Below are 87007 nucleotides of genomic sequence, written 5' to 3'. Positions count from 1 at the left end.
GCCATGTGTGGATCAGTACTGCTGCTTGTTGCGGTTGAACCAGGCCGAGCCGTCCGACTTCGCCACGAAGACGATGACCAGGACGGCCAGGGCGAGGCCCACGATGCCGAGAGGCAGCGAGAAGAGGCTGAACAGCACGCTGATCGAGGAGTAGACGATGGTGCCGACCCGGATGCCGTTGCCGCCGGAGCGGAACTTGGCGGCGAGGAACATGCCGACGGCGGCGAAGATCAGCGAGAAGACGCCGAGGCCGATCAGGATGCCCTGGCCCAGGTCGGCGAAGGCGTCGACATCGGCGGACGAGGCGCCGGACTTCTCCAGCTCGCTGTCGATCGCGAAGGACATGCCGATCACGGCGAGGCCGCCGATGACGTTGAACGCGGCGCTGATCCACAGCATCACGCGCGCGGCCTTCACCCCACCGGGCATCTCCATGGCCACGCCCGGGTAGCCGCCCCCGCCGTACGGGGAGACCGGCGGAGCGGCCGGGTAGCCGTAGCCCTGCTGCGGCGGCACGCCCTGGGGGGCCTGCGGGTATCCGTAGCCGGGCTGCTGGCCCTGGCCCTGACCCTGCGGCTGGCCGTACGGGTTGTTCGGGTCACCGAAGCTCATCGCGGGTTTCCTCCGTGAATTTCTCTGTGCGGGGACGACGCGGCCCGCGCGGAGGACTCTTCACGGCATGTGAGCGGATTCCCCCCGGCACTTTCCGCGGTACTTCGCCGATCATCGTGGTCGCTTGGTCGACTTTTTGTCCAGTCGATACGCATCGGAGTTGTGCAAGTGCAACCCGTCGCTCCGCGTGATCGGCCGCCCGGCACGAGCGAATTGGAACAAGGCGGGGGTCATCCGGGAGGATGTCTCCATGAGCGCCCAGATTCTCGATGGCAAGGCCACCGCAGCCGCGATCAAGTCCGATCTGACCGTCCGTGTGGCGGCCCTCAAGGAGCGGGGCATCACACCCGGACTCGGCACCGTCCTGGTCGGGGACGACCCGGCGAGCCACAAGTACGTCGCCGGCAAGCACCGCGACTGCGCACAGGTCGGCCTCGCCTCGATCCAGCGCACGCTGCCCGCCACCGCCACCCAGGAGGAGATCGAGGCGGTCGTACGGGAGCTCAACGAGGACCCGGCCTGCACGGGCTACATCGTGCAGCTCCCGCTCCCCAAGGGCATCGACGAGAACCGCATCCTGGAGCTGATGGACCCGGCCAAGGACGCCGACGGTCTGCACCCGACCAACCTCGGCCGGCTCGTCCTCAACGAGCCCGCCCCGCTGCCCTGCACGCCGAACGGCGTCATCACGCTGCTCCGCGCGCACGGCGTGGAGATCAACGGCGCGGAGGTCGTGGTCGTCGGCCGCGGCGTCACCATCGGCCGCCCGATGCCGCTCATCCTCACCCGCCGCTCCGAGAACGCGACCGTGACCCAGTGCCACACCGGTACCCGGGACCTGTCGGCGCACCTGCGGAACGCCGACATCATCGTCGCGGCGGCCGGTGTGCCGCACCTGATCAAGCCCGAGGACGTGAAGCCGGGCGCGGCCGTCCTCGACGTCGGCGTCTCCCGCGACGGCGAGGGCAAGATCGTCGGCGATGTGGACCCGGGCGTCTCCGAGGTCGCCGGCTGGATCTCCCCGAACCCCGGCGGTGTCGGCCCGATGACCCGTGCCCAGCTCCTCGTCAACGTCGTCGAGGCCGCCGAGCGCGCGGCCGCGGCGCTCTGACGTGACCCCCGGGACCCCGGGCACAGCCGGGAACCCGGACGGGGCGGCCGACGGCCCGTCGAAGAACGGGAGCGCCGACGCCTCGGGCTCGCGCGCCTCGGGCTCAGCTGCTTCGGGTGCTTCGGGTGCTTCGGTCGGAGGCGCCTCGAACGGGGGCGCCTCGAACGGGGGCGCCTCGGCCGGAGGCGCCTCGAACGGGGCCGCCCCGACGGAGATCACGGCCTGGAAGCGGCCCGCGCCCAGCCTCACCACCGACACCGCGCGGCCCGAGGGCGGCGGCCGGGCGGCTCCCAGCGACGCTCCGGCGCCCGCTCGTCAGTGGCCCCTGCTCACCGTGCTCGGTCTCGCCGGCCTCGGTCTGCTCGTGGTCGGGACGGACGCCCTCCCGCAGTCCTTCCGCATCGGCACGATGCTGGTCGGCGCGGCGCTCCTCGTGGGGGCCGTGCTGCGCCGGGTGCTGCCCTCGGTGGGCATGCTCGCCGTACGGTCCCGTTTCACGGACATGATCACGTACGGGGTCATGGGTGGCCTGATCGTGCTGCTCGCCCTCATGGTGCAGCCGAGGCCCTGGCTCAGGATCCCGTTCCTGGAGGACGTCCTCCATCTGACGGTCACCTGACGGTCGCCCGACGTCCGGACGCCCCGGACGGCAGCTGGCGCGGCGCCCGCCCTCTCCCCCGTGGGAGGGCGGGCGCCGCTGCGATCAAGGGTCATGTACGTGCCAAGGTCGGTTCAAGGGTCGACGGGTCGCTGTGGCACGGAAGTGACCATTCCGGTACCTCGGCTGCGCATCCGGGGCGCGCATCGCCCCCGGACCTGCCATCCTTCGGTGGAGCAGGGGAGACGCGGGAGGCACGGGACAAGGGGGACCGCCATGCCTGGCTGGAAGGCGCTGCCGGAGGAACTCGATCCGGATGTCCGCGCGTTCACGGAACGGCTCCGCCGTCTCATCGACCGCAGCGGCCTCGGCGTCACGGCCGTCGCCGAGCGCACCGGGCACGAACGGTCCGCGTGGGCCACGTATCTGAATGCCCGTCAGTCCGTGCCCCGCAGTGCCGTCGTGGCCCTCGCCGAGGTGACCGGAAGCGACCCGGCGGCCCTCGCGGCCGACTGGGAGCGCGCGGAGCGGGCCTGGGCCCGCACCGCCGCGCCGGCCGTGGGCGGCGGGAGCGAGCCCGAGCCCCGGCCCGTGGGCGGCGACGGCGGCTTCCGCGGCAGTCCCGGCGGTCCCGGCGGTCCCGGCGGTGACGACCGCACCATGGAGATCCGCCGCCTGGACCGGCCCGGCCCGGCAGCCCCACTCCCGGCAGCCCCGCTCCCTGCCTCCGACGGGCCAGCCTCCGGCGGACCGGGCCCGGGTGCCACTGCATCCGGTGCCCCCGTACCCGGTGCCCGCGTACCCGGTGCCGCCGCGCCCCCGCCCCGTGACCCCGTCCCCACCCCCGACGTGCCTCGCGCGCGCACCCCCGACTCCCGCCGTCGCAAGGTCCTGCTCTCCGTCACCGGCATCGTCGGCGCGCTGCTCGTCGTCACCGCCGCCCTGCTCCTCGTCGACCTCGGCGGCTCCGAGGGCCCGGGCGAGGGCGACAAGGCGGCCGCCCCGCCCGCCACCACCGCGCCTCCCACCACCAGGCCCGCCGATCCGCCCCCGGGCGTGCAGTGCGCGGGACCCGACTGCACGGGCCGGGACCCGGAGGCCATGGGGTGCGGCGGCCCCCTCGCCACCACCGTCGCCCGCGCCGCCGTCGGCACCGCGCAGGTCGAGGTCCGCTACAGCGAGACCTGCGGGGCCGCCTGGGCCCGGCTCACCGGCGGCGCGCCCCGGGACACGGTGACGATCCGCGCCGGAGACGCCGAGCGGCGCGCGACCGTCGCCGCTGGTACCGACACCGCGGCGAAGGAGACCGACGCGTACACGCCGATGGTCGCCGTCGCCTCCGCCGCGGCCGCACGGGCCTGCGGGCAGCTCGCCGACGGCAGCGAGGGCTGCACCGCCGGCCCGTGAACGCGCGCGCGGACGGGTGACCGCGGCCGCGCGGACGGTCGGCAGTGAGCCGGACCACAAGGGGGTGGGGATTCACCGGGGCCCGGGTCGGATAGCCTGACCGCTGGATATCTCTTCATGTCGAGACACCGATCGATCAAGAGAGCTATCCCGCACCAGGGGCAGGGACCCCCACCGCCAGCTGTCTTACGGAGATCGCCATGACCCGCACTCCCGTGAATGTCACCGTGACCGGCGCGGCCGGCCAGATCGGCTACGCGCTGCTCTTCCGCATCGCCTCCGGCCACCTGCTCGGCGCGGACGTGCCGGTCAAGCTGCGCCTCCTCGAGATCCCGCAGGGCGTGAAGGCCGCCGAGGGCACCGCCATGGAGCTCGACGACTGCGCCTTCCCGCTGCTCAAGGGCATCGACATCTTCGACGACCCGAACAAGGGCTTCGAGGGCGCCAACATCGGCCTGCTCGTGGGCGCCCGCCCGCGTGGCCCGGGCATGGAGCGCGGCGACCTGCTCGCCGCCAACGGCGGCATCTTCAAGCCGCAGGGCCAGGCCATCAACGCCCACGCCGCGGACGACATCAAGATCCTCGTCGTCGGCAACCCGGCCAACACCAACGCCCTCATCGCGCAGCAGTCCGCCCCGGACGTGCCGGCCGAGCGCTTCACCGCGATGACCCGCCTGGACCACAACCGCGCGCTGACGCAGCTGGCGAAGAAGACCGGCTCCTCGGTCACGGACATCAAGCGCCTCACCATCTGGGGCAACCACTCCGCGACCCAGTACCCGGACATCTTCCACGCTGAGATCGCCGGCAAGAACGCCGCCGAGATCGTCAACGACGAGGCGTGGCTGGCCGAGGACTTCATCCCGACCGTCGCCAAGCGCGGCGCCGCGATCATCGACGCCCGTGGCGCGTCCTCCGCCGCCTCGGCCGCGAACGCCGCGATCGACCACGTCCACACCTGGGTCAACGGCACCGCCGCCGGCGACTGGACCTCCATGGGCATCCCGTCGGACGGCTCGTACGGCGTCCCGGAGGGTCTCATCTCCTCCTTCCCCGTCACCTGCACCGACGGCAGGTTCGAGATCGTCCAGGGCCTGGAGATCAACGACTTCTCGCGCGGCCGGATCGACGCCTCGGTGAAGGAGCTCTCCGAGGAGCGCGACGCGGTCCGCGAGCTCGGCCTCATCTGAGTCCAGGCTCCACGCGCCCGGCGCCCCCGAACCGTACGACCGACCGTACGGCTCGGGGGCGCCGTTTCTCATGCGCCGGAACAGGGGCCCGAGTCGACCGTAGGCTGAACCGGTTGAGCGCCGGAGGCCGGCAGGGCACCGAGGCGCCAGAGGCAACGGCTGCATCGGAGGAATCGTGACCGGGACCGGGAACACGGCGGGCGGCATCCACGTCACCAACACCGGGGGCAACGTCACCATCGGCGACCACAACACCGTCACCAGTACGGGTCACGGGGCCCCGGTGGCCCGTGACCCGCAGCAGGAGGAGCTCCTCCAGGCCATCCGCCGGCTCCGTGCCGACCTCGGCGGGGTCGTCCCCACGGAGCGGACGGCCGCCCTGGACGGCGAACTCTCCGAGGCCGAGGACGAGATCGAGCGCACGGGCCGCGCGGACGCGGGCCGGCTCACCCGGGTGCGCCGCGCCCTCACGGACGCGGGCGCGGTGACCGGGATCCTCGCCTCGGGCGTGGCCGTCGGGCAGGCGGCCGGCGCGCTGCTGGGCGGCTGAGACGAGCGGTGCCGGGGCGAGCGGTGCCGGTGCGAGTGCTGCCGGGGTGAGTGGGGCCGGTGCGAGCGGGGCCAGGGTGAGCTCTGCTGGTGCGAGCGGTGCCGGTGCGAGCGGTGCCGCGCGGGGCCGGGACCGGTGGTGTCGCCCGGTGCCGAGGCCGCGCGGTGCGCCGCCCGGGGCGTCGGCGGCGCGCCTCAACCCGCCGTGTTCTCGCGGAGCTTCGCCGCCAGCGCGGCCAGGTCGTCCCGCGCGCGCAGGAGCAGGCCGCCGCCGAAGGTGATCCGGGTCGCGCCGAGCCGGCCCAGCTCGGCGAAGGACGGGCCGCCGTCCGGGGCGGCCAGCACGTTGAGCGGGAGGTCGCCGAGGGCGGCGCGCAGGGCCGGGAGGTCCGCGGGCGGGGCGGCGATCGGGTAGACGCAGTCCGCCCCGGCCTCCGCGTAGAGCCGGGCGCGGTCGATCGCCGCCTCCAGCGGCGCGGAGGTCCCGCGGATGTACGCGTCCACGCGCGCGTTGACGAAGAGTCCTGGTCCCGCCGCGGCCCGTACCTCCGCCAGCCACTCGGCGTGCGCCGACGGGTCCTTGAGCCCGCCGCTCGGCCCGGTGTCCTCCAGGTTGACGCCGACGGCCCCCGACTCCCGTACGCGCTCCACCAGTTCGGGAGCCGGCAGCCCGTAGCCGCCCTCCAGGTCCGCCGTCACGGGTACGGAGACGGCCCGGACGATCCGGGTCACGGCGGCGAACATCTCCGCCACCGGGGTCGCCCCGTCCTCGTACCCGAGGGAGGCGGCGATCCCGGCGCTCGGTGTCGCGAGCGCCGGGAACCCGGCCGCCTCGAAGGCGCGGGCGCTCACCGCGTCCCACGGGCCGGGCAGCACCAGCGGATCGCCGGCCGCCCGGTCCCGGTGGAGGCCGCGCAGGACCCGGGCCGCCGAGTCCCCGGGCCGGCCCCCGCTCCCGGACCCGCTCATGCGCTGCGCGGGGTGTAGTGGCCGGGCGTCATCCGGGTGGTGACGGCGATCCGGTTCCAGGCGTTGATGACGACGATCGCGCTGATGACGCGGGCGAGCTCGGTCTCGTCGAAGTGCTTCGCGGCGCGTGCGTACACCTCGTCGGGGACGAAGCCGTCGGTGAGCACGGTGACGGACTCGGTCAGCGCGAGGGCGGCGAGCTCGCGCTCGGTGTAGAAGTGCCGGGACTCCTCCCAGGCGGAGAGCTGCACGATCCGCTCGACGGTCTCGCCCTCGGCCAGCGCGTCCTTGGAGTGCATGTCGATGCAGAAGGCGCAGTGGTTGATCTGCGAGGCCCGGATCTTGATCAGGTGGTACAGGGTCGGGTCGATGTCCTTCGCCGCCGCCGTCTCCAGGCGCAGCATCGCCCGGTAGAACTCGGGGACGCGCTCGGCGAGCGGGAGGCGCGGAGCGTGCTCGTGGGCGTACTCGGTCGGCGCGGTGGTGCCGAGGGTGTCCGTGGTGTCGAGGGTGTTCGTGTGCGTGGTCATGTCTTCACCGTACGAGCCAGGTGGCTCAGGAGTATGGTCCATTCGTATGGCGAACGAGTGGGCCACTTTCGGGGCCGATCTCCATCTGGAACTGCGCGGTCCGCGGCTGCGGGCCGGACTCATGGACGCGCTCCGCGAGGCGGTGCGCAGCGGACGCCTCGAGGCGGGCACCCGGCTGCCGTCCTCCCGGTCGCTCGCCGCGGACCTGGGCATGGCCCGTAACACCGTCGCCGACGCCTACGCCGAACTCGTCGCCGAGGGCTGGCTCACGGCCCGGCAGGGCTCCGGCACCCGGGTCGCCCGCCGCGCCGAGCCCCGCCGTCCCGAGCCCCGTCGCGCCGAGCCCGGCCGTCCCGAGCCCCGTCGCGGCGAGCCCGGCCGGGCGGAGCCCCTCCGTTCCGGGCCGGGCCGTGCGGGGGCCCGTCCCTCCGGGCCCGGACCGGGGGCCGCGCCCGCCGCCGCCCCTTCCGCGCGCTCCCTGCCCCGGCCCTCCGCGCCCGCGCACAACCTGAAGGCCGGCACCCCCGACCTGGCGTCCTTCCCGCGCGCAGAGTGGCTCAAGGCGTACCGTCGGGCGCTCACCGCCGCCCCCAACGAGGCCTTCGGGTACGGCGATCCGCGCGGCCGGATCGAACTGCGCACCGTCCTCGCCGAGTACCTGGCCCGCGCGCGGGGCGTCTACGCGCGCCCCGAACGGATCGTCGTCTGCGCGGGCTTCGTGCACGGGCTGATGCTGATCGGTCAGGTGCTGCGGAGCCGGGGCGTCCGCGACGTCGCGATCGAGTCGTACGGGCTCGGCCTCCACGCGGGCCTCCTCACCGGCGCGGGTCTCGGCACCCCCGTCCTGCCCTTCGACGAGCGCGGCACCCGGGTCGAGGCGTCGGGGCCCCTCGGCTCGGCCGGAGCCGTCCTGATGACGGCCGCCCACCAGTTCCCGCTGGGCGGGGCCCTGCCCCCGGACCGGCGCGCGGAGGTCGTCGACTGGGCGCGGGCCTCGGGCGGTTTCGTCCTGGAGGACGACTACGACGGGGAGTTCCGGTACGACCGGCAGCCGGTGGGGGCCCTCCAGGGCCTCGATCCCGAGCGGGTCGTCTACCTCGGCACCGCGAGCAAGTCCCTCGCCCCGGGGCTGCGGCTCGCGTGGATGGTGCTTCCGGAGAGCCTGGTCGGCGAGGTGGTGGCGGCGAAGGGGGTCGTGGACTGGGTGTCCAGCGCGCCGGACCAGCTGGCGTTCGCGGAGTTCCTCGGCTCGGGGGCGTACGACCGGCACGTACGGGCGATGCGGCTGCGCTACCGGCGGCGCCGCGACCAGCTGGTGGCGGCGGTGGCCGCGCACTCGCCGGAGACGAGGGTCAGCGGGATCGCGGCCGGCCTCCACGCCGTCCTGGCCCTGCCGCCCGGCACGGAGCAGGACGTGCTGCGGGCGGCGGCCTGGAACGGCCTCGCGGTCCAGGGCGTCGACCAGTTCCGCCGCCCGACGGTGCCCGCGACCCTGGACGGTCTCGTCGTCGGCTACGCGACACCCCCGGACAGCGCCTGGCAGAGCGCCCTCCAGGCCCTGTGCCGGGTACTGCCCCAGGCGCCCGGCGGCACAGAGCCAGGCACCTAGAGGGCACCCGCCCCCAACCGGGCCAGTGGCTGCTGCGCAGGCCGGAGCCGACCCTGAGAAAGCCTCCGAGCCGACACCCGCCCCAGATCTGCACCCCGAGCCCCCGCCGGATCCAGGGCCAGCGCCAGGGCCAGGGCCAGCGCCAGCGCCGCGCCCGCGCTCGGGCCGGGGCCCGAGGAGGCACCTTGGCCAGGACCAGGGCCAGCGCCGCGCCCGCGCCAGGACCTGCGCCCGGGCCGGAGCCGGGCCCGAGGAGGCGCTTTGGCCAGCGCCAGCGCCAGGGCCCGAGCCCAAGCCCGAGCCCAAGCCCGCGCCAGGGCCTGCGCTCGGGCCGCAGCCCGGTCCCCAGGAGGGGCCTCACCCGCGCCCGCGCCCTCGCCAGGGCCCGCACCAGCGCCCGCGCCCGCGCTCGGGCCGGGGCCCGAGGAGGCGCCTTGGCCAGGGCCAGCGCCGAGCCCGAGCCCGCGCCCGAACCCACGGCCGAGCGCGAGCCCGCGCCCGCGCCTGAGCCCAAGCCCTTGCCTGAGCCCAAGCCCGTGCCAGGGCCTGCGCTCGGGCCGGAGCCCGGTCCCGAGGAGGAGCCTTGGCCAGCGCCAGCGCCAGCGCCAGCGCCAGCGCCAGCGCCAGCGCCAGGGCCCAAGCCCGCGCCCGAGCCCGAGCCGTGCCAGGGCCTGCGCTCGAGCCCTGGCCAAGGCCCGAGCCCAAGCCCGTGCCAGGGCCCGCGTTCGGGCCGGAGCCCGGTCCCCAGGAGGGCCCTCACCCTCACCCGCGCCCTCGCCAGCGCCCGCGCCCTCGCCAGGGCCCGCGTCCCACTGACCGCCCCGTGCCGGTGTCGGGTGTCTACGAGGCGTTCTGGTCGCGGTCGGGTTCGGTGGCGTGGCCCGGGATCGGGGTTTCGGCCGCCCCCGATGCCGTCGGGTCCGCCTCCACCGTTCGTCCGTTCGCGTCCACCTCCGGCGGTTCGCCGAAGCGGGCCAGGGTCAGGGAGCCCGCCACCGCGATCGCGAAGCCGGTGACCGCGAGCCAGCCGAGGCCCTCCCGGGTGGTGTCGCCGAGCCAGGCCACCCCGATGATCGCGGGGCCGACCGTCTCGCCGAGCACCGCGCCCGCCGTCGCCGTGGTCACCGAGCCGCGCTGGAGCGCCGAGGTCAGCAGGACGAACGCGGCCCCGCCGCCCACCAGGAGCGCGTACCAGACCGGATCGGCGAAATCGATGCCGTCGATCAGCCGGACCGCCACCTCCACCACCCCGAAGCCGAAGCCCGCCCCCAGGCCGAGGACGAGGGCGCGGGGTTTCGCCGGCAGCCGCCCGCCCACGACGCCGAGCAGCAGCACCCCGAAGGCGCTCGCGAGCAGCGCCCAGGGCAGCCACTCGGGGCCGTCCTGGTGGCCCTCCTTGCCGGAGGCGAGGGCCAGCAGCGCGAGCCCCGCGCAGACCACGCCCACCGCCGTCCACTCCACCCGGCTGAGCCGCACCCGCAGCACCCGGGAGGCGATGACCGCCGTGACCGCCAGACTCGCGGCGAGGGCCGCGCCGACCACGTAGATGGGCAGGGTCCGCAGGGCCACGATCTGCAGGACGAATCCGAGGCCGTCCATGCCGAGGCCGGCGATGTACCGCCACTGCCGCAACACCCGCCACATCAGCGCGATGTCGACTCCGCCACCGGTCCCCGGTGCCGTGGCACGGGCCCCCATCGCCTGGAGAACGGAGGCCGCGCCGAAGCAGACGGACGAGGCGAGCGCACAAATCATCCCGAGTAGCACGAAATGACTCTAGGCGCTGCGGCCGGAATTGAGCGGCCTACACTGTGCGGTCGCGACTGCGAAGGGGAGGGCCAGGGACATGCGGAGGCTGAGGTCGAGCACGGTGGTGCTCGGCGGGATGGGTGTGCTCGCGGCGACGATCACCGCGTGCGGCTCCGACCCGGACAAGCGGTGCGTGGACCCGGTGACCAGGGAGACGCTGCCCAGCTACGAGTGCGAGAGCGGCGGCGGCAGCGACGACGACGACAGCAACGGCAGCAGCACCCACCGGGGCTCGTACTACTACGGCGGCTCCATACGGGACAACCGCGTGAGCGGGGGCAGTTTCGACATGAAGGCCGTCGACACCGGCGGCTTCGGCTGCTCCGGTTCCGGCGGCGGCTGAGAGAGGTCCGGCAGATGCGACGGCACACCATCGAGCCCCGGCCGGGCTGGCAGGAGACGGTGGAGGAGCAGGGGCTCGTCTACCCGCTGACCCGTTACCCGGACGGTTCGCTGCGTCCGTACTGGGACGAGAGCGCGTACTACTCCTTCAGCCTGCCCGAGGTCGAGGTCCTCGAGGAGGTCGTCGAGGAACTGCACGCGATGTGCCTCGCGGCGGCCGCGCACATCGTCGAGCGGAACCGGTTCGCCGAGCTGGGGATCACCGATCCGAAGCTCGCGTCCCTGGTCGCCGAGTCCTGGCGGCGGCGCGCCGAACTCCCCTCCCTCTACGGGCGGTTCGACCTGCGCTACGACGGCACGGGCCCGGCCAAGATGCTGGAGTACAACGCCGACACCCCCACCTCGCTCGTGGAGGCCGCGAGCCCGCAGTGGTTCTGGATGGAGGAACGGTTCCCCGGCGCCGACCAGTGGAACTCCCTCCACGAACGGCTCGTCGACGCGTGGCGCAAGCAGGCCCCTCTGCTGCCTCCCGGCCCCCTCCACTTCGTCCACTCCGACGGCGACGAGCTTGGCGAGGACCTGATGACGGTCGCGTATCTGCGCGAGACCGCCCAGCAGGCCGGGCTGGAGACCGAGGCCCTGTCCGTCGAACGGATCGGCTGGGACCGGCTCTCGCGCCGCTTCGTGGACGACCGGCTCCGGTTCATCCGCAGCTGCTTCAAGCTCTACCCGTGGGAGTGGCTGACCACCGACCGCTTCGGCCGGCACGTCCTGGACACCCTCGACAACGGCGGCGGCACCGGCACCACCTGCTGGATCGAGCCCGCCTGGAAGATGCTGCTCTCCAACAAGGCGCTCCTGGCGATCCTGTGGGAGCTGTACCCGGGCCACCCCAACCTGCTGCCCGCCTACCTCGACGGACCCCGCGAACTCGCCACGACCACCGGCTGGGTCGCCAAGCCGCTGCTCGGCCGCGAGGGAGCGGGCGTCACCCTGCACGAGGCCGGCACGGAGCCGTTCGTACGGGACGGGGAGCCCTGCTGCTACCAGGAGCTGGCCCCGCTGCCCGACTTCGACGGCAACCGGGTGGTGCTCGGCGCGTGGGTCGTCGAGGACGAGGCGGCGGGGCTCGGCATCCGGGAGTCGGCGAGCCTCGTCACCGACGAGTACGCCCGCTTCCTCCCGCACGTGATCCTCTAGGGCGGGCGCCGCCCCCGGGGCGGGCCCTGCCCCCTCCGGCCGCTCCCGCTACTCGGGGACGTACTCCCTGAGCGGCGCAGGCCTCAGGCCCGCGGCCTCGGCCGCCGCCAGCGCCCGCGTCAGATCCTGCTCCAGCGTCTCGTTGAAGTGCAGCAGGATGATGTCGCCGGCCTTGAGGGCCGGCGTCGGCGGGGTCCACTGGCCCCAGGTGGTGAGGTCGTACGTCCAGGTGACCAGCGCCTTCGCCCCGCAGGCGCGGGCCGCGGTGCGGGTGGTCGCGTCGTACACGCCGTACGGCGGGCGGAGCAGCCGCGGGCCGTCGCCGAACTGCGCGAGGTGCTGGTCGCGCGCCCCGCAGACCTCCGCCTTCTGGCCTGCGGCGTCGAGGGTGGTCAGGTCCGGGTGGTTGACCGTGTGGTTCTCGACGCGCGAGGGGCCCTGGTTCAGCAGGGTGTGGAAGTAGCCGGAGTCGTACGAGTAGGCGCCGGGCAGCAGGAAGAGCGAGGCGGGCACGCGGCGCTCGAGCAGCAGCTTCGCCGCGGCGGGGTCGTGGAACCAGCCGTCGTCGATGGTGATGAAGACGACCGGGTCGGTGGTCTCGATGTGCGAGACCACCGGGACGGGCTCGGGCCAGGCCGCCCTCGGGGCGGCGTGCGCGGGTCCGGTGACCGCGCCGAGGAGCGCGAGGGGGACGACGGCGGCGAGCGCGGCACGCACGGCGTGACGCAGACGGAGTCTCGGCATGGCGGCATCATTGGCCTAGACCAACTACCGTGTCAATGGCCCGAGTTGCCCCGCCACGGCCCGCGGTCGCCGTCCCCTCAAGCGGACTTCGTCACTCCTCCGACAGCACGCCCCTCAGCTGCTCCAGACCCCAGTCCAGGTCCTCCTTCGAGATGACCAGCGGCGGCGCGATCCGGATCGTCGAGCCGTGGGTGTCCTTCACCAGGACACCCCGCTCCATCAGCTTCTCCGAGATCTCCCGGCCCGTGCCGTGCGACGGCGCGATGTCCACCCCGGCCCACAGCCCCCGGCCGCGCACCGCCTCCACCGCCCCGCCGCCCACGAGCAGCCCCAGCTCCGCGTGCAGATGCTCGCCCAGCTCCGCCGCCCGCTCCTGGTACTCGCCGGTCCGCAGCATCGCGATCACCTCGAGGGCCACCGCGCAGGCCAGCGGGTTCCCGCCGAACGTCGACCCGTGCTCACCCGGCCGGAACACCCCGAGCACCTCCCGGTCGGCGACCACCGCCGATACCGGCACCACCCCGCCGCCCAGCGCCTTCCCCAGCACGTACACGTCGGGCACCACGCCCTCGTGCTCGCACGCGAACGTCCGGCCCGTCCGGCCCAGACCCGACTGGATCTCGTCCGCAACGAACAGCACGTTCCGCCGGCGGGTCAGCTCCCGGACCCCCGTCAGATAGCCCGCCGGCGGGACCAGGACCCCCGCCTCGCCCTGGATCGGTTCGAGCAGCACCGCCACCGTGTTCTCGGTGACCGCCGCCTCCATCGCCGTCAGGTCCCCGTACGGCACGATCTCGAACCCCGGCGTGTACGGACCGAAGTGGCCCCGCGCCTCATGGTCCGTGGAGAAGCTGACGATCGTCGTCGTCCTGCCGTGGAAGTTGTTCGCCGCCACCACGATCTTCGCGTGCCCGTCCGGCACGCCCTTCACCTCGTACCCCCACTTCCGGGCGGTCTTCACGGCCGTCTCGATCGCCTCCGCGCCGGTGTTCATCGGCAGCACCGCCTCCTTCCCGCACAGCTCGGCGAGCCGGGTGCAGAACTCGGCGAACCGGTCGTGGTGGAAGGCGCGCGACGTCAGCGTCACCCGCTCCAGCTGGGCCTTCGCCGCGTCGATCAGACGCCGGTTGCCGTGCCCGAAGTTGAGCGCCGAGTAACCGGCGAGCATGTCGAGATAGCGGCGCCCCTCGACATCGGTCATCCAGGCGCCGTCCGCCGAGGCGACGACGACCGGCAGGGGGTGGTAGTTGTGAGCGCTGTGCGCCTCCGCCGAAGCGATCGCGTCTTGTGTGCTCGACACGGGATCTCCGTTCGTCCTGCGGCTCGGGGGGTGACCCCGACGAGGGGGTGTGGCCCCTGTTTCTATCGTCGCTCGGATGCCGGACCGGGAAACCTCGCGCGCGGCGCGCCCGCTACTCTGAAAACACGCACGGCGACTGGCGCACGGGGAAGCGACCCCGGGGGAGCCGTGCGCGGCAGACCACACGAGACGCCGCCCGCCTGGGCGTCACGGGACCGAAGTCCCGCGTGGCGCCGCGCCTCTCACGCAGTGCCCCGGGACCCGCCGACGCCCGGAGGACACCACCATGACCACGCCGCAGCACCAGTACACCCACCCCGCGCTCGCCGCCGCCGACCCCGAGCTCGCCGCCCTCGTCGGTGCCGAGGAACGCCTCCAGGCCGAGACCCTGCGCCTCATCCCCAGCGAGAACTACGTCTCCGCCGCCGTCCTCGAAGCCTCCGGCACCGTCCTCCAGAACAAGTACAGCGAGGGCTACCCCGGCCGCCGCTACTACGAGGGCCAGCAGAACATCGACCAGGTCGAGACCCTCGCCGTCGAGCGCGCCAAGGCCGTCTTCGGCGTCGACCACGCCAACGTCCAGCCCTACTCGGGCTCCCCGGCCAACCTCGCCGTCTACCTCGCCTTCGCCGAGCCCGGCGACACCGTCATGGGCATGGCCCTGCCCATGGGCGGCCACCTCACCCACGGCTGGGGCGTCTCCGCCACCGGCAGGTGGTTCCGCGGCGTCCAGTACGGCGTCCGCCAGGACACGGGCCTCATCGACTTCGACGAGGTCCGCGAGCTCGCCCTCAAGGAGCGCCCCAAGGTGATCTTCTGCGGCGGCACCGCGCTGCCCCGCACGATCGACTTCGCCGCCTTCGGCGAGATCGCCCGCGAGGCCGGTGCCGTGCTCGTCGCCGACGTCGCCCATATCGCCGGCCTGATCGCGGGCGGCGCCCACCCGTCCCCGGTCCCGCACGTGGACGTCATCTCCACCACCACCCACAAGACCCTGCGCGGCCCGCGCGGCGCCATGCTGATGTCCCGCGAGGAGCACGCCAAGGCCCTCGACAAGGCCGTCTTCCCCGGACTCCAGGGCGGCCCGCACAACCAGACCACCGCCGCCATCGCCGTCGCCCTCCGCGAGGCGTCCCTGCCCTCCTTCCGCGACTACGCCCATGCCGTCGTCGCCAACGCCAAGGCCCTCGCCGAGGCACTCCTCGCCCGCGGCTTCGACCTCGTCTCCGGCGGCACCGACAACCACCTGATCCTGATGGACCTCACGCCCAAGCAGGTCCCGGGGAAGATCGCCGCGAAGGCCCTCGACCGGGCGGGCATCGTCGTCAACTACAACACCGTCCCCTACGACCCCCGGAAGCCGTTCGACCCCTCCGGCATCCGCATCGGCACCCCCTCCCTCACCTCCCGCGGCCTCACCACGGAGCACATGGACCAGGTCGCCGACTGGATCGACCGCGGTGTCGCGGCCGCCGGAGCGGGCGACGAGCAGGCCCTCGCCGCCGTCCGCGCGGAGGTCGCCGACCTCATGACCGCCTTCCCGGCCCCCGGTCTCCCGGTCTGACCCGTGCGGCGGGCCCCGCCCGTCAGCCGCCGACCGACTCCGCCGCCCGCCGGGCCTCCTCGCGGTCCGGTATGCCCTCCAGGCGGAAGGTGAGCGCGCCCCCGTTCCTCGTCCAGAGGAGCGTGGGGCCCGCCGTGCGCAGCTCATGCGTCCAGGCCGTGCCCGTCCCGTCCGTCATCGGGAAGGTCAGCAGATGCGGGGCGGCGAACCAGTACCCCTGCGCGCCGTCCGGCAGATCGACCCACTCCGGCCGCGACCGCACCTGCTTGGCGAAACCGATGTCCAGCCGGGCCGGGAACTCGTCCAGCCGGACCGTCCGCTCCCCGTCGCGCCAGCACAGACTGATCACCGCCCGGCCGCGCTCGGCCGACCCCGTCACCGCCACCGCGTCCGGCGCGCCCAGCGCCCTCGGTATCAGCGGCTCGAAGCCGGCGAGCCGCCCGGCCTCCGCCGGGTGCACCGGCTCCGGGCACCCGGGCACCGGACCCCCGGCCGGGACGTGCCGCCCGTCCGGGTCGTACCGCACGGCGACCCCGCCGAAGCCGAACCACTCCGCCACCGCCGCCCGCACCGGCGGGGTGAGCACCAGGACGATCAGCACCCCGGTCAGGCCCGCCACCAGCGCCCGCCACCGCGCCCGCGCCCAGCCCCGTACCGACGCCCATCCGTCCCGTCGTCGTCGGCGGACCGGCACCGGTGTCGGCACCTGCTCGGCGAGGAGCTGGGCGAGCACCCGCTCGGCCATCGACTCCCCGTCCACGTCCGGCACCCGAAGCCGCCGTCCCAGCTCCCTCAGCTCGTCCGGCAGACCCTCGTCAGCCACGCCCCCCACCTCCCTCCGGTCCCTCCGTCAGGCTCTCCCCGAGCACCAGGCCCAGCTTCTTCAGCGCCCGGCTCAGCCGGGACTTCACCGTCCCCCTCGGCCAGCCGAGCGCCTGGGCCGTCTCCGTCTCGTCCAGCTCGAGGAGATAGCGGTGGATCACCACCTGCCGGTGGTCCTCGCCCAGTCCGTCGAGTGCGTCGAGGAGCCGTCTGCTCCGCTCCCGCTCCACCGCCGCGACCGCCGGGTCGGCCGACTCCGGTATCCGCGGCTCACCCCCGAGCAGGTCCGCCTCCCGATCGGCGACGGCCCGCTGCCGACCCGCCGACCGCACTGTGTTCCTGGTCTCATTGACGACGATCCGCAGCAGCCACGGCCGGAACGCCGAGCCCTCCTTGAAACGCCCCAGCGAGCGGTACGCCTTGAAGAAGGCCTGCTGCACCACGTCCTCGGCCTCCGGGCCCGCGCCGCACGCCACCGCGGCTCTCAGTGCGACCGCCGTGTACGCGCGGACCAGCGCCGCGTACGCCTCCGGCTCCCCGGCGCGTACCCGTGCGATCACCGCGGCCTCGTCGTCGACCAGGCCCCCCTCCCGCGTCCTCACACTCTTGATACACCGGCAGTCCGGGATCGGTTCCCACACCTGAGAGAATGATGTGCATGGCCTCTGACGTTCCCCGCGTGCTCTCCGGAATCCAGCCCACGGCAGGCTCGTTCCACCTCGGCAACTACCTCGGCGCCGTCCGCCAGTGGGTCGCCCTCCAGGAGTCCCACGACGCCTTCTACATGGTCGTCGACCTGCACGCGATCACGGTCCCGCAGGACCCCGCCGAGCTGCGCGCCAACACCCGGCTCGCCGCGGCCCAGCTGCTCGCCGCCGGTCTCGACCCCGAGCGCTGCACCCTGTTCGTCCAGAGCCACGTCCCCGAGCACGCCCAGCTCGGCTGGGTCATGAACTGCCTCACCGGCTTCGGCGAGGCCTCCCGCATGACCCAGTTCAAGGACAAGTCCGCCAAGCAGGGCGCCGACCGCGCCACCGTCGGCCTCTTCACGTACCCGATCCTGCAGGTCGCGGACATCCTGCTCTACCAGGCCAACCAGGTCCCGGTCGGCGAGGACCAGCGCCAGCACATCGAGCTGACCCGTGACCTCGCGGAGCGCTTCAACGGCCGCTTCGGCGAGACGTTCACGATCCCGGCGCCGTACATCCTCAAGGAGACGGCGAAGATCTACGACCTCCAGGACCCGGCGATCAAGATGAGCAAGTCGGCGTCCACGCCGAAGGGCCTCATCAACCTCCTGGACGACCCGAAGACCACCGCGAAGAAGGTCAAGAGCGCGGTCACCGACACCGAGACGGTGATCCGTTTCGACCCGGAGAACAAGGCCGGCGTCTCCAACCTGCTCACCATCATGTCCACGCTCACCTCCACCTCCGTCGAGGACCTGGAGAAGAGCTACGAGGGCAAGATGTACGGCGCGCTGAAGACGGATCTCGCCGAGGTCATGGTGGACTTCGTCACGCCGTTCCGGACCCGCACCCAGGAATACCTGGACGACCCGGAGACGCTGGACTCGGTCCTGGCCAAGGGAGCGGAGAAGGCCCGGGCGGTCGCCGCCGAGACGCTGGCGCAGACGTACGAGCGCATCGGCTTCCTGCCGGCCAAGCACTGAGACCAAGGACCCTGGCCCAAAGGGTGGTGCAGGCCGCACACTGGCGGCTGCACCACCCGACACAAGTCGACCGACGACGGAGGAGAACGACGTGGGGACCGTAACGCTCGGCGTTTCGATCGCGGTCCCGGAGCCCTACGGCAGCCTGCTCCAGGAGCGGCGCGCCGGCTTCGGGGACCCTGCCGCGTACGGCATTCCCACGCACGTCACGCTGGTCCCGCCGACGGAGGTCGCCGAGGAGCGGCTGCCGGAGATCGAGGCGCACCTCGCGGGTGTCGCCGCCGACCACCAGCCGTTCCCCGTGCGCCTCAAGGGCACCGGGACCTTCCGCCCGCTCTCCCCGGTCGTCTTCGTGAAGCTGAAGGAGGGCGTGCCCCTCTGCAACCGGCTCCAGCACCGGATCCGGGACGAGGCGGGCCCCCTCGTGCGCGAGCTCCAGTTCCCGTACCACCCGCATGTCACCGTGGCGCACGGCATCTCCGAGGAGGGGATGGACCGGGCGTTCGAGGAGCTCGCCGGGTACGAGGCGGCCTGGACCTGCCGCTCGTTCGCGCTGTACGAGCAGGGTTCGGACGGGGTCTGGCGGAAGCTGTACGACTACGAGTTCGGCAGCGGCCGTCCCATCTCGGCCGTCCCCGCGCAGGGCGGCAGCCCGGTGGACACACCGACCCCCACGTCCTAGAGCCGCCCGCACGCCCGCACGCCCGCACGCCCGCACGCCCGTCACACCGGAAGCCGCCGGAACAGCGGCCTCGGCACGTGCCGTACCGCCGCCATCACCATCCGCAGCGTCCCCGGCACCCACACCGTCTCCGAGCGCCTCCGCAGCCCCAGCTCGATCGCGGTCGCGACCGCCTCGGGCGTGGTCGCGAGCGGCGCCTCCGCGCGCCCGGCCGTCATCTTCGAGCGGACGAACCCGGGCCGTACGACCATGACGTGCACCCCGGTGCCGTGCAGCGCGTCCCCGAGGCCCTGGGCGAAGGCGTCGAGCCCCGCCTTCGACGAGCCGTAGATGAAGTCGGCGCGGCGGGCCCGCTCGCCCGCCACCGACGAGAGCACCACCAGCGAGCCGTGCCCCTGCGCCTGGAGCGCGGCCGCGCACACCAGGCCGGCCGAGACGGCACCCGTGTAGTTGGTCTGCGCGACGCGGACGGCGGCGACCGGGTCGGACTCGTCGCGCGCCTGGTCGCCGAGGACCCCGAAGGCCAGCAGCACCATGTCGATGTCGCCCTCGGTGAAGATCTTGCCGAGCCGCTCCTCGTGCGACTCGGTGTCGAGCGCGTCGAAGGGCACGGTGCGCACGTCCGCGCCCAGCGCCCGCAGCGAATCGGCCGCGGCGGTGAGCGCGGGGGAGGGGCGCCCGGCCAGCCAGACGGTACGGGTACGGCGGGCGATCAGCCGGCGGGCGGTGGCCAGCCCGATCTCGGAGGTGCCGCCGAGGACGAGCAGGGACTGCGGGGCACCGAAGGCGTCCTTCATGGGGGCTCCTAGAGGTCGAGGCGACGGGAGAGGTCCGAGGTGAGGACGGACCGGGGGTCGAGCGCGGCGCGCAGCGCCCGGAACTCGCCGAGCCGCGGGTACATCGCGGCCAGCGTCTCCGGCCTCACGCGGGAGTCCCTGGCGAGAAAGACCCGGCCGCCCGCCCCCGCGACGTCCTCGTCGAGCGAGTCGAGGAAGGCGCCGAGTCCGGGCAGGCCGGTGGGCAGGTCGAGGGCGAGCGTCCAGCCGGGCAGGGGGAACGACAGCGGGCCGGGGCCGGCCGCGCCGAAGCGCTGGAGGACGGCGCCGACGGCGGGGCAGCGGCGGTCCGCGATCCGCCGGATCACGCTCCGCAGGGCCTCCTCCTGCCCGTACGGGACGACGAACTGGTACGGGACGGACCCCGCGCGCCCGTGGACACGGTTCCGGTGCGGGACGGCGTCGAGCGGGTGGAGGAAGGCGGCGAGCGACTTGAGGCCGCCGGTACGCGCGCGGGACGCGCCCCGGTACCGGAGCTCGTCGAGGAGCCCGACGGTGGTCCGGCCGATGAGGCCGCCGGGCAGGTACGGCGGCGGCGCGGGCAGCCGTACCGGGCGGAACGCGAGCGGGGTCCGGCGGGCCCGGTGGCGGCGGGGGAGCGCGTCGTACGGGGTGTGGTCGCCGTGGGTGAGGACGGCGCGGCCGGTGGCGGCGCCCCGGGCGAGCAGGTCGATCCGGGCGAAGGAGTAGTCGTACCGGTGGTCGGCGGCGGCGAGGCGGGCCATCGTCTCGTCGAGGCCGGGGGCGCGCTCGGTGTCCACGGTCATGAGCGAGGTCTCGACGGGCGGCAGGCGCAGGGTGGCGGTCAGGATCACACCGGTCAGGCCCATGCCGCCGGTGGTGGCGTCGAAGAGCGGGGTGCCGGGCAGCACGGTCCTGATCTCGCCGTCGGCGGTGAGGAGTTCGAGGGCGGTCACGTGCCGGCCGAAGGAGCCGGAGACGGGGTGGTTCGTGCCGTGGACGTCGGCGCCGATCGCGCCGCCGACGGTCACGTACCGGGTGCCGGGGACGACCGGCACGAACCGGCCGAGCGGGAGCAGCGCCGCCGTCAGGCGGTGCAGGCTGACGCCCGCCTCGCAGACGACGAGCCCGGCGGCGGCGTCGAAGGCGAGGATCCGGTCCAGGCCGGTCATGTCGAGGACGGTGCCGCCGGCGTTCTGCGCGGCGTCGCCGTAGGCGCGGCCGAGACCGCGGGCGATCGCACCGCGGGCCCCTGACGAGCGGACGGCCTCGGCGGCCTCGGCGGGGCCGCGGGGCCGCCGCACGCGCGCGAGGGTCGGTGCGGTGCGCCCCCAGCCGGTGATCGCTTCGCAGTCGTCGTCCAGGACGAGGGTCTCGACAGCCATGAGGGTGACCGTATAGCCGCGTCTGTCGCTTATGCCGGTATTGCAGAGCGGTTCGTCGAAATGGGTGATGAAAGGAGTGTCGGGAAAGAATCCCCGAAGCCCCGGGCGGAGGCGATGTACGGGTGCCGCTCGCGGGGTGCGGGATGTCGTTCGCGGGTACGCGGGCTCCGGCGAGGGATTCTCGTACTGCGCTCTCCGCGCACCGAACGGATCGAGGGGCAGACGTACGACATGGACTGGCTGACCAAGCTCCCCGTCATCGGCCCCTGGGTCGCCCGGCTCATGCGGACCCACGCCTGGCGCTCGTACGAGACGCTCGACGCGGCCCACTGGACCAGGCTCGCCGCAGCGATCACCTTCGTGTCCTTCCTCGCCCTCTTCCCGCTGATCACGGTCGCCGCGGCGATCGGGGCCGCGCTCCTCAGCAAGGACCAGCTGGACAAGATCGAGGACAAGATCAGCGACCAGGTGCCCGGCATCTCCGATCAGCTCAACATCAGCGGCCTCGTCGCCAACGCCGGCACCGTCGGGCTCGTCGCCGGCGCGATCCTGCTGGTCACCGGCATCAGCTGGGTCGGCTCCATGCGGGACTGCCTGCGCGCCGTGTGGGGGCTCGACGACATCGAGGGCAACCCGATCCTGCTCAAGGGCAAGGACGGGCTCATCCTCATCGGCCTCGGCGGCGTGGCACTCGCCTCGCTCGCCGCGTCCTGGCTCGGCTCCACCGCCGTCGGCTGGAGCGCCGACCGGATCGGGATCTCCGGCGAGGGGGCGGGCGGCTACCTCCTGCAGACGGCCGCCGTCCTGGTCGCCGTCGTGGCCGACTTCCTGATCCTGCTGTACGTCCTGACGCTGCTGCCGGGCGTGCACCCGCCGCGCCGCCGGCTCGTCGTGGCGGCGCTGATGGGCGCGGTCGGCTTCGAGCTCCTGAAGCTGCTGCTCGGCGGCTACATGAGGGGCGTCGCCGCGAAGTCGATGTACGGGGCGTTCGGCGTGCCGGTGGCCCTGCTGCTCTGGATCAACTTCACCGCGAAGCTGCTGCTGTACTGCGCCGCGTGGACGGCCACGGGCTCCCGTGGGGAGTCCGCGGCCGACGACGGGTCCGAGTCCGCTACGGGTTCACGTCCGGGTTCACGTCCTGGTCCCGGCGGGAACGGCGACGACGTCCCGCCGCCCCGGCCAGCGGCCAGCGGCGGTTGACCAGGAAGACGGCACCGGCGAGGAGCACGAGGACTCCGCCGGCCACGCCGAGCGCGATCCCGATGCCCCCGGACCGCTCCGTGCCGGACGCCTGCACGGTGCCGTCCGGGGCGTTCTTGCCCGGTGCCGGGACCGAGCCGTCGTCCGGGGCGGTCGTCTCGGTACGGGCGGACCGCGGCGGCACCAGCTCGCCGACCGGGGTCACCTTCCCGGACGCGGCGAAGCCCCAGTCCAGCAGCCGGGCGGCCTCGCGGTAGACCGCGTGCTGCTCCTTCGACGAGGGGTTCATCACGGTGACGAGCAGCACCTTGCCGTTGCGCTCCGCGACGCCCGTGAAGGTGGCACCCGCGTGCGTGGTGTTGCCGTTCTTGACGCCGGCGATGCCCTGGTACGGGGCGACGCCGAGGTCACCGGTGAGCAGCCGGTTGGTGTTCTGGATCTCGAAGGTCTCGCGCTTCTTGCCCGGCTTCTGCTCGCCGGGGAAGGCGGCGCGGGGCGTGGCGGCGTACTCGCGGAAGGCCGGCTTCTGCATGCCGCTGCGGGCGATGAGTGTCAGGTCGTACGCGGAGGAGACCTGGCCCGGGGCGTCGTAGCCGTCCGGGGAGACCACGTGCGTGTCGAGCGCCTGCAGCTCGGCCGCGTGGTCGTTCATCTCCTTCACGGTCTGGCGCAGGCCGCTGTTCATGTTGGTCAGGACGTGCACGGCGTCGTTGCCCGAGCGGAGGAAGACCCCGAGCCACAGGTCGTGGACGGTGTAGGTCTGCTTCTCCTTGATGCCGACGAGGCTGGAGCCCGCTCCTATCCCGGTCAGGTCGGCGTTGGTGACGAGGTGCTTGAGCTTGGCGTCGGGGAACTTCGGCAGCAGGGTGTCCGCGAAGAGCATCTTGAGCGTGGAGGCCGGGGCGAGCGGCCAGTGCGCGTTGTGCGCGGCGAGGATCTGGCCGCTCTCGGCGTCCGCGACGACCCAGGAGCGTCCCGACAGCTCCTTCGGCAGCACCGGGGCGCCGGGCCCCAGCTTCACCTGGGTACCGGGGTTGCCGAGCAGAGGGCCGCCGAGCGAGGACATCGCGTTCGGGGGCTTGGGCTGCTTGTCCTTCTCGTCCTTCGTGTCCGCATGCGCGGGCACGGCGACGACGAGCGGAAGGAACACGGCAGCAGTGACCGCCCAAGCGGTCTTCTTCGAAGCAGACACGGTCGTGAACGTACAGGTACGGAACAAGGATCCGAACCCCGGCTGGCGCTTCGACCGGGCTCGTCCACCCGTCCGCGGGGCCCGTGGGGCGGACGGTGATACTGGGGGCATGAAGTTCAGCCGTCGCGTCTCCTGGTTCCTGCTCGCGTTCGGGGTGTGGAGCTGGTTCATCTGGATCACCTTCGTCAAGAACCTGTGGAACGACGGGAGTGGCCTCGCGTTCGACGACGCCGGCGACCCGACGGCCTACTTCTGGGTTCATCTGCTGCTTGCCGTCACGTCCTTTGTTCTGGGGACGGTGATCGGAGTGCTCGGGTTGCGTGGGGTGCGCGCCGCCCGTCGCGACATCGGTTAGAACCGCGCGAGCGGTAGAAGAGGGGTTCCGGGGCGTGGTCGTCTTCCTGCTGGTTCTGATCGTCGTGCTCGCGCTGCTCGGCGCCGTGCACTGGTACGTCTGGCGGCGCCTCGTGCGCGACGTCACCACGCGGGGGAGCCTGCCGCGCCGCCTGGGCACGGCCGCCGTCGTGGTGCTGCCGCTGCTGTCGTTCGCGGCCCTCGGCTCGTCCCGCGGCGGAGCCCCCTTCGTGCTCCAGCAGGTGGTCGCCTGGCCCGGCTTCCTGTGGCTCGCGCTGCTGCTGTACGTGACCCTCGCCCTGGCCGTCGGCGAGGCGGTCAGACCCCTCCTGTTCCGTTGGCTCGACCGCCGTGCGCGGGCCGGGGCGCCCGCGGCGGCGCCGGTGGCGGCGCCCGTGCCGGTGCCCGTTCCGGAGCACGCGCCGGCCGCCCCCGAGGAGCCGGCCGAAGCGGCCCCGGAGTCCGCCCCCGCGACCCCCGCCGAGGTCTCCCGGCGGCTCTTCGTCTCCCGGGTCGTCGGCGGCGCCGCGGTCGCCGCGGCCGTCGGGACGGTCGGCTACGGCACGTACGGCGTGCTCCGTGGCCCCCGGGTCAAGCGGGTCACCGTCCCGCTCGCCAAGATCCCGCGCGCGGTCCACGGCTACCGGATCGCCGTCGTCTCCGACATCCACCTCGGGCCGATCCTCGGCCGCGCCCACACCCAGCGCATCGTGGACGCGATCAACTCCACCCAGCCCGATCTGATCGCGGTCGTCGGCGACCTCGTCGACGGCACCGTCGAGAACCTCGGCTCCGCCGCCGAGCCCCTCGCGCGGCTCCGCGCCCGGCACGGATCCTTCTTCGTGACCGGCAACCACGAGTACTTCTCCGGCGCCGACGCCTGGGTCGACCACGTCCGCGAGCTCGGACTGCGCCCGCTGCGCAACGAGCGCGTGGAGGTGGCGGCCGGCTTCGACCTCGCCGGCGTCGACGACATCGCGGGGGAGAGCGAAGGACAGGGGCCCGACTTCGGGCGGGCGCTCGGCGACCGCGACCGGGCCCGTGCCGCGGTGCTCCTCGCGCACCAGCCGATCGTCGTCCACGACGCCGTACGCCACGGCGTGGACCTCCAGCTCTCCGGTCACACCCACGGCGGGCAGCTCTGGCCCGGCAACTACCTCGCCGAACTGGCGAATCCGACCGTCGCCGGGCTCGAACGGTACGGAGACACCCAGCTGTACGTCTCGCGCGGCGCGGGCGCCTGGGGACCGCCGGTCCGGGTGGGGGCGCCCTCGGACATCACCATCGTCGAACTCGCTTCGAAACAGGCGTAATCGGGACGGGGTCACTCCGCGCACCGAGCCCGATACGTGCTGCTCATCGACTTAAATTCGCATTTCCCGGACATATACCTGTGGTGTGAAAGTTTTCTCTTCCACTTGTGAAAAGCGTGTGATGGGATGACGCCATCGCGACGTTTCCGGGGGCCGTCGCAGCTGGGGTGGACGAATAAAGGAAGCACGGCAATGCGGTCGACGGTCCGTCTGCGGATCCTCATCACTTGTGGAGTACTGGTGGCCGCCGGAGTGGGGGGCTGGCAACTCCTGCCCTCCGACGGCGGCCGGACCGATCCGATCAGCGTCGGCACAACCGACGAGGTCACTTCACTGGACCCGGCCGGCGCGTACGACGCCGGTTCCTGGGCCATGTACAGCAACGTCTTCCAGTCGTTGCTGACGTTCAAGCCGGGGTTCACGACCCCCGTCCCCGACGCGGCGGAGAGCTGCAAGTTCGAGGGGACGAAACTCACGACCTACCAGTGCACGCTCCGCGACGACCTGACCTTCGCCAATGGGCGGAAGATCACGGCCGAGGACGTCAAGTACTCGTTCGAGCGGATGCTGCGCATCAAGACGGACGTCGGTCCGCAGCCCCTCTTCCCGACCCTGAAGAGCGTCTCGGCCCAGGGCCGTGAGGTCACCTTCCATCTGAGCAGCCGGGACGCCACGTTCCCGCTGAAGGTGGCCACGGGCGCGGGTTCGATCGTCGACAAGGACCACTACCCGGCGAACACGCTGCGGGGGGACGCGGCGGTCGACGGCTCGGGGCCGTACGTCCTCAAGGAGTACAAGCCGGGCGAGTCCGCGCTCCTGGAGCCGAACCCGAAGTACCGCGGCGCCATCGCCAAGAGCGGCGGCCCGGTGCGCGTGAAGTACTACGCTCAGTCCGCCGACCTCGCCGACGCCTGGAAGGCGAAGGAGGTCGAGGTGACGCACCGGCAGCTGCCGCCGGACTTCATCTCGGCCCTGGAGCCCCAGGACGGGACCCGGGTCACCGAGGCGGAGAGCGCCGAGATCCGCAACCTCAACTTCAACGTGCGGCCCGGCTCGCCCATGGCCGACAAGGCCGTACGGCAGGCCGTCGCCGCGGTCCTCGACCGGCCGGCGATCACCACCGGCGCCTACAAGGGCACGGTCGAGCCGCTGTACTCGCTCATCCCGCAGGGCTTCGTCGGGCACAGCACCGCGTTCTACGACATCGACCCGGAGCCGAACGCCAAGCGGGCGAAGAAGCTCCTGAAGGACGCCGGCGTCGAGACCCCGGTGAAGTTCACCTTCGGCTACCGCGCGGACGCCACGTACGGCGCCGAGACCGGCGAGATCAAGCGGCAGCTCGAGGAGACCGGCCTCTTCGAGGTCGAGACCGTCGAGGTCAAGTGGACGGAGTTCCAGAAGCAGTACGCGAAGGGCGCCTTCGACGCGTACACGGTCGGCTGGCTGCCCGACTTCCCCGACTCCGACAGCTTCACCGCGCCGCTCGTCGGCACCGAGAACACCCTGCACAACGGGTTCTCCAGCAAGCGGATCGACGAGCTGATCTCCTCGACGCAGCAGTTCAGCGACCGCTCACGGGCGACCTCCGACTTCAAGCAGATCCAGAGCGAGGTCGCGTCCGACGTGCCGCTCGTCCCGCTGTGGCAGAAGAAGGACTACGTGCTCGCCACCGAGGCGGTCGCCGGCTCCCAGTACCTGACGGACGGTACGGGCATCTGGCGCCTCTGGGAGCTCAGCTGGATCTAGGGCCTGTCGGGCCTGTCCGGCCTGATCGGCCCCCGGCCCCCGGGCCTGGGGGGCCGGGGACGCCGGGGTCTACGACTCCGGTGTCCCGGCCGGCGCCGGCGGCTTCGGGCCCGCCTTCTTCTTGGGCTTGCCCGAGGCCGCCATTCCCGCTGCCGTGGGCATGAAGTCGGAGAGCAGCTCGTGCGTCTCCTTGACCAGCGGGCGCAGGATCCGGAAGCGGGAGAGCGAGATCGCGCGGGCGGTGACCGGCGCGAGCCGCTCGACGAGGCGGCGGCTGTTGGCCGCGCCCTCGGAGCGGTCGTAGACCCAGAAGAGGACCAGGCCCATCTGCTGGAGCCACAGCAACTGCGGGAGGGCCTCCCTGAGTTCCGGGTCGACCTTCACCGAGGCGCCGGAGATCACCCGCCGGTGGACCTCGATCGCGGCCTCGCGCGGGCCCTCCGACTCGGGAGAGAAGGGGCTGAGCGGGCTGTCCGGGTCGGCCGCGTTCTTGAAGAACTGCGCCGCGAACTCGTGATACGGCTCCGCGATGTCGAGCCAGCCGAGGTATACCCCCCGGATCCGGGCCGTGAGGTCCTTCTCGTCACCGGTCAGGATGGGCTCGACGGCGGCCTGGTGCTCCTCGGCGATCCGGTCGTAGAAGCCCTGGACGAGGTGTTCCTTGGACGAGAAGTAGTAGTACGCGTTCCCCACGGAGACCCCGGCCTCCTGGGCGATGGCCCGCATCGTCGTCTTGTCGTAACCGCGCTCCTTGAACAGCCGGAGCGCGGTTTCGAGGATGAGCGTGCGGGTCTGCTCGCTCTTCGGGGCCTTCTTGTCTTCCTTCACGTCCGTCACACCGTCGAGCCTAGTCGGGCGGACCGGGCACCTCGCAGTGCCCGTCCTCGCAGGGGCCGGCCTCGCGGCCGGGCCCCTTGAGGGCCTCGCGCCACTTCGCCGCCGCCAGGACGGTCACCCGGGCGAAGGGCTGCCCGGCCGGGGTGGCCAGCCAGTGGGCCTTGGCGCGGTGGTCGGCGAGTGCCCAGAGGCAGACGATCCAGGCGGAGGTCTCCCGGTAGACCTGGCCCCGGTCCCCGACCACGGTGATCTCCCGCAGGGTCGCGGTGTGGTCGAGTTCCGGGAAGCGGCGCCTGGCCTCCTGCGACCCGGCCGGCACGAGGTCGAGCGGGACGAGCTGCCGCTGGCGCAGCAGCCAGTGCCTGAGGTGCACACAGAGCGGGCAGTCCGCGTCGTACAGCACGGTCAGACGCCCCACGGGAGTCGGCACGGCGCGCCCCTCTCAGCGCTGGGGCGCCGGCGGGGCCCAGGGGCCGCCCTTGGGGGTGGCGGTCCAGCCCTGCGGGCCGACCGGCGGCACCTGCTCGCGCTCCATGACCCCGCGGCGCCGGATCTTGTTGAGGACGTAGACGTTGCCGAGGTGCATGACGCCGAGGACCAGGAGGACGACCCCGAGCTTCACGGAGAGCGCCTCGAAGAGCGCGCGGGCGTCCAGGACGGCGTCGTCCTGGCTCAGATAGAGGGCGACGAAGCCGAAGTTGACGAGGTAGAAGCCGACCACCAGGAGGTGGTTGACGGCATCGGCGAGCTTCTCGTTCCCGTGCAGGACATCCGCGAGGAAGATCCTTCCGTTGCGGCTGAGCGTGCGTGCGACCCAGACGGTCAGCGCCACGCTGATCAGCAGATAGACGATGTACGCGATGACAGTGAGGTCCATGCCCCACCCTCCCTTGAACGCGTTCAAAAGCTGTTGGTCATGACTGTAGACCTCTCTTTGAACGCGTTCAAGTCGGTTTCGGGGGTGGAGGGAAACCCGCTGGCCGCGGCCGGTCCCGCCGCCTAGGGTCGGCCGGATGACGCTCACTCACGACCTGGCCGGCCAGGGTCCCTCGACCGTTCTCCTGCTGCACTCCGGGGTCTGCGACCGCCGGATGTGGGACGGGCAGTTCCACGCCCTCGCGGAGGCCGGTCACCGGGTCGTCCGCTGCGACCTCCGCGGCTTCGGCGACACCCCCGTCGAGGCCGCGCACATCCACGCCGACGACGTGCGCGACCTCCTCGACCACCTCGGCGTCGAGCGGGCGGCCGTCGTCGGCTCCTCCTTCGGCGGCACGGTCGCCCTCGAACTCGCCGTCCGCCATCCCGGACACGTCTCCGCCCTCGCCCTGCTCGCCTCCGGGATCCCCGGCTTCGCGCCCGGCGACGAGCTGCGCGCCTGGGGCGACCGCGAGGACGGACTGCTCGAAGCGGGCGACCTCGACGGGGCCGTCGAGCTCAACGTCGACACCTGGCTCGGCCCCGAGGCCGGACCCGAGGCCCGCGCGCTCGTCCGGGAGATGCAGCGGCACGCCTTCGAGGTCCAGCTCGCCGCCCCCGAGGAGTTCGACCCCGTCACCCCCGAGGTCACCGCCGGCGATCTCGCCGGGATCGAGGTCCCCGCCCTCGTCGCCGTGGGCGCCCACGACCTCCCCGACTTCCGGGCGGTCGCCGACGACCTCACCCGCCTCCTCCCCGGGGCCCGCCGCGTCGACCTCGACTGGGCCGGGCACCTCCCCGCCCTGGAACGCCCCGCCGAGACGGCCGGGCTGCTCACCGCCTTCCTGGCGGAGGCGGGCCGCTAGAGGGTGTCGGGGCCGGCGGGGGAGGCCGCGGGGGAGGCTCTGGGCGAGGCCGGTCCCGCCGCCCCGGCCGGCGCCGCCCCCGTCGTGGCGGCTCTCAGCGGAAGCGCCGTACCCCGGGCACCAGCGCCGTCGCCGCGCAGCAGCCGCCGACGGCGACGGCCGCGACCAGCAGCGGCACCTCCGGCCCCCAGGCCGAGGCCGCGAGCGGCGCCAGCGCGTACCCGAGGGGCATGGCGGCCAGGGAGAGCAGCCAGTCGTAGGAGCTGACCCGGGCCAGCGCGTGGGCGGGCACCGCCCGTTGGACGGCGGTCTCCCAGACGGGGGAGAGGAACCCGAGGCCCGCCTGCGCGATCCCGTAGGCCGCGATCGTCAGCGGCGCGGGCGCGCCGACCGCGAGCAGGACGAGCGGCAGCGCGTACGTGGCGAGCCCGAGGTTCGCCGTGAGGACCGGGCGCGGGGGCGTGACCCGGTCGGCGAGCAGCGCCCCGAGGAGGAAGCCGACCGCGCCGACCTGGAGCAGGACGACCCAGGTGGTGCCGCCGCCGAGCCGCTGCACGGCGATGGCCGGTCCGAGGGTCATCAGGACGGCCGCGGCGCCGTTCCAGGCGCTGTGGCCGATCAGGCTGGTCCAGTACCAGTCGCGGGACCGCACCTCCTGCCAGCCCTCCGCCAGATCGGCGCGGAGCGAGCGCCGCGGGATCGGCACCCGCTTCACCTTGACCGCCGTCAGGATGAGCGCGCTGACGGCGAAGGTCGCCGCGTCGAGGACGAACGCCCAGCCGGGGCCCACGGTCAGGACGAGGGTGCCGGCGAGCGCGGGGCCGCCGAGTCGGCTGGCGCTCTTGGCGACGCTCATCGCGGCGTTGGCCCGGTGCAGTGATCCGGCCGCCACCGTGCCCTTCACGAGGGGCGAGTCGGTCGGCATGGCGAAGGCCCCGGCCGCGCCGCCGAGCGCCTCGGAGACCGCGAGGACGGCCAGGCTGGGCGTACCGCCGAGGAGTTGGACGCCGACGACCAGCTGCGTGCCGCAGCGGACGAGGTCCGTGGTGAGCGCGACCGTACGGGCGTCGAAGCGGTCGCCGACCACGCCGCCGAGCGGCAGCAGGAGCAGCTTGGGCACCATCGCGCAGCCGAGGACCAGGGCGAGCGCCGCGGTGGATCCGGTGGCCTCCAGGACGGCGAGGGCGAGGGCGGCGGGGATGGCGGCGTCGCCCAGGAGGGAGAGGGTGCGGCCGGTGAAGAGCAGCCGGAAGGAACGGGTGCGCAGGGGGTGTGGGGCGGGCGGCGGGGCCGTGGTGGTGGCAGCGGTCATGACCCGAAGAGTATTTCGGTACCGAATAGTTCGTCAACGAAGTACTTCTCGGGTGATTCCCGGCCCACCGACGTACGATCACCCCATGGCGCAACCCGAGGAACGGCGTACTCCGAGCGAACCGCGCACTCCGAGCGGACCCCCTGCTCCGAGTGAGCCGAGTGCCGCGCGCGAAGCGAGCACCGCACGCGACTGGACCGACGGACACGTCGCCCGCTGGCAGCCCGTCCTGCCCGACCTCGACCCCGTCGTCGAAGGCGCCGTCACCCGCATGAAGAAGCTCTCCGTCCATCTGCGCCGGGTCAGGGAGCAGTCCCTTGTCGACTTCGACCTGGAACGCCACGAGTTCGACACCCTGCACAAGATCGCCGGCCGGGGCGGCAGCGCCGCTCCGTCGGAGCTCGCCCAGGACCTCGACCTGGCCCCCGCCTCCGTCTCCGGCCGCCTCGACGCCCTGGAGAAGCGCGGCTTCGTCCGCCGCACCCAGTCCACCACCGACCGCCGCCGGGTCGTCGTCGAACTCACCGCCGCGGGCCACGAGACCTGGCTCGGCGCGATGGACGTCCTCGGCCACGAGGAGTACCGCCTGCTCGGCGTCCTCTCCCCGGAGGAGCGCGCCCTCCTCAACGGCATGCTGCGGCGCGTCATGGTCGAGGCGGAGTCCACGGAGCCGACCCGCCACTGGTAGGCCCCGCCGGCCCCGGTCCTCAGCCGTCCCGGTCCCGGTCCCGACCCGTCCCGACCCGTCCCGACCCGTCCCGGCCCCGGTCCCGGACACGACGAAGGGGCGCCCTCGGGCGCCCCCTCATCGATGACGACCGCTCACATGCTCAGCGACCGCGCGTAGTTGAGCTGACCCATCACCCAGTGGATGGTGTCCGGGCCGCGCGCCGGGATCATCGTCGCGTGGTGCTTGCCGCCGCTGGTCACCGTGACCTGGATGAAGCCGGTGGTCGTCTTCTCCTTCATCAGGAGGAACAGCAGGCCCAGCAGGCAGAAGATGAAGAAGATGACCGCGAGCACGATCGCGACCGTGGGCATCTTCTCCTCGGTCCGCGACATGTCCATCGCGTTCCACACGGAGCCCTTGAGCGGCATCGCGCCGGCCGGCGTGATGATCTGGTCGCCCACCACGGTGATGTCACCGAGGCTCAGCAGCGGCGTGCCGCCGCCCTGCGGCACCCCGGGCACCTGCTGCGGCGGCACCGGCACCCCGCCGGGCAGGGTCGGCTGGTACGCCGGAGGGTGCGGGTAGCCGTAGGCGGGCTGGCCCGGCTGCTGCTGCCCGGGGCCCCACTCGTACTCCTCCGACCGGTAAGGGTTCGGCTCGCTCATCAGTCCCCGTCCTTCACAAAGAAAAAGCCCGCTCCTGCACGCCGCAGCGTACAGAAGCGGGCCGAAACACCGAACCATGAGCGGGGAAACCCCGCCCCCGGAACGCCGGTGATCAGAAGCGACGGGTGATCAGCGCGCGCTTCACTTCCTGGATCGCCTTCGTGACCTCGATGCCACGCGGGCAGGCGTCCGTGCAGTTGAACGTCGTGCGGCAACGCCACACGCCGTCCTTGTCGTTCAGGATCTCCAGGCGCTGCTCACCGGCCTCGTCACGCGAGTCGAAGATGAAGCGGTGCGCGTTGACGATCGCGGCCGGACCGAAGTACTGGCCGTCGTTCCAGAAGACCGGGCAGGACGACGTGCACGCGGCGCACAGGATGCACTTGGTGGTGTCGTCGAAGCGCTCGCGGTCCTCGGCGGACTGCAGGCGCTCCCGCGTCGGCTCGTTGCCCTTGGTGACCAGGAACGGCATGACGTCCCGGTACGCCTGGAAGAACGGCTCCATGTCGACCACGAGGTCCTTGAGGACCGTGAGGCCCTTGATGGCCTCGACCGTGATCGGCTTCTCGGGGTTGATGTCCTTGATCAGCGTCTTGCAGGCGAGCCTGTTCTTGCCGTTGATCCGCATCGCGTCCGAGCCGCAGATGCCGTGCGCGCAGGAGCGACGGAAGGTCAGCGTGCCGTCGACGTCCCACTTGATCTTGTGAAGGGCGTCGAGCACACGCTCCTTCGGGTCGATCTCGATCTGGAAGTCCTCCCAGACCGACGCGTCCGACACCTCGGGGTTGAAGCGGCGGATCCGCATCGTGACCGTGATGTACGGGGAGGCGGCGGACTCCGCCTCGACCTTGTCCAGTACGGGGGTAGCCATCAGTACTTACGCTCCATCGGCTGGTAGCGGGTCTGGACGACCGGCTTGTAGTCGAGACGGACGGTCTCGGAGCCGTCCTCGCCGACCTCGCGGTACGCCATGGTGTGGCGCATGAAGTTGACGTCGTCGCGGTTCGGGTAGTCCTCGCGGTAGTGACCGCCGCGGGACTCCTTGCGCGCCAGGGCCGAGACGGCCATGACCTCGGCCAGTTCGAGCAGGTTGCCCAGCTCGATGGCCTCCAGGAGGTCCGTGTTGAAGCGCTTGCCCTTGTCCTGGATGGACACGTTCTCGTAGCGCTCGCGCAGCTCGGCGACCTTCTCGACGGCCGTCTTGATGGTCTGCTCCGTACGGAACACCATCACGTTGGCGTCCATCGTCTCCTGGAGCTCGCGGCGGATGTCGGCCACCCGCTCGTTGCCCGTGGAGTTGCGCAGCTTCTCGATCTGGGCGACGACCAGGGACTCCGGGTTCTCCGGCAGCTCGACGAAGTCGTGCTTGGCGGAGTACTCGGCGGCCGCGATGCCGGACCGCTTGCCGAAGACGTTGATGTCGAGCAGCGAGTTGGTGCCCAGACGGTTGGCGCCGTGCACGGAGACACAGGCGACCTCGCCGGCCGCGTACAGGCCCGGGACGACGGTGGTGTTGTCCGCCAGGACCTCACCCTCGACGTTGGTCGGGATGCCGCCCATGGCGTAGTGCGCGGTGGGCTGGATCGGGATCGGGTCCGTGTACGGCTCGATGCCGAGGTACGTACGGGCGAACTCGGTGATGTCCGGGAGCTTGGCGTCGAGCTGCTCCGGCGGAAGGTGCGTCAGGTCCAGGTAGACGTGGTCGCCCTCGGGACCGCAGCCGCGGCCCTCGCGGATCTCCGTGTAGATGGAGCGGGAGACGACGTCACGGGACGCGAGGTCCTTCATGACCGGCGCGTACTTCTCCATGAAGCGCTCGCCGTCCTTGTTGCGGAGGATGCCGCCCTCACCGCGGGCGCCCTCCGTCAGCAGGATGCCCATGCGCCAGATGCCCGTCGGGTGGAACTGGAAGAACTCCATGTCCTCCAGCGGCAGGCCGCGCCGGTAGCAGGCCGCCTGGCCGTCACCCGTCAGCGTGTGCGCGTTGGAGGTCACCTTGAAGAACTTGCCCGTGCCGCCGGAGGCGTAGATCACGGACTTGGCCTGGAAGACGTGGATCTCGCCGGTGGCCAGCTCGTAGGCGACCACACCGGCGGACTTCTTGACGCCGTCCTCCTCGACCAGCAGCTGGTCCAGGACGTAGAACTCGTTGAAGAACTCCACGCCCTCCTTGACGCAGTTCTGGTACAGCGTCTGGAGGATCATGTGGCCGGTGCGGTCCGCGGCGTAGCAGGACCGGCGGACCGGGGCCTCGCCGTGGTTGCGGGAGTGACCGCCGAAGCGGCGCTGGTCGATGGTGCCGTTCGGGGTCCGGTTGAACGGCAGGCCCATCTTCTCCAGGTCGAGGACGGCGTCGATGGCCTCCTTCGCCAGGATCTCGGCGGCGTCCTGGTCGACCAGGTAGTCACCGCCCTTGACCGTGTCGAAGGTGTGCCACTCCCAGTTGTCCTCTTCCACGTTCGCCAGCGCGGCGGCCATGCCGCCCTGCGCGGCGCCCGTGTGGGAGCGGGTGGGGTAGAGCTTCGTCAGCACGGCGGTGCGGCTGCGCTTCGTCGACTCGATCGCGGCGCGCATGCCCGCGCCGCCGGCGCCGACGATGACGGTGTCGTACTTGTGGATCTTCATGTCGTGGATTACCTCAGCCCCGTGCCTAGCGGATGTTCGGGTCGAAGGTGAAGATCACCAGCGTGCCCAGAAGGATGGTGAACACCGTGGCGGTGTACAGCAGGCCCTTGAGCCACAGGCGCGTGTTGGCCCGCTCCGCGTAGTCGTTGATGACGGTACGGAGGCCGTTGGCGCCGTGCAGCATGGCGAGCCAGAGCATCAGCAGGTCCCAGACCTGCCAGAACGGGGACGCCCAGCGGCCGGCCACGAAGGCGAAGCCGATCTTGGAGACGCCGCCGTCCAGGAAGAGCTGGATCAGCAGGTGGCCGAGGACCAGGACGACGAGGACCACGCCAGAGAGGCGCATGAAGAGCCACGCGGCCATCTCGAAGTTGCCGCGGGTCGCGCGCGGGGTCTTGCCGGTGCGCTTGCGGGGGGCCTCGATGTACGGCGCGGGGTTGTCCACGTCGTAGTGGGCGCCGCCCTCGACGGGACCGATCGTGGTGGAGGTGGTGTCAGCAGACATATCTGGCGTCAGCTCCCGAACAGTTCACGTGCGGCGTGGCCGAGGACGGGGTACAGCGAGCCCGCCATCAGCACGACCCAGATGCCCACGACGGTCCAGAGCATCTGCTTCTGGTAGCGCGGGCCCTTGGACCAGAAGTCCACGGCGATGACACGGAGACCGTTCAGCGCGTGGAAGAGGATGGCAGCGACGAGGCCGTACTCGAGGAGAGCGACGATCGGCGTCTTGTAGGTCGCGACGACCTCGTCGTACGCCTCGGGAGAGACGCGGACGAGAGCGGTGTCCAGCACGTGTACGAACAGGAAGAAGAAGATGAGGACGCCGGTGACTCGATGAGCCACCCAGCTCCACATTCCTTCCCGGCCGCGGTACAGCGTTCCAGCCGGCACGGAAAAACCCTCCGGGAGCGGGGATCAGGGTCGGCCGGCTTCTCTGTCGGTCTGACCCGGCCGGGTACGGTCCACCGGCCCCGGTCATCGTAGCGACGACTTGTCGGTTCGCTCGCGCGGGGTCCATCGGTGTGATCAAACAGGCACGGACGGACTATCGCACAGGCCGGAATCGCCGCATTCCGGACGGATTCACGGCCCGGAGTGTCGCGGTGTGAGGGCCTCCGCGAGTCGGAATGCCAGCCGGGCGCGGGCGAGCCGCCTCAGTTCGTCGGCGGCGACCACGCGCTCCTCCTCCGGTTCGTTGCCGAGACGTGACCGAATGCCTGCCAATACCTGGTCGAGGCGCTCTCCGGGCCTCACTCCGTCGAGGCTGATCACGAACGCGTGTCCGAAGCTGCTCTCGTACGCGGCGTGGGCGGCCCGCAGCGCGGTCCTCGCGGCCGGCGGCGCGTCGGGGTGCGGCAGGGCCGAGGACTCGGCGGCCAGGGCGTCGTCGAGATCGGCGCGGGACAGGTCGTACCCGGCCTCGTCGGCGGCGGCGAGCAGCGCGTCGACCGTGGGGTACGGACGGTGGGCCGCCACCCGCTCGGCCCAGCGGAGGCTGTGGCAGCACGACAGGAGCAGGGCCTCGGCCTCGACGGGCGAGGCGGCGTTGAAGCCCGCGAGGCCGCGGACGGAGGGGCCCTGGTTCTGGGCGGGTATGGCAGGCGTGTCCGTGGAGCCCGGCTTGCGGCAGGGGACGTGGGTGTCGCTGGTCAGCGTGGGCTCCGGTACTCCGGGACGGGTGGGGCGGCTCGCGCGTGGGACGGGCGCGATGGGGTGGGTGTGACGCAACGTTATCGACGGGACGAGGGAAGTGTCCGACGGATGCGCGAATTTCACCCGGAAGGGAGAGTTTCGGAACAGGTGATGGACGAATGCGTTCCGGTCGCGGGGCCGTCGTGTCCCCCGATTGGCCGGACCGCCCGCCGTACGGAAGGATTCCGAATGATGCGGTACTCCATACGAGGGCCCCACAAGGGCCCGGCACTCCTGGCGACGGCGGTGGCACTGGCCACCGTGGCGGCCTGCTCCGGCGGATCCCCCTCCGGCTCGGGCACGTCCGCCGCCTCCTCCGGCACGACCTCCGGCACGTCCGCGAGCGCGGCGCCCACCAGCGCGCCGCCCAGCCCGACGCCCACGCCGACCCGTACCTACCCGCTCTCCACCGCGCCCCGCACGGTCCCCGCGGTCCGCGACCACGAGGCCGCCCGCGGCCCCGGCTGGAAGCCCGCGGCCCCCGCCGGGGTCGTCATCGCGGCGAACAGCGCGGGCCTCGCCGACGAGGGAAGGCTCCTCGCGGGGGAGCTCGGCATCCCGTACCGCGGCACCGTCGCCGCCGGGCCCGGGGACGTCGAGCTGGCGCTCGGCGGGACCGGGGCCCGCGAGTCGTACACCCTGACCGTCCGTGACGACCGGGTGCGGATCACCGGCCCGGACGAGGCCGGGGTCTTCTACGGCACCCGCACCCTCAAGCAGTCGGTGAAGGGCACCGGCGCGATGCCCGAGGGCGTCGTCACCGACGCGCCCGCGAAGCCCCAGCGCGGACTGAACGTCGACATCGCCCGCAAGTTCTTCACCGCCGGCTGGATCGAGGACCGGCTGCGCGAGATGGCCGACCTCAAGCTCAACCAGTTCGGTCTGCACTTCTCCGACGACCAGGGCTTCCGGATCGCCTCGGACTCCCACCCCGAGATCGTCTCCGCCCAGCACCTCAGCAAGGCGGAGGTGCGCCGGATCCTCGCCCTCGCGCGGAGCCTGCACATCACCGTCGTGCCCGAGATCGACTCGCCCGGACACCTCGGCGCCGTCCTGCGCGCCCACCCCGACCTCCAGCTGCGCAACGTCCAGGGGGTCCCGCGGCAGGGCGCCATCGACATCTCCAAGCCCGCCTCGGCGCAGATCGTCGACGATCTGCTGCGCGAGTACTCCGCGCTCTTCCCCGGCGGCTGGTTCCACGTGGGCGCCGACGAGTACCAGGCGCTGACCGTCCGCAGCCCCTCCGCCTCCTACCCCCAGCTGGCCGCGGCGGCCCGGCAGAAGTACGGGCCCCAGGCCGGCGTCCAGGACCTCGCGGAGGGCTGGCTGAACGACCGCGCCGCCGTCGTGCGCGCGGCCGGGAAGACCGCCAAGGCCTGGAACGACGGCTTCTTCCGCGGCGGCGTCGTCACCGCGGACCGGCGCATCGAGGTCGAGTACTGGACGGGCAAGGAGATCGGCGCCCGCCCGCCCTCCGAGTACCTGGCCGAGGGCCGCAAGGTCGTGAACCTCAACGACGAGTACCTGTACTACGTCCTCGGCGAGCCCAACCAGTTCACGTACCCCACGGGCCGCCGCATCTACGAGCAGTGGACCCCCCTGGTCCTGCGCGGCACGACGCCGGTCGCCGCCCGGTACGACCCCCAGATCCTGGGCGCCCGGCTCGCGGTCTGGTGCGACCTTGCGGCGGCCCAGAACCAGACCCAGGTGGCGAACGGCATCCGCATGCCGCTGACGGCCCTCGCCCAGAAGGTCTGGGACGCCAGGACGCCGACCCTCACGTGGGACCAGTTCAGGGCGCTGGCGGCGCGGGTGCGCTGAGCGGGCGGGAGTACGCTCCCCCAGCGCGGCGGCCGCCCGGCCGCCCCGGCGCCCCGGGGAGGGGCGCCGCTCGTTCCTGGGGGTCCGCTCCGTCATGCTCCGCAATCCCGTTGGTCTGTCGTACGCCGTGGTGGCGCTGCTCGCCGCGATGGTCCTCTCGGACGTGTTCCTCGTCCTCTCGGGGCTCGACGTGTGGCTCCTGGCGGCCGACAGCCCGGACATGACCGGGTTCTCGCACCGGGGCGTCGACGCCACGACATGGGTCCAGGCGCTGCTGTCCCTGCCGACCCAGATCGTCTTCATCATCTGGTTCTTCCGGGTCCGGAGGAACGCCGGGGTCTTCGCCCCCGACCTGCACCGCGGCGGCCCCGGCTGGGCGATCGGCGCCTGGTTCGTGCCGATAGCCCAGTTCTGGTGGCCGCGGAGCGTGGCGGCGGGCACCTGGCGGGCGAGCCGCCGGGACCCGTACGGCGACGGCAAGGAGGAGTCGCTCGCCCTGCTCAACTGGTGGTGGGCGGTCTGGATCGTCTCCGTGCTCTTCGGGGCCTTCGCGAGCGCGGTGTACGACGACGCCGACCGGGCCGACGAGTTCTGGGCCGGCGCCGGACTGCTCGTGGCGTGGGCCGCCCTCGACATCGTCGCCGCCGTCCTCGCGATCCTCTTCGTCCGCCGTCTGACCTCTATGCAGCACACCAAGGCCACTGGCATGATTCCGGCCGCGCAGTGACGAAAAAGCGCCTTCCGGCGCAGTAGTGGACGTACTGCGTCCGTATCGGGTGGCAAGGAGGCGTCCATGACGTCGGCGACGGGCCGGAGCCTGCTGGAACTGATCGACGGGGCCGACGAGCGAGGCCTGGCCGCGGCCGGTCTCGCCTGCCTCGACCGCTGCCTCCCGCTGCTCGCCGGCGACCGGGGCGACGCCCTGCGCCCCGTATGGGCCGCCGTCGCGCGCGGCGACGGCGAGGCCTGGGGCGAGGCCGTCGCCAAGGCGCGGGTCGAACTGGACGTGGAGCCGGGCGGAGACGGCGCGGACGCCGGGGCCGTACGCGGCATGCTCGCGGACGCCCCGGCGGCCTGGGCGGCCGACACCCTGCGGGCCTGGGCCGCCGCGTGCTCCGTCACCGCCCTCGCCCTGCACGGGCGGTACGACGCCGCCGACGTGCCCGACGGCCTCGTCGAGCGCTGCCGGGCCGGCGACGCGGACGGGGCGGGCCCCCTGCTCGCGGGAGAGCTCCGCCGCCAGCAGGCCGTCCTCGACTCGGTCGCCCACGGCCCGACCGGCCTGCGCCGGGCCCGTGATCTCTCCGTCGAGGGCGGCCGGGTGCTGCGCGCGGTCGTCTCCCGCCGGGCCCGCACCGCCTGAGGCGCTCCTAGGAGGCCGCCTCCGGGGCCGTGACCGTCGCCGAGGCGATCGTCTCGGCGATCTGCCGCTCGGCCGTCGCCTTGTCGAGGCCGAGACCCGCCAGCACGCCCGTGCCGTCCTCGTGCTCCATGAGGGCCAGCAGGATGTGCTCGGTGCCGACGTAGCCGTGGCCGAGGCGCAGCGCCTCGCGGAACGTCAGCTCCAGGACCTTCTTCGAGTCCGCGTCGAACGGGATCAGCGCCGGGATCTCCTCGGCCCGCGGCGGCAGTGTCGGGGTCACCGCGTCGCGCACCGCCTCCGCCGTCACGTCCTGCCCGGCCAGCCACCGCATGGCGAGCGCCTCGGGGTCGGCGAGCAGGCCGAGGAGGAGGTGGCCGGGCACGATCTCCGCGTGGGAGGCCGTCCGGGCCTCCTCCTGCGAGGCCACGACCACCGTGCGGGCGCGGGGGGTGAAGCGGCTGAACCCCGCGTTCGGGTCCATCTGGGCGGCGTCGGGGCCCTTCGGCACGAAGCGCTTCTGGGCCGCCTGGCGGGTGACGCCCATGCTGCGGCCGATGTCGGTCCAGGAGGCGCCGGAGCGCCGGGCCTGGTCCACGAAGTGGCCGATGAGGTGGTCGGCGACCTCGCCGAGGTGGTCCGCCGCGAGCACCGCGTCGGAGAGCTGGTCCAGCGCGTCGGGGTGGACCTTCTTGATCGCGTCGATGAGTTCGTCGAGGCGGACAGGGACATTCAGGCCGACTGGATTCGTCATGAGGCAACCCTAGGTTGACAGTCCGTCGACTGTCAACGGCCGGTTGACACCCCGTGGGGAGGGCGGTGAAGGGCGGGAAAAAGGGAGACGGCCGGGGTCGCCACCCCCCACAGGAGAGACCCCGGCCGTCGTCCACGGAGCCGCAGCACGGCTCCGTACTCCATTCAGCGCCGGGAGTGCGCTTTCTGTCACACCGCGACCGCGCCGGCGGCATCCCGCACACCACCGCCCGAAGGTTGCAAGTTGTACAAAGAGCCCGGACCGCGTGGACGCGGCGCCGCGACACGACGTAGCGTGCAGATGCGCGAGGCGGCGTGGCGGTGGTGACCAGCCGCGATGAAGCGACGACGCGACCGACGAACAGGGTTTGGGGAGTGCTGGGGGACGACGCGGAGCTGACGGCCGCGGTGCTCGCTGCGCAGGACGGGGACGAGAACGCGTTCCGTACTGTGTATCGCGCCGTGCATCCACGGTTGCTCGGCTACATACGCACACTGGTCGGCGACATCGAGGCGGAGGACGTCGCCTCGGAGGCCTGGCTCCAGATAGCCCGCGACCTCGACCGCTTCGACGGCGACGCGGACCGCTTCCGCGGCTGGGCGGCCCGGATCGCCCGCAACCGCGCCCTCGACCACGTCCGCATGCGCGGCAGGCGCCCCGCCGTCGGCGCCGACGAGACCGAACTCACCGACAAGCCCGCCGCGTCCGACACCGCGGGCGAAGCCCTGGAGGCGCTGGCCACCGGCCACACCATGCAGCTGATCGCCCAGCTTCCGCAGGACCAGGCCGAGGCCGTCGTCCTGCGCGTCGTCGTCGGCCTCGATGCCAAGACCGCCGCCGACACCCTGGGCAAACGCCCCGGAGCCGTCCGCACCGCCGCCCATCGCGGCCTCAAGAAGCTGGCCGAACTCCTCGGCGTCGACGGCGAGACGGCCGGCCCCGACGGCGCCGACGAGACGGTCGTCCCGCTGGACGGTGTGCCTCCGCAACGCGGGCGCGTACCGGGGTCCATGGCCCCGGGCGGTGTGACGCAATCGCGTCCGCGTACGCAGAAGGACATGTGATGGCCGACGAGCGGTACCAGTGGCTCGACCAGGAGGCCGCGGAGCGGCTGCTCCGCGGCGAGCCGGTCGACGCCGTCGACGACCGCGCGCGTTCCCGGGCCGAGCGCCTGGCCGGAGCCCTCGACGCGGCCCGCGTCCCGGCCGTCCCGCCGGCCGCGCGCACCGAACTCCCCGGCGAGGCCGCCGCGCTCGCCGCCTTCCGCGCGGCGCACGCCGAGCGCGCCGCCGCACCCGTCGCCGCGACCGCCGCGAGCCGCACCGAACAGGCCGAACTCGGCCAGGTGCGGCTCGCCCCCGTGCCCGCCCGCCGCCCCCGCTGGGGACGTTCCCTCCGGTACGGAATCGCCGCCGCGGTCGCCGCCGTCACCGTGGGAGGGGTCGCCGTCGCCGCGGGAACGGGTGTGCTGCCCATGGTGGGCGGCCCCGCGCCCGCCAGCTCCGTCACGGCGGGCGAGCACGCCGACCCGCTCGTCTCGGAGGACCCCGGCATACGCAGGGACCCCGAGGCGCCCACGACGGAACCGGACGGCGCCGACCGCACCCCCGGCGCGTCCCCCTCGGCCGGCACGAGCACCACCCCGCCGTCCACCGGAGCCCCCGAAGGACACGGCACCGACACCCGGGCACCCGGCACGCCGAAGCCCGGCAGGAGCACACCGGGCCCCGGCACGGGAACGGGCCCGGACGGGCAGGGCAGGGAGACCGGCGGCAAGGACGGCGGCACAGGCGGCGACCAGGGCGCCACCACGACCCGGGAGAAGGTCCTCGACGCCTGCCGGGCGTTCCGCTCGGGAAAGCTCGACGCCACCGGCCGCAAGGGACTCACGAGCATCCTGCGCGACGGCGAGACCCTGCGCCGCTACTGCGACCGGATCCTCGGCGGCACGGCCGCGCCCGAGGGCGGCGACAGCGGCAAGGACGGCTCGAAGGGCGAGTCCGACGACGACCCCAAGGGCGACGGGAACGACCGCGGCAACGACGGCGACCGCGACGGCGACCGCGACGGCCGGGGCGGCGACAGCGGCCGGGACCGCCGCGACTCGGCCCGGTCCTCGGCCCCCGGCACCGCCGGGCTCACCGCCGTACTGCCCCTCGGAATCGGCGTCGGCGCACGCCTTCCGCTCCCGGTGTAACACTTCTGGGCCCGTCGGCGCAGTACTGAGTGTGCCGACTGGTCATCGGCCGCGCAGTGAGCCGGGGTTCCCCCCGTACCTACGGCTCCGCGCACATGGCGCGGGTGGGACACGTTCCCCCGGTCCCACCCGCGCCCTTTCCCCTCCCCTCCCGGGTCACCGGTCGACGGGGTCCCCGGTCACCAGTGGACGACGACCTTGTCGCCGACCTTCACCTGGTCGAAGAGGGCCGTGAGCTTGACCCGGTCCCGGACGTTGACGCAGCCGTGCGAGGCGCCGTTGTAGCCGCGGGCCGCGAAGTCCGCCGAGTAGTGCACCGCCTGGCCGCGGCTGAAGTACATCGAGAGCGGCATCGGCGTGTGGTACAGCCGCGACCAGTCCTGCCGGACCTTGCGCTCCACGGTGAAGATGCCCTCACGGGTCGGGGTGTTCTCCGAGCCGAAGCGGACGTCCATCGACGAGACGACCTTGCCGTCGATCATCCAGGCGAGGGTCCGGCTCTCCTTGCTGATGCACAGCACCCGGCCGGTCATGCACCGCGCGTCGGGGGTGTCCAGCTCGTTGGTCGTCGACGGCTTCAGCTCGTCGGCGGTCGGCTTCCGGCTCGCGCCGAGCAGCCGCTGCCAGGTCTCCTCGTCGACCGAACCCGTCCGGGGCAGATCCTGCTTCTTCTGGAAGGCCTTGACCGAGCCGGCCGTCATCGTCCCGTAGAAACCGGTGGGCGCACGGTCGAAGTACTTGAGCTGCCGCAGCCGCGCCTGGAGCTCACGGACCTGCTCGTTCTCGTCCCCGTCGTCCATCAGGGCCTTGGGCTGCGCGGTCCCGGAAGGCGTCCCGGAAGGCGTCTCCGTCGGCGTCGCCGCGGTGTCCGAGGGGGACGGGGCCTTGCCGTCCTGGGTGGGGGCGTCGGTCGGCGCGGGCGCCGAGGTCGCCGGCGCGTTCGTCGGGCTCCCGGAGCCGCCCCCGGAACCGGCCGCCTGGGCCGTACAACCGGCGGCGAGGGCCACCGAGGCCGCTGCCAGAACCACTCTGCGTATGACGGAAGAAGACCGCTTCATTGGTGTTGCCCCCCGGGACGATTCGTATGTACCCAGAGATGCTTCCCGCGCGTGTGCGGTTGCGCGCGAAGGTCACGATCCGCGCATGCTGTGAGCAGGGCCCAATCTCATCGGGAGGCACAGCCAATGGCGCGCGAGTCGGAGTCGGGACTGCCCATCGAGCCGGTCTACGGACCGGAGGCCCTGGAGGCCTGGGATCCGGCGGAGAAGCTGGGCGAGCCGGGCGCGTACCCCTTCACCCGCGGGGTGTACCCGTCGATGTACACCGGCCGGCCGTGGACGATGCGCCAGTACGCGGGCTTCGGCACCGCCGTGGAGTCCAACGCCCGGTACAAGCAGCTGATCGCCAACGGCACCATGGGCCTCTCCGTCGCCTTCGACCTGCCGACCCAGATGGGTCACGACTCCGACGCGCCGATCGCCTCGGGCGAGGTCGGCAAGGTCGGGGTCGCGATCGACTCGGTCGAGGACATGCGGATCCTGTTCGACGGCATCCCGCTGGACAAGGTCTCCACCTCGATGACGATCAACGCCCCCGCCGCCCTCCTGCTGCTGATGTACCAGCTGGTCGGCGAGGAGCAGGGGGTCCCGGCGGACCGGCTGACCGGCACGGTCCAGAACGACGTGCTGAAGGAGTACATCGCCCGCGGCACGTACATCTTCCCGCCCAAGCCCTCCCTCCGGCTGATCGCGGACGTCTTCAAGTACTGCCGGGCGGAGATCCCCAAGTGGAACACCATCTCGATCTCCGGCTATCACATGGCGGAGGCGGGTGCCTCGCCCGCGCAGGAGATCGCGTTCACCCTGGCCGACGGCATCGAGTACGTGCGGACCGCCGTCGCCGCGGGGATGGACGTCGACGACTTCGCCCCCCGGCTCTCCTTCTTCTTCGTGGCCCGTACGACACTCCTGGAGGAGGTCGCGAAGTTCCGGGCGGCCCGCAGGATCTGGGCGCGGGTCATGAAGGACGAGTTCGGCGCGGAGAACCCCAAGTCGCTGATGCTCCGCTTCCACACCCAGACCGCGGGGGTGCAGCTGACCGCCCAGCAGCCCGAGGTCAACCTCGTCCGCGTGGCCGTCCAGGGCCTCGCCGCCGTGCTCGGCGGGACGCAGTCGCTGCACACCAACTCCTTCGACGAGGCGATCGCCCTGCCGACGGACAAGTCCGCCCGGCTGGCCCTGCGCACCCAGCAGGTCCTGGCGTACGAGACGGACGTGACCGCGACCGTGGACCCGTTCGCCGGCTCGTACGTCGTGGAGCGCATGACCGACGACGTCGAGGCGGCCGCCGTGGAGCTGATGGGCCGGGTCGAGGAGATGGGCGGCGCGGTCAGTGCCATCGAGCGCGGCTTCCAGAAGGGCGAGATCGAGCGCTCGGCGTACCGGATCGCGCAGGAGACCGACAGCGGGGAACGGGTCGTCGTCGGCGTCAACCGGTACGCGATCGACGTCGAGGAGCCGTACGAGCCGCTGCGCGTCGACCCGGCGATCGAGGCCCAGCAGGCCGAGCGGCTCGCCGCCCTGCGGGCCGGGCGGGACGGGGCGGCGGTGGACGCGGCCCTCGCGGAGCTGAGGAGGGCGGCGCGGGGGACGGACAACGTCCTCCACCCGATGAAGGAGGCCCTCAGGGCCCGTGCCACCGTCGGCGAGGTCTGCGACGCGCTGCGGGAGGTCTGGGGCACGTATGTCCCGACCGACGCGTTCTGATCTTCCGCGATGCGAAACACACGGGCGGAGTGTCGTACTGACATGCGACACTCCGCTTCATGCTGGGTGTCACCGATCTTCCGACCTATCTCGTGGGCCTCGTCCTCATCATCCTCCTGCCGGGGCCGAACTCGCTGTACGTGCTGTCCGTCGCCGCCCGCAAGGGCACGAGGACCGGGTACAGGGCCGCCGCCGGAGTCTTCACCGGCGACGCCGTCCTGATGACGCTGGCCGCGCTCGGCGCGGCCTCCCTCCTCCAGACCACCCCCCTGCTCTTCATGATCGTGAAGTACGCGGGCGCGGGCTATCTGGCCTGGATGGCGTACGGGATGCTGCGCTCGGCCCTGGAGATGTGGCGCTCGCGTGGCGAGGGCGCGGAGACGGCGGCCGACCGGCCCGAGGATGCGCAGGCCGGGCCGGGGGAGAACCCGTACCGCAGAGCGCTCATCATCAGCCTCTTCAACCCCAAGGCGATCCTCTTCCTCATCTCCTTCTTCGTGCAGTTCGTGGACCCGGCGTACGCCTACCCGGCGCTCTCCTTCCTGGTGCTCGGCACCCTCCTGGAGATCGGCAGCTTCCTCTACCTGACGATGCTGATATTCGGCGGCACCCGGCTCGCCGCGGCCTTCCGCCGCCGCCGTCGGCTCTCCGCGGGAGCCACCTCCGCCGCCGGAGCCCTCTTCCTCGGCTTCGCCGCGAAGCTCTCCCTCAGCAGCGCCGCTTGACCCTCACACCGTGTGAGGCCGTTCCGTAGGGGGCGTCATGTTTGCCATCGGAGACTTCGCCCGGCACGGGCGGGTGTCGGTCCGGATGCTGCGCCACTACGACGCCATCGGACTGCTGCGCCCGGCCCGGGTCGACCCGCACACGGGCTACCGCTTCTACACGGCGGAACAGCTCGCCCTGCTCAACCGTGTCATCGCGCTCAAGGACCTCGGCTTCACCCTCGAACAGGTGGGGGCGATCCTCGACGAGAAGTTCGACGCGGACGAGCTGCGGGGCATGCTGCGTCTGCGCCAGGCCGAGCTGGAAGCGGCCATGGCGGAGGCGCGGGCACGGCTCGCCCAGGTCGGCGCGCGGCTCCGGGCCATCGAAAGCGAGGGACGCATGCCCACCCAGGACGTCGTCGTCAAGAAGATCCCCGCCGTCCGGATCGCCGAACTGAGCGCGGTCGCCGCGAGCTTCGGCCCGCAGCACATCGGCCCGGTCATCGGGCCCCTGTACGAGGAGCTGTGCGGCCGTCTCGAGGCCGCCGGGCTCACCGGGTTCGGCCCCGGGATCGCGTACTACGAGGACGCCGGCAAGGGCGACGGATCGGTCCTCGTGCACGCCGGCACGACCGTCCCGGAGGGGACGGCCGTGGAGGGCGTCGAGGTGCGTGTGCTGCCCGGCATCGAGGAGGCGGCGACCGTCGTCCACCGGGGCTCCATGGACACCGTCCTGCCGACCGCGCAGACCCTGGCCCGCTGGATCGAGGCCCACGGGTACGAGACGCGGAACTACGCGCGCGAGCTGTACCTGGAATGCCCCGAGGACAGCTCCCAGTGGGTGACGGAGCTCCAGGAGGAGATCGTCCGCGCCTGACGGCGGAGCACCTCCTCCGGCGCGCGCCGGGCCAGGCGGCGGACCCTCGGGTGCCGGGGGAGCGGGATGCCGCCGGGCAGGTTCAGGACGGTGAGGCGGCGGCGGGTGAAGTGGTGCCGGGTGCGCTCGGCGAACGGCCCGGACAGGTGCCGTACCGCCGGCTCCCGCAGCTCCGGCCGGATCTTCGGCTGCATCGCGAAGCCGACCGCCGCGACCAGGTCGTTCAGCTGGGCCGTCGCGATCGTGCCGCCGTCCTCCGCACCGCCCTCCGTACCGGCCTCCAGGGGCGGTACGACCGCGTCCACGACGGTGAGCGGGATGCGGTTGCTGTTCTGGAACGGGGTGAGCCGCTCCAGCAGGCCGCGCGTCCCGACCCGGGCCACCGGCAGTCCGTAGAAGGTCCGCGCGGTGAGCAGCGCCGTGGAGAAGCAGCCGACGACGAGGGCGGGCCGCAGCTCGCGGTAGAGCACCTCGGCGAGCACCGGCCGGTCCTCGACGGTCAGCTCGGCACCGAGCGCCGCCGCCTCCTCCACCAGCGCCTTCGACCAGGTGTCGGGGGCCGTCGGGTGCGGCTTGAAGACGAGCCGCCGGTGGCCCCGGGCGACCGCGCCCCGCACCATCTGCAGGTGCAGGCCCTCCTCCTCGGCGACGGTCAGCAGGTTGAGCGCCGCCAGGTACTGGCCGAGGAGCAGCACGGGCCCGTCCTCGGAGGCCGCCGTGGCGGCGGGCCCGGCCAGCTCGTCGACGCACTTGGTGAAGGCCTCCGTCGGTACGGCCTCCGGCACCGCCCCGAACTCGGCGAGCAGCAGCGGCGCGAGGCCGGGCACGAGGTCCAGGTGGAGCAGTCGGCCGACGCGTCCGCCGATGAGCGGGTCGATCTTGTTGCGCGTCGGCCCGTAGCTCATCAGCCCGTCCGCGTACACGGTGACGGGCGCGTCGGGCAGCAGTTGGGCGATGGCGAGCGCGGGCGTCACCTGGATCGATTCCAGGGCGAGTTCGACGTGGTCGTCGCCGAGGTCCCAGATCCTGCGCAGATGACGCTGGAGGAGCGGCAGGTCGCTGGCCCGGGGGGTCCAGCCGCCCGGGTGGAGCGGGGAGATGGTCTCGTTCCACGACAGGACGGAGTCGAAGCGGCCGCGGAGCCGCTCGAAGCCCTCGGCCTGGTCGAGCGGAGGGGTGGTCTCCGGCACGGCCGCGTTGTTGGTGACGAGGAGGATCCGGCGGTCGGCGGGGCCGAAGCTCCCGCTGTCCAGGGCGGCGGCGATCGTCACGGCGCCGTAGAGGGTGGAGGCGCAGAAGATCTGGGTGGTCCGTCGGGTGCTCACGCGGCCACCTCCGCGGAGGCCGGGCCGGCACCGGCGCCCGGGCCCGTGCCCGGTGTCGGCGGCGGTGCCGGACGGCGCCGCCGCAGTCTCCGCAGCATCGTCGCGCGGTCCCCGCCCATCGCGGCGAGGGCCTCGTCGAGGACGTCCTGCGGCATGCGCCGCAGCGCGCCCGCGCTCATCGCCTTCAGCTGACGGGCGACGTCCGGCTCGAAGCGTTCGATCGAGCCGATGTGATGGGAAATCACCGCGCAATATGTGCGCACGGCCTTTGGGAGAAGAAGATCGGCGTCCGCGTCCTTCGCGGTCTCTTCGATCACCTGGTCGAATGCGCGGATGAAATCCAATTGCCGTATGTCGCCGATTTGAGTGAGCGAGGTCGCCACTCCGCGCCGGTAGAAGACACCGAGTTCACCGATGGCGGCGAACGATTTCGCCTCGCGGTGCAGTCGCCAGATCCACGGCCGGTCCTCGGCGGTCCGCAGTCCGTGCGTGAAGTGCAGCAGGCCGCGGTCGAGGAGCCGCCGGTGGTAGATCCCCGCCCAGGCGTACGGGTAGTCGACCGAGGTCGTCCGGTGCGCCGGCAGGATCGCGTCCCGCGGGTCGAGCACCTCCCGGCGCCGGGGGACCGGCGCGCGGCGGATGCCGCGGTTCCTGCCGGTGACGGAGACGTGGTCGGTGCGCAGGAAGTCGCAGCCGAGGTCCTCGGCGGCCGCGACCAGGCGCGCGTAGTAGCCGGGGGCGAGCCAGTCGTCCCCGTCGAGGAAGGTGAGGTACTCGCCGCGAGCGGCGTCCAGGCCGGTGTTCCGGGCGGTGGCGAGGCCCCCGTTGTGCTCGTGCCTGATCAGGACGGCACCCGGGATCTCGCGCGCGGCCCGTTCGAGGATCTCCGGGGTCCCGTCCGACGAGCAGTCGTCGACGAGCAGGAACTCGAAGTCCTCCCGGGCGTTGGCCCGCAGGCTGGTGAGGGTGTCGGGGGCGTATGTCTGCACGTTGAAGAACGGCACGACGACGGAGAGCTTGACCACGCGGTTGACGCTAGGTGCCGTCCCGGCATTCCCACCGACCGTTGGGCATCACTTCGGTGAACACGAAGCGGCGGGCCGATTAACCACCTTTACCGGTAGGGAAAATCGGCCCCGATACGTCCGGTTCACGACCCACTTCAACAGGAGGAGAGGCTCTGTTCACCGTTTGTTGTGTCTCAGTTGGGCCGAAAAGCGGAATGCCCTTCTAGCGTCCTCGGCGTGCCAGCAAGTACCAGAGAAGCGGTACGGGTCGCCGTACTCGCCGACTCCGACACCCGGTGGAAATGGGGCGCCCTCACGGCGCGCCGCATCACCACGGCGACCGCCGAACCCACCGGATTCGTCCTGCGCGGACGGGCAACCCCCACCGAACGCCAGCTCGCCGAGACCGGGGTGTCCACCACCACCCCCCGCGAGGTGACGGGCGCGGAGTTCCTGCGCGCGGTACGGGACGCGGAGACGCGCGGCGAGGGATACGACGTCGTCGTCCTCGCTCTCGTCGGCGGCACCGTGAGGGCCGTCCTCCAGGGTCTCGCCGACCTGGGCCTCGCACGGCGTCCCGTGGTCGTCACCGGCTATGTCGGCGTCGTCTACGAGAAGCTGACCGACGGTCTGCTGCTGCGCCACGGCGCCGACGTCGTCCTCGCCAACTCCCGTCACGACGCGGAGCGCTTCCGTGCCGTGTACGAAGGAGTGGGCGCCGGGGCCGACTCGGTCGTCGAGGCGGCACTGCCCTTCCTGGGGGGCGCCCCGTACACCCCGGAAGCCGGCCGCGACACCCTGGTCTTCGCCGCCCAGCCGTCCGTACCGGTCACCCGGGCCGATCGCGCCTACGTGCTGCGGCGGCTGATCGAGCACGCCCGGCTCCACCCGGGCCGCGAGGTGCTCCTCAAGCTCCGCTCCAAGCCGGGCGAACACACCACGCACCTGGAGGAGTACCCGTTCCAGAAGCTGGTCCGCGAGCTCGACCCGCCGCCCAACTTCAAGCTCGTGTACGGGCACATGGGCGAGGTCCTCGACCGCACCGACCTGCTGGTGACCGTCTCCTCGACGGCCGCCCTCGAAGCCCTCCACCGGCGCATCCCCACCGCGATCCTCACCGACCTCGGGGTCCGCGAGGTCCTCGGCAACCACCACTTCGTCGGCTCCGGACTGCTCGCCTCCTTCGACCGGCTCGACAAGGGGCTCGCCCCGACGCCCGACGAGACCTGGCTCGCCCGGCAGGGCGTCGCGTCCGACGGCTCGTACGGCGCGGCCTTCGACGCCGCCCGCGACCGGGTCACCGAGCTCCTGGCGCTCCCCGCGCTCCCCCCGATCACCCCCTACTACACCACGGAGACGGCGCCCGGCTACCTGCCCGGGATCCTCGCCCGCCACCGCCTGGACGTCACCGCCCCGGAGCCCCGCGAGAGCGGCCTCCGCAGGGTCGTCCGGGAGGCCGCGCGGGGCGCGTACCGCCACGGCGTGCAACGCGTCGCCCCCGTCATCCGCCGTCTGGGAGAACTCTGATGACCACCACCGTGCTCGCCGTGATCCCCGCGAGGGGCGGTTCGAAGGGCGTGCCCGCCAAGAACCTCGCCCCGGTGGCCGGAGTCCCCCTGGTCGCCCGCGCCGTCCGGGCCTGCCTCGGCGCCCGTCCCGTCACCCACGTCGTGGTCTCCACCGACGACGCCGGCATCGCGGCCGCCGCCCGCACCGCGGGGGCCGAGGCCGTGCAGCGCCCCGCCGAGATCGCCGGCGACACCGCCACCAGCGAGGCCGCGGTCCTGCACGCCATGGACGCCTTCGAGGCCGCTCACGGCCGCCCGGCGGACGTGGTCCTCCTCGTCCAGTGCACCAGCCCCTTCCTCAGCTCCGCCGAGGTCGCCGAGACCGTCGAGCGCATCACCTCCGGTGCCGCCGACACGGCCTTCACCGCCGCCCCGTCGCACGGCTTCCTCTGGCGCGAGACGGTCGAGGACGGCGCCACCGGCGTCAACCACGACAAGGCGCACCGCCCCCGCCGCCAGGACCGGGAGCCCGAGTACCTGGAGACCGGCGCCGTCTACGCGATGGACGCGGCCGGCTTCCGTACCCACAGGCACCGCTTCTTCGGCCGTACGGCGCTCGTCGTCACCGACCCCGCCCGGGTCCTGGAGATCGACGACCCGCACGACCTGGCCCGCGCCCGCGTGCTCGCGCCGCTCCTCGACACCCCGGCCACCCCCGGCTTCGCGGACATCGACGCCGTCGTCCTCGACTTCGACGGCACGCAGACCGACGACCGGGTCCACCTGGACGCCGAGGGACGCGAGTTCGTCTCCGCGCACCGCGGCGACGGCCTCGGCATCGCCGCCCTGCGCCGCGCCGGACTGCCCGTCCTCATCCTCTCCACCGAGCAGAACGCCGTCGTCGCCGCCCGCGCCCGCAAGCTCAAGATCCCCGTCCTGCACGGCATCGACCGCAAGGACCGGGCCCTCAAGGAGTGGTGCGAGGCCGAGGGCATCGACCCGCAGCGCGTGCTCTACGCCGGAAACGACGTCAACGACCTTCCCTGCTTCCACCTCGTCGGCTGGCCCGTCGCGGTGAGCAGCGCACACGACTCCGTACGGGCCGCGGCCCGCGCGGTCACCGTCACCCCGGGTGGCTCGGGGGCGATCCGCGAGATCGCCGCCTGGCTCCTCGGACCCGAGCTCGACACCCCCAACTCCTAAGGACCGGCACCATGAACACCCGTATCCGCACCCTCGGCGACAAGACCGCAGGCCCGGGCCACTCCGTCTACATCACCGGCGAGATCGGCATCAACCACAACGGTGACCTCGACAACGCGTTCGCGCTGATCGACGTGGCCGCCGAAGCCGGCTGCGACGCCGTCAAGTTCCAGAAGCGCACCCCCGAGATCTGCACCCCGCGCGACCAGTGGGACATCGAGCGGGACACCCCCTGGGGCCGGATGACGTACATCGACTACCGCCACCGCGTCGAGTTCGACGAGACCCAGTACCGCGCCATCGACGAGCACTGCAAGAAGCGCGGCATCGACTGGTTCGCCTCCCCGTGGGACACCGAGGCCGTCGCCTTCCTCGAGAAGTTCGACGTCCCGGCCCACAAGGTCGCCTCGGCCTCCCTCACCGACGACGAGCTGCTGCGCTCGCTGCGCGCCACCGGCCGCACGGTCATCCTCTCCACCGGCATGTCGACGCCGGAGCAGATCCGTCACGCCGTCGAGGTCCTCGGCAGCGCGAACATCCTGCTCTGCCACGCCACCTCGACCTACCCGGCCAAGGCCGAGGAGCTCAACCTGCGCGTCATCCAGACCCTGCAGGAGGAGTACCCCAACGTCCCGATCGGCTACTCCGGCCACGAGACCGGCCTCCAGACCACGCTGGCCGCCGTCGCCCTCGGCGCCACCTTCGTCGAGCGTCACATCACCCTCGACCGCGCCATGTGGGGCTCCGACCAGGCCGCCTCCGTCGAGCCCCAGGGCCTGCAGCGCCTGGTCCGCGACATCCGCACCATCGAGGCCGCCCTCGGCGACGGCGTCAAGAAGGTCTACGAGTCGGAGCTCGGCCCGATGAAGAAGCTCCGCCGGGTCCAGGGCCTCGTCGCCGCATGACCGGGCAGCTGGCGTTCGTCGAGAGCCCGGTCCAGCTCCTCAACGTCCTGGAATGGGCGCACACCCAGGCTCCCGCCACGGGTGCGCCCTCCGCGGCGCCCGCCGGCACGCACGGCGCGGCGGACGCCGTGCCCGCCGGCGCGGTCACCCCGGCGCCCGACTCCGCGGACGCCGGTGCGTCCGCGGGGGCGCCCCGCTCGACGAACGCCGCCCAGGGTGCGGCACGGCCCGCACCCGCCCTGACGGTCGTCGTCCTCTCGCCGACCGACCCCATGTCGCGGGGCCAGCTGCGCCGGATGGCCCAGCTGGCCCGCGACGAGGGCCTCACCGTCCACTGGCAGGAGGCCCGCGGCGGCCGGGGCTCGCTCGTCCGCACCCTGCGGGAGCTCGCCCGGCCGCTGCGCTCGGCGGAGCGGGTGATCATCGGGGACCCGTTCTCCCGGTACGTCCAGCTCCTCCTCACCCTCTTCGCCCCCCGGCACCTGACCGTGGTCGACGACGGCACCGCCACCATGGAGTACGCCGCCCAGGTCGGCCGCGGCGAGCGGCTGGTGCGCTGGCACCGCAGGAGCCGCGGCCTCGACCCGCGCGAGGTGGTGCTCGCCCCGGTGACCCTGCTCGCCAAGAAGCGCCTCGCCCCGGCCTCCGGCCGTACGGTCGAGATCTTCACCTCGCTGCCCGTCGAGGCCCCCGAGGGCATCACGGTCACCGAGAACTCCTACGCCTGGACCCGGTCCCGCTTCGGCCCGCCGCTGCTCACCGGCGGCGCGGACCTGGTGGGGACCTCGCTGGTGGAGACGGGGGTGGTCGACGCCGACCACTACGACCGGGTGGTGGCGGAGCTCGCCCGCACCCACGGCGCCACCCGCTACTTCGCGCACCGCAGGGAGAGCGCCGAGAAGCTGCACCGGATCGCGGTCGAGACGGGCCTCCAGGTGGTCCGCCCGGAGCTGCCCCTGGAGCTGATCGCCCGCCGCGGACCCATCGGGCGTACGGTCGTCAGCTTCCCGTCCACGGTCGTGCACACCCTGCCGCTGGCCCTCGCCGGCACCGGGGTGAAGGTCGCGGTCTGCGAGATCTCGCCCGAGTGGCTGCGGGCCACCGCCTCCCCGCGGGCCCAGGGCTTCCTGTCCGGGGTGACGGGCACGGCGGCCCACGAGGTCGACCGGCTCACCTCCCGGGCGGCAACCCAGACCGATCGGCTCGAATTCGGCTGAGCGTACCCATATGGAACGGGCTTCATGCCTGTCGAACCGAGATTCTTTCCCCTAACGGGCTGAACTTTTTGTGATCAACGGGCAGTTGACCTCTCTTGAGGCCTACCCTTCAAAGGGTGAACCAGTTGAAGTCCCGTGAGCCAGGCTCCGTCACCCTGCCCGGAACGCTGTCCGAACCCCTGCGCGTCGAACTGATCGCGTTCCGCAGGGACTTGCACATGCACCCGGAGCTCGGGAACCAGGAGTTCCGTACGACCGCCGCGCTCAAGGCCCGCCTGGAGGCGGCCGGCCTCGCGCCGAAGGTCCTGCCGGGCGGCACCGGGCTCATCTGTGACATCGGCACCCCGGACCCCGCGCGGCCGATGCTCGCGATCCGCGCCGACCTCGACGCGCTGCCCATCCCCGACGTCAAGACCGTCGCCTATCACTCCACCGTGGCCAACCGCGCCCACGCCTGCGGACACGACGTCCACACCACCACCGTCCTCGGCGCCGGACTCGTCCTCGCCGAGCTCGACCGCCAGGGCCTCCTCCCGGCCGCCGTGCGGCTGCTCTTCCAGCCCGCCGAAGAGGTCCTCCCCGGCGGCGCCGCCGACGCCGTCGAAGCGGGTGTCCTGGACGGGGTCGGCCGGATCATCGCCGTGCACTGCGACCCCAGGGTGGACGCCGGGAAGATCGGGCTCCGCCCCGGCCCCATCACCTCCGCCTGCGACCGTCTCGAGGTCACCCTCGACGGGCCCGGCGGCCACACCGCCCGCCCGCACCTCACCACCGACCTCGTCACCGCCGCCGCCCGGGTCGCCGTCGACGTCCCCGCCGTCCTGTCCCGCCGCGTCGACGCCCGCTCGGGGCTCTCGGTCACCTGGGGCCGCATCGAGTCCGGCCACGCCTGCAACGTCATCCCGCAGCACGCCGAGCTCTCCGGCACCGTCCGCTGCCTCGACCTGCCCACCTGGCGCGAGGCGCCCGACCTGGTGCACGCGGCCATCGACGAGATCGCGACCCTGCACCGGGCCAAGTCGACCGTCACCTATGTGCGCGGTGTGCCGCCGGTCGTCAACGACCCGGCCGTCACGGAGCTGCTCCAGGCCGCGATGACCGCCCGTCGCGGACCGTATGCGATCGAGGACACCGAGCAGAGCCTCGGCGGCGAGGACTTCTCCTGGTACCTGGAGCACGTGCCCGGCGCCATGGCCCGCCTCGGCGTCCGCACCCCCGGCGACACCCGTGTCCGCGACCTCCACGCCGGCGACTTCGACGTGGACGAGCGCTGCATCGAGGCCGGGGTGGAGCTCTTCACCGCCGCGGCGCTGCTCGACGCGGCACCAAAGCGCTGATTTCAGGCCAAACGGCAGCCTTGGTTCCGGCCGGGCGGACCCTTCGTCCGTCCGGCCGACCGATGTCCTCCCTTCGGTCCAACGGCCCGGCGTGGCGCCCTCGGACCCCCTTCCCGGCGCCCGGACCCGGAGATATAACTCGCGGTACCGGGCCGAACGCCCCCGGTCGCCCCGACTGGCCGGTTCGCGACGATCCGATAACGACTCATGAACGGGTCTTTAACTGACATCTACGCGCGTTACGATCGCCGCGAAACCAGCGCCGGAAGAGGCGCTTTCGGTCAGTCTTGAAGGGACCCTCCTCTTGCGCCGGATCACCAGGATCACGACCGTGGGCATCGCCTCCGCGGCGCTCGCCCTCTCCGCCACCGCGTGTGGCAAGTCTTCGACGGACTCCGGCTCCAGCCCGAGCTCGAGCGCGAAGGCCACGAAGGCCGCCATCGCGTACGACATCGGCGGCCGTGGCGACCAGTCCTTCAACGACGCCGCCTACGCGGGCCTCAAGAAGGCCGAGGACGAGCTCGGCGTCAAGGGCGCCGAGGCCGAGCCCTCCGAGGGTGAGGGCGACGCCGACAAGGTGCAGCGCCTGACCGCTCTCGCCCGCGCCGGGAACAACCCGGTCATCGGTGTCGGCTTCGCCTACGCCCCGGCCATCGAGAAGGTCGCCAAGGCCTACCCGAAGACCACCTTCGGCCTCATCGACGACACGTCGAAGACCGGCCCGAACATCGCCAACCTCGTCTTCAACGAGGAGCAGGGCTCCTACCTGGCCGGCGTCGCCGCCGCCAAGGCGTCCAAGACCGGCACGGTCGGCTTCATCGGCGGTGTCGAGGTTCCGCTGATCAAGAAGTTCGAGGCGGGCTTCGCGCAGGGCGTCAAGGACACCAACCCCAAGGCGAAGGTGCTCGTCCAGTACCTGACCCAGCCGCCGAACTTCGACGGCTTCTCGAAGCCCGACCTCGGCAAGGCCGCCGCGGAGGGCCAGCTCGACAAGGGCGCCGACGTGATCTACGCCGCCGCCGGTCTGGCCGGCTCCGGCGCGATCGAGGCCGCCTCCGCCGCCGGCAAGTGGGCGATCGGTGTCGACTCCGACCAGTACAACCAGCCGGGTCTGGCCTCCTACAAGGACGCCATCCTGACCTCGGTCACCAAGGACGTCTCGGACTCCGTCTTCAACGTCATCAAGTCGGTCCAGGACGGCAAGCCGCAGTCCGGTGAGGTCCGCTACGGCCTCGCCACGGACGGCGTCGCCCTCGCCGACTCCAACCCGAAGTACAAGGAGATGAAGGACCTCATCGCCGCGGTGGACAAGGCGAAGAAGGAAATCATCGACGGCAAGATCACGGTCAAGACCGCTCCGTAAGGACGCACTGGTCAACGACCCAAGGCCCGGCAGCGGTGGCACCCCCATCGTTGCCGGGCCCCATTCCCGTACGGGTTTTCACTTTTCGGCAGCGCTACGCGTGTAGATGTCTCCCTGGCACGATAACTTCACCCCGCCCTGCCCTCCCGCTCCCACTCCTTCCGGCCAAGGAGAGTGCGTCATCAACGCGTCCAGCCCCCCTGCCGTAGAACTGCACGGCATCACCAAGCGATTCCCCGGCGTCGTCGCCAACAAGGACATCGCGATCACAGTCCGCAAGGGCACTGTGCACGCCCTCATCGGCGAGAACGGTGCCGGCAAGTCGACCCTCATGAAGATCCTCTACGGCATGCAGAAGCCGGACGAGGGCACCATCGCGGTCGACGGCCAGCAGGTCACCTTCTCCAGCCCCGGTGACGCCATCGCGCGCGGCATCGGCATGGTGCACCAGCACTTCATGCTCGCCGACAACCTCACCGTCCTGGAGAACGTCGTCCTCGGCGGCGAGAAGCTCTACGGCATCGGCGCCAAGGCGCGGAAGAAGATCCAGGAGATCTCCGACGCGTACGGCCTCGGGGTCCGCCCCGACGCCCTCGTCGAGGACCTCGGTGTCGCCGACCGCCAGCGTGTGGAGATCCTCAAGGTCCTCTACCGCGGCGCCAAGATCCTCATCCTCGACGAGCCGACCGCGGTGCTCGTCCCGCAGGAGGTCGACGCGCTCTTCGACAACCTGCGCGAGCTCAAGTCCGAGGGCCTGACCGTCATCTTCATCTCGCACAAGCTGGGCGAGGTCCTGAAGGTCGCCGACGACATCACCGTCATCCGCCGGGGCACCACCGTCGGCACCGCCGACCCGAAGACCGCCACCACCAAGCAGCTCGCCGAGCTGATGGTCGGCAGCGAGCTGCCCTCGCCGGAGACCCGCGAGTCGACGGTCACCACCGTCCCGATGCTCCAGGTCCGGAACCTGACGCTGACCGAGGCCGGCGCCGTCGCCGCCGCCCCGCTGACCAGCGCCGCTCCGCCGGACCCGGCGAAGACCGTCGTCGTGCTCGAGGAGACCGCCGAGGGCCGCAAGCTCCTCGACGACATCTCCCTCACGATCCACAAGGGCGAGATCCTCGGCATCGCCGGTGTCGAGGGCAACGGCCAGACCGAGCTCATCGAGACCCTCATGGGCATGGCCACCCCCGACTCGGGCGTCATCACCCTCGACGGCGTGGACATCTCCAAGGTCTCGGTGCGCAAGCGCCGCGAGGGCGGCATCGGCTACATCCCCGAGGACCGTCACCGCCACGGCCTGCTCCTCGAAGCGCCCCTCTGGGAGAACCGCATCCTCGGCCATGTCTCCGAGGCGCCCAACTCCAAGCGGGGCATCCTCGACCCGAAGGCCGCCCGCAAGGACACCGAGCGGATCGTCCGCGAGTACGACGTGCGCACCCCCGGCATCGACGTCACCGCGGCCTCCCTCTCCGGCGGCAACCAGCAGAAGCTGATCGTCGGCCGCGAGATGAGCCACGCGCCCAAGTTCCTGATCGCCGCCCACCCCACCCGCGGTGTGGACGTCGGCGCGCAGGCGCAGATCTGGGACGCGATCCGGGACGCCCGCCGCGAGGGTCTCGCGGTGCTGCTGATCTCCGCCGACCTGGACGAGCTGATCGGCCTCTCCGACACCCTCCGGGTCATGTACCGCGGCAAGCTCGTCGCGGACGCCGACCCCGCCACCATCACGCCCGAGCAGCTGGGCTCCGCCATGACCGGCGCGGCCAGCGGCCAGCTCGAAGGCGCAGAGCAGCCCGAAGACGGTGACGCCCGATGATGAAGTTCGACAAGGACAAGTTGATCCTGGGCGCGGCGGGACCGGTGCTCGCCCTGGTCACCTCGTTCGTGCTCACCGTCCTGGTGCTGCTCGCGACGGGCCTCGACCCGATCGAGCCGATCACGCTGATGATCGACAACGCCGGGTTCGCCGACATCCAGGTCCTGATCGTCAACCAGACGGGGATCTACTACCTGGCGGCCCTGGCTGTGGCCGTCGGCTTCCGGATGAACCTGTTCAACATCGGTGTCGACGGCCAGTACCGGCTCGCCGCGATGGTCTCGGCCCTCGTCGGCGCCTCGATCGAGCTGCCCGGCCCGCTGCACATCCTCGTGATCGTGCTCGTCGCGATGTTCACCGGCGCCTTCTGGGCCGGCATCGCCGGCGTCCTGAAGACCACCCGCGGTGTCTCCGAGGTCGTCTCGACGATCATGCTGAACGCCATCGCGACCTCGCTGGTGGCCTGGCTGATCCTGCCGAAGAACTTCGGCGTCCAGCCGGAGGGCTCGAACAACCTCACCACCGGTGAGATCTCCGAGTCCGGCTGGTTCCCCGGCATCGACATGGGCGAGGGCAACGGAGTCATCTACGGCTTCACGTTCGTCGCGCTCGCGCTCGGCGTCGTCTACTGGTTCGTCCTCAACCGCACCCGGTTCGGCTTCGACCTGCGCGCCACCGGCGCCAGCGAGTCCGCCGCCCAGGCCAGCGGCGTCGACGCCAAGAAGATGATCCTCACCTCGATGCTGCTCTCGGGCGCGCTGGCCGGCCTCGCCGGCATGCCGACGCTGCTCGGCGAGTCCCACACGTACAGCCTCGACTTCCCCGTCGGTGTCGGCTTCACCGCCATCACCATCGCGCTGCTCGGCCGGAACCACCCGGTCGGCATCTTCTTCGCGGCCCTGCTCTTCGCGTTCCTCGACAAGGCCTCCTCGTCGCTGGACACCGAGGGCTACCCGAAGGAGATCACCAAGATCATGCAGGGCATCATCGTGATCGCCGTGGTCGTCTCGTACGAGCTCGTCCGCCGTTACGGCCTCCGCCGCCAGCAGCAGAAGGTCGGCGAGGAACTCGCCGCCGGCGGCGCCATCAAGACCGACAAGGAGGTCTCGGCATGAGCACCGGCACTGTCACCAAGCCGAGCGCCGCGCCCAAGGGCGGCGGACGCCGCAAGCTCACCCTGCCGTGGATCATGCTGATCGTCGCGGCCGGTCTCCTGCTCTTCTCCTTCGTCCGGGCCGTCTCCGGGGCCAACGACCTCACCTCGGTGGGTCAGGTCTCGGGTGCGCTCAAGCTCGCCGTGCCGATCGGTCTCGCCGGTCTCGGCGGTCTGTGGGCCGAGCGCGCGGGCGTCGTCAACATCGGCCTCGAAGGCATGATGGTGCTCGGCACCTGGTTCGGCGCCTGGGCCGGATACCAGTGGGGCCCCTGGACGGGCGTCCTCGTCGGTCTCCTCGGCGGTGCGCTCGGCGGTCTGCTGCACGCGATCATCACCGTCACGTTCAACGTGAACCACATCGTCTCCGGTGTGGCGGTCAACATCCTCGCGGTCGGCTTCACCCAGTACCTGTCGAACTTCACGTTCGCCGAGGCCGAGGGCGGCTCCTCCAAGCAGTCCCCCCGCATCGACGAGATCTACGAGATCACCGTGCCGGGTCTTTCCGACTGGCTGACCGATCTCCAGGGCAAGCACTGGTTCTTCATCTCCGACGTGGCCGGCATCCTCGGCGGCCTCGTGACGAACCTGTCGCTCCTGACGATCGTCGCCCTGCTGCTGATCCCGGCCACCTGGTGGCTGCTCTGGCGCACCGCCTTCGGTCTGCGCCTGCGCTCCTGCGGTGAGAACCCGGTCGCGGCCGAGTCCCTCGGCGTGAACGTCTACAAGTACAAGTACATCGCCGTCACCGTCTCCGGCGCCCTCGCGGGCCTCGGCGGCGCGTTCCTCGCGATCGTCTCCACCGGCATCTACCAGGAGGGCCAGACCGGCGGCCGCGGCTACATCGGTCTCGCCGCGATGATCTTCGGCAACTGGATGCCCGGCGGCATGGCGCTCGGCGCCGGCCTCTTCGGCTTCACCGACAGCCTCAAGCTCCGCGGCGGCGCCGAGAACGTCCACGCGCTGCTGCTGCTCGTCGCCCTGCTCCTGGTGATCGCCGCCCTGTGGCAGCTGTACAAGAAGAAGTACGTGGTCGGCGTGATCTCCGCGGCCTTCGCCGGCGGCTTCTTCCTCTGGTACGCGCTGACCGACGAGGTCCCGAGCCAGTTCGTCGACGCGGCCCCCTACGTCACCACCCTGCTCGTGCTCGCGCTCTCGGCGCAGCGCCTGCGCATGCCGAAGGCGGACGGCCTGCCGTACCGCAAGGGCCAGGGCAAGTGACGACGGCCCTCTCCGAGGCAGACTGGGAGGCCCTGCGGGTCACGGCGCGCGAGGCCATGGCCCGTGCGTACGCCCCGTACTCGGGCTTCCCGGTCGGCGCGGCGGCCCGTGTCGAGGACGGGCGGACGATCTCCGGCTGCAACGTGGAGAACGCCTCGTACGGCCTCAGCCTGTGCGCCGAGTGCGGGCTCGTCTCGGAGCTCCACGCGACCGGCGGCGGGCGCCTCACGCACTTCGTGTGCGTGGACGGCCGGGGCGAGTGCCTGGTGCCGTGCGGCCGCTGCCGGCAGCTGCTGTACGAGTTCGGGGGCCCCGAGCTCGTCCTGGAGACGCCCGCCGGGTTCCTGACCCTCGCCGAGATGCTGCCGCAGGCATTCGGCCCGGACCACCTCGCGAAGTAAACCTCGGAGCGGCCCTTCCGGCACGATGGGAAGGGCCGCTCCTCCTTTCCCCCTCTATGCGCGTAGAAAGAGGCACCACCATGGACGTCATCTCCGTCATCCGCACGAAGCGGGACAAGGGCGAGCTGAGCCCGGAGCAGATCGACTGGGTCATCGACGCCTACACCCGCGGTGCGGTCGCCGACGAGCAGATGTCCGCCCTGGCCATGGCCATCCTGCTGAACGGCATGAACCGCGCGGAGATCGCCCGCTGGACGGCGGCCATGATCGCGAGCGGCGAGCGCATGGAGTTCTCCTCCCTCTCGCGCCCGACCGCCGACAAGCACTCCACCGGCGGTGTCGGCGACAAGATCACCCTCCCGCTCGCCCCGCTCGTCGCCGCCTGCGGCGCGGCCGTCCCGCAGCTCTCCGGCCGCGGTCTCGGTCACACCGGTGGCACGCTCGACAAGCTGGAGTCCATCCCGGGCTGGCGCGCGCTGCTCTCCAACGAGGAGATGCTGCACGTCCTCGACACCACCGGCGCGGTCATCTGCGCGGCGGGCGACGGCCTGGCGCCGGCGGACAAGAAGCTGTACGCGCTCCGCGACGTCACGGGCACGGTGGAGGCGATTCCCCTCATCGCCTCCTCGATCATGTCGAAGAAGATCGCCGAGGGCACCGGCTCCCTGGTCCTCGACGTCAAGGTCGGCACCGGCGCCTTCATGAAGAACATCGAGGACGCCCGTGAGCTCGCCTCCACGATGGTCGGCCTCGGCACCGACAGCGGCGTGAAGACGGTCGCGCTGCTCACCGACATGTCCACCCCGCTCGGCCTCACCGCGGGCAACGCCCTCGAGGTCCGCGAGTCGGTCGAGGTCCTCGCCGGCGGCGGCCCGGCGGACGTCGTCGAGCTGACGATCGCGCTGGCCCGCGAGATGCTCGCGGCGGCCGGCATCAAGGACGCCGACCCGGCGAAGGCGCTGGCCGACGGCTCGGCGATGGACCACTGGCGCCTGATGATCGCGGCCCAGGGCGGCGACCCGGACGCGGCCCTCCCGGTCGCCCGCGAGCAGCACGTCGTCACGGCCCCGTCCTCCGGTGTCCTGACCCGCCTCGACGCCTACGACATCGGCATCGCCGCCTGGCGCCTGGGCGCGGGCCGCGCCCGGAAGGAGGACCCGGTGCAGGCCGGCGCGGGCGTCGAGATCCACGCCAAGCCGGGCGACACGGTGACGGCGGGCCAGCCGCTGGTGACCCTCCACACGGACACCCCGGAGAAGTTCGACTACGCGCTGCAGTCCCTGGGTTCGGCCTGGGACATCGCGGCGCCGGGCACGGAGTTCACCCCGAACCCGATCGTCCTGGACCGCATCGCGTAGTGACCTGATCGCCGCTGGCATGTGCCAGTGACACCTTCGGGTGAACGGGACCGGTGGACCCCCGCCGGTCCCGTTCGGCATGCTGGGATCGGTGACGCACCGATAGAGGAGACCGCCATGAGCGCACTCACCGTCGACCACTCGTCTTATGACCACGGGTGGGACGACCTCGTCCGGATCTGGGAGGAGACGGACGCACCCGAGGGCTGCAAGGTGGAGATCATTGAGGGGATCATCACCGTGTCACCGTCACCGGCCAGCCGTCACAACTCCATCGCCTCGCGAGTGCATCGTCGGCTGGTTCTCGGCATTCCGGAAGAGTGGGGCGTGGTGCAGACGCTAGCGATCGCCGTGCCTGCGCGCAGGGGCATGTTCGTTCCGGACCTCGCCGTTCTTCCCTTCGCGGTGCTCGATGGACCCGGCCAGTACGTGGCAGCCGATGCCGTCGAGCTCGTTGCCGAGGTCACCTCGCCCTCGAACGCGAACCACGATCGCATCAGCAAGGCCGCCGGGTACGCCGCTGCCGGCATCCCGCTCTACCTGTTGATCGACTCATTCGCGTCCGGCGGCCCCACCGTGACCCTCTACGGAGAGCCGAAGGGGGACGTCTACCGAGTCCTCCGTGCCGTGCCGTTCGGGGAGGAGATCCACCTCCCCGCCCCCTTCGACCTCGCCCTCGACACGGCGGAGTTCCCGGTCAGCTGAGCCCAGCCCCCAGCAGCCCCCTCAGCTCCCGCATGTCCTCGAAGACCACCGTCCCCGGACCGGTCAGCCGGGCCGCCGGCGTCAGGCCGCCGGTGTAGCCGAAGGCGCGCATCCCGGCCGCCCGGGCCGCCCGGACGCCGTACGGGCTGTCCTCGACCACCGCGCAGCGCTCCGGCGCGACGCCCATCGCGGCCGCCGCGTGCAGGAAGAGGTCCGGGGCCGGCTTGCCCCGTGCGACGTCGCGGGCGCTGAACATCCGGCCCTCGAAGCGGTCCAGGAGGCCCGCGCGGCCGAGGTTCTTCCGGATCGAGGCGTGGCTGCCGTTGGAGGCGAGGCAGTACGGGACGGCCAGCGCGTCCAGGACGTCCGTGACGCCCTCCACGGCCGTCAGCTCCGCGTCCAGGGCGTCCTCGTACCGCTGCGTGAAGGGCGCCTGCCAGTCGGGCTCCAGCGGGCGGCCCCGGCGCTCCTCCACGATCGCGGTGAGCATGTCGTGCGGGGAGCCGACGAAGTACTCGACCATCTCCGCCTCGGTGAACTCCGCTCCGAGGCTCGCGAACACCTCCCGGTCCACCCGGCAGTAGATCCGCTCGCTGTCCACCAGGACGCCGTCGCAGTCGAAGATCACCAGTTCGGCGGGCTCAAGAGTCATGATCCCGACCCTAAGGCCGAAGCGATCACCGATGAGTTCCGGTCCGAAGGCCGGTCTCAAGCCGTGTGGACACCAGTCGACCGCTCGTCGTGACCCTGACCGCCCGCCCCACCGGGGACGAGGTGGCGCGTCTCTGTGCCGAGCTCGGGGCCGCGCCGCCCGGGGACGTGGTCTGCGAGGTCGGCGCCCTCGCGCCCGCCGACCTCGCCGCCGTCGACGCCCTCGCCCGGCTGAAGCTCGCCGCCGGGCGCCGCGGGCACCGGATCCGGTTCCACGGAGCGGGGCCCGACCTGCGGGCCCTGCTCCTGCTCACCGGTCTCGGCGGGACCCTGGGCCTCTAGCCTCCAGGCCGCCGGATCCCGGGGCCCTACGCCTCCAGCCGGGCCGGCAGGTCGAAGAGCGGGAACCAGCGCTCGGTGTCCAGGAAGAAGTCCATCCCGGCGACCTTGCCGTCCCGGAGTTCCAGGACGATCAGCGCCCACGGGCTGAAGCCGCCCGTCGGGTCCGGGTGGTACTGGGCGAAGGCCGGGGAGCCGTTCGCCACGGTCGGCACCAGCTTCGAGCCCGCGCACACCTCGCCGACGCCCAGCATCCAGCCGACGATGTCGTCGTGCCCCTGGAGCCAGAGGTCGTACGGCGGCATGGACATGGTCGCGTCCTCGTGGAGGAGCGCGGTCAGCGCCTTCATGTCGTAGCCCTCGAACGCGGCGACGTAGCGCTCCAGGAGCGCCTTCTGCTCCTCGTCGAGGGGGTTCGCGGTGTCGGAGGCGGCCGGTGCCTGCTCGGCCAGCGTCGCGCGGGCCCGCTGGAGGGCGCTGTTGACCGAGGCGACGGAGGTGTCGAGGAGCTCGGCGACCTCGCTCGCCTTCCAGGTCAGCACCTCGCGCAGGATGAGCACCGCCCGCTGCTTGGGCGGCAGGTGCTGGAGCGCGGCCACGAACGCCAGCCGCACGGTCTCCCGGGAGACGGCCGTCTCCGCCGGGTCGGCGACCGAGGGCAGCACCCGCCCGTCGGGGACGGGCTCCAGCCAGGTGATCTCGGGCTGCTTCACGAGCTGTGCCTGCGCGACCGGCGTCGGAGAGGTCAGGTCCATCGGCCGTGCCCTCCGGTTGCCCGCGTTCAGCGCGTCCAGGCAGACGTTGGTGGCGATCCGGTAGAGCCAGGACCGCAGGGAGGAGCGTCCTTCGAAGGAGTCGATGGCCTTCCAGGCCCGCACCATGGTGTCCTGTACCGCGTCCTCCGCCTCGAAGGAGGATCCGAGCATCCGGTAGCAGTAACCGGTCAGCTCCCGGCGGTACTTGTCCAGTTGGTCGGTCGTCGCGGCCGCGGCGTCGCTCATCGGGTCCACACCCCACTCACCCCTCGCCGGCACCCGTTCGGTGCCGGTGAGAGGGAAGCTACCGCAGCGGACTGACAGTCGGGGTCAGGTTCCCGGCTTGCGCCCGTAGATGAAGACGTCGTCGCCGTTCTTGAGGAGGCCCCAGTACGCCTTGGCGTCCTTCGACGTCATGTTGACGCAGCCGCCCGAGCCCGGCGGGTTCCACATGGACTTCGTGGTCGAGTGGAAGGCCTGGCCGCCGTCGAAGAACTGCGAGTACGGCATGGAGACGTGGTAGAGCGTCGACCAGTGGTTGATGTTCCGCCAGTAGATCTTCTTCGACCCGGTCCGGGTCTCGGTGCCGTCCTTGCCCGTACGGACCGGCACGGGCCCGTACTTGAGGCGCGAGCCGTCCTGGATCCAGCTGAGCTGGCGGGTGAGGTCGACGCACGCGATCCGGCCCTTGTTGGTCGGACACCTGCGGTCCTTGTTCGGGTTGGACCCCGCCGCCTTCTGCTGGTTCATCGTGTTCATCGTGCGCCAGGTGATCGTCCCGGCGTACCCCGCGCTCGGGGTGATGCCGTGCTTCTTCTGGAAGGCCTGGATGGCCTTGCAGTCGGCGAGCGACTGGCGTCCGTCGGCCGTGCGGCCGAGGAACTTCTCCACCTGCTTCTGGTACGGGCCCGTCGTCACGTTGCAGGACGCCGCCTGCGCCGGAGCCGCACCGAGCGCGATCGTCATCGGCAGCACCAGCGAGGTGAGGCCCGCCGCGAGACCGGCTCGTCTGGCTATGCGACCCGTGATTCTCTTCATGATCGTCAACTCCCCCTTGAGTCCTATCTGTCAGGACGTCCGGGGGAGCGACTCAGTTGCACGGGATCCGGCCGGAATCAGCAGGACGCGGCGAGCCGTACCCGCCGTGCCTCCACGCGCGCGCTGTGGCTGCCGTACAGGGTCACCGAGACGACACCGAGGACCGCGACGAGACCGATCAGGACGGTCCCGGCCCACCCGCCCGCGTGGAACGCGATCGCGCCGAGCGTGCCGCCCGCGCTGCTGCCCAGGTAGTACGCGGACTGGTAGAGCGCCGAGGCCTGCGCGCGGCCCGTCGTGGCCGTACGGCTCACCGAGGAGGAGGCGACCGCGTGGCCCGCGAAGAAGCCGGCCGTGATCAGGACGAGGCCCGCGAGGACCGCAGGCAGCGCGTCGGAGAGCGAGAACAGCAGGCCCGCGGCGGTGGTGGAGACCGCCAGGTAGAGCGCCCCGCGCCGGCCGAGCCGGCCGACGAGCCGGCCCGCCGCGGCGGAGGAGACCGTGCCGACCAGGTAGATCAGGAAGATCGAGCCGATCACGCCCTGCGGCAGCGAGAACGGGGCCTCGACCAGGCGGTAGCCGATCACGGTGTACACCGCGCCGAACACCGTCATGAACAGGGCGCCGATCACGTACAGACGCATCAGCAGCGGGTCCGCGAGGTGCGTGCGCACGGTCCGGGCGAGCGCCTTCGGGTTGAGCGTGCCGGGTGTGAAGTGCCGTGCCTTCGGCAGCAGCGCCCGGAAGGCCAGCGCGCACAGCAGGGACGTCAGGCCGACGGCGGCCAGACCCGCCCGCCAGCCCCACATCTGGGCCACCCAGCCGGTCACCAGACGGCCGCTCATGCCGCCGATCGAGTTGCCCGCCACGAACAGGCCGACCGCGGCGATCAGCGCCTTGGGGCGGACCTCCTCGGCGAGGAAGGCCATCGCGGAGGCCGGAAGACCGGCGAGCGCGGCGCCCTGGATCGCGCGGAGGGCGATCAGCGACTCCAGGTTCGGGGCGAGCGGCACGAGGAGCGCGAGGCCGACCGCGACCGACAGGGAGGCGATCATCATCCTGCGCCGGCCGAAGCGCTCCGACAGGGCGCTGAGCGGGATCACGCACAGGGCGAGGGCGCCGGTCGCGGCCGAGACCGTCCAGGAGGCGGCGGAGGCGGTGGCGCCGAACTCGGCCGAGATGGCCGGGAGCAGGGCCTGCGTGGAGTAGAGGAGCGCGAAGGCGGCGAGGCCGGCGGCGAAGAGCGCGAGGCTCATACGGCGGTAACCGGGGGCGCCGGGGGCGAGGCGGGTGTCGGCAGGGGCGGGGCGGGTGTCGGCGGACGCGTGGGTGGCGGCCGCCTTGGTACTGGCGGAAGGCATGTCTCGAACGTAGGACGCCCCGCTTCATGCGTCCAATGCACGGAACTGCTGTAATCGTTCCCATGGTGCATGAGTACAGGTCACAGCCTCGCCTGTCACCGAACAGTAACGAAGAAGACATGGGACTGCTGCTCGCCCCGCGGCTCGCGTACTTCGCCGCGGTCGCCCGGCACGAGCACGTGACCAGGGCCGCGGCCGAGATGGGCGTCCCGCAGTCCACGCTCTCCCGCGCGATGGTCCGGCTCGAACAGGACCTCGGCGTCACCCTCTTCGCCCGCCGCGGCCGCACGGTCTCCCTCACCCCCGCCGGGCGCCGCTTCCTCACCGCCGCCGAGCGGGCCCTCGCCGAGGTCGAGCGCGCCGCCGACACCGTACGGGCCGACGCCGACCCCACCGCGGGCCGCGTCGCCTTCGGCTTCCTCCACACCATGGGCTCCGAGACCGTCCCCGGTCTCATCCGCGCCTTCCGCGTCGACCACCCGGGGATCCGCTTCACCCTCGTCCAGAACTACGGCGAGGCCATGATCGAACGGCTCAGGGCGGGCGACCTCGACCTCTGTCTGACCTCGCCGGTGCCCGACGCCCCCGACCTGGTCGCCCGGCGCCTCGACGAGCAGCGGCTCCGGCTCGTCGTCCCCGACGACCACCGGCTCGCGGGCCGCAAGCGGGTCCGTCTCGCCGAGGCCTCCGACGAGACCTTCGTGACCCTGGAGCCGGGGTACGGGCTCCGCCGCATCACCGACGACCTGTGCGCGGAGGCCGGCTTCAAGCCCCGGATCGCCTTCGAGGGCGAGGAGGCCGAGACCCTGCGCGGCCTCGTCGCCGCCGGCCTCGGTGTCGCCCTGCTGCCCCCGCCGGCGGTGCCGCGCCCCGGCGTCGTCGAACTCACCGTCACCGCGCCGCGCGCGGTCCGCGAGATCGGCGTCGCCTGGCTGGACGGCCACCCGGACACCGCCCCGGTGGCAGCCTTCAAGAAGTTCCTGCTCGGCAGGCGCGGCCATCTGCTCCCGAAGGAGCCCGCGGCGCCCCTCCTCCCGCCGGAGGCCGACGACAGGGAGCCCTCACCTCCGGAGTGAGCCCCCGAAACCCGCCGCGAGCGGCATCCGCAGGCCCAGCGGCGGGGGAGCGGCCATCGCGTCGGCCACCGGCCGGGCGACCGGCCGGGCGAAGAGCGCACCGAGCACGAAGTCGGCGGCCAGAGCCCGCACCTCGTCCGCGTACTGCCGCAGCGCGTGACCGTCCGAGTGCACCTCGAACCGGCAGGTGTCGCGGTTCGCCTTCTTCGCCCGCTCGGCGTACCGGAACGACAACTCCGGGTCCGTGCGGGCGTCGTTGGTGCCGTGCACGAGCAGCACCCGGCGGCCCACCAGCTGCCGTACGGACTCCGGCTCCGCCGCCATGTCGTCCTCCGGCAGCCACGGGGCGAGCGCGAGGACCGCGCCGACCGCGCCGTGACCGGCGGCCCGCAGGGCAGCCCTGCCCCCGAGGCCGTGGCCGACGAGACAGACCGGGACGTCGCCGTAGCGCCGTACGGCCTCCGCGACGGCCCAGGAGGCGTCCGCCGCGAGGTTCGCGTCGGTGCCGTTCCAGCCGCGCCCGCGGTAGCGCACCACATGGGCGACGAGCCCCTCGGACCGGCCCGCCCTGACCAGTCCGCGCCCGAGCGGCAGCATCGCCGCGTGCGCCAGCCCGGAGGCGCGCCGCCCCGACACCGGATCGCCGTCCGGAAGGAGCAGCACCACGCCGCCCACCGCCGCGGACGTGCGGGAACCTCCAACGGGCCGACCGAGCCGGGGTCTCCGGGAGTCGGGCGGCCCCACGAGTGCGAAGTGCGCCATGACAGAACAGTCTCAGAAGGAGAGGTGTACGCCAGTCGTACGCGCGGTCTCTGTTACGTATCGTCCGGCGGGGCACCGTCGTCCGGCCGGATGTCAGTACGTGACGGTGATGCGCCGCGCGGGACCGTCGACGCGGATGGGGCCACCGCACGGGAGCACCAGCTGCGGGTCGGTGTGCCCGAAGCCGACGTCGAAGACCGCCATGGTCTCGGGCGCGTACTCGCTCAACGCCCTGAGCACCGCCTCGCGTTGGGCCTTCCGGTACGCGGCCCGGGCCGGCGCTTCGAGGGGCTGCTCGAAGCTCCAGCTCTTGGCCCGGGCCATCAGGACGGCCGGGAACCGCCGCAGCAGCCCGCGCTCTCCCATGTTCCGCAGGATCCGGTACACCTCGTCGGCGCCCGGCATCTCCTCGGAGGTCTCCAGGAAGAGCACCTGCCCGTCGTACTCCTCGACCGGCAGGATCTCCCGGTCCGCCATCAGCATCCAGGCCAGGATCTCCAGGCAGCCGCCCCAGCCGGCCCCGGTGACGACCCGGTCGGCGTTGTGCCAGAACCAGCCCTCGCCCGGCTCCATCACCGGTTCGCGCGCGAAGGTCTCCGGTGTCTCCCACCGTCCGTTGACGTCGCCGACGTCCGCCGACGGCGTCAGCTCGTACGGGCCGGAGCCGAACAGCGCGGCCCGCAGGGAGTCCGCCGTCCGCGGGTGGAGCGCCCCGGGCCGGCCGAGCTCCACCATCACCGAGCCGCCGTGGTAGCTCACGACGCCGAGGTTGCGCAGGAAGAGCAGCAGGTTGGTGTTGTCGCTGTACCCGAAGAACGGCTTCGGGTGGGCGCGGATCAACTCACGGTCCAGATGGGGGAGCACGGTGATCTGGTCCTCGCCGCCGATGGTGGCGATGACGGCCCTGATCTCCGGGTCGGCGAACGCGGCGTTCAGATCGGCGGCGCGTTCCCGGGGCGTCGAGCCCCAGGCGCGCGTGGTCGGGTACTCCACCGGGACCAGGCCGAACTCCCGCCGCAGCCGGTCGAGACCCAGCTCGTAGGGCATCGGGAGGAGCCCCGGCAGGCCGCTCGACGGGGAGACGACCGCGACCTTGTCGCCGGGCCGCGGCTTGGGCGGGTGCACAGGTGTCGGCATGCCGTTACCCCCTCTCGAAGCTGTGGACGGTGTCGACGACGACGAAGCCCTTGCGCCCGTACCAGCGGTCCGGCCACTTCGCCTTGTTCGCGCTCAGGAAGCGGAGGTCGCAGCCGGCCTCGGCCGCCAGGTGCAGCGCCGTGTCGAGGACCCGTCCGGCATGGCCGCGCCCGAGGTGCGCCTCGGCGGTCACCAGGTCCTCGATCCGGGCGATCCCGACCGCCGGGTCGAGGTACAGGTCGACCCACGACGCCACCTCGCCGTCCTCGGTGTACGAGGCGAGGAACCGTACGTCGTCGGCGGCCCCGAGCCGGGCGCGCCGCCGCTCCACCAGGTGGTGGACCTCCTCGTCGGACACCCCCGGCGCGAACCGGTGCCAGGCCTCCGCGGCCGGCGCGCGCAGCTCCTCCATGCCCACCTGCCGGGCCCCGCCGTGCGCCGGGACCGGACCGGTGTGCCGCATGAGGTACGTGGCCGCGTGGCTGTAGCCGGCCTGCTCCAGCGGGCCGCGGCAGGCGGCCGCGACCTCGTCGTCGACGACGTACACGAGCCGGTGCGGGAGGTGGCCGAGCAGTTCCTCGGCCCGCGCGGGCAGCGCCTCGGGGTCGGTCGCGCCGTCGACCAGCAGGTGGTTGTTGCCCCGGGAGTGCGTGTACCGGTCGTCGAGCGCGGCGAAGCCGCCGGGGAATTCGACGACCCGGTCCGCCTGACGTCGGTGGAAGCCGGAGAAGGACTCGTGGATGCGCCGCAGTTCGGCGTCGGAGGTCGCGGAAGTCATGGGCCCACGCTAGGTGTTCGCGATTCCGGGCCGCACCCGAAAAACCCCGGGACGGACGCGGCGCCACGGGGCGCGCTCTACGCGCGTAGGGGCTAGAGTGCGGAAATGACGAGCCAGACCCCCAGCGTCCCCACCGCGGACCAGATCCGCCGTGCCCCGAAGGTGCTGCTCCACGACCACCTCGACGGCGGACTGCGCCCCGGCACGATCATCGAACTCGCCCGGGAGCAGGGCTATCAGCAGCTCCCCGAGACGGAGCCCGACAAGCTCGGCATCTGGTTCCGCGAAGCCGCCGACTCCGGGTCCCTCGAGCGGTACCTGGAGACCTTCGCGCACACCTGCGCCGTCATGCAGACCCGTGACGCCCTCTTCCGCGTCGCCGCCGAGTGCGCCGTCGACCTCGCCGAGGACGGCGTCGTGTACGCGGAGGTGCGCTACGCCCCCGAGCAGCACCTGGAGGCCGGCCTCACCCTCGAGCAGGTCGTCGAGGCCGTCAACGAGGGCTTCCGCGAGGGCGAGCGGCAGGCCAGGGCCAACGGGCACCGCATCCGGGTCGGCGCCCTGCTCACCGCGATGCGGCACGCCGCCCGCGCCCTGGAGATCGCCGAGCTCGCCAACCGCTACCGCGACACCGGTGTCGTCGGCTTCGACATCGCGGGCGCCGAGGCCGGCTACCCGCCCACCCGCCACCTCGACGCCTTCGAGTACCTCAAGCGGGAGAACAACCACTTCACGATCCACGCCGGCGAGGCCTTCGGGCTGCCCTCGATCTGGCAGGCGCTCCAGTGGTGCGGCGCCGACCGGCTCGGGCACGGCGTCCGGATCATCGACGACATCGAGGTCGCCGACGACGGCTCGGTGACCCTCGGCCGGCTCGCCGCCTACGTCCGCGACAAGCGGATCCCGCTGGAGATGTGCCCGTCCTCCAATCTCCAGACCGGTGCCGCGGCCTCGTTCGCCGAGCACCCCATCGGCCTGCTCCGCAAGCTGCACTTCCGGGCCACGGTCAACACCGACAACCGGCTCATGAGCGGGACCAGCATGAGCCGTGAATTCGAGCTGCTGACCGATGCATTCGATTACACGCTCGATGACATGCAGTGGTTCACGGTCAATGCGATGAAATCAGCGTTCATTCCTTTCGATGAACGCCTGGCCATGATCAACGAGGTCATCAAGCCCGGATATGCCGAGCTGAAGTCCGAATGGCTGTTCCAGCAGACCGCCACGACCAGCGACTCTTCCCGTACGGCGGGCTGAGCGCCACCCCGTCAAGGGGAACCGAGCGGCCGGGAAAGGTACGACACCCGGCCGCTTTCCGGTGTTTGCGGACGGGTCGATCACTGGTTAGGTTGCAGAGCCGCTCTGCATTCCCAGGATTTCCCCGTCCGGCTTTCCCGGAAGCCCCCGGATTCCCCAAGGAAGATTTTCAGATGAAGCAGTCTGCCGCCAAGAAGCTCGGTGTCGCCGCTCTCGGTGCCGCTTTCGCCGCTGCCGCCGCCGGCACGGCCTCCGCCGCGCCGTCCCTGCCGCTCAACGCCGACGCTGTGGGCACGGTGACGAAGGCCGTTCCGCTGGGTGCCGACCTCACCACGCTCCCCGACGGCGCGGCCGAGTCCCTCGGTGCCGGCCAGGGCGCCCTCGGCCAGGGTCTCGACCAGGGCGTGAAGACCCTCCCGGCCGCCGCCGGGCAGGCCACCCAGAACCTCCCGCTCGACGCCGCCGCCGGCGGCCTCGGCGCCACCCCGCTGGGCGGCCTCCTCGGCGGCCTGCCGCTGGGCGCCGGCGGTCTGCCGATCGGCTGACCCCGGGGGCCGTACCCGGCTCTCCGTACGCCGAAGGGGCGCGCACCCGGTCTCCCGGGCACGCGCCCCTTCGGCGTGGGCCGTCACCAGGCGGAGGTGGCCTTCCGCTCGTCCGGCAGGAAGATCCACAGGCCGAGGTAGATCAGGAACTGCGGGCCGGGCAGCAGGCACGAGACCAGGAAGATCAGACGCATCGTGTTCGCGGAGATGCCGAAGCGCCGGGCCAGGCCCGCGCACACTCCGCCGATCACGCGTCCGTCACGAGGGCGGGTCAGTGCGGCCATGGTGGGCTCCTTCGGAGTCGGTCCGGGAGCCGCTCCGTCGGGCTCCCGATGACTCCATGGTGCCGCCGGAAGGCCTTCCGGGGCGTCGGTCTACCGGGCGATCGGGACCCTGGGAATCGTCGGGGTCGCACCCTGAGACCCCTCGTTCCGCAGCAGGGCCGAACCCCGGCCCGGACTGCTCCCCGCGGAGGAGCCCGCCCGCCCCTCGTCCGACCTGCGGCGCAGCCAGGTGCGGCCGGCCGGAACGAAGAGGAGATGCGCGAGCGCCACCCCGGCGGTGTTCAGGAGGACCGAGTCCACGTCCACGACCTGACCGGGCACGGCGGTCTGCAACAGCTCCACGGCCAGGGACACCAGCGCGCCCGCGGCGGTCGTACGGGTGAGGGAGGCCCACCCGGAGACATGGAGCCGTCCGTCGGCCATCGGGAGCAGGATCCCGAGCGGGGCGAGCAGCAGCAGCCCCTCGCCGATCAGCCGGGCGGCCTCGGCGGTACCGAGGGCGAGGTCGGCGCGGAGGCCGTCGAGGGGGACGATGTTCGGGGCGGTGACCCAGGCGACGTCCCGTGGGCGCAGGCTGACCCAGGCGACGAGCAGCAGATGCGCGAGGACGAGGGCGAACCCTGCCACGCGGACGACCACGGCGGCACTGCCGCCCGAACCTTGACGCTGCACGCCCCCCAAGACGCCCCGAACCACGCGTCCGGTTCCGCCGGACCCGGGGCGACCCGCTGTGCGCGCCGCGCCGACGCGCACAGGGCGGGGGCGTCAGCCCGGGGCGGGGGCCGTGGGCGGGGTCGATTCCGGGCGTTCGCGGAGTTCGGTCGTGCAGCGGTAGCGCTTCGGCGCGTACGCGCCCGGCCCGCCCAGCAGCACCGTCTGCTCCCCCGCCCCCGCCGAGCTCGCCGCGAACGTGCAGACCAGCTGGGACAGGGCCGTCGGGGCCAGGTCCTCCGGCTGGCGGCTCAGCCGCAGGGTGCCCGCCGGGTCGCCCTTGTGGCCGCCGCCCACGACCAGCGGGCCGCGGACCGCCGTCGTGAACCCGGCCCGCTGCTCGCTCTCCGAGGGTTCGGCCAGCAGTTGCGCGAGCAGCCCGGACGCCGTGCGCACCGGGTCGCCGCCCGCCTTCTCCTCCGGCAGCGAGCGCCGGTCCACCGCCTCGAGCTGCGAGCCGCAGACGAGGAACACCCGGACCGGCACGCCCTGCACCGCCGAGCTGGTCGTCCCCTCCTGGGTCACGCTGCAGGGGACCCGGGACGGGGCCGCGCCGGCGTCCACCGGGACCGACGTGGTCCTGATCCCGCAGCCGGTGGCCAGTGCGGTGAGTGCGACGAGTCCGGCCGTCACGGCCGTACGCCCCACGGTGCGGCGTCTCACGCTTCCTCCACCTCGCCCTGGCTGCTGCGGGTCTGCACCTCGCGGGTGATCCCCGACGCGTCGAGCGGCAGCCGCAGTACGAACACCGCGCCGTCCACCGCGCCGTCCTCGCCGACCGAGTTGGCGGCGGTGATGGAACCGCCGTGGATCAGCGCGTTCTCCATGGCGATCGACAGGCCGAGCCCGCTGCCCTCGGACCGGGGCCGGGACGCGCTCGCCTTGTAGAAGCGGTCGAAGACGTGCGGGAGCACCTCTTCGGGGATGCCGGGGCCGTGGTCGCGTACGGCGATGACCAGTTCGTCCTCCTCGGTGCGCACCGAGACCCGGACCGGCGAACCGCCGTGCTTCAGGGCGTTGCCGATCAGGTTCGCCAGGATCACGTCGAGCCGGCGCGGGTCGAGGGGTGCCACGATGCCGCGCTCGGCGTCCAGGTCGACCGCGTCGAGCCAGGCGCGCGCGTCGATGCACGCGGTGATCTGGTCGGCGATGTCCACCTCGTCGAGGACGAGCCGGGCGGTGCCCGCGTCGAAGCGGGTCACCTCCATCAGGTTCTCGACCAGGTCGTTGAGCCGCCGGGTCTCGCTGACCACCAGGGCGACGGCCGGGGCGATCATCGGGTCGAGGGAGTCCTGCTCGTCCTCCAGGACCTCGGTGACGGCGGTGAGCGCGGTCAGCGGGGTCCGCAGCTCGTGCGACATGTCGGCGACGAACCGCCGGGAGGACTCCTCGCGGGCGCTCATGTCCGCGACCTTCTTCTGCAGGGACTCGGCCGCGCTGTTGAACGTCCTGGTGAGATCGGCCAGTTCGTCGGCGCCGGTGACCCGGAGCCGGGTGTCGAGCTTGCCCTCGCCGAGCTGCTTGGCCGCCTCGCCGAGCCGGTGCACGGGACGCAGCACGGTCGTCGCCGCGACCTGCGCGAGCAGCACGGAGCCGGCCACGGCGAGCGCGGTCGCGATTCCGAGCGACCAGGCGAGCGAGTTCAGATCGGCCTTCTCGGCGGCCAGCGACTTGAACATGTAGCCGGCGGGTCCACCGCCGTCGATCCGCGTCCCGCCGACCAGGTACGGCGTCCCGTTCCGCTCCGTGCGCTGCCAGAACAGGTGGTACGGGTACGGGTTGGCCTCCGTCACCGGCCGCTCGGTGTCCACGGCCTCGCGCAGCGGGCGCGGCACGTCGGCCAGGGTGAAGTCGTCCGGGTCCGAGGCGCCGACGATCGGCTTGCCCGCGTCACGCTCGCCGAGCAGCAGCACCTGGTAGTTGGCGCTGCCGGTCGCCATCAGCTCGGCCGTCCGCCGCAGGTCCTCCTGCGTGGGCCGCAGCGGCAGCGTCGCCGCCCGGTTCTGCATCTCCTGCCGGAAGTCGTTGAGCGCCCCGTCCTGGGTACGCGTCAGTACCGCCTCGCGGTTCAGCCAGTACGCGATGCCGGAGGCGGCGACGGCCGCGGTGAGCGCGACCAGGGCGAAGACGACGACAAGACGCAGCCGCAGGCTGGAGAGACGCAGCCGCGTGACGATCCCCTTGCTCACGCAGGAACGTCCAGCCGGTAGCCGACCCCGCGCACGGTGCGGATGAGCGTCGGCGAGGACGGCACGTCCTCCACCTTGGCGCGCAGCCGCTGCACACAGGCGTCGACGAGCCGCGAGTCACCCAGGTAGTCGTGCTCCCAGACGAGCCGCAGCAACTGCTGCCGGGAGAGCGCCTGTCCGGGCCGGCGGCTGAGCTCCAGGAGCAGCCGCAGCTCGGTCGGGGTGAGCTGGAGGTCCTCGCCGTTCTTGGTGACCGTCATCGCGGAGCGGTCGATCACCAGCGAGCCGTAGGTCGCCGAGTCCGTCGACTCCCGCTCCCCGCGCCGGAGTACGGCCCGGATCCGGGCGTCGAGGACGCGGCCCTGCACCGGCTTGACGACATAGTCGTCGGCTCCGGACTCCAGGCCCACGACCACGTCGATGTCGTCGCTGCGCGCGGTCAGCAGGATGATCGGCAACTGGTCCGTGCGGCGGATCCGCCGGCAGACCTCGAAGCCGTCGATGCCGGGCAGCATGACGTCGAGCACGACCAGGTCCGGCCGCTGCTCGCGCAACAGCTGGAGGCCGTCCTCACCGGTCGCGGCGGTGGCCACCCGGTGGCCCTGCCGCGACAGGGAGAGTTCGAGGGCCGTGCGGATGGCGTCGTCGTCCTCGATCAGCAACAGAAAAGGCACGGGCAACATTCTGTCGCATTCGGCCGTCCGAGTTCGACCGCTGGGAGGCGCGCTTCTGTCCGGGGCCCTGTGACACGCCTGTGACAGTCGGCGGACAACGCCATGAAGTCCGATGGGCAAGCTTCATTGCACACGGACCGAAACACACTCCAACCGACGGGGGGCGCCGGATGAACGCACTGCACAGCACCACCTCAAGCGCAGTAGTCACGCGTCTCCACGACGTCGTGCGGAGCACGGAGAAGTCCGGCGCGGTGAACGGGCGGGGGTGCGTTCGCAGCGTCGGGCGTCAGCGCAAGGCGCCGTACATGGTGGCCATTGCTGACGGGGGAGCGGCGTACGGGGAGGTCACGGGGGAGCGCAACTGTTCGGAAGCCGAGTTCACGGCTTACGTCCAGGAGCGTCGTGCCTCCCTGTACGCCACCGCCTACCACCTCACCGGTGACCGGTTCGAGGCCGAGGACCTGCTCCAGAGCGCGCTGTTCTCCACGTACCGCGCCTGGGAGCGGATCAGTGACAAGGCCGCGGTCGGCGGATACCTCCGCCGCACCATGACCAATCTGCACATCAGCGCGTGGCGCCGGCGCAAGCTCAACGAGTACCCGACCGAGGAGCTCCCGGAGACGGTGGGCGAGACGGACGCGATGCGCGGCACGGAGCTGCGCGCGGTGCTGTGGCAGGCGCTGGCCCGACTGCCCGAGCTCCAGCGGACGATGCTGGTGCTGCGCTACTACGAGGGCCGTACCGATCCGGAGATCGCGGAGATCCTGGACATCAGTGTCGGCACGGTGAAGTCGAGCATCTGGCGGTCGCTGCGGCGACTGCGCGAGGACGAGGTGCTCAGCTTCGGCCGTGACGAGGAGGAGTCCTTCGGCGAGCTGGTGGCCTGAAGGCCGGGGGAAAGACCCACGGGGGCTACGGGGGAAACGGAGCCGTCGGGGGAGCACGGGGGAACCGTACGGGGGTACGGGGAACAGCGACGCGGGTCGTACGAGCTGGGGGGCTCGTACGACCCGCGTCGTGTTGTCGGGTCTCAGCTCGCCGCGGGCGTGCGGTGGCGGCCCGCCGCCGCCGCTGCCAGCCGGCCCAGGGCCTCCGGCTTGGCGCAGGGGTGGGCGCCGAGTTCCGACTGGCGGGCGACGATCGCCCGCTCCGCGCGCATCAGGCGCCAGCCGCGGCGCAGCAGGAACGGGACCGACTTGCGGCCCTCGCGCAGGTCGCGGGCGAGCCGGCGGCGGAAGGTCGTCGAGGGGCGGCCGCGCAGGCAGAGCGCGTCGGCGAGGACGTCGAGCTCACGGCAGCGCGCCACGATCTCGGCCGCGAAGATCCCCTCCGCCACGAACAGCGGCGTCCGTCCGATGTCCAGCCGCTCGCGGTCCACCCGGGAGCTGGTGGCGAGGTCGTACACGGGGACGTCGGTCCGTCCCGTGCGGCACAGTTCGACGATGGCGGCGACGGCCACGTCCGCGTCCCAGGACCCCGGGGAGTCCCAGTCGATGTCCGCGCTGCCCTCCACGAGAGGGAGGGTGGGGTCGTCGGCCTCCTTGTAGAAGTCGTCGAGGCGCAGCACCGGGAGACCGGTGACGGCGGCGAGGGACGACTTGCCGGAGCCTGAGGGGCCCGCGAGCAGGACGACGCGGGTCGGGATCGGTTGGGAACTCACGGGACACCAGTGTGAAGCATTCCCCCGTGCAGGGGACCCCCGAGGAAGCCCGTTGGTATCGAGCATCACACCTCAACTACTGTCGGTGTCCGCTCGGTCACCCCGTGGACATCTCGGAAGGATCATCATGGCGCGTCACGCAGAATCCCGGAGCCCCCGTCGCAGCGCCCTGCTCACGGCAGGTCTCACCGTCACGGCGGCGGGCGCGGCGGTGTTCGGCGCCGGTGCGGCGGCGCAGGCCGTGGCCCCGGTGCCGCTGCCCGTCGACTCGCTGACCAGGACGGACGCCACCGCGGCCGGTGCGGGGGCGCTGTCCGGTGTCACCCACGGGATCGGCCCGCTGACCCGGCTCCAGCTCGACCCGCTGGCCAACACCGGCGTCGACCCGCTCGACAACGGCCTCGGCACCCAGGTCGCCGACTTCAAGCCGGTGGGCACCAACCTGGTGACCGACCACCTCACGAAGGGCGGGGCAGTGGCCGATCTGCCGGTGGCGGGTCCGCTGACGCGGGGGCTGCTTCCGTAACGGAGCCGGCTTCGGGCCGCAGCGAGGTGTCCCGTACGAGCCAGGCCACGGCGAAGGCCACGGCGGCGAGCAGTGCCGTGCCGAGCAGCACCCCGTGCACCCCGCTCGTCACCGCCGCCCCCAGGCCCTCCCGTGCCGGCTCCGGCAGCCGCAGGGCCTGCGCCGGGGTCAGACGGGTGTCGGCCCCGTCGAGGCGCGCGGTGAACACCGCGCCGAGGACGGCCACGCCGAGCGAGCCGCCGAGCGTCCGCACGAGGGTGACGGTGCCGCTGGCCGCGCCCATGTCGCGCGGCTCGGCGCCGTACATCGTGACGAGCAGCGTGGCCTGCATGAGGAAGCCCATGCCCGCGCCGACGACCACGGTGAGCCCGGAGGCGACGGCGACGGGGGTGTCCACGTCGAGCAGCAGCAGGACGAGCGCGCCCGCCGTCATCAGCGCTCCGCCGGCGATCGGGTACATCCGGTAGCGGCCGGTGCGGGCGATGATCCGGCCCGAGGCCAGCTGCGCGGCGACCATGGCGAGCATCAGCGGGAGCAGCAGCAGTCCGCTCGCGGTGGACGACTGTCCGCGGGCGAACTGCAGGTACTGCGGAAGGTAGTTCAGGGCGGCGATCATGCCCGCGCCGACCAGGAGGCTCAGGATCTGCGCCAGTGTGAAGTTGCGGGTGCGGAAGAGCCGGGGCGGGATCACGGGCTCCTCGGCCCGCCGCTCGACCCGGACGAACCAGGTGAGCGCGACGGCCGCGAGCGCGCCCAGGGCGAGGATCCGGGGTGAGGTCCAGGCGTGGGCGGTGCCGGCCCAGCCGGCGAGCAGGGTCAGCGCGAGGACGCCGGTGGTCAGCAGCAGGGCTCCCGCCCAGTCGACGCGGGCTCGGACGCGCGGGGTCCGGACGCGCAGGCGGAGCGAGACGATCAGCAGGGCGGCGAGGCCGACGGGCAGGTTGACGTAGAAGGCCCAGCGCCAGTTCAGGTGGTCGGTGAGGAGGCCGCCGAGGAGCGGGCCGGCGGCGAAGGCCGCCGGCAGCATCGCGCCGGTGACTCCCTGGACCCGGGCGCTGTCCTTCGGGGCCACCAGGGTGCCGATGAGGGCGAAGGCGCCGACCATCAGGCCGCCGGCGCCGATGCCCTGGAGGGCGCGGAAGGCGATGAGCTGGCCCATGTTCTGCGCGAGGCCGGAGAGGACCGACCCGGCGAGGAAGACGCCGACGGCCGAGAGGTAGGCGCCCTTGCGGCCGTGGAGGTCGCCGAGCTTGCCCCAGAGCGGGGTCGCGACGGCGGCGGTGAGGAGATAGGCGGTGACGACCCAGGACAGCCGGTCGAGGCCGCCGAGTTCGCCCGCGATGGTGGGGAGGGCGGTGCCGACGATCGTGCCGTCGAGGGTCGCGAGGACGACGCCGAGCATGAGCCCGGTGATGCCCAGGTAGGGGATGCGGGTGTCCTGCGCGGGAGGCTGAGGGGACGTCATGGCTCAGGCCGCGTACGGCTTGTTCGTGCGGGCCTCGCGAAGTGCCTCGCCCCACCAGACGAGTTGGTCGAGCATCGCCTTCGCCGCGGTGTCGGTGGCAGGGTCGACGGCCCGGCCGTTCTCGTCGAACCGTCCCCAGACGCCCTGGAGTCCGACCGTCTCGCGGATGGTGACGGCGTGCAGCTCGGCGAAGACGCCCCGCAGGTGTTCGACGGCGCGCAGGCCGGCGGAGAAGCCGCCGTAGGCGACGAAGCCGACGGGCTTCGCGTGCCATTCCCGGTTGTGCCAGTCGATCGCGTTCTTCAGGGCGGCCGGGTAGCTGTGGTTGTACTCGGGGGTCACCACGACGAAGGCGTCGGCGGCGGCCAGGCGCGGTGACACGGCGGCGAGCAGGGCGCGGTCCTCGGCGCGCTCGGGGGCCTGGCCGAGGTGCGGGAAGACGGTCGGCAGCGGGGTCTCCGCCAGGTCGATCAGGTCGGTGGTCAGGTCCGGACGGCCGGCGGCGTGGGTGAGCAGCCAGTTCGCGACGACGGGGCCGAGACGGCCGTCGCGGGTCGAGCCCTGGATCACGGCGAGATGGAGCGGAGTGGTCATGGGTTCCCCCTGGAACATCGATGTGTACGTCGTATACCGACTGGTGTACAACGTACACGTCGGTGTGTACGGCGTCCACAAGGCATACGCTGTACGCGAGAGAGGGAGGCCCCAGTGGCGAAGAAGGAAGAGGCGGACGACGTCTCGCTGTGGGAGCGCCTGGAGCGGCCCGCGGCGGCACCGCGGGCGTCCCTCAGCGCGGGGAGGATCGCCGAGGTCGCGATCGGCATCGCGGACCGCGAGGGTTTCGCCGCCGTGACCATGAGGAAGGTCGCCACCGAACTCGGCGTCGCGCCCATGGCCGCCTATCGGCACGTCAACGGCAAGGACGAGCTGTGGGCGCTCATGATCGACCGGGTCTCCGGCGAACTGGCGCCGGTGGACGAGGTCTCCGGCTGGCGGGACACGCTCCGCGCGTACGCCCTGCGGACCCGGGAGATGATGCTGCGCCACCCCTGGCTGGCCCATATGCCGGCGCCGCTCTTCGCGCTCACCCCGACCCGGATGGCGGCGGCCGAGCGCCAGCTGGCCTCGCTCGACGGGCTCGGGCTCGACGCCGACACGATGATGGCCGCGTTCCGGGCGGTCAACGCGTACGTCCACGGGGCCACGCAGTCCGAGGCCGCGCTGCGGCAGTACATGGCGGAGCAGGGCTGGCAGAGCGCCGACGAGACCCGCCGGGGACTCGCCCCGCAGATGTCGTACCTGATGGAGACCGGGCGCTACCCGACCTACCGGCGGTACACCCAGGGGGCCGCGCGCAAGGACGACGCGGCCTGGCAGTTCGAGACGGGACTCGACTGCGTGCTCGACGGCGTGGCGGGGCTCGTGGAACGCGGCCGGGCATGACGACGGGCCCCCGGGATCACCCGGGGGCCCGTCGGACCGGACCGCTCAGCCGGTCGGAGCGGTCGCGTACCTAGTACGAGGAGCCGCTCGCGCCCAGCGAACCCGTCGGGTGCCAGACCGTCTTCGTCTCCAGGAACGCCGTCATGCGGTCCGTGCCCGGGGACTCGGCGAAGTCCTCCGTGCGCGGGCGCAGGACGCGCTTCAGGTTGTCCGCCGCCGCGATCTCCAGGTCGCGGGCCAGGTCGCCCTCGGTCGCGCCCGTCAGGTCGATCGCGTTGACGTCCTGGTGGGCCGCCAGGTGCGGGCCCATCTCCGCGGCCTTGCCGGAGAGGATGTTGACGACACCGCCCGGCAGGTCGGAGGTGGCGAGCACCTCGCCCAGCGAGAGGGCCGGGAGCGGGGCCTTCTCCGAGGCGATGACGACCGCCGTGTTGCCCGTCGCGATCACCGGGGCGATCACCGAGACCAGGCCGAGGAAGGACGAGTCCTGCGGGGCCACGACCGTGACGACACCGGTCGGCTCGGGCGTGGAGAGGTTGAAGTACGGGCCCGCGACCGGGTTCGCACCGCCCACGACCTGGGCGATCTTGTCCGTCCAGCCTGCGTACCAGACCCAGCGGTCGATCGCCGCGTCGACGACCACGGCGGCCTTCGACTTCGACAGGCCCTCCGCGTCCGCGACCTCGCGGACGAACTGGTCCCGGCGGCCCTCCAGCATCTCGGCGACGCGGTAGAGGATCTGGCCGCGGTTGTACGCGGTCGCGCCCGCCCAGCCGCCGAAGGCCTTGCGCGCGGCGACGACCGCGTCACGGGCGTCCTTGCGGGAGGAGAGGGGGGCGTTCGCCAGCCACTTGCCCTTGGAGTCGGTCACCTCGTACACCCGGCCGCTCTCGGAGCGGGGGAACTTGCCCCCGACGTACAGCTTGTAGGTCTTGAAGACGCCAAGACGGGTCACGTCAGACATCGAGGTAGGCCTCCAGACCGTGACGGCCGCCCTCGCGGCCGAAGCCCGACTCCTTGTAACCGCCGAACGGCGAGGTCGGGTCGAACTTGTTGAACGTGTTGGCCCAGACGACACCGGCACGGAGCTTGTTGGCGACCGCCAGGATGCGGGAGCCCTTCTCCGACCAGATGCCGGCGGACAGGCCGTACTGGCTGTTGTTCGCCTTCGCGACGGCCTCGTCGGGCGTACGGAACGTCAGCACCGAGAGGACCGGGCCGAAGATCTCGTCGCGGGCGACGGTGTGCGCCTGCGTGACGTTCGTGAAGAGCGTCGGGGCGAACCAGTAACCGGCCTCGGGGATGTCGCAGGCGGCGGTCCAGCGCTCGGCGCCCTCCGCCTCGCCCTGCTCCACCAGCGAGGTGATCCGCGCCAGCTGCTCCGAGGAGTTGATGGCGCCGATGTCGGTGTTCTTGTCCAGCGGGTCGCCGAGGCGGAGGCTGCTCAGACGGCGCTTCAGGCTGTCCAGCAGCTCGTCCTGGATCGACTCCTGGACGAGGAGGCGCGAGCCCGCGCAGCAGACCTGGCCCTGGTTGAAGAAGATGCCGTTGACGATGCCCTCGACGGCCTGGTCGATGGGGGCGTCGTCGAAGACGATGTTCGCGCCCTTTCCGCCCAGCTCCAGGGTGACCTTCTTGTCGGTGCCGGCGATCGACCGCGCGATGGCCTTGCCGACGGCGGTCGAACCGGTGAAGGCGACCTTGTTCACGTCCGGGTGCTCGACCAGCGCGGCGCCCGTGTCCCCGTACCCGGGAAGGATGTTGACGACGCCCTTCGGCAGCCCGGCCTGGCGGCAGATGTCCGCGAAGAACAGGGCGGTCAGCGGGGTCGTCTCGGCCGGCTTCAGGACGACCGTGTTGCCGGTCGCCAGCGCCGGGGCGATCTTCCACGCCAGCATGAGCAGCGGGAAGTTCCACGGGATGACCTGGCCGGCCACGCCCAGCGGCTTCGGGTTCGCCCCGTAGCCCGCGTGGTCGAGCTTGTCGGCCCAGCCCGCGTAGTAGAAGAAGTGCGCGGCGACCAGCGGGAGGTCCGCGTCGCGCGTCTCCTTGATCGGCTTGCCGTTGTCCAGCGTCTCCAGGACGGCCAGCTCGCGGCTGCGCTCCTGGATGATCCGGGCGATGCGGAAGAGGTACTTGGCGCGCTCGGAGCCCGGCAGCGCCGACCACTTCTCGAACGCCTTGCGGGCCGCCTTCACCGCACGGTCGACGTCCTCGGCGCCCGCCTGGGCGATCTCGGAGAGGACCTCCTCGGTGGCGGGGGAGACGGTCTTGAAGACCTTGCCGTCGGCCGCCTCGACGAACTCGCCGTCGATGAAGAGGCCGTAGTTCGGGGCGATGTCGACGACGGACCGGGACTCGGGCGCCGGTGCGTACTCGAATGCAGATGCCATGTTGATCAGTCCACCGTCACGTAATCGGGGCCGGAGTAACGGCCGGTCGCCAGCTTCTGGCGCTGCATCAGCAGGTCGTTGAGCAGGCTGGAGGCGCCGAAGCGGAACCAGTGGTTGTCCAGCCAGTCCTCACCCACGGTCTCGTTGACGAGAACCAGGAACTTGATCGCTTCCTTGGTGTTGCGGATGCCGCCGGCCGGCTTCACGCCGATCTGCACGCCGGTCTGCGCGCGGAAGTCGCGCACGGCCTCCAGCATGAGCAGGGTGTTGGCCGGGGTGGCGTTGACCGCGACCTTGCCGGTCGAGGTCTTGATGAAGTCCGCGCCGGCCATCATGCCGAGCCAGGAGGCGCGGCGGATGTTGTCGTACGTGGACAGCTCGCCGGTCTCGAAGATCACCTTGAGCCGGGCGCGGTCGCCGCACTCCGCCTTGATCGCGGCGATCTGCTCGAAGACCTGCAGGTAGTGGCCGGCGAGGAAGGCGCCACGGTCGATGACCATGTCGATCTCGTCGGCGCCCGCGGCGATGGCGTCCGCCGTGTCGGCGAGCTTCACGGGGAGCGCGGCGCGGCCGGCCGGGAAGGCGGTGGCGACCGAGGCGACCTTGACGCCGGAGCCCGCGAGAGTGGCCTTGGCGGTGGCCACCATGTCCGGATAGACACAGACGGCGGCGGTCGTCGGGGTCGTGCGGTCGGTCGGATCGGGACGGACGGCCTTGGCGGCGAGCGCCCGGACCTTGCCCGGGGTGTCCGCGCCTTCGAGCGTCGTCAGGTCGATCATGGAAATGGCCAGGTCGATGGCGTACGCCTTGGACGTGGTCTTGATCGAGCGGGTGCCGAGGGACGCGGCGCGCGCCTCCAGGCCGACGGCGTCGACGCCGGGCAGCCCGTGGAGGAAGCGGCGCAGCGCACCGTCGGACGCGGTCACGTCGGCGAATGCGGATGCTGCGTGTGCAGTGGTGGGCATGGTCACCAGTCGAGCATATCTACGCGCGTAGCGACCTGTACAGGGGACGGTCTTCGCAGAGCCCGAGGTCACAGGCGGGAGGTCGGCGTGGTGACGTGCGGAGGGAGGGCGGGTGAGCCCTGTCACAGGCCCGTGACATGGAGCGGACAAGTCCTGGAAACAAGATCAATAGATTCTTTCTCAGCAGCCGGCCAGACCTCGCCGAACCCCCCGAACGGACTGAGAAAAAGCGGCATGCGACTCACGTATCCACCTGCCTGATCTCCAGGAGTCGTTATGCGCACCGCCCTTCGCACCGCCATCGCCACCGCCCTCGTCGCGGGCGTGGCCCTCACCCCCGCCGTGGCGGCGGGCACCGCCTTCGCCGCCGGACCGGTCACCGCCGCTCCGGCGGTCACCTCGCCTGCGTCGGCCGGCGTGCGGTCCGCCGACGTCAAGCCGTCCGACGAGATTCCGGCCGAGGCCGGCACGGACGCCTCGGACGCGGCGAAGACCACGAAGGGCCCGAAGGACCCGAAGGGCGCGAACGGCGCGAAGGGCGGGAGCACCGCGCAGACCCCGGAGGCCGGGACCGCCGCGGATTCCGCGAAGGGCACCCTCGTCCGTACCGAGACCCTCCTGACCGGCACCGTCGCCAGGATCTACAAGGTCAACGAGCAGAACCACCGTGCCGAGCTGTTCCGCGAGGGCCGGCCGGTCGGTGTCCTGGAGGCCGTCACCCGTTCCGTCGCCGGCCAGGACAACGGCGAGTTCTTCGTCCTCAACCCCGACGGCACCACCCACAACTGGGCCGGCAACATCGCGGGACCCAAGCCCGGCACCTACCGGCTCGCCGACGGGACCGTCGTCCAGCTCGGCAAGAAGGACGGCCGTTTCGGCCTCCAGCTGATCGAGAACGGCACGGGCCGCGGCTACACCTACGTGACCGGCGTCCGCTCCGTCTGGACCTTCGGCAGGGCCGTCGTCGTCCTGGAGCAGGACGGTCAGTTCGCCGCGTACGTCCCCGGTTCGCCGAAGCAGGCCGCCCCGCGCCTCGTCGAGGCCCCGGACACCACGCCCACCTCCGCGCCCACCCCCGGGCCCGTCGTCACCCTCGGCGAGTGCACCGTCCGACAGGACATCCCGTCCGTCTTCGCCCTGCTGACCGTGACGCTCACCAACGACCTGGAGAAGGGCCCCAAGGCCGTCCTCAAGGACGAGGCGGGCAAGCCCATCGTCACCGTCGACCGCGCCCACGCGGCCGACCTCGGCATGGGCCTCACGATCAAGGACGCGAACACCGCCACCCCGCAGCTCGGGCAGCGCACCCAGGGCGGCGACACGCCCTACCTCTGGACCGCCTTCCCGAAGCTCCCCAAGGGCTGCGAGAAGGACCCGGCCACGCCCACCCCGGCGCCGTCGGTCACCACCCCGGCCCCCGCGGGCAACACCGGCACCACCACGAACACCGGACAGACCTCCGTCGTCCCGAAGGGCGGTGTCGCGGCCGGCGCCGAACTCGGTGCCGGGAGCGACGGCACCGCGCTGATCGCGGCCGGTGCGGGGGCGGCCTCGCTGGCCGCCGCAGGGCTCGGCTTCGTCGTCCTGCGCCGCCGGTCCGCCGCCCGCGTCTGACCGGGAGCCCGGCTCCCGGACCCCGGCCCGGGCCTCCCGGGTCCGGCCCCCGACTCCCTGCCCCTTGACCCGAGCGGGAGCACCACCCCACCC

General features: G+C 72.2%; 88 protein-coding genes and 1 riboswitch. Of the genes, 45 read left to right on the top strand and 43 right to left on the bottom strand.

Going from position 1 to position 87007, the window contains the following annotated elements:
- Nucleotides 1–12: 12 nt before the first annotated feature.
- Nucleotides 13–612 (bottom strand): hypothetical protein, encoded by a 600-nt coding sequence (locus ACFQ79_RS14745; protein WP_383582999.1) that lies wholly within the window; start codon nucleotides 610–612, stop codon nucleotides 13–15.
- 250 nt (nucleotides 613–862) lie between these two features.
- Between ACFQ79_RS14745 and ACFQ79_RS14740 the strand changes: the two genes are divergently transcribed.
- The 5 genes from ACFQ79_RS14740 to ACFQ79_RS14720 all read left to right on the top strand — a co-directional run bounded on the left by ACFQ79_RS14740 (nucleotide 863) and on the right by ACFQ79_RS14720 (nucleotide 5468).
- Nucleotides 863–1723 (top strand): bifunctional methylenetetrahydrofolate dehydrogenase/methenyltetrahydrofolate cyclohydrolase, encoded by an 861-nt coding sequence (locus tag ACFQ79_RS14740; protein ID WP_383582996.1) that lies wholly within the window; start codon nucleotides 863–865, stop codon nucleotides 1721–1723.
- Nucleotide 1724: 1 nt separating this feature from the next.
- On the top strand, nucleotides 1725–2342 hold the full coding sequence (locus ACFQ79_RS14735; protein WP_383582994.1) for a DUF3017 domain-containing protein: 618 nt from the start codon (nucleotides 1725–1727) through the stop codon (nucleotides 2340–2342).
- Between the two features lie 255 nt (nucleotides 2343–2597).
- Complete coding sequence (locus ACFQ79_RS14730) at nucleotides 2598–3728, top strand: DUF2690 domain-containing protein (RefSeq protein ID WP_383582991.1); 1131 nt, start codon at nucleotides 2598–2600, stop codon at nucleotides 3726–3728.
- A 200-nt stretch (nucleotides 3729–3928) separates the two neighbouring features.
- Entirely contained in the window at nucleotides 3929–4918 is a 990-nt protein-coding gene (locus ACFQ79_RS14725; RefSeq protein WP_383582988.1) for a malate dehydrogenase, read from the top strand.
- A gap of 175 nt (nucleotides 4919–5093) precedes the next feature.
- Nucleotides 5094–5468, top strand: a complete 375-nt coding sequence (locus ACFQ79_RS14720; RefSeq protein WP_383582985.1) for a hypothetical protein — start codon at nucleotides 5094–5096, stop codon at nucleotides 5466–5468.
- A gap of 194 nt (nucleotides 5469–5662) precedes the next feature.
- Here ACFQ79_RS14720 and ACFQ79_RS14715 read toward each other — a convergent pair whose 3' ends face one another.
- Both ACFQ79_RS14715 and ACFQ79_RS14710 read right to left on the bottom strand, forming a co-directional pair.
- Nucleotides 5663–6436: an isocitrate lyase/phosphoenolpyruvate mutase family protein gene (locus ACFQ79_RS14715; protein WP_383582982.1), complete on the bottom strand. Its 774-nt coding sequence runs from the start codon at nucleotides 6434–6436 to the stop codon at nucleotides 5663–5665.
- Nucleotides 6433–6966, bottom strand: coding sequence for a carboxymuconolactone decarboxylase family protein (locus tag ACFQ79_RS14710; RefSeq protein ID WP_383582979.1), 534 nt, complete (start codon nucleotides 6964–6966; stop codon nucleotides 6433–6435). Before ACFQ79_RS14710 ends, ACFQ79_RS14715 begins: the two co-directional genes overlap by 4 nt.
- A gap of 46 nt (nucleotides 6967–7012) precedes the next feature.
- On the opposite strand from ACFQ79_RS14710, the gene ACFQ79_RS14705 reads away from it, so the two are divergent.
- A complete protein-coding gene (locus ACFQ79_RS14705) occupies nucleotides 7013–8575 on the top strand; it encodes a PLP-dependent aminotransferase family protein (RefSeq protein WP_383582977.1) in 1563 nt (520 codons plus the stop codon).
- 840 nt (nucleotides 8576–9415) lie between these two features.
- Here the strand turns inward: ACFQ79_RS14705 and ACFQ79_RS14700 are convergent.
- Nucleotides 9416–10330 (bottom strand): hypothetical protein, encoded by a 915-nt coding sequence (locus tag ACFQ79_RS14700; protein ID WP_383582974.1) that lies wholly within the window; start codon nucleotides 10328–10330, stop codon nucleotides 9416–9418.
- A 91-nt stretch (nucleotides 10331–10421) separates the two neighbouring features.
- Between ACFQ79_RS14700 and ACFQ79_RS14695 the strand changes: the two genes are divergently transcribed.
- Together ACFQ79_RS14695 and ACFQ79_RS14690 are read left to right on the top strand one after the other, a co-directional pair.
- Nucleotides 10422–10727 (top strand): hypothetical protein, encoded by a 306-nt coding sequence (locus ACFQ79_RS14695; protein WP_383582971.1) that lies wholly within the window; start codon nucleotides 10422–10424, stop codon nucleotides 10725–10727.
- A gap of 14 nt (nucleotides 10728–10741) precedes the next feature.
- Nucleotides 10742–11926, top strand: a complete 1185-nt coding sequence (locus tag ACFQ79_RS14690) for a glutathionylspermidine synthase family protein (RefSeq protein WP_383582968.1) — start codon at nucleotides 10742–10744, stop codon at nucleotides 11924–11926.
- Between the two features lie 48 nt (nucleotides 11927–11974).
- Here the strand turns inward: ACFQ79_RS14690 and ACFQ79_RS14685 are convergent, their stop codons facing one another.
- Together ACFQ79_RS14685 and rocD are read right to left on the bottom strand one after the other, a co-directional pair.
- The gene (locus tag ACFQ79_RS14685; RefSeq protein ID WP_383582966.1) at nucleotides 11975–12670 is read right to left on the bottom strand and encodes a polysaccharide deacetylase family protein; all 696 of its coding nucleotides are present in this window, start codon (nucleotides 12668–12670) and stop codon (nucleotides 11975–11977) included.
- A 91-nt stretch (nucleotides 12671–12761) separates the two neighbouring features.
- Entirely contained in the window at nucleotides 12762–13970 is a 1209-nt protein-coding gene (gene rocD / locus ACFQ79_RS14680; RefSeq protein ID WP_383582963.1) for an ornithine--oxo-acid transaminase, read from the bottom strand.
- Nucleotides 13971–14092: 122 nt separating this feature from the next.
- Nucleotides 14093–14183, top strand: a riboswitch (ZMP/ZTP riboswitch).
- Nucleotides 14184–14256: 73 nt separating this feature from the next.
- Here rocD and glyA point away from each other — a divergent pair.
- Complete coding sequence (gene glyA, locus ACFQ79_RS14675) at nucleotides 14257–15534, top strand: serine hydroxymethyltransferase (protein WP_383582960.1); 1278 nt, start codon at nucleotides 14257–14259, stop codon at nucleotides 15532–15534.
- Nucleotides 15535–15556: 22 nt separating this feature from the next.
- Here the strand turns inward: glyA and ACFQ79_RS14670 are convergent, their stop codons facing one another.
- Both ACFQ79_RS14670 and ACFQ79_RS14665 read right to left on the bottom strand, forming a co-directional pair.
- Nucleotides 15557–16357, bottom strand: a complete 801-nt coding sequence (locus ACFQ79_RS14670; RefSeq protein ID WP_383582957.1) for a hypothetical protein — start codon at nucleotides 16355–16357, stop codon at nucleotides 15557–15559.
- On the bottom strand, nucleotides 16350–16958 hold the full coding sequence (locus ACFQ79_RS14665) for an RNA polymerase sigma factor (RefSeq protein ID WP_383582954.1): 609 nt from the start codon (nucleotides 16956–16958) through the stop codon (nucleotides 16350–16352). The genes ACFQ79_RS14670 and ACFQ79_RS14665 overlap by 8 nt, the downstream gene beginning before the upstream one ends.
- A gap of 56 nt (nucleotides 16959–17014) precedes the next feature.
- On the opposite strand from ACFQ79_RS14665, the gene trpS reads away from it, so the two are divergent.
- Complete coding sequence (trpS, locus tag ACFQ79_RS14660) at nucleotides 17015–18028, top strand: tryptophan--tRNA ligase (RefSeq protein ID WP_383582951.1); 1014 nt, start codon at nucleotides 17015–17017, stop codon at nucleotides 18026–18028.
- A 91-nt stretch (nucleotides 18029–18119) separates the two neighbouring features.
- On the top strand, nucleotides 18120–18710 hold the full coding sequence (locus tag ACFQ79_RS14655) for a 2'-5' RNA ligase family protein (protein WP_383582948.1): 591 nt from the start codon (nucleotides 18120–18122) through the stop codon (nucleotides 18708–18710).
- Nucleotides 18711–18751: 41 nt separating this feature from the next.
- Here the strand turns inward: ACFQ79_RS14655 and ACFQ79_RS14650 are convergent, their stop codons facing one another.
- Complete coding sequence (locus ACFQ79_RS14650; protein WP_383582944.1) at nucleotides 18752–19507, bottom strand: decaprenylphospho-beta-D-erythro-pentofuranosid-2-ulose 2-reductase; 756 nt, start codon at nucleotides 19505–19507, stop codon at nucleotides 18752–18754.
- 8 nt (nucleotides 19508–19515) lie between these two features.
- A complete protein-coding gene (locus ACFQ79_RS14645; protein ID WP_383582941.1) occupies nucleotides 19516–20892 on the bottom strand; it encodes an FAD-binding protein in 1377 nt (458 codons plus the stop codon).
- Between the two features lie 231 nt (nucleotides 20893–21123).
- Here ACFQ79_RS14645 and ACFQ79_RS14640 point away from each other — a divergent pair, with 231 nt between their 5' ends.
- Entirely contained in the window at nucleotides 21124–22092 is a 969-nt protein-coding gene (locus ACFQ79_RS14640) for a YihY/virulence factor BrkB family protein (RefSeq protein ID WP_383582938.1), read from the top strand.
- Here the strand turns inward: ACFQ79_RS14640 and ACFQ79_RS14635 are convergent.
- Nucleotides 22004–23284: a D-alanyl-D-alanine carboxypeptidase family protein gene (locus ACFQ79_RS14635; RefSeq protein WP_383582936.1), complete on the bottom strand. Its 1281-nt coding sequence runs from the start codon at nucleotides 23282–23284 to the stop codon at nucleotides 22004–22006. The two genes, ACFQ79_RS14640 and ACFQ79_RS14635, sit on opposite strands and share 89 nt — an antisense overlap.
- Before the next feature lie 109 nt (nucleotides 23285–23393).
- Here ACFQ79_RS14635 and ACFQ79_RS14630 point away from each other — a divergent pair, with 109 nt between their 5' ends.
- From ACFQ79_RS14630 to ACFQ79_RS14620, 3 genes are all read left to right on the top strand, one after another.
- A complete protein-coding gene (locus ACFQ79_RS14630) occupies nucleotides 23394–23639 on the top strand; it encodes an SCO4848 family membrane protein (RefSeq protein WP_209496447.1) in 246 nt (81 codons plus the stop codon).
- Between the two features lie 34 nt (nucleotides 23640–23673).
- A complete protein-coding gene (locus ACFQ79_RS14625; RefSeq protein WP_383582933.1) occupies nucleotides 23674–24951 on the top strand; it encodes a metallophosphoesterase in 1278 nt (425 codons plus the stop codon).
- Nucleotides 24952–25143: 192 nt separating this feature from the next.
- The gene (locus tag ACFQ79_RS14620; protein WP_383582930.1) at nucleotides 25144–26697 is read left to right on the top strand and encodes an ABC transporter substrate-binding protein; all 1554 of its coding nucleotides are present in this window, start codon (nucleotides 25144–25146) and stop codon (nucleotides 26695–26697) included.
- A 69-nt stretch (nucleotides 26698–26766) separates the two neighbouring features.
- Here the strand turns inward: ACFQ79_RS14620 and ACFQ79_RS14615 are convergent, their stop codons facing one another.
- Genes ACFQ79_RS14615 through ACFQ79_RS14605 form a run of 3 tightly spaced genes read right to left on the bottom strand, consistent with a single transcriptional unit; the run spans nucleotide 26767 to nucleotide 28411 of the window.
- Complete coding sequence (locus ACFQ79_RS14615; RefSeq protein WP_383582927.1) at nucleotides 26767–27534, bottom strand: TetR/AcrR family transcriptional regulator; 768 nt, start codon at nucleotides 27532–27534, stop codon at nucleotides 26767–26769.
- Nucleotides 27535–27544: 10 nt separating this feature from the next.
- Nucleotides 27545–27964 carry a thiol-disulfide oxidoreductase DCC family protein gene (locus ACFQ79_RS14610; protein ID WP_383582924.1) on the bottom strand — a complete coding sequence of 140 codons (420 nt, stop codon included), beginning with the start codon at nucleotides 27962–27964 and terminating at the stop codon, nucleotides 27545–27547.
- A 12-nt stretch (nucleotides 27965–27976) separates the two neighbouring features.
- Nucleotides 27977–28411, bottom strand: coding sequence for a hypothetical protein (locus ACFQ79_RS14605; protein WP_383582922.1), 435 nt, complete (start codon nucleotides 28409–28411; stop codon nucleotides 27977–27979).
- 136 nt (nucleotides 28412–28547) lie between these two features.
- Between ACFQ79_RS14605 and ACFQ79_RS14600 the strand changes: the two genes are divergently transcribed.
- Nucleotides 28548–29315 carry an alpha/beta fold hydrolase gene (locus ACFQ79_RS14600; RefSeq protein WP_383582920.1) on the top strand — a complete coding sequence of 256 codons (768 nt, stop codon included), beginning with the start codon at nucleotides 28548–28550 and terminating at the stop codon, nucleotides 29313–29315.
- 94 nt (nucleotides 29316–29409) lie between these two features.
- On the opposite strand, the gene ACFQ79_RS14595 is transcribed toward ACFQ79_RS14600, so the two are convergent.
- Nucleotides 29410–30627 (bottom strand): MFS transporter, encoded by a 1218-nt coding sequence (locus ACFQ79_RS14595; protein WP_383582918.1) that lies wholly within the window; start codon nucleotides 30625–30627, stop codon nucleotides 29410–29412.
- Nucleotides 30628–30712: 85 nt separating this feature from the next.
- Here ACFQ79_RS14595 and ACFQ79_RS14590 point away from each other — a divergent pair, with 85 nt between their 5' ends.
- Nucleotides 30713–31315: a MarR family winged helix-turn-helix transcriptional regulator gene (locus ACFQ79_RS14590; RefSeq protein ID WP_383582916.1), complete on the top strand. Its 603-nt coding sequence runs from the start codon at nucleotides 30713–30715 to the stop codon at nucleotides 31313–31315.
- Nucleotides 31316–31449: 134 nt separating this feature from the next.
- Here ACFQ79_RS14590 and ACFQ79_RS14585 read toward each other — a convergent pair whose 3' ends face one another.
- From ACFQ79_RS14585 to ACFQ79_RS14560, 6 genes are all read right to left on the bottom strand, one after another.
- Nucleotides 31450–31962 carry a hypothetical protein gene (locus ACFQ79_RS14585; protein WP_030318428.1) on the bottom strand — a complete coding sequence of 171 codons (513 nt, stop codon included), beginning with the start codon at nucleotides 31960–31962 and terminating at the stop codon, nucleotides 31450–31452.
- A gap of 112 nt (nucleotides 31963–32074) precedes the next feature.
- Nucleotides 32075–32833, bottom strand: a complete 759-nt coding sequence (locus tag ACFQ79_RS14580; protein WP_030318427.1) for a succinate dehydrogenase iron-sulfur subunit — start codon at nucleotides 32831–32833, stop codon at nucleotides 32075–32077.
- Nucleotides 32833–34587, bottom strand: coding sequence for a succinate dehydrogenase flavoprotein subunit (gene sdhA, locus ACFQ79_RS14575; protein WP_383582914.1), 1755 nt, complete (start codon nucleotides 34585–34587; stop codon nucleotides 32833–32835). Before sdhA ends, ACFQ79_RS14580 begins: the two co-directional genes overlap by 1 nt.
- A gap of 25 nt (nucleotides 34588–34612) precedes the next feature.
- On the bottom strand, nucleotides 34613–35092 hold the full coding sequence (locus ACFQ79_RS14570; RefSeq protein ID WP_073910267.1) for a succinate dehydrogenase hydrophobic membrane anchor subunit: 480 nt from the start codon (nucleotides 35090–35092) through the stop codon (nucleotides 34613–34615).
- A gap of 8 nt (nucleotides 35093–35100) precedes the next feature.
- Entirely contained in the window at nucleotides 35101–35481 is a 381-nt protein-coding gene (gene sdhC / locus ACFQ79_RS14565; RefSeq protein WP_015035721.1) for a succinate dehydrogenase, cytochrome b556 subunit, read from the bottom strand.
- A gap of 192 nt (nucleotides 35482–35673) precedes the next feature.
- Complete coding sequence (locus ACFQ79_RS14560) at nucleotides 35674–36243, bottom strand: 2-oxo-4-hydroxy-4-carboxy-5-ureidoimidazoline decarboxylase (RefSeq protein ID WP_383583002.1); 570 nt, start codon at nucleotides 36241–36243, stop codon at nucleotides 35674–35676.
- A 228-nt stretch (nucleotides 36244–36471) separates the two neighbouring features.
- Between ACFQ79_RS14560 and ACFQ79_RS14555 the strand changes: the two genes are divergently transcribed.
- The 3 genes from ACFQ79_RS14555 (at nucleotide 36472) to ACFQ79_RS14545 (ending at nucleotide 39466) form a co-directional block, all read left to right on the top strand.
- A complete protein-coding gene (locus tag ACFQ79_RS14555) occupies nucleotides 36472–38103 on the top strand; it encodes a glycoside hydrolase family 20 protein (protein WP_383582912.1) in 1632 nt (543 codons plus the stop codon).
- 94 nt (nucleotides 38104–38197) lie between these two features.
- The gene (locus ACFQ79_RS14550; RefSeq protein WP_383582910.1) at nucleotides 38198–38830 is read left to right on the top strand and encodes a DUF4328 domain-containing protein; all 633 of its coding nucleotides are present in this window, start codon (nucleotides 38198–38200) and stop codon (nucleotides 38828–38830) included.
- Nucleotides 38831–38896: 66 nt separating this feature from the next.
- Nucleotides 38897–39466, top strand: a complete 570-nt coding sequence (locus tag ACFQ79_RS14545; RefSeq protein WP_383582908.1) for a hypothetical protein — start codon at nucleotides 38897–38899, stop codon at nucleotides 39464–39466.
- A 7-nt stretch (nucleotides 39467–39473) separates the two neighbouring features.
- Here the strand turns inward: ACFQ79_RS14545 and ACFQ79_RS14540 are convergent, their stop codons facing one another.
- On the bottom strand, nucleotides 39474–40217 hold the full coding sequence (locus ACFQ79_RS14540) for a Clp protease N-terminal domain-containing protein (protein WP_383582906.1): 744 nt from the start codon (nucleotides 40215–40217) through the stop codon (nucleotides 39474–39476).
- Nucleotides 40218–40591: 374 nt separating this feature from the next.
- Here ACFQ79_RS14540 and ACFQ79_RS14535 point away from each other — a divergent pair, with 374 nt between their 5' ends.
- Both ACFQ79_RS14535 and ACFQ79_RS14530 read left to right on the top strand, forming a co-directional pair.
- A complete protein-coding gene (locus ACFQ79_RS14535; RefSeq protein ID WP_383582904.1) occupies nucleotides 40592–41281 on the top strand; it encodes an RNA polymerase sigma factor in 690 nt (229 codons plus the stop codon).
- Nucleotides 41281–42414 (top strand): hypothetical protein, encoded by a 1134-nt coding sequence (locus ACFQ79_RS14530; protein WP_383582902.1) that lies wholly within the window; start codon nucleotides 41281–41283, stop codon nucleotides 42412–42414. The genes ACFQ79_RS14535 and ACFQ79_RS14530 overlap by 1 nt, the downstream gene beginning before the upstream one ends.
- Before the next feature lie 179 nt (nucleotides 42415–42593).
- On the opposite strand, the gene ACFQ79_RS14525 is transcribed toward ACFQ79_RS14530, so the two are convergent.
- Nucleotides 42594–43442 (bottom strand): L,D-transpeptidase family protein, encoded by an 849-nt coding sequence (locus ACFQ79_RS14525; protein ID WP_383582900.1) that lies wholly within the window; start codon nucleotides 43440–43442, stop codon nucleotides 42594–42596.
- A 156-nt stretch (nucleotides 43443–43598) separates the two neighbouring features.
- Between ACFQ79_RS14525 and ACFQ79_RS14520 the strand changes: the two genes are divergently transcribed.
- From ACFQ79_RS14520 to ACFQ79_RS14510, 3 genes are read left to right on the top strand one after another with little or no spacing between them, the layout of a single operon-like run.
- Complete coding sequence (locus ACFQ79_RS14520; protein WP_383582897.1) at nucleotides 43599–45179, top strand: methylmalonyl-CoA mutase; 1581 nt, start codon at nucleotides 43599–43601, stop codon at nucleotides 45177–45179.
- A 59-nt stretch (nucleotides 45180–45238) separates the two neighbouring features.
- Nucleotides 45239–45904 carry a leucine efflux protein LeuE gene (leuE, locus tag ACFQ79_RS14515; RefSeq protein WP_383582894.1) on the top strand — a complete coding sequence of 222 codons (666 nt, stop codon included), beginning with the start codon at nucleotides 45239–45241 and terminating at the stop codon, nucleotides 45902–45904.
- A 37-nt stretch (nucleotides 45905–45941) separates the two neighbouring features.
- Complete coding sequence (locus ACFQ79_RS14510; protein ID WP_383582891.1) at nucleotides 45942–46763, top strand: MerR family transcriptional regulator; 822 nt, start codon at nucleotides 45942–45944, stop codon at nucleotides 46761–46763.
- On the opposite strand, the gene ACFQ79_RS14505 is transcribed toward ACFQ79_RS14510, so the two are convergent.
- Both ACFQ79_RS14505 and ACFQ79_RS14500 read right to left on the bottom strand, forming a co-directional pair.
- Nucleotides 46679–48088, bottom strand: coding sequence for an alpha-2,8-polysialyltransferase family protein (locus ACFQ79_RS14505; RefSeq protein WP_383582889.1), 1410 nt, complete (start codon nucleotides 48086–48088; stop codon nucleotides 46679–46681). The genes ACFQ79_RS14510 and ACFQ79_RS14505 overlap by 85 nt on opposite strands.
- Nucleotides 48085–49113, bottom strand: a complete 1029-nt coding sequence (locus ACFQ79_RS14500; protein ID WP_383582887.1) for a glycosyltransferase family 2 protein — start codon at nucleotides 49111–49113, stop codon at nucleotides 48085–48087. The genes ACFQ79_RS14505 and ACFQ79_RS14500 overlap by 4 nt, the downstream gene beginning before the upstream one ends.
- 219 nt (nucleotides 49114–49332) lie before the next feature.
- Here ACFQ79_RS14500 and ACFQ79_RS14495 point away from each other — a divergent pair, with 219 nt between their 5' ends.
- The 12 genes from ACFQ79_RS14495 to ACFQ79_RS14440 all read left to right on the top strand — a co-directional run bounded on the left by ACFQ79_RS14495 (nucleotide 49333) and on the right by ACFQ79_RS14440 (nucleotide 63285).
- Complete coding sequence (locus ACFQ79_RS14495; RefSeq protein WP_383582885.1) at nucleotides 49333–50622, top strand: DUF6716 putative glycosyltransferase; 1290 nt, start codon at nucleotides 49333–49335, stop codon at nucleotides 50620–50622.
- A complete protein-coding gene (locus ACFQ79_RS14490; RefSeq protein WP_383582882.1) occupies nucleotides 50622–51806 on the top strand; it encodes a cytidylyltransferase domain-containing protein in 1185 nt (394 codons plus the stop codon). The genes ACFQ79_RS14495 and ACFQ79_RS14490 overlap by 1 nt, the downstream gene beginning before the upstream one ends.
- Nucleotides 51807–51817: 11 nt before the next feature.
- Entirely contained in the window at nucleotides 51818–52711 is an 894-nt protein-coding gene (locus tag ACFQ79_RS14485) for an N-acetylneuraminate synthase family protein (protein WP_383582879.1), read from the top strand.
- Nucleotides 52708–53928, top strand: a complete 1221-nt coding sequence (locus ACFQ79_RS14480; RefSeq protein WP_383582876.1) for a hypothetical protein — start codon at nucleotides 52708–52710, stop codon at nucleotides 53926–53928. The genes ACFQ79_RS14485 and ACFQ79_RS14480 overlap by 4 nt, the downstream gene beginning before the upstream one ends.
- Before the next feature lie 116 nt (nucleotides 53929–54044).
- Nucleotides 54045–55265 (top strand): amidohydrolase, encoded by a 1221-nt coding sequence (locus ACFQ79_RS14475; RefSeq protein WP_383582873.1) that lies wholly within the window; start codon nucleotides 54045–54047, stop codon nucleotides 55263–55265.
- Nucleotides 55266–55569: 304 nt separating this feature from the next.
- Nucleotides 55570–56628 carry a BMP family protein gene (locus ACFQ79_RS14470; RefSeq protein ID WP_383582870.1) on the top strand — a complete coding sequence of 353 codons (1059 nt, stop codon included), beginning with the start codon at nucleotides 55570–55572 and terminating at the stop codon, nucleotides 56626–56628.
- 106 nt (nucleotides 56629–56734) lie between these two features.
- On the top strand, nucleotides 56735–58447 hold the full coding sequence (locus ACFQ79_RS14465) for an ABC transporter ATP-binding protein (protein ID WP_383582868.1): 1713 nt from the start codon (nucleotides 56735–56737) through the stop codon (nucleotides 58445–58447).
- The gene (locus tag ACFQ79_RS14460; RefSeq protein WP_383582866.1) at nucleotides 58444–59562 is read left to right on the top strand and encodes an ABC transporter permease; all 1119 of its coding nucleotides are present in this window, start codon (nucleotides 58444–58446) and stop codon (nucleotides 59560–59562) included. The genes ACFQ79_RS14465 and ACFQ79_RS14460 overlap by 4 nt, the downstream gene beginning before the upstream one ends.
- Entirely contained in the window at nucleotides 59559–60821 is a 1263-nt protein-coding gene (locus ACFQ79_RS14455; protein ID WP_383582864.1) for an ABC transporter permease, read from the top strand. Before ACFQ79_RS14460 ends, ACFQ79_RS14455 begins: the two co-directional genes overlap by 4 nt.
- On the top strand, nucleotides 60818–61222 hold the full coding sequence (locus ACFQ79_RS14450) for a cytidine deaminase (RefSeq protein ID WP_383582861.1): 405 nt from the start codon (nucleotides 60818–60820) through the stop codon (nucleotides 61220–61222). The genes ACFQ79_RS14455 and ACFQ79_RS14450 overlap by 4 nt, the downstream gene beginning before the upstream one ends.
- A gap of 80 nt (nucleotides 61223–61302) precedes the next feature.
- A complete protein-coding gene (locus ACFQ79_RS14445; RefSeq protein WP_383582858.1) occupies nucleotides 61303–62580 on the top strand; it encodes a thymidine phosphorylase in 1278 nt (425 codons plus the stop codon).
- Nucleotides 62581–62697: 117 nt separating this feature from the next.
- Nucleotides 62698–63285, top strand: a complete 588-nt coding sequence (locus ACFQ79_RS14440; RefSeq protein ID WP_073910193.1) for a Uma2 family endonuclease — start codon at nucleotides 62698–62700, stop codon at nucleotides 63283–63285.
- On the opposite strand, the gene ACFQ79_RS14435 is transcribed toward ACFQ79_RS14440, so the two are convergent.
- Nucleotides 63278–63937 (bottom strand): HAD family hydrolase, encoded by a 660-nt coding sequence (locus ACFQ79_RS14435; RefSeq protein ID WP_383582854.1) that lies wholly within the window; start codon nucleotides 63935–63937, stop codon nucleotides 63278–63280. The two genes, ACFQ79_RS14440 and ACFQ79_RS14435, sit on opposite strands and share 8 nt — an antisense overlap.
- A 65-nt stretch (nucleotides 63938–64002) precedes the next feature.
- Between ACFQ79_RS14435 and ACFQ79_RS14430 the strand changes: the two genes are divergently transcribed.
- Nucleotides 64003–64278, top strand: coding sequence for an STAS domain-containing protein (locus ACFQ79_RS14430; RefSeq protein ID WP_383582850.1), 276 nt, complete (start codon nucleotides 64003–64005; stop codon nucleotides 64276–64278).
- Nucleotides 64279–64304: 26 nt separating this feature from the next.
- Here the strand turns inward: ACFQ79_RS14430 and ACFQ79_RS14425 are convergent, their stop codons facing one another.
- The 3 genes from ACFQ79_RS14425 to ACFQ79_RS14415 all read right to left on the bottom strand — a co-directional run bounded on the left by ACFQ79_RS14425 (nucleotide 64305) and on the right by ACFQ79_RS14415 (nucleotide 67429).
- Nucleotides 64305–65276 (bottom strand): sigma-70 family RNA polymerase sigma factor, encoded by a 972-nt coding sequence (locus tag ACFQ79_RS14425; RefSeq protein WP_383582848.1) that lies wholly within the window; start codon nucleotides 65274–65276, stop codon nucleotides 64305–64307.
- A gap of 84 nt (nucleotides 65277–65360) precedes the next feature.
- Nucleotides 65361–66068 (bottom strand): L,D-transpeptidase, encoded by a 708-nt coding sequence (locus ACFQ79_RS14420; protein ID WP_383582846.1) that lies wholly within the window; start codon nucleotides 66066–66068, stop codon nucleotides 65361–65363.
- Between the two features lie 77 nt (nucleotides 66069–66145).
- The gene (locus tag ACFQ79_RS14415) at nucleotides 66146–67429 is read right to left on the bottom strand and encodes an MFS transporter (RefSeq protein WP_383582844.1); all 1284 of its coding nucleotides are present in this window, start codon (nucleotides 67427–67429) and stop codon (nucleotides 66146–66148) included.
- 62 nt (nucleotides 67430–67491) lie between these two features.
- On the opposite strand from ACFQ79_RS14415, the gene ACFQ79_RS14410 reads away from it, so the two are divergent.
- Nucleotides 67492–68505, top strand: coding sequence for a LysR family transcriptional regulator (locus ACFQ79_RS14410; protein WP_383582841.1), 1014 nt, complete (start codon nucleotides 67492–67494; stop codon nucleotides 68503–68505).
- Here ACFQ79_RS14410 and ACFQ79_RS14405 read toward each other — a convergent pair.
- From ACFQ79_RS14405 to ACFQ79_RS14395, 3 genes are all read right to left on the bottom strand, one after another.
- On the bottom strand, nucleotides 68491–69267 hold the full coding sequence (locus tag ACFQ79_RS14405; RefSeq protein WP_383582839.1) for an alpha/beta hydrolase: 777 nt from the start codon (nucleotides 69265–69267) through the stop codon (nucleotides 68491–68493). The two genes, ACFQ79_RS14410 and ACFQ79_RS14405, sit on opposite strands and share 15 nt — an antisense overlap.
- A gap of 93 nt (nucleotides 69268–69360) precedes the next feature.
- Nucleotides 69361–70404: a S66 peptidase family protein gene (locus ACFQ79_RS14400; RefSeq protein ID WP_383582837.1), complete on the bottom strand. Its 1044-nt coding sequence runs from the start codon at nucleotides 70402–70404 to the stop codon at nucleotides 69361–69363.
- A 4-nt stretch (nucleotides 70405–70408) separates the two neighbouring features.
- Nucleotides 70409–71182, bottom strand: coding sequence for a GNAT family N-acetyltransferase (locus tag ACFQ79_RS14395; RefSeq protein ID WP_383582835.1), 774 nt, complete (start codon nucleotides 71180–71182; stop codon nucleotides 70409–70411).
- A gap of 105 nt (nucleotides 71183–71287) precedes the next feature.
- Here ACFQ79_RS14395 and ACFQ79_RS14390 point away from each other — a divergent pair, with 105 nt between their 5' ends.
- Together ACFQ79_RS14390 and ACFQ79_RS14385 are read left to right on the top strand one after the other, a co-directional pair.
- Nucleotides 71288–72442: an adenosine deaminase gene (locus tag ACFQ79_RS14390; protein ID WP_383582833.1), complete on the top strand. Its 1155-nt coding sequence runs from the start codon at nucleotides 71288–71290 to the stop codon at nucleotides 72440–72442.
- A gap of 173 nt (nucleotides 72443–72615) precedes the next feature.
- Nucleotides 72616–72987, top strand: coding sequence for a hypothetical protein (locus ACFQ79_RS14385; protein WP_383582831.1), 372 nt, complete (start codon nucleotides 72616–72618; stop codon nucleotides 72985–72987).
- A gap of 83 nt (nucleotides 72988–73070) precedes the next feature.
- On the opposite strand, the gene ACFQ79_RS14380 is transcribed toward ACFQ79_RS14385, so the two are convergent.
- From ACFQ79_RS14380 to afsQ1, 5 genes are all read right to left on the bottom strand, one after another.
- A complete protein-coding gene (locus tag ACFQ79_RS14380; RefSeq protein WP_073910162.1) occupies nucleotides 73071–73271 on the bottom strand; it encodes a PspC domain-containing protein in 201 nt (66 codons plus the stop codon).
- Between the two features lie 90 nt (nucleotides 73272–73361).
- A complete protein-coding gene (locus tag ACFQ79_RS14375; protein ID WP_383582829.1) occupies nucleotides 73362–73898 on the bottom strand; it encodes a VanZ family protein in 537 nt (178 codons plus the stop codon).
- A gap of 138 nt (nucleotides 73899–74036) precedes the next feature.
- The gene (locus ACFQ79_RS14370) at nucleotides 74037–74645 is read right to left on the bottom strand and encodes a hypothetical protein (RefSeq protein WP_383582826.1); all 609 of its coding nucleotides are present in this window, start codon (nucleotides 74643–74645) and stop codon (nucleotides 74037–74039) included.
- Nucleotides 74642–76171 carry an ATP-binding protein gene (locus ACFQ79_RS14365; RefSeq protein ID WP_383582824.1) on the bottom strand — a complete coding sequence of 510 codons (1530 nt, stop codon included), beginning with the start codon at nucleotides 76169–76171 and terminating at the stop codon, nucleotides 74642–74644. Before ACFQ79_RS14365 ends, ACFQ79_RS14370 begins: the two co-directional genes overlap by 4 nt.
- Nucleotides 76168–76845, bottom strand: a complete 678-nt coding sequence (gene afsQ1, locus ACFQ79_RS14360) for a two-component system response regulator AfsQ1 (protein ID WP_017239746.1) — start codon at nucleotides 76843–76845, stop codon at nucleotides 76168–76170. Before afsQ1 ends, ACFQ79_RS14365 begins: the two co-directional genes overlap by 4 nt.
- Before the next feature lie 170 nt (nucleotides 76846–77015).
- Here afsQ1 and ACFQ79_RS14355 point away from each other — a divergent pair, with 170 nt between their 5' ends.
- Nucleotides 77016–77735, top strand: a complete 720-nt coding sequence (locus ACFQ79_RS14355; protein WP_030318346.1) for a SigE family RNA polymerase sigma factor — start codon at nucleotides 77016–77018, stop codon at nucleotides 77733–77735.
- 143 nt (nucleotides 77736–77878) lie between these two features.
- On the opposite strand, the gene ACFQ79_RS14350 is transcribed toward ACFQ79_RS14355, so the two are convergent.
- Nucleotides 77879–78574 (bottom strand): uridine kinase, encoded by a 696-nt coding sequence (locus ACFQ79_RS14350; RefSeq protein WP_383582821.1) that lies wholly within the window; start codon nucleotides 78572–78574, stop codon nucleotides 77879–77881.
- Between the two features lie 61 nt (nucleotides 78575–78635).
- Here ACFQ79_RS14350 and ACFQ79_RS14345 point away from each other — a divergent pair, with 61 nt between their 5' ends.
- Nucleotides 78636–79034, top strand: coding sequence for a hypothetical protein (locus ACFQ79_RS14345; RefSeq protein WP_383582818.1), 399 nt, complete (start codon nucleotides 78636–78638; stop codon nucleotides 79032–79034).
- On the opposite strand, the gene ACFQ79_RS14340 is transcribed toward ACFQ79_RS14345, so the two are convergent.
- Together ACFQ79_RS14340 and ACFQ79_RS14335 are read right to left on the bottom strand one after the other, a co-directional pair.
- On the bottom strand, nucleotides 78967–80499 hold the full coding sequence (locus tag ACFQ79_RS14340) for an MDR family MFS transporter (RefSeq protein WP_383582816.1): 1533 nt from the start codon (nucleotides 80497–80499) through the stop codon (nucleotides 78967–78969). The genes ACFQ79_RS14345 and ACFQ79_RS14340 overlap by 68 nt on opposite strands.
- 3 nt (nucleotides 80500–80502) lie before the next feature.
- Nucleotides 80503–81093: an NADPH-dependent FMN reductase gene (locus ACFQ79_RS14335; RefSeq protein WP_383582814.1), complete on the bottom strand. Its 591-nt coding sequence runs from the start codon at nucleotides 81091–81093 to the stop codon at nucleotides 80503–80505.
- Nucleotides 81094–81207: 114 nt separating this feature from the next.
- Here ACFQ79_RS14335 and ACFQ79_RS14330 point away from each other — a divergent pair, with 114 nt between their 5' ends.
- Nucleotides 81208–81942, top strand: coding sequence for a TetR/AcrR family transcriptional regulator (locus tag ACFQ79_RS14330; protein ID WP_383582811.1), 735 nt, complete (start codon nucleotides 81208–81210; stop codon nucleotides 81940–81942).
- A 70-nt stretch (nucleotides 81943–82012) separates the two neighbouring features.
- On the opposite strand, the gene ACFQ79_RS14325 is transcribed toward ACFQ79_RS14330, so the two are convergent.
- Genes ACFQ79_RS14325 through deoC form a run of 3 tightly spaced genes read right to left on the bottom strand, consistent with a single transcriptional unit; the run spans nucleotide 82013 to nucleotide 85300 of the window.
- On the bottom strand, nucleotides 82013–82906 hold the full coding sequence (locus tag ACFQ79_RS14325; RefSeq protein ID WP_383582809.1) for an aldehyde dehydrogenase family protein: 894 nt from the start codon (nucleotides 82904–82906) through the stop codon (nucleotides 82013–82015).
- On the bottom strand, nucleotides 82899–84335 hold the full coding sequence (locus ACFQ79_RS14320; protein ID WP_383582807.1) for an aldehyde dehydrogenase family protein: 1437 nt from the start codon (nucleotides 84333–84335) through the stop codon (nucleotides 82899–82901). The genes ACFQ79_RS14325 and ACFQ79_RS14320 overlap by 8 nt, the downstream gene beginning before the upstream one ends.
- A 5-nt stretch (nucleotides 84336–84340) precedes the next feature.
- Complete coding sequence (gene deoC / locus ACFQ79_RS14315; RefSeq protein WP_383582805.1) at nucleotides 84341–85300, bottom strand: deoxyribose-phosphate aldolase; 960 nt, start codon at nucleotides 85298–85300, stop codon at nucleotides 84341–84343.
- A 276-nt stretch (nucleotides 85301–85576) separates the two neighbouring features.
- On the opposite strand from deoC, the gene ACFQ79_RS14310 reads away from it, so the two are divergent.
- A complete protein-coding gene (locus ACFQ79_RS14310) occupies nucleotides 85577–86914 on the top strand; it encodes a hypothetical protein (protein ID WP_383582803.1) in 1338 nt (445 codons plus the stop codon).
- Nucleotides 86915–87007 lie beyond the last annotated feature (93 nt).

This window comes from Streptomyces sp. NPDC056480 (assembly GCF_042795405.1).
GTDB lineage: Bacteria > Actinomycetota > Actinomycetes > Streptomycetales > Streptomycetaceae > Streptomyces.
The sequence above is the reverse complement of the archived record's forward strand: the minus strand, read 5'-3'. Positions and strand labels throughout refer to the sequence as shown.

Bases quoted from the DNA above. Each gene is read 5' to 3' on its own strand.
- ACFQ79_RS14445 (WP_383582858.1), top strand. From the start codon at position 61,303: ATGGACGTCATCTCCGTCATCCGCACGAAGCGGGACAAGGGCGAGCTG.
- ACFQ79_RS14350 (WP_383582821.1), bottom strand. From the start codon at position 78,574: ATGCTCGATACCAACGGGCTTCCTCGGGGGTCCCCTGCACGGGGGAAT.
- ACFQ79_RS14465 (WP_383582868.1), top strand. From the start codon at position 56,735: ATGTCTCCCTGGCACGATAACTTCACCCCGCCCTGCCCTCCCGCTCCC.
- ACFQ79_RS14740 (WP_383582996.1), top strand. From the start codon at position 863: ATGAGCGCCCAGATTCTCGATGGCAAGGCCACCGCAGCCGCGATCAAG.
- ACFQ79_RS14440 (WP_073910193.1), top strand. From the start codon at position 62,698: ATGAGCGCACTCACCGTCGACCACTCGTCTTATGACCACGGGTGGGAC.
- ACFQ79_RS14385 (WP_383582831.1), top strand. From the start codon at position 72,616: ATGAAGCAGTCTGCCGCCAAGAAGCTCGGTGTCGCCGCTCTCGGTGCC.
- ACFQ79_RS14530 (WP_383582902.1), top strand. From the start codon at position 41,281: ATGGCCGACGAGCGGTACCAGTGGCTCGACCAGGAGGCCGCGGAGCGG.
- ACFQ79_RS14485 (WP_383582879.1), top strand. From the start codon at position 51,818: ATGAACACCCGTATCCGCACCCTCGGCGACAAGACCGCAGGCCCGGGC.
- ACFQ79_RS14390 (WP_383582833.1), top strand. From the start codon at position 71,288: ATGACGAGCCAGACCCCCAGCGTCCCCACCGCGGACCAGATCCGCCGT.
- ACFQ79_RS14545 (WP_383582908.1), top strand. From the start codon at position 38,897: ATGACGTCGGCGACGGGCCGGAGCCTGCTGGAACTGATCGACGGGGCC.
- ACFQ79_RS14640 (WP_383582938.1), top strand. From the start codon at position 21,124: ATGGACTGGCTGACCAAGCTCCCCGTCATCGGCCCCTGGGTCGCCCGG.
- ACFQ79_RS14310 (WP_383582803.1), top strand. From the start codon at position 85,577: ATGCGCACCGCCCTTCGCACCGCCATCGCCACCGCCCTCGTCGCGGGC.
- ACFQ79_RS14320 (WP_383582807.1), bottom strand. From the start codon at position 84,335: ATGGCATCTGCATTCGAGTACGCACCGGCGCCCGAGTCCCGGTCCGTC.
- ACFQ79_RS14570 (WP_073910267.1), bottom strand. From the start codon at position 35,092: ATGTCTGCTGACACCACCTCCACCACGATCGGTCCCGTCGAGGGCGGC.
- ACFQ79_RS14745 (WP_383582999.1), bottom strand. From the start codon at position 612: ATGAGCTTCGGTGACCCGAACAACCCGTACGGCCAGCCGCAGGGTCAG.
- ACFQ79_RS14435 (WP_383582854.1), bottom strand. From the start codon at position 63,937: ATGACTCTTGAGCCCGCCGAACTGGTGATCTTCGACTGCGACGGCGTC.
- trpS (WP_383582951.1), top strand. From the start codon at position 17,015: ATGGCCTCTGACGTTCCCCGCGTGCTCTCCGGAATCCAGCCCACGGCA.
- ACFQ79_RS14715 (WP_383582982.1), bottom strand. From the start codon at position 6,436: ATGAGCGGGTCCGGGAGCGGGGGCCGGCCCGGGGACTCGGCGGCCCGG.
- sdhA (WP_383582914.1), bottom strand. From the start codon at position 34,587: ATGAAGATCCACAAGTACGACACCGTCATCGTCGGCGCCGGCGGCGCG.
- ACFQ79_RS14425 (WP_383582848.1), bottom strand. From the start codon at position 65,276: ATGAGCGACGCCGCGGCCGCGACGACCGACCAACTGGACAAGTACCGC.
- ACFQ79_RS14695 (WP_383582971.1), top strand. From the start codon at position 10,422: ATGCGGAGGCTGAGGTCGAGCACGGTGGTGCTCGGCGGGATGGGTGTG.
- ACFQ79_RS14595 (WP_383582918.1), bottom strand. From the start codon at position 30,627: ATGACCGCTGCCACCACCACGGCCCCGCCGCCCGCCCCACACCCCCTG.
- ACFQ79_RS14400 (WP_383582837.1), bottom strand. From the start codon at position 70,404: ATGCCGACACCTGTGCACCCGCCCAAGCCGCGGCCCGGCGACAAGGTC.
- ACFQ79_RS14345 (WP_383582818.1), top strand. From the start codon at position 78,636: ATGGCGCGTCACGCAGAATCCCGGAGCCCCCGTCGCAGCGCCCTGCTC.
- ACFQ79_RS14605 (WP_383582922.1), bottom strand. From the start codon at position 28,411: ATGGACCTCACTGTCATCGCGTACATCGTCTATCTGCTGATCAGCGTG.
- ACFQ79_RS14520 (WP_383582897.1), top strand. From the start codon at position 43,599: ATGGCGCGCGAGTCGGAGTCGGGACTGCCCATCGAGCCGGTCTACGGA.
- ACFQ79_RS14395 (WP_383582835.1), bottom strand. From the start codon at position 71,182: ATGACTTCCGCGACCTCCGACGCCGAACTGCGGCGCATCCACGAGTCC.
- ACFQ79_RS14620 (WP_383582930.1), top strand. From the start codon at position 25,144: ATGCGGTCGACGGTCCGTCTGCGGATCCTCATCACTTGTGGAGTACTG.
- ACFQ79_RS14380 (WP_073910162.1), bottom strand. From the start codon at position 73,271: ATGGCCGCACTGACCCGCCCTCGTGACGGACGCGTGATCGGCGGAGTG.
- ACFQ79_RS14460 (WP_383582866.1), top strand. From the start codon at position 58,444: ATGATGAAGTTCGACAAGGACAAGTTGATCCTGGGCGCGGCGGGACCG.
- ACFQ79_RS14335 (WP_383582814.1), bottom strand. From the start codon at position 81,093: ATGACCACTCCGCTCCATCTCGCCGTGATCCAGGGCTCGACCCGCGAC.
- ACFQ79_RS14705 (WP_383582977.1), top strand. From the start codon at position 7,013: ATGGCGAACGAGTGGGCCACTTTCGGGGCCGATCTCCATCTGGAACTG.
- ACFQ79_RS14490 (WP_383582882.1), top strand. From the start codon at position 50,622: ATGACCACCACCGTGCTCGCCGTGATCCCCGCGAGGGGCGGTTCGAAG.
- ACFQ79_RS14410 (WP_383582841.1), top strand. From the start codon at position 67,492: ATGGTGCATGAGTACAGGTCACAGCCTCGCCTGTCACCGAACAGTAAC.
- ACFQ79_RS14355 (WP_030318346.1), top strand. From the start codon at position 77,016: ATGAACGCACTGCACAGCACCACCTCAAGCGCAGTAGTCACGCGTCTC.
- ACFQ79_RS14645 (WP_383582941.1), bottom strand. From the start codon at position 20,892: ATGGCTGTCGAGACCCTCGTCCTGGACGACGACTGCGAAGCGATCACC.
- ACFQ79_RS14340 (WP_383582816.1), bottom strand. From the start codon at position 80,499: ATGACGTCCCCTCAGCCTCCCGCGCAGGACACCCGCATCCCCTACCTG.
- ACFQ79_RS14650 (WP_383582944.1), bottom strand. From the start codon at position 19,507: ATGAAGGACGCCTTCGGTGCCCCGCAGTCCCTGCTCGTCCTCGGCGGC.
- deoC (WP_383582805.1), bottom strand. From the start codon at position 85,300: ATGCCCACCACTGCACACGCAGCATCCGCATTCGCCGACGTGACCGCG.
- ACFQ79_RS14480 (WP_383582876.1), top strand. From the start codon at position 52,708: ATGACCGGGCAGCTGGCGTTCGTCGAGAGCCCGGTCCAGCTCCTCAAC.
- ACFQ79_RS14630 (WP_209496447.1), top strand. From the start codon at position 23,394: ATGAAGTTCAGCCGTCGCGTCTCCTGGTTCCTGCTCGCGTTCGGGGTG.
- ACFQ79_RS14405 (WP_383582839.1), bottom strand. From the start codon at position 69,267: ATGGCGCACTTCGCACTCGTGGGGCCGCCCGACTCCCGGAGACCCCGG.
- ACFQ79_RS14420 (WP_383582846.1), bottom strand. From the start codon at position 66,068: ATGAAGAGAATCACGGGTCGCATAGCCAGACGAGCCGGTCTCGCGGCG.
- ACFQ79_RS14710 (WP_383582979.1), bottom strand. From the start codon at position 6,966: ATGACCACGCACACGAACACCCTCGACACCACGGACACCCTCGGCACC.
- ACFQ79_RS14540 (WP_383582906.1), bottom strand. From the start codon at position 40,217: ATGACGAATCCAGTCGGCCTGAATGTCCCTGTCCGCCTCGACGAACTC.
- ACFQ79_RS14590 (WP_383582916.1), top strand. From the start codon at position 30,713: ATGGCGCAACCCGAGGAACGGCGTACTCCGAGCGAACCGCGCACTCCG.
- ACFQ79_RS14325 (WP_383582809.1), bottom strand. From the start codon at position 82,906: ATGTCTGACGTGACCCGTCTTGGCGTCTTCAAGACCTACAAGCTGTAC.
- ACFQ79_RS14585 (WP_030318428.1), bottom strand. From the start codon at position 31,962: ATGAGCGAGCCGAACCCTTACCGGTCGGAGGAGTACGAGTGGGGCCCC.
- leuE (WP_383582894.1), top strand. From the start codon at position 45,239: ATGCTGGGTGTCACCGATCTTCCGACCTATCTCGTGGGCCTCGTCCTC.
- ACFQ79_RS14600 (WP_383582920.1), top strand. From the start codon at position 28,548: ATGACGCTCACTCACGACCTGGCCGGCCAGGGTCCCTCGACCGTTCTC.
- ACFQ79_RS14700 (WP_383582974.1), bottom strand. From the start codon at position 10,330: ATGATTTGTGCGCTCGCCTCGTCCGTCTGCTTCGGCGCGGCCTCCGTT.
- ACFQ79_RS14685 (WP_383582966.1), bottom strand. From the start codon at position 12,670: ATGCCGAGACTCCGTCTGCGTCACGCCGTGCGTGCCGCGCTCGCCGCC.
- ACFQ79_RS14415 (WP_383582844.1), bottom strand. From the start codon at position 67,429: ATGCCTTCCGCCAGTACCAAGGCGGCCGCCACCCACGCGTCCGCCGAC.
- ACFQ79_RS14455 (WP_383582864.1), top strand. From the start codon at position 59,559: ATGAGCACCGGCACTGTCACCAAGCCGAGCGCCGCGCCCAAGGGCGGC.
- ACFQ79_RS14580 (WP_030318427.1), bottom strand. From the start codon at position 32,833: ATGGCTACCCCCGTACTGGACAAGGTCGAGGCGGAGTCCGCCGCCTCC.
- ACFQ79_RS14555 (WP_383582912.1), top strand. From the start codon at position 36,472: ATGATGCGGTACTCCATACGAGGGCCCCACAAGGGCCCGGCACTCCTG.
- ACFQ79_RS14550 (WP_383582910.1), top strand. From the start codon at position 38,198: ATGCTCCGCAATCCCGTTGGTCTGTCGTACGCCGTGGTGGCGCTGCTC.
- ACFQ79_RS14730 (WP_383582991.1), top strand. From the start codon at position 2,598: ATGCCTGGCTGGAAGGCGCTGCCGGAGGAACTCGATCCGGATGTCCGC.
- ACFQ79_RS14510 (WP_383582891.1), top strand. From the start codon at position 45,942: ATGTTTGCCATCGGAGACTTCGCCCGGCACGGGCGGGTGTCGGTCCGG.
- ACFQ79_RS14725 (WP_383582988.1), top strand. From the start codon at position 3,929: ATGACCCGCACTCCCGTGAATGTCACCGTGACCGGCGCGGCCGGCCAG.
- ACFQ79_RS14690 (WP_383582968.1), top strand. From the start codon at position 10,742: ATGCGACGGCACACCATCGAGCCCCGGCCGGGCTGGCAGGAGACGGTG.
- glyA (WP_383582960.1), top strand. From the start codon at position 14,257: ATGACCACGCCGCAGCACCAGTACACCCACCCCGCGCTCGCCGCCGCC.